The organism is Gordonia sp. KTR9 (assembly GCF_000143885.2).
Lineage (GTDB): Bacteria > Actinomycetota > Actinomycetes > Mycobacteriales > Mycobacteriaceae > Gordonia.
Genome location: NC_018580.1, coordinates 1 through 115,343, shown reverse-complemented (window position 1 = coordinate 115,343; position 115,343 = coordinate 1). Strand labels below are relative to the sequence as shown.

The 115,343-nt window shown below is 62.8% G+C and carries 98 protein-coding genes and 2 pseudogenes (1 of these 100 running past the window's edge); 40 read left to right on the top strand and 60 right to left on the bottom strand.

Annotated features, from left to right (window positions below; genetic code table 11):
* The 10 genes and pseudogenes from KTR9_RS00485 to KTR9_RS00460 form a co-directional block, all read right to left on the bottom strand.
* A protein-coding gene (locus KTR9_RS00485; RefSeq protein ID WP_044505526.1) for a DUF499 domain-containing protein crosses the window boundary here: on the bottom strand, nucleotides 1–3,042 show its 5' portion. 306 nt of this gene lie to the left of the window's left edge; only the first 3,042 of its 3,348 coding nucleotides appear in the window; the start codon lies at nucleotides 3,040–3,042; its stop codon lies off the left edge, out of view.
* A gap of 1 nt (nucleotide 3,043) precedes the next feature.
* Nucleotides 3,044–5,818 (bottom strand): DUF1156 domain-containing protein, encoded by a 2,775-nt coding sequence (locus KTR9_RS00480; RefSeq protein ID WP_014924726.1) that lies wholly within the window; start codon nucleotides 5,816–5,818, stop codon nucleotides 3,044–3,046.
* A gap of 182 nt (nucleotides 5,819–6,000) precedes the next feature.
* Nucleotides 6,001–8,460 (bottom strand): hypothetical protein, encoded by a 2,460-nt coding sequence (locus tag KTR9_RS27850; RefSeq protein WP_014924725.1) that lies wholly within the window; start codon nucleotides 8,458–8,460, stop codon nucleotides 6,001–6,003.
* Complete coding sequence (locus KTR9_RS00470; RefSeq protein ID WP_014924724.1) at nucleotides 8,460–11,870, bottom strand: helicase-related protein; 3,411 nt, start codon at nucleotides 11,868–11,870, stop codon at nucleotides 8,460–8,462. The genes KTR9_RS27850 and KTR9_RS00470 overlap by 1 nt, the downstream gene beginning before the upstream one ends.
* 162 nt (nucleotides 11,871–12,032) lie before the next feature.
* Entirely contained in the window at nucleotides 12,033–12,767 is a 735-nt protein-coding gene (locus tag KTR9_RS27845; RefSeq protein WP_238553851.1) for a hypothetical protein, read from the bottom strand.
* A gap of 546 nt (nucleotides 12,768–13,313) precedes the next feature.
* A pseudogene (locus tag KTR9_RS27840) lies at nucleotides 13,314–13,691 on the bottom strand (TniQ family protein); the annotation flags it as partial.
* A 63-nt stretch (nucleotides 13,692–13,754) separates the two neighbouring features.
* Nucleotides 13,755–14,465 carry a hypothetical protein gene (locus tag KTR9_RS27835; protein ID WP_238553849.1) on the bottom strand — a complete coding sequence of 237 codons (711 nt, stop codon included), beginning with the start codon at nucleotides 14,463–14,465 and terminating at the stop codon, nucleotides 13,755–13,757.
* A gap of 480 nt (nucleotides 14,466–14,945) precedes the next feature.
* Nucleotides 14,946–15,284, bottom strand: a pseudogene (locus KTR9_RS27830) (TniQ family protein); the annotation flags it as partial.
* A 32-nt stretch (nucleotides 15,285–15,316) separates the two neighbouring features.
* The gene (locus KTR9_RS00465) at nucleotides 15,317–16,288 is read right to left on the bottom strand and encodes a TniB family NTP-binding protein (protein ID WP_238553839.1); all 972 of its coding nucleotides are present in this window, start codon (nucleotides 16,286–16,288) and stop codon (nucleotides 15,317–15,319) included.
* Nucleotides 16,289–16,371: 83 nt separating this feature from the next.
* Entirely contained in the window at nucleotides 16,372–18,042 is a 1,671-nt protein-coding gene (locus tag KTR9_RS00460; protein WP_014924720.1) for a DDE-type integrase/transposase/recombinase, read from the bottom strand.
* Here KTR9_RS00460 and KTR9_RS00450 point away from each other — a divergent pair.
* Nucleotides 18,016–19,154, top strand: a protein-coding gene (locus KTR9_RS00450) for an IS3 family transposase (protein WP_085950464.1) whose coding sequence is annotated in 2 segments (ribosomal slippage) — nucleotides 18,016–18,286 and nucleotides 18,286–19,154 — 1,140 coding nt in all. Because the reading frame shifts where the segments join, the coding sequence is not laid out codon by codon here. The genes KTR9_RS00460 and KTR9_RS00450 overlap by 27 nt on opposite strands.
* A gap of 26 nt (nucleotides 19,155–19,180) precedes the next feature.
* Here KTR9_RS00450 and KTR9_RS27825 read toward each other — a convergent pair.
* Both KTR9_RS27825 and KTR9_RS00435 read right to left on the bottom strand, forming a co-directional pair.
* Nucleotides 19,181–19,798 carry a hypothetical protein gene (locus KTR9_RS27825; RefSeq protein ID WP_238553837.1) on the bottom strand — a complete coding sequence of 206 codons (618 nt, stop codon included), beginning with the start codon at nucleotides 19,796–19,798 and terminating at the stop codon, nucleotides 19,181–19,183.
* 17 nt (nucleotides 19,799–19,815) lie between these two features.
* Entirely contained in the window at nucleotides 19,816–20,478 is a 663-nt protein-coding gene (locus KTR9_RS00435) for a TnsA-like heteromeric transposase endonuclease subunit (protein ID WP_232283213.1), read from the bottom strand.
* 238 nt (nucleotides 20,479–20,716) lie between these two features.
* Between KTR9_RS00435 and KTR9_RS00430 the strand changes: the two genes are divergently transcribed.
* The 3 genes from KTR9_RS00430 (at nucleotide 20,717) to KTR9_RS00420 (ending at nucleotide 24,130) form a co-directional block, all read left to right on the top strand.
* Nucleotides 20,717–21,535 (top strand): hypothetical protein, encoded by an 819-nt coding sequence (locus KTR9_RS00430; protein WP_014924716.1) that lies wholly within the window; start codon nucleotides 20,717–20,719, stop codon nucleotides 21,533–21,535.
* A 481-nt stretch (nucleotides 21,536–22,016) separates the two neighbouring features.
* Nucleotides 22,017–23,132, top strand: coding sequence for a site-specific integrase (locus KTR9_RS00425; RefSeq protein ID WP_014924715.1), 1,116 nt, complete (start codon nucleotides 22,017–22,019; stop codon nucleotides 23,130–23,132).
* Nucleotides 23,132–24,130 carry a hypothetical protein gene (locus KTR9_RS00420; RefSeq protein ID WP_014924714.1) on the top strand — a complete coding sequence of 333 codons (999 nt, stop codon included), beginning with the start codon at nucleotides 23,132–23,134 and terminating at the stop codon, nucleotides 24,128–24,130. Before KTR9_RS00425 ends, KTR9_RS00420 begins: the two co-directional genes overlap by 1 nt.
* Before the next feature lie 63 nt (nucleotides 24,131–24,193).
* On the opposite strand, the gene KTR9_RS00415 is transcribed toward KTR9_RS00420, so the two are convergent.
* Nucleotides 24,194–24,805 (bottom strand): hypothetical protein, encoded by a 612-nt coding sequence (locus tag KTR9_RS00415; RefSeq protein ID WP_014924713.1) that lies wholly within the window; start codon nucleotides 24,803–24,805, stop codon nucleotides 24,194–24,196.
* 258 nt (nucleotides 24,806–25,063) lie between these two features.
* Between KTR9_RS00415 and KTR9_RS00410 the strand changes: the two genes are divergently transcribed.
* From KTR9_RS00410 to KTR9_RS00380, 9 genes are all read left to right on the top strand, one after another.
* A complete protein-coding gene (locus tag KTR9_RS00410; protein WP_014924712.1) occupies nucleotides 25,064–25,435 on the top strand; it encodes a hypothetical protein in 372 nt (123 codons plus the stop codon).
* A gap of 48 nt (nucleotides 25,436–25,483) precedes the next feature.
* On the top strand, nucleotides 25,484–25,612 hold the full coding sequence (locus tag KTR9_RS28105) for a hypothetical protein (RefSeq protein WP_274518042.1): 129 nt from the start codon (nucleotides 25,484–25,486) through the stop codon (nucleotides 25,610–25,612).
* Nucleotides 25,613–25,728: 116 nt separating this feature from the next.
* Complete coding sequence (locus KTR9_RS27570; RefSeq protein WP_158409738.1) at nucleotides 25,729–25,881, top strand: hypothetical protein; 153 nt, start codon at nucleotides 25,729–25,731, stop codon at nucleotides 25,879–25,881.
* Between the two features lies 1 nt (nucleotide 25,882).
* Nucleotides 25,883–26,197 carry a hypothetical protein gene (locus KTR9_RS00405; protein WP_044505523.1) on the top strand — a complete coding sequence of 105 codons (315 nt, stop codon included), beginning with the start codon at nucleotides 25,883–25,885 and terminating at the stop codon, nucleotides 26,195–26,197.
* A 130-nt stretch (nucleotides 26,198–26,327) separates the two neighbouring features.
* Nucleotides 26,328–26,642 (top strand): hypothetical protein, encoded by a 315-nt coding sequence (locus KTR9_RS00400; protein ID WP_044505522.1) that lies wholly within the window; start codon nucleotides 26,328–26,330, stop codon nucleotides 26,640–26,642.
* A gap of 191 nt (nucleotides 26,643–26,833) precedes the next feature.
* Nucleotides 26,834–27,334: a hypothetical protein gene (locus KTR9_RS00395; protein ID WP_044505521.1), complete on the top strand. Its 501-nt coding sequence runs from the start codon at nucleotides 26,834–26,836 to the stop codon at nucleotides 27,332–27,334.
* A 35-nt stretch (nucleotides 27,335–27,369) separates the two neighbouring features.
* The gene (locus tag KTR9_RS00390; RefSeq protein ID WP_238553848.1) at nucleotides 27,370–28,689 is read left to right on the top strand and encodes a replication-associated recombination protein A; all 1,320 of its coding nucleotides are present in this window, start codon (nucleotides 27,370–27,372) and stop codon (nucleotides 28,687–28,689) included.
* Between the two features lie 14 nt (nucleotides 28,690–28,703).
* Nucleotides 28,704–29,009 (top strand): hypothetical protein, encoded by a 306-nt coding sequence (locus KTR9_RS00385; RefSeq protein WP_014924708.1) that lies wholly within the window; start codon nucleotides 28,704–28,706, stop codon nucleotides 29,007–29,009.
* A 215-nt stretch (nucleotides 29,010–29,224) separates the two neighbouring features.
* The gene (locus tag KTR9_RS00380) at nucleotides 29,225–29,740 is read left to right on the top strand and encodes a single-stranded DNA-binding protein (protein WP_044505519.1); all 516 of its coding nucleotides are present in this window, start codon (nucleotides 29,225–29,227) and stop codon (nucleotides 29,738–29,740) included.
* A 93-nt stretch (nucleotides 29,741–29,833) separates the two neighbouring features.
* Here the strand turns inward: KTR9_RS00380 and KTR9_RS00375 are convergent, their stop codons facing one another.
* The 5 genes from KTR9_RS00375 to KTR9_RS00355 all read right to left on the bottom strand — a co-directional run bounded on the left by KTR9_RS00375 (nucleotide 29,834) and on the right by KTR9_RS00355 (nucleotide 39,622).
* Complete coding sequence (locus tag KTR9_RS00375) at nucleotides 29,834–31,828, bottom strand: cutinase family protein (protein WP_014924706.1); 1,995 nt, start codon at nucleotides 31,826–31,828, stop codon at nucleotides 29,834–29,836.
* Nucleotides 31,829–32,029: 201 nt separating this feature from the next.
* Nucleotides 32,030–32,341: a hypothetical protein gene (locus KTR9_RS00370; protein ID WP_044505517.1), complete on the bottom strand. Its 312-nt coding sequence runs from the start codon at nucleotides 32,339–32,341 to the stop codon at nucleotides 32,030–32,032.
* Between the two features lie 76 nt (nucleotides 32,342–32,417).
* Nucleotides 32,418–34,754 (bottom strand): hypothetical protein, encoded by a 2,337-nt coding sequence (locus KTR9_RS00365; RefSeq protein WP_014924705.1) that lies wholly within the window; start codon nucleotides 34,752–34,754, stop codon nucleotides 32,418–32,420.
* A gap of 65 nt (nucleotides 34,755–34,819) precedes the next feature.
* A complete protein-coding gene (locus tag KTR9_RS00360; protein WP_014924704.1) occupies nucleotides 34,820–35,158 on the bottom strand; it encodes a hypothetical protein in 339 nt (112 codons plus the stop codon).
* The gene (locus KTR9_RS00355; RefSeq protein ID WP_158409737.1) at nucleotides 35,159–39,622 is read right to left on the bottom strand and encodes a hypothetical protein; all 4,464 of its coding nucleotides are present in this window, start codon (nucleotides 39,620–39,622) and stop codon (nucleotides 35,159–35,161) included.
* An 858-nt stretch (nucleotides 39,623–40,480) separates the two neighbouring features.
* Between KTR9_RS00355 and KTR9_RS27565 the strand changes: the two genes are divergently transcribed.
* On the top strand, nucleotides 40,481–40,774 hold the full coding sequence (locus KTR9_RS27565) for a hypothetical protein (RefSeq protein ID WP_158409736.1): 294 nt from the start codon (nucleotides 40,481–40,483) through the stop codon (nucleotides 40,772–40,774).
* Nucleotides 40,775–41,171: 397 nt separating this feature from the next.
* Here KTR9_RS27565 and KTR9_RS00350 read toward each other — a convergent pair whose 3' ends face one another.
* The 20 genes from KTR9_RS00350 to KTR9_RS00255 form a co-directional block, all read right to left on the bottom strand.
* The gene (locus KTR9_RS00350) at nucleotides 41,172–45,410 is read right to left on the bottom strand and encodes a type IV secretory system conjugative DNA transfer family protein (RefSeq protein ID WP_014924702.1); all 4,239 of its coding nucleotides are present in this window, start codon (nucleotides 45,408–45,410) and stop codon (nucleotides 41,172–41,174) included.
* A 90-nt stretch (nucleotides 45,411–45,500) separates the two neighbouring features.
* Entirely contained in the window at nucleotides 45,501–48,101 is a 2,601-nt protein-coding gene (locus tag KTR9_RS00345; protein WP_014924701.1) for a hypothetical protein, read from the bottom strand.
* A 125-nt stretch (nucleotides 48,102–48,226) separates the two neighbouring features.
* On the bottom strand, nucleotides 48,227–49,993 hold the full coding sequence (locus KTR9_RS00340; protein WP_238553847.1) for an AAA family ATPase: 1,767 nt from the start codon (nucleotides 49,991–49,993) through the stop codon (nucleotides 48,227–48,229).
* Nucleotides 49,994–50,211: 218 nt separating this feature from the next.
* Nucleotides 50,212–51,876, bottom strand: a complete 1,665-nt coding sequence (locus KTR9_RS26425) for a hypothetical protein (RefSeq protein ID WP_148281119.1) — start codon at nucleotides 51,874–51,876, stop codon at nucleotides 50,212–50,214.
* Between the two features lie 174 nt (nucleotides 51,877–52,050).
* Nucleotides 52,051–53,928 (bottom strand): hypothetical protein, encoded by a 1,878-nt coding sequence (locus tag KTR9_RS00330; protein WP_014924698.1) that lies wholly within the window; start codon nucleotides 53,926–53,928, stop codon nucleotides 52,051–52,053.
* Nucleotides 53,929–54,193: 265 nt separating this feature from the next.
* Nucleotides 54,194–54,769 (bottom strand): LysM peptidoglycan-binding domain-containing protein, encoded by a 576-nt coding sequence (locus KTR9_RS00325; protein ID WP_044505513.1) that lies wholly within the window; start codon nucleotides 54,767–54,769, stop codon nucleotides 54,194–54,196.
* 78 nt (nucleotides 54,770–54,847) lie between these two features.
* Nucleotides 54,848–55,819 (bottom strand): hypothetical protein, encoded by a 972-nt coding sequence (locus tag KTR9_RS26420; RefSeq protein WP_014924696.1) that lies wholly within the window; start codon nucleotides 55,817–55,819, stop codon nucleotides 54,848–54,850.
* A gap of 139 nt (nucleotides 55,820–55,958) precedes the next feature.
* Entirely contained in the window at nucleotides 55,959–56,561 is a 603-nt protein-coding gene (locus tag KTR9_RS00315; protein ID WP_014924695.1) for a hypothetical protein, read from the bottom strand.
* Between the two features lie 156 nt (nucleotides 56,562–56,717).
* Nucleotides 56,718–57,914 (bottom strand): hypothetical protein, encoded by a 1,197-nt coding sequence (locus KTR9_RS00310; protein ID WP_148281118.1) that lies wholly within the window; start codon nucleotides 57,912–57,914, stop codon nucleotides 56,718–56,720.
* A 366-nt stretch (nucleotides 57,915–58,280) separates the two neighbouring features.
* Nucleotides 58,281–60,914 (bottom strand): relaxase MobL, encoded by a 2,634-nt coding sequence (gene mobL / locus KTR9_RS00305; RefSeq protein ID WP_014924693.1) that lies wholly within the window; start codon nucleotides 60,912–60,914, stop codon nucleotides 58,281–58,283.
* Nucleotides 60,915–60,985: 71 nt separating this feature from the next.
* Nucleotides 60,986–62,248 (bottom strand): hypothetical protein, encoded by a 1,263-nt coding sequence (locus KTR9_RS00300; RefSeq protein ID WP_014924692.1) that lies wholly within the window; start codon nucleotides 62,246–62,248, stop codon nucleotides 60,986–60,988.
* A 91-nt stretch (nucleotides 62,249–62,339) separates the two neighbouring features.
* Nucleotides 62,340–62,981 carry a hypothetical protein gene (locus tag KTR9_RS00295; RefSeq protein WP_044505512.1) on the bottom strand — a complete coding sequence of 214 codons (642 nt, stop codon included), beginning with the start codon at nucleotides 62,979–62,981 and terminating at the stop codon, nucleotides 62,340–62,342.
* Between the two features lie 189 nt (nucleotides 62,982–63,170).
* Nucleotides 63,171–63,893, bottom strand: coding sequence for a hypothetical protein (locus tag KTR9_RS00290; protein ID WP_014924690.1), 723 nt, complete (start codon nucleotides 63,891–63,893; stop codon nucleotides 63,171–63,173).
* 3 nt (nucleotides 63,894–63,896) lie between these two features.
* Nucleotides 63,897–64,880: a hypothetical protein gene (locus KTR9_RS00285; RefSeq protein ID WP_148281117.1), complete on the bottom strand. Its 984-nt coding sequence runs from the start codon at nucleotides 64,878–64,880 to the stop codon at nucleotides 63,897–63,899.
* Nucleotides 64,881–65,091: 211 nt separating this feature from the next.
* A complete protein-coding gene (locus KTR9_RS00280; protein ID WP_148281116.1) occupies nucleotides 65,092–66,471 on the bottom strand; it encodes a phage tail tip lysozyme in 1,380 nt (459 codons plus the stop codon).
* A gap of 328 nt (nucleotides 66,472–66,799) precedes the next feature.
* Nucleotides 66,800–68,185, bottom strand: coding sequence for a hypothetical protein (locus tag KTR9_RS00275; protein ID WP_148281115.1), 1,386 nt, complete (start codon nucleotides 68,183–68,185; stop codon nucleotides 66,800–66,802).
* Between the two features lie 174 nt (nucleotides 68,186–68,359).
* Nucleotides 68,360–68,791, bottom strand: a complete 432-nt coding sequence (locus tag KTR9_RS00270; protein ID WP_049942545.1) for a hypothetical protein — start codon at nucleotides 68,789–68,791, stop codon at nucleotides 68,360–68,362.
* Nucleotides 68,792–69,043: 252 nt separating this feature from the next.
* Nucleotides 69,044–72,862, bottom strand: a complete 3,819-nt coding sequence (locus tag KTR9_RS00265) for a hypothetical protein (RefSeq protein ID WP_148281114.1) — start codon at nucleotides 72,860–72,862, stop codon at nucleotides 69,044–69,046.
* A gap of 32 nt (nucleotides 72,863–72,894) precedes the next feature.
* Nucleotides 72,895–75,396 carry a hypothetical protein gene (locus KTR9_RS00260; RefSeq protein WP_014924684.1) on the bottom strand — a complete coding sequence of 834 codons (2,502 nt, stop codon included), beginning with the start codon at nucleotides 75,394–75,396 and terminating at the stop codon, nucleotides 72,895–72,897.
* A 264-nt stretch (nucleotides 75,397–75,660) separates the two neighbouring features.
* Nucleotides 75,661–76,131, bottom strand: coding sequence for a hypothetical protein (locus tag KTR9_RS00255; protein ID WP_014924683.1), 471 nt, complete (start codon nucleotides 76,129–76,131; stop codon nucleotides 75,661–75,663).
* A 161-nt stretch (nucleotides 76,132–76,292) separates the two neighbouring features.
* Between KTR9_RS00255 and KTR9_RS00250 the strand changes: the two genes are divergently transcribed.
* Nucleotides 76,293–76,547, top strand: a complete 255-nt coding sequence (locus KTR9_RS00250; protein WP_044505508.1) for a hypothetical protein — start codon at nucleotides 76,293–76,295, stop codon at nucleotides 76,545–76,547.
* On the opposite strand, the gene KTR9_RS00245 is transcribed toward KTR9_RS00250, so the two are convergent.
* From KTR9_RS00245 to KTR9_RS00215, 6 genes are all read right to left on the bottom strand, one after another.
* Nucleotides 76,535–78,646, bottom strand: a complete 2,112-nt coding sequence (locus KTR9_RS00245) for an AAA family ATPase (protein ID WP_158409735.1) — start codon at nucleotides 78,644–78,646, stop codon at nucleotides 76,535–76,537. The two genes, KTR9_RS00250 and KTR9_RS00245, sit on opposite strands and share 13 nt — an antisense overlap.
* Before the next feature lie 155 nt (nucleotides 78,647–78,801).
* Nucleotides 78,802–79,071, bottom strand: coding sequence for a helix-turn-helix domain-containing protein (locus KTR9_RS00235; RefSeq protein ID WP_014924680.1), 270 nt, complete (start codon nucleotides 79,069–79,071; stop codon nucleotides 78,802–78,804).
* 92 nt (nucleotides 79,072–79,163) lie between these two features.
* A complete protein-coding gene (locus KTR9_RS00230) occupies nucleotides 79,164–80,054 on the bottom strand; it encodes a hypothetical protein (RefSeq protein WP_014924679.1) in 891 nt (296 codons plus the stop codon).
* Nucleotides 80,055–80,074: 20 nt separating this feature from the next.
* A complete protein-coding gene (locus tag KTR9_RS00225) occupies nucleotides 80,075–80,620 on the bottom strand; it encodes a hypothetical protein (protein WP_014924678.1) in 546 nt (181 codons plus the stop codon).
* A gap of 109 nt (nucleotides 80,621–80,729) precedes the next feature.
* Nucleotides 80,730–83,120: a DNA topoisomerase gene (locus KTR9_RS00220; RefSeq protein ID WP_014924677.1), complete on the bottom strand. Its 2,391-nt coding sequence runs from the start codon at nucleotides 83,118–83,120 to the stop codon at nucleotides 80,730–80,732.
* Between the two features lie 341 nt (nucleotides 83,121–83,461).
* A complete protein-coding gene (locus KTR9_RS00215) occupies nucleotides 83,462–84,007 on the bottom strand; it encodes a 6-carboxytetrahydropterin synthase (RefSeq protein ID WP_148281112.1) in 546 nt (181 codons plus the stop codon).
* A gap of 786 nt (nucleotides 84,008–84,793) precedes the next feature.
* Between KTR9_RS00215 and KTR9_RS00210 the strand changes: the two genes are divergently transcribed.
* Nucleotides 84,794–85,030 (top strand): hypothetical protein, encoded by a 237-nt coding sequence (locus tag KTR9_RS00210; RefSeq protein ID WP_014924675.1) that lies wholly within the window; start codon nucleotides 84,794–84,796, stop codon nucleotides 85,028–85,030.
* Here the strand turns inward: KTR9_RS00210 and KTR9_RS00205 are convergent.
* From KTR9_RS00205 to KTR9_RS00185, 5 genes are all read right to left on the bottom strand, one after another.
* On the bottom strand, nucleotides 85,009–85,380 hold the full coding sequence (locus KTR9_RS00205; protein ID WP_148281111.1) for a hypothetical protein: 372 nt from the start codon (nucleotides 85,378–85,380) through the stop codon (nucleotides 85,009–85,011). The genes KTR9_RS00210 and KTR9_RS00205 overlap by 22 nt on opposite strands.
* A gap of 145 nt (nucleotides 85,381–85,525) precedes the next feature.
* Nucleotides 85,526–85,930 (bottom strand): hypothetical protein, encoded by a 405-nt coding sequence (locus tag KTR9_RS00200; protein ID WP_014924673.1) that lies wholly within the window; start codon nucleotides 85,928–85,930, stop codon nucleotides 85,526–85,528.
* A 195-nt stretch (nucleotides 85,931–86,125) separates the two neighbouring features.
* Nucleotides 86,126–87,247 carry a hypothetical protein gene (locus KTR9_RS00195; protein ID WP_148281110.1) on the bottom strand — a complete coding sequence of 374 codons (1,122 nt, stop codon included), beginning with the start codon at nucleotides 87,245–87,247 and terminating at the stop codon, nucleotides 86,126–86,128.
* Nucleotides 87,248–87,289: 42 nt separating this feature from the next.
* Nucleotides 87,290–88,114, bottom strand: coding sequence for a hypothetical protein (locus KTR9_RS00190; protein ID WP_148281109.1), 825 nt, complete (start codon nucleotides 88,112–88,114; stop codon nucleotides 87,290–87,292).
* Between the two features lie 386 nt (nucleotides 88,115–88,500).
* Nucleotides 88,501–88,884, bottom strand: coding sequence for a hypothetical protein (locus tag KTR9_RS00185; protein ID WP_014924670.1), 384 nt, complete (start codon nucleotides 88,882–88,884; stop codon nucleotides 88,501–88,503).
* A 739-nt stretch (nucleotides 88,885–89,623) separates the two neighbouring features.
* Here KTR9_RS00185 and KTR9_RS00180 point away from each other — a divergent pair.
* A complete protein-coding gene (locus tag KTR9_RS00180) occupies nucleotides 89,624–90,043 on the top strand; it encodes a hypothetical protein (RefSeq protein WP_014924668.1) in 420 nt (139 codons plus the stop codon).
* Between the two features lie 418 nt (nucleotides 90,044–90,461).
* Here KTR9_RS00180 and KTR9_RS00175 read toward each other — a convergent pair whose 3' ends face one another.
* Together KTR9_RS00175 and KTR9_RS00170 are read right to left on the bottom strand one after the other, a co-directional pair.
* Nucleotides 90,462–91,268, bottom strand: coding sequence for a hypothetical protein (locus KTR9_RS00175; RefSeq protein ID WP_014924666.1), 807 nt, complete (start codon nucleotides 91,266–91,268; stop codon nucleotides 90,462–90,464).
* A gap of 111 nt (nucleotides 91,269–91,379) precedes the next feature.
* Complete coding sequence (locus KTR9_RS00170; RefSeq protein ID WP_148281108.1) at nucleotides 91,380–92,591, bottom strand: hypothetical protein; 1,212 nt, start codon at nucleotides 92,589–92,591, stop codon at nucleotides 91,380–91,382.
* Between the two features lie 374 nt (nucleotides 92,592–92,965).
* Between KTR9_RS00170 and KTR9_RS00165 the strand changes: the two genes are divergently transcribed.
* The 7 genes from KTR9_RS00165 (at nucleotide 92,966) to KTR9_RS00135 (ending at nucleotide 97,264) form a co-directional block, all read left to right on the top strand.
* Entirely contained in the window at nucleotides 92,966–93,418 is a 453-nt protein-coding gene (locus tag KTR9_RS00165; protein ID WP_014924664.1) for an ssDNA-binding protein, read from the top strand.
* Nucleotides 93,419–93,719: 301 nt separating this feature from the next.
* Nucleotides 93,720–94,022, top strand: coding sequence for a hypothetical protein (locus KTR9_RS00160; RefSeq protein WP_014924663.1), 303 nt, complete (start codon nucleotides 93,720–93,722; stop codon nucleotides 94,020–94,022).
* Nucleotides 94,023–94,170: 148 nt separating this feature from the next.
* Nucleotides 94,171–94,902, top strand: a complete 732-nt coding sequence (locus KTR9_RS00155) for a hypothetical protein (protein ID WP_044505500.1) — start codon at nucleotides 94,171–94,173, stop codon at nucleotides 94,900–94,902.
* Nucleotides 94,903–94,966: 64 nt separating this feature from the next.
* A complete protein-coding gene (locus KTR9_RS00150) occupies nucleotides 94,967–95,515 on the top strand; it encodes a hypothetical protein (RefSeq protein WP_137811134.1) in 549 nt (182 codons plus the stop codon).
* A 48-nt stretch (nucleotides 95,516–95,563) separates the two neighbouring features.
* The gene (locus KTR9_RS00145; protein WP_014924660.1) at nucleotides 95,564–96,319 is read left to right on the top strand and encodes a hypothetical protein; all 756 of its coding nucleotides are present in this window, start codon (nucleotides 95,564–95,566) and stop codon (nucleotides 96,317–96,319) included.
* A gap of 48 nt (nucleotides 96,320–96,367) precedes the next feature.
* Complete coding sequence (locus tag KTR9_RS00140; RefSeq protein WP_148281107.1) at nucleotides 96,368–96,784, top strand: hypothetical protein; 417 nt, start codon at nucleotides 96,368–96,370, stop codon at nucleotides 96,782–96,784.
* 222 nt (nucleotides 96,785–97,006) lie between these two features.
* Nucleotides 97,007–97,264: a hypothetical protein gene (locus tag KTR9_RS00135; protein WP_044505498.1), complete on the top strand. Its 258-nt coding sequence runs from the start codon at nucleotides 97,007–97,009 to the stop codon at nucleotides 97,262–97,264.
* A gap of 356 nt (nucleotides 97,265–97,620) precedes the next feature.
* On the opposite strand, the gene KTR9_RS00130 is transcribed toward KTR9_RS00135, so the two are convergent.
* Nucleotides 97,621–97,887 carry a hypothetical protein gene (locus tag KTR9_RS00130; RefSeq protein ID WP_044505497.1) on the bottom strand — a complete coding sequence of 89 codons (267 nt, stop codon included), beginning with the start codon at nucleotides 97,885–97,887 and terminating at the stop codon, nucleotides 97,621–97,623.
* A gap of 7 nt (nucleotides 97,888–97,894) precedes the next feature.
* Nucleotides 97,895–98,161, bottom strand: a complete 267-nt coding sequence (locus KTR9_RS00125) for a hypothetical protein (protein ID WP_044505496.1) — start codon at nucleotides 98,159–98,161, stop codon at nucleotides 97,895–97,897.
* On the opposite strand from KTR9_RS00125, the gene KTR9_RS27675 reads away from it, so the two are divergent.
* The 9 genes from KTR9_RS27675 (at nucleotide 98,160) to KTR9_RS00075 (ending at nucleotide 103,980) form a co-directional block, all read left to right on the top strand.
* On the top strand, nucleotides 98,160–98,426 hold the full coding sequence (locus KTR9_RS27675) for a hypothetical protein (protein WP_162140437.1): 267 nt from the start codon (nucleotides 98,160–98,162) through the stop codon (nucleotides 98,424–98,426). The genes KTR9_RS00125 and KTR9_RS27675 overlap by 2 nt on opposite strands.
* Before the next feature lie 106 nt (nucleotides 98,427–98,532).
* Nucleotides 98,533–98,817, top strand: a complete 285-nt coding sequence (locus KTR9_RS27180; RefSeq protein ID WP_137811136.1) for a hypothetical protein — start codon at nucleotides 98,533–98,535, stop codon at nucleotides 98,815–98,817.
* Nucleotides 98,818–99,375: 558 nt separating this feature from the next.
* Complete coding sequence (locus KTR9_RS00110; protein ID WP_014924656.1) at nucleotides 99,376–99,705, top strand: hypothetical protein; 330 nt, start codon at nucleotides 99,376–99,378, stop codon at nucleotides 99,703–99,705.
* 607 nt (nucleotides 99,706–100,312) lie between these two features.
* Nucleotides 100,313–101,308: a DNA cytosine methyltransferase gene (locus tag KTR9_RS00100; RefSeq protein WP_014924655.1), complete on the top strand. Its 996-nt coding sequence runs from the start codon at nucleotides 100,313–100,315 to the stop codon at nucleotides 101,306–101,308.
* 88 nt (nucleotides 101,309–101,396) lie between these two features.
* Nucleotides 101,397–102,458 (top strand): ATP-grasp domain-containing protein, encoded by a 1,062-nt coding sequence (locus KTR9_RS00095; RefSeq protein ID WP_014924654.1) that lies wholly within the window; start codon nucleotides 101,397–101,399, stop codon nucleotides 102,456–102,458.
* 90 nt (nucleotides 102,459–102,548) lie between these two features.
* The gene (locus KTR9_RS27560; RefSeq protein ID WP_158409734.1) at nucleotides 102,549–102,710 is read left to right on the top strand and encodes a hypothetical protein; all 162 of its coding nucleotides are present in this window, start codon (nucleotides 102,549–102,551) and stop codon (nucleotides 102,708–102,710) included.
* A complete protein-coding gene (locus KTR9_RS00085) occupies nucleotides 102,707–103,279 on the top strand; it encodes a hypothetical protein (protein WP_044505490.1) in 573 nt (190 codons plus the stop codon). The genes KTR9_RS27560 and KTR9_RS00085 overlap by 4 nt, the downstream gene beginning before the upstream one ends.
* Before the next feature lie 171 nt (nucleotides 103,280–103,450).
* Nucleotides 103,451–103,777: a hypothetical protein gene (locus KTR9_RS00080; protein WP_014924652.1), complete on the top strand. Its 327-nt coding sequence runs from the start codon at nucleotides 103,451–103,453 to the stop codon at nucleotides 103,775–103,777.
* The gene (locus KTR9_RS00075; RefSeq protein ID WP_014924651.1) at nucleotides 103,774–103,980 is read left to right on the top strand and encodes a hypothetical protein; all 207 of its coding nucleotides are present in this window, start codon (nucleotides 103,774–103,776) and stop codon (nucleotides 103,978–103,980) included. The genes KTR9_RS00080 and KTR9_RS00075 overlap by 4 nt, the downstream gene beginning before the upstream one ends.
* A 24-nt stretch (nucleotides 103,981–104,004) precedes the next feature.
* On the opposite strand, the gene KTR9_RS00070 is transcribed toward KTR9_RS00075, so the two are convergent.
* A complete protein-coding gene (locus KTR9_RS00070; RefSeq protein WP_148281106.1) occupies nucleotides 104,005–104,700 on the bottom strand; it encodes a hypothetical protein in 696 nt (231 codons plus the stop codon).
* Between the two features lie 99 nt (nucleotides 104,701–104,799).
* Between KTR9_RS00070 and KTR9_RS00065 the strand changes: the two genes are divergently transcribed.
* The 5 genes from KTR9_RS00065 (at nucleotide 104,800) to KTR9_RS00040 (ending at nucleotide 107,167) form a co-directional block, all read left to right on the top strand.
* Nucleotides 104,800–105,267: a hypothetical protein gene (locus KTR9_RS00065; RefSeq protein ID WP_044505489.1), complete on the top strand. Its 468-nt coding sequence runs from the start codon at nucleotides 104,800–104,802 to the stop codon at nucleotides 105,265–105,267.
* Nucleotides 105,268–105,681: 414 nt separating this feature from the next.
* A complete protein-coding gene (locus tag KTR9_RS00055; RefSeq protein WP_044505555.1) occupies nucleotides 105,682–106,080 on the top strand; it encodes a hypothetical protein in 399 nt (132 codons plus the stop codon).
* A 119-nt stretch (nucleotides 106,081–106,199) separates the two neighbouring features.
* Nucleotides 106,200–106,343, top strand: coding sequence for a hypothetical protein (locus tag KTR9_RS27555; protein WP_158409732.1), 144 nt, complete (start codon nucleotides 106,200–106,202; stop codon nucleotides 106,341–106,343).
* Between the two features lie 411 nt (nucleotides 106,344–106,754).
* On the top strand, nucleotides 106,755–106,925 hold the full coding sequence (locus tag KTR9_RS27550; RefSeq protein ID WP_014924646.1) for a hypothetical protein: 171 nt from the start codon (nucleotides 106,755–106,757) through the stop codon (nucleotides 106,923–106,925).
* Nucleotides 106,926–106,933: 8 nt separating this feature from the next.
* Entirely contained in the window at nucleotides 106,934–107,167 is a 234-nt protein-coding gene (locus KTR9_RS00040; RefSeq protein WP_014924645.1) for a hypothetical protein, read from the top strand.
* Between the two features lie 411 nt (nucleotides 107,168–107,578).
* On the opposite strand, the gene KTR9_RS27545 is transcribed toward KTR9_RS00040, so the two are convergent.
* The 4 genes from KTR9_RS27545 to KTR9_RS00025 form a co-directional block, all read right to left on the bottom strand.
* Nucleotides 107,579–107,749, bottom strand: a complete 171-nt coding sequence (locus KTR9_RS27545; RefSeq protein ID WP_014924643.1) for a hypothetical protein — start codon at nucleotides 107,747–107,749, stop codon at nucleotides 107,579–107,581.
* Nucleotides 107,750–107,787: 38 nt separating this feature from the next.
* A complete protein-coding gene (locus KTR9_RS00035) occupies nucleotides 107,788–108,315 on the bottom strand; it encodes a DnaB-like helicase N-terminal domain-containing protein (protein ID WP_044505486.1) in 528 nt (175 codons plus the stop codon).
* Nucleotides 108,316–108,408: 93 nt separating this feature from the next.
* On the bottom strand, nucleotides 108,409–109,821 hold the full coding sequence (locus tag KTR9_RS00030; protein WP_148281105.1) for a hypothetical protein: 1,413 nt from the start codon (nucleotides 109,819–109,821) through the stop codon (nucleotides 108,409–108,411).
* Between the two features lie 45 nt (nucleotides 109,822–109,866).
* Nucleotides 109,867–110,229: a hypothetical protein gene (locus tag KTR9_RS00025; RefSeq protein ID WP_044505485.1), complete on the bottom strand. Its 363-nt coding sequence runs from the start codon at nucleotides 110,227–110,229 to the stop codon at nucleotides 109,867–109,869.
* 420 nt (nucleotides 110,230–110,649) lie between these two features.
* Between KTR9_RS00025 and KTR9_RS00020 the strand changes: the two genes are divergently transcribed.
* Together KTR9_RS00020 and KTR9_RS27680 are read left to right on the top strand one after the other, a co-directional pair.
* The gene (locus KTR9_RS00020) at nucleotides 110,650–110,859 is read left to right on the top strand and encodes a hypothetical protein (RefSeq protein ID WP_100055150.1); all 210 of its coding nucleotides are present in this window, start codon (nucleotides 110,650–110,652) and stop codon (nucleotides 110,857–110,859) included.
* Nucleotides 110,860–113,016: 2,157 nt separating this feature from the next.
* Nucleotides 113,017–113,637, top strand: a complete 621-nt coding sequence (locus tag KTR9_RS27680) for a hypothetical protein (RefSeq protein ID WP_014924638.1) — start codon at nucleotides 113,017–113,019, stop codon at nucleotides 113,635–113,637.
* 349 nt (nucleotides 113,638–113,986) lie between these two features.
* Here KTR9_RS27680 and KTR9_RS26740 read toward each other — a convergent pair whose 3' ends face one another.
* Nucleotides 113,987–114,319, bottom strand: a complete 333-nt coding sequence (locus KTR9_RS26740) for a ParB family protein (protein ID WP_238553845.1) — start codon at nucleotides 114,317–114,319, stop codon at nucleotides 113,987–113,989.
* A gap of 74 nt (nucleotides 114,320–114,393) precedes the next feature.
* Nucleotides 114,394–115,341, bottom strand: a complete 948-nt coding sequence (locus KTR9_RS00005; protein WP_014924635.1) for a ParA family protein — start codon at nucleotides 115,339–115,341, stop codon at nucleotides 114,394–114,396.
* Nucleotides 115,342–115,343: the final 2 nt, after the last annotated feature.

Sequence of the window (115,343 nt, the reverse complement as noted above, 5' to 3'; positions counted from 1 at the left end):
GCCAGGTCCCGGCTTCGGACCGGGGCCAGGTTCTGCCGAGCGCTGCTTCTCAGCAACGTCGGGTCGAACGAGTAGCAATGTGTCGGTGGCAACAGGCGCAGCGCCCTTGTCCTCGGGCGTCCACAGACCGATGTAGCGGCCAGCCGCCTGGTCGTAATCGGTAGCGAGTGCGAACCCATCGGTCGACCAAATCATCGGCAGGTCGACAATGCCTTCGTCGAGTACCTTCCGATCCCGGAGCCGAGGCATGTACGGATACTGCGCGTAGAGCCCCCACAGGGCACCCAGCGAGATGTGCCCGTCCTTCCAGATCTGCGGAACCTTGTTGATCGCCAACCGGATCGTCGCAGCTGCCTGTCGGGTTGAGAGATCGCCGTCGTTGCCAAGTCGACGCGAAACGCGCTCGGCCAGTGACTCCGACTGGCCCTCGACTCTGGTCTCACGGATCAGGAACGGCGAGCTGGGTTCCGGCTGCGTCGGCACCAGCGCCCAGGTGAACGTCTGTAGCAGGCGCGCGGTCACTGTCTGGTCGGCCTGATCGCGACGTTGCGCCGCTTGGTTCCTCTGGTTCTGTGTCAGGTCGAGGTCGGCCTCGTTGTCCAAGACATGCTTCCAGCCGAGGAAGTCCCTGGTCGCGGAGTCGAGTTCTTCGAGACGAGCCTCATCCGCGGCCAGGTAGACGACCATGTTGCGATTGGTCCGGTTGGCGCTGCCCCGCTGCTCAGTGGCCTTCTGCGCGAACGCCTTTGCGTCAGATTCCGTTTTGCCCTTGTGGGCAACCTTTGGGTGAAGGATTACCAGCCGCGCCTCGTCGGTGTCGGGGATATCGGCGTTGCTTTCGGGGCAGACGTGGACGCCAGCAAACTCGCCGCGGGTGCGGCCCTGACTCTGGAGGCGGCGGACGATCTCCGCCCAGACGTCCTCCTTGTGCAGACGCTCCGCCTGATCCTTTGCGGTACGGGTGATGTTGGGCTGCAAGTCATACCAGTACTTTCCCGACCCCGAGTAAAAGTACGTCGCTCGATCACCGAGCTGCGTCAGCGCGGCATGGAAGTTGCCAGGCACATCCCCAGGTACCGCGGTGCCAAGGAACACGCGCTGAGTACCGATGCCCTTGTGGGTCGAACCCGGCGCGATGGTCGGCGCCGCACCGAAGAACACGGTGCGCGCGAGCCGCTTGGTGAGGGCACGCTGCCCGAACAGCGGCTTCTCTTTGTCGATGCGTCCTGGCTCAGAGTTAGGCCCGTCGACATCGGCGTCGATGATCGTCTTCCAGGAGTCCTGAAGATACTGTGTCAGTTCGGCATTCACATTCGCCGTGGCGAGCGGAATCGATCCGGGCATGATCAGTGGCGATGCATCCTCACCCGTCCAGAGGGCGTGAATGACAGTGCTCATCAGGCGCAGCACACCACGCGTGCGCTGGAAGCGTTCAAGGGACGACCACTCCTCGTAGAGAGTGTCGAACATCTCCGGGTGGATCGGATAGGTCCGCTTGATGCGGTCTTCATACGCGGTGTCGCGTGCTTCGCGCGGGAAGTCGTCGGTGTACTTGCGGTACATCTCGACGTAGGTTCGCGCAGTCGCACCGATGGAAGCGAGCGCGGCGGCGTCAGCGTCTTTAAACAGCCGCTGCTTGACGATGTGGTACGCCTCATCCGACGACGCCGGCCGCCACTGGTCAGCCACGCGACGTACCACGTTCTGGAGTCGTTTCAACGCCTCCAAGCCATGGGCACCACCGACCTCCTCGGCGTTTCCAGCAACGGTCTTGTCCCCGCTGTCGCCATTTTCGGAGGCAGGGATCGAAATCGCCAGCAGGACACCCGAAGTGCCCTTGGCTGCCTCGGTCAGCGACTGAGCAAAGGTGAACTGGTCGTCGAACGTGCCGCCGGCGAGATCATCGCGGCCGACGAGTGATCGGGCGTAGGCCACCCACTCGTCGATCAGAATGACAGCGGGAGCGTAAGTGCTCAGCAACTCGTGGAGCTTCTCGCCGGGGTGTGTGCGGTCAGCGTCGGAGCGAGCGACGAGGGCGAACGCCTCGGCGCCGCCGAGCTGCCACGCAAGCTCACCCCAAATCGTGTTGACCTGAGTACCGTCGTCCTTGACCACCCCGGACGGGCTGAAGTGGTTACCGACAATGGCGACGCGATTGACCTTGTCTCCCTGGTAGCCGCTTGCGATCAGTAACTCCTGGGTTGCCTGCGGGAACTCGCCCACCGGTAGCCCGGCGGCAATATGCCACAGAGAGAGCATCGAGTGCGTCTTGCCGCCACCGAAGTTAGTCTGAAGGTTGATGACTGGAGAGACGTTGTCATCTCCGGCAAGACGCCGCACCGCCCGACCGATCAAGTCGCTGAGGCCCTCGGTTAGATACGTGCGGCGGAAGAACTCGACAGGATCGGAATAGTCCGAGTCGACCTCGCCTCCCGTCGCAACCTTATACAGATCAGCCGCGAACTCAGAGGCATGGAAGTTGCCCGTCGCCACATCATCATGAGGCTGAAGAACCTCTCGCCAAGGCTTCAGCCCCCCGACGGCCTCGGGATTGTCGACCGCCGCCTTCAAGACTCGCTTGTCGTCGCGGTCGGCGGTCACGCGGCGGAGATTGAGACGAATGCCCTTGATCAGGTCACCCTCACCCGGCTTGGCAAGCAGACGCATCAACCGCTCCGCGGTGTCAAGGACGCGGTAGGCATCGTCATCGGTGAAAGAACCGTTGTGGGCCCAGGTGTTTCGGGCGTTCTTGAGCTCCGTCGCGAACGCTTCGCCCACTCGACCGAGTGTGTCGGAGAACGGATACCAGCGAGGCTTGACGTTGGTTGTGATCGCCGACTCCGTGAGCATCCGCAGCTGCACCTGTGGATCGAGAGGGTCATAGACCTTCCCAGTGTGTTTGTCTTTGGCCGCGACGAGTTGGACCCAGTTCGCGCCTGCACTGGGATCTACTGCGCCGATCACCGAGGAGATGTAGTCATCCAGTGCCGGGGCGATGGCCTCGAACATTCTGCCGACGCGGTCGCGGTTACTCAGTGCCATGTCAGTTGTCCTCATCGAAGTCGAACGCGCCTTGCGCCTGGGTCGGTTTCCTCGCGGAGCGGGCAACTTCGAGAATCTCAGGCCAACTCGTCACAAGGCTGTTGAAGGAGAGAGCATCCTTCGTCCACCCATTAGCTTCAGCAACTCGGAAGAGCAGGTGCGCGAGCTCCTTCACCAGGTCGGCATCGACTGCCCCATCGGGCCGGCTCAGCGCGACCTGAAGAAAGTCACCAGCGGGTGCGATGCCATCCCGCTCCAACACCTTGATGAGGTGGTGAAGTGCTTCCCAGTTGCTCGTGTGGAGATCGGCAACAGGGTCATAGTCCCAACTCAGATCGGAAGCCTTGATGAGCTGCACCTTGCCAGCCCGGCTGGAGAGGATCCCGGCGCGGTCCATGACGTCGACGGTGGTGTTGCGAGCGTTGGCGAGGTTGTTCGCGTCACCGAACGCACCGACGTCATACCCGTGCTGCCGGTACCAAGCGATTGCGAAGCGAGTCGGCGAGTCGAAGTCGCCCTCCTGCTCATTAAGCACTCGGTCGAGGATCTCATTGATCCTAGCCAGGGCCGACCGGACAGACATTTTCGATCCGTCTGGCTCAAGAACCGCGGCGTACCGGCTGAACACGGCCATACCTGGGCCAATGGCGGCCTGCGGGAGGTCCACCGGCGCGATCTGACCTTGCTGTAGCTTGCGGAGGGCGTCTGGAAGCTCCGCAACTAGCGCAGCAACAAACCCTCTGCGATCGGTGGTAAGCGCCTCGTCGCTCCTTGGACGGAGGGACAGAACTATCGAGGAAGCGAGAGCGTTCTTGCCACTCGCGATCATCCTGTTGCTGAGTTCCGAACGACTTGGCCAAGTCGAGGTAATCTCCCAACCGCTCCGAATCATGCCTTCGAGGAGGGTCTCCCAGCCCGTTGATGCCGCTCCTGACTCATCGCTATCGCTCTGCTTGAAGGCGTACCAGACGGTGATTGGATAACGGTCAGACGCGGACTCTCGCACCCGCGCGAATACTTCCCGGAAGCCGTCCTCGAAGAAGGTTCTGGCGCCGTCCCGCCCATCGTGGCGGTACGGATTCGCGACGAGTTCCTCGGCCTTTGGCACGAGCATCGTTGACATAAGCGCTGGATGGATATCCCGAAGCGACCTGCGCAGCCAAACATAGAAGAAATCCGAGAGGTCGGAGTATCCGATGTTGTCGTAGTACGGAGGGTCCGTACTAACGACGAAGCCCTCGTATGTCCGCGTCGCGGCATCGGCCGTCTCGGCATGCCCCGCGACTCCGTTGGATGGAAGGCCGGACAGGGCTTCTGCGGTCCAGGAAACGGCGCCCCGCCAACTCCCGGTGCCGTCGGCGAACTGATTCGGCTCGACGAAGTCCCAGGTCATCGGCAGGGCCTGGCGGGCGAAAGTGTTGCGTGTGCTTTCTCGGCCCAAGAACCAAGTGACGATTGTTGACCCTCGGTCCGCGAGCTTCGAAATCGCCATCGCAAGGTAGGTGGCAACAGCATCCGCGTACTCACGCGTACCACCGTCGCAGACGACCTGCTCGTGCACGGACTTCACGAGATCGCTGAAAGTCGAAAGTGCCCACAGTTGCCGATTGGTGAACAGGTCCGACCACGTGTCAAAGCCGTAAATCTTAATTGTCTGGTGGGTCGAAGGGCTCACGCTGTGGTCAGGCATGGCCTGTGACGGAACATCATCGGGCTCCGGAACGTCCGAGGCTTCGATGTGGGCGGAGTCCGGGGCGAGGTACTCGCGCTGCCGGTTTCCCTCGGCGACGATGGCCATCAACTGTTGCGACAACCGTCCAGCTTGCCCCTCGGCGCGGACATACTTTAGGTCAACCGGGGACTTACACGCGATGCACACCGCGCCGCGGCGCCCGACTGTGCCATCGGTCTGCGCAGTCGGCGCCCCCGTCGCGCCCTCCCCTATTGTGTACTCCACCCGCTGCCCAGATGGGTGGTCAGGAGCCGCAACGATCTGCGGCACCACATACCTCTCATTGCCCTTCTTGTTTCGAAGCCACCACGACCGTGTCAGCGGCATTTCGATCGCACATGCGGGGTTGGGGCAGGTCACCGTGCGCGCCCACATCCAGGCCACGACTTTCAGTCGTCGCCCATCGGTTGTCGTTGCAGCCGGGTACATGTGCGCAAGACGCTCGAATGCACGTTCCCTCATCCATTCGCCGTATGCTCGAATGTCCGCGGCGAGCCCCTCTAGCCCGCGCCAGGACCGAATCTCGGCGTCGATGGCACCGGGGAACAAAGGGGGGCATCCCCGCGCTGCAGCGGGCAGCTCGAGAAGGGCCCTATTAATCAGGACAGCTACAGGATTCAGGTCTGAACCCGTGGCGTCCAAGCCCAGCCGCTGCGCTTCGAGGGGAATAGTTCCGCCACCCGCGAAAGGATCAAGAATCGAGGGTAGCTCGCCACCTGACGACCTTCGGATCTCGTCGAGGGCCTCCGCGAAGAGACGGCGGTCGCTACTGTTGTCCCAGCTCGCGAGTCTTTCGATCAAGCGGTGTAGGCGTTCACGCTCGAGCCGCTGCGACTCCTCCGTTGGAAACTCGTCAGGGCGCGCCGACGGGTCATCAACAAGCTGCGCAAAGATAACAGCCCTAGCCGCAGTGTGAGGTCGGCGCGCCCACCACATGTGCAAAGTGGACGGGTGTCCGTGCTTGATCGACTTCTCACGCGCGGATTCTCGGTTGATCGCTTCCAGTGGCAGTGCCACCTCGATCAGCTTGCGCTTCTGAACCAAATCGACCCCTCTACTCACCCTTTGGCAAAGCTGAACGGCGACCTACGCCGTGAAGCCCGCACATCTAAACCTATCGGCCAAGCCCGACGAAAACTCAGGCAACGTCCACGTCGCACCACGTTTGCTTGCCACCGACAGCCCTCGTCGAAGGCGGCCTCAGGGGGCAGCGGAGACGGTCGACCTCATCGTCGACGCTTCTTTCGCTTGGCGGCACGTCTTTCTGCTCGACGACGTTGCGTCATCTGCGCTGGTGTTTCGATGCTGCCGGGCGGTCTCAGCGACGCGACCACCTCGGCGAGGACCTCGGGTTCGACCTCCGTCTGACCTGAGTCGTACGAGGCGCCGATGGGTTGGCCGCTGGGTTCGTCGTACACAAACGACGCTCCGCGGCGATACCCGAGTTGGTGTTTCTTCGCCAACATGTAGGCGTGCGCTCGGCGGACTACCTGCGCGACGTCCATCGCCGCCGGTCGCGTCATCCATACGAGCAGCCAGCCATCCTCCTTGGTGAGCCCCGAAGGGAGGCCGATGCTTCTCGGTTTGCCGTCGGGATCAGGGTTGTTGATCAGGTCAATCGGGTATCTCGCGAGTTGCCGCTGGGCGTCCGACGAGCCATCCAGGAGGCTTGCTCCGATGCTCAACCATCCAAAGATTGCGTTCGCTTGGAGCCAGTCGATGAGAGGGGCCAGTGGGGAGGGAATCATGCGCGGCTTGGGCGCGACTGCATCGGGTTGCGCCGCACCGGCTGGAGGGTGCTTCGAGGAGAACCACGCATCGAGCTCATCTGTCTGGCTGGTGACCAGTCCGGGAACCTGCTTCTTGAATCGGCGCACGTCCGCTGTGCGCGGCTTGCCCCGCCAGGGCATCTCGCGCCAGGCCGTTTCGGGATCGGGCTCGACGTAAAGGCCCATCCGGAAGAACAGTAAGAAGAGGTCCAACTCGTCAACCGCCATGAACATTTCGGTGGCCTTGGATTCGGTCCGCCGCCGCACATACAGCAGGAACTCCGCGGCGCGGTCGACGAGTTGGGCGATGAGGTCGAGGTCGTTGAGGGAGACAGTCCAGGGAATGTTGTCTGGCGATAGGAGCCCCGCACCAATCAGCTTCGCGGTCGCGGTGGCGATTCCTGGCATGTCGTCCAGACTTGTGACAACGGAGTGGATCTCGCGAATATCAGCAAGGTCGAGCCAACTCCCGTCTCGGAGACGAAGACCGTGGTCCGCGACTATCCGCTGCTTCATCCGTCCTGCCTGCTCGGCCCCCTTCGTGATGGCGGTAGCAAGGTTCCTGCGCAGTGGGTTCAGCTCACCGGTCCGCGAGCGATCGCTGAGAGGAATGGCCTTGTCCTCCACGATGAACGCGACGTCGTGAAGGATGAACAAGTGGTCGCCCTCTACCAACTTCGTGTAGCCGACGGGATCGCCGGCTTCCTCGGCCTCGTTGGCGGGTACGAGGTACTCGATCCCATGGTGCGAGGTAACCCCCGGGACAAGCGTGTTGAAAAGCTGCGCGACTCGGTCTTCCAGATACTTCCCACGATGGGCCGCGTAGATCTCCCAGTGAACTGAGTTTTTCAGAGCGTCTTCGAATGCCGGCTTCACCGCGTCCGCGATGAGCGCTGGGTGGATGGTCATCACCAAGTCATCTCGGAGAACAATTGGATGAGAGCGCACTGGTGAGTTGCCATCCAGGTATGCCCGCAACGCGGTGCCTGCGGTTTCGGTCGGGCTAGGTGGTGCGAAGAAGGTTGCAATCTTTGTCCCCATCTCGGCCGATAGTCCAGCTCGGTCAGCCACGTCAGCGACAGGGACGGCCGCGTGAGTAGCACTTGGATTGAAGATGCCGGTGAGTCCTTCGAGTGCGATGCGCTTCTCGTCATCTGTGGGCGTTCGTTCCTCGCTCACGTCGAGCGCATTGAATGCATCGGCGAGAGCTTGACCTCGCGCGTTGAACTGTTCCATCTGCATCTGGTCGCAGGTGTTGAGGAATGACAGCGCGTCCTCGACGCCGAATCCGAGGAGTGCTCTTAGCCCAGCTTCGACCGGCGCGCCAAACAGACCTCGAAGCGTCTCATTTTGCATCTCGGGGTATGAAGTTCCACGCATCATGCGCCCGTTGCCACGTACAGACGCGGCCACCTGCGACATGGCGTCGAACTTCTGAGCTGACAGGATGTCGCGGACGGCGCCGAGGTTGAGGAGCTCCTGAGCAAGAGGGATGAATCGCTCGCTGATAGCACCGCAAAGGTCTTGATCGACGCGCTTGGGTTCGACACCGGAATCCATCTCTGACTCCGCACACCGGAGCACAACGGCCAAGACCTCTGCGACAGCTGGGCCGCTCTGCGCACTGGCGGGCGGCGAGACGCCCGCCGGGGCGAACGGCAATGTCATCATGCGAATGGCCTCAAGCGTCCCCAGAGGGTCGTAGCCAGCGAATCCCTCGACGAACTGCGTCGCCGCATCGTCGATACGCTGCTCAACTTCCACCGCAGGATCGGTCGCTTTCAAGACCTCTGAAAGCAACTCAGCAGTATCAAGGGCACGGTCCAGCGCTACCCGAACGTGTTGGTCCGCGTGCCAGGCTTTGGCGTCCTGGCGGCGCTTCTTGTTCCGCCGTTTTCGGGAGGACTTGGATGCCATCAAAACGGTGCCTTCCCTTTTGCCCACTGCTTGGACCAATCGCCTCGGATGCCGGTGGCGTTGAAGTCACCGAGGTCGGTGGTGGCGAATGGGTTGTCGAGGTAGTGGACCTCGTCGTGCTGGGCGCCGCGTGAGTCGACGCGGACGAGGGCGAGGCGGTAGCGCGGGACGGCGTTCTTGCCGACCATCACCTCGTTATGGGTGACGAAGAAGTCGGTCGCTCCTTCAATACGCGCTTTGACCTCGATGCGGTAGGTGTCGCCCTTGGCGTCGGTGGAGAGGATGTCGAAACCGGGGTTGTTGAAAGCCTGCTCGACGGGCTTACGACCGAGTTCACGCTCACGGGCCAAGACCAGGTCGACGCCGCGGCGTTCGACCTCCTTGGTCTCCTTGGCGTGGATCGGCGCGGTCGCGGGAAGGTCTGCCTCCAACATCCCGATGGGGATTACCAGTGCTGCGGTGACGATGCGTGGTGGCTTGGTCGACATGAGCTGCTGCTGGTCAAGCAGTGCGAGCCTCTTGCGTAGACGGGCGTCGAGTTCGACGGCCTTACGATTCAGGCTCTCCGAAGATTCTTTCGGCTTCTCACCGGCGCGTTCCTTTTCCGCCGCGACGGCGGCATCGAGGATGAGGCGATCGCGTTCACCTTCGAGCCTCTTGATGACCAGGTCACGTGCCTTACTCAACTCGGCAAGGCGCCTCGGCTGAACGTCGGCGAGGTAGTCGGGGAGTTGGTTGGCGATGATCCAGCTCGTGGCTTTGTCTTCAGCATCGGCCAGCCACGGAAGGGTGCGGGCTGAATCGGTGACGGCGTTCTCGGGTGCCGCCACGCAGTCCAGGTAGGGCGCGGGGCCAGCAGGCGTCACGGTACCGAAGCTGTCGACGTAGGCGTAGCCGAAGCGACGTGCGACGGACTCTCCGGTCGCATCGGCGACCTCTTCGATCACGCCCACGAGCAGGTGTGTCTCCTCCAGCGTCGAGGAAACCAAAACCGTGCCTCGGTTGAGGGAGCCGCCGAACTGGCGCACGGACTCTTCCATGACCGCGTCGTGCAGAGGATGACCTGGGGCAAGCAGGTCGGCGCGGCTGAGCTCCTCTGCGTGGACTTTGCCGAGGTCGAACGTGACTCGGTCGTATTTTGTGGCTATTGGCCCTTTTCCGGCGGCGCGGATCTGCTGGGGCACGTTTGCAATCTCGTAGCGGCCCCGTTCGCGCTTCACGATGCGGCCACCGAGGCGAGAGAACGCGGCCTTGAACGCCATCTCGATATAGTGCGGTTGAAGCCTGCGGGCGCGTGCCTCGTCCATTGCCGCGCGCAGTGCATACAGGTCGGCCTCGGCCAGGTTCTCCGACGCCAGTGCCCGTTCATCGAGAAGGTCCTTGAGTCCATCCCCGACCGAAGCGTCGATGACCTCGTGCATCTTGGCCTTGACGTCGGGGCGCTCGCCGTACTGGATGGCATCGAGTAGAAGGTTGCGTAGCGGGGTTTCGGTGAAGGCCTCGCCGAGGACGTCGAAGACTCTGCCGCCGTATGTCTGGCGCATCTGGTCGAGCTTCTCCAGCAGGCGGGTGAAGACTTCACCCTCGCGGGTGTTGGAGGCTACAAGGTTCCAGAGTCGGCAGACCTCTTCCTGGCCTATGCGGTGGATGCGACCGAAGCGCTGCTCGATGCGGTTAGGGTTCCACGGCAGGTCGTAATTGACCATCAGATGCGCGGCCTGAAGGTTAAGGCCTTCCCCGGCGGCGTCGGTCGCGATCAGGATTTGGACGTCGCGGTTCTTGGTGAACTCCTCGGTGATCACGCGCCGCTCGCCTCGGCGGACGCCGCCGTGGATCGCCTTGACCGAGTCGGGCTTGCCGAGCAGGGAGCCTATCTTGGACTGGAGGTAGTCAAGGGTGTCGCGGTGCTCGGTGAAGATGATGAACTTCCGGGGCCAACCGTTGGAATCGGTGACCAGTGCATTGTCCTGAAGGATCGTGGAGAGTTCGGTCCACTTGCGGTCGGTGCCAGCCTCGCGGACCTTCTTGGCGGTCGCAATCAGATCAGCGAGTTCGACAAGTTCTGCGTTGAGCTCCTCGACGGTCTGGGCGGCGGTGGCCGCGTCCATCACGTCTTCCTCAAGTTGCTCCAGCTCTTCGGCGTTGTATTCATCTTCGTCGAAGTCACCTGAGCCGATGACGTCGTCGGGTTCCTTGTAGGTGCCGTTAAGAATCTCGGTCTTCTTGCGCTCCAGCCGTTCGGAGCGTCGGACGAGACTCTTGTAGATCGCCTCAGGGCTGGAGGCGAGTCGCCGCTGGAGAACGGTCAGGGCGAAGCCGACCGTGTTCTTACGTTTGCCGCCGAGCCTGTCGGCGCGGTTCATGCCCTCGCGAACATAGCGAGTGACGTCCTCGTAGAGGTCCTTTTCCCCCTCGGTCAATTCGTAGGGCACGGTTTCGGCGATGCGTTCGGGGAAGAGCTTCTTGCCTTCGAACGTCAGCAGGTCTTCCTTGACCATGCGCCGCATGATTCCGGTGACATCGACAGACTTCTTCTGTTTGCCCTCGAACCGGTCGCGGTCGAGCAGGGTGAGGAAGAGCTGGAAGTCTTCTTCCTTGCCCGAATGTGGGGTCGCGGTCATCAGCAGGAGGTGGCGGGTGATCTGGCCGAGCAGTTCCCCGAGCAGGAAGCGTTTGGTCTTCTCCAGCTTGCCGCCGAAGTAGTGCGCACCCATTCGGTGTGCCTCGTCGACGATGATCAGATCCCACTCGGTCTCCTTGAGCTGGGCTTGGAGTGCCTCGTTGCGGGAGAGCTGGTCCATGCGTGCGATCAGCAGCGGGTTGGTTTCGAAGACGTTGAGGTTGATGTTGGCGTCGATGAGCTGATTGGTCAGCAGATCGAACCGCAGCCCGAACTTGAAAAACAGTTCGTCCTGCCACTGCTCGACCAGTCCACCGGGAGCGATGATCAGGCACTGCTTGACGTCGTCGCGGAGCAACAGCTCCTTGACGTAGAGGCCAGCCATGATCGTCTTGCCGGCCCCTGGGTCGTCGGCGAGGAGGAACCGCAGCGGAGTCCGCGGCAAGAGCTCCCCGTATACCGCACGAATCTGGTGCGGCAACGGCTGCACGTCGCTCGTCGCGACAGCCAACATCGGATCGAACAGCCCAGCTAGCGAGATGCGCTGGGCCTCGGCGACGAGCTTGAAGTCACTGGCGGTTGCGTCGAACGCGCGGCTCCCGCTGGCCGCGACGCTGAGGTTGTCTTGGTCCTTGCGGAACACAACCCGTTGGCCGAGGCCACCTGAGGCGTTCTGGTAGGTGAGTGCGAGTGCGTCCGTGCCATGCCACTGGGCAGCGATGACGGTGATCACCTCTGCGGGAATGAGACCCTCGATTCGCAGACCGGGCTTCAACTCTTCAAGCTGCACGTGTGGACCTCCTCATTGACAGCTCTCGAACGCTACCCGTCAACACTGACAGGTTCGCCATCGCCGGGAATTCAACGAGACCAAACCGAGTGGCATTGCCAGGCCTTCGAACGCTTGCTGAGAAGCTGTCGAAGACTTCGCTGAGGTGCCACCCGACGCCCGTCACCTCGAATTCCCATCGGCGAGTTCGCGCAATGCTCGCCCCAACTCCTCCGGAAGCGTGTCACGAAACACCCGATAAGCCGCCTTCGATTGTCGGGTCACCGGCGGCGGCCACGCCGGGCTGGTGTCCAACCACCCCTGAGCAACCTCGCACCACATCCATGTCACCGCGTACGGGAGTGCGGCCGCGCGCCTCCTCGGACTCGCCGACCGCGCCCAATCGGTAAACCACGTGTCGGGCGTACTCGCGAGCTCGATGACTCGTCGCTCGAGCGCCCGATAATCCCGTCGACGCGATAGTTCACTCGCTGCCGCGTTGGCGGCTGCCGCGATCTCTGAAGGACTCGCGGCCAGTCGCGTGCTCGCCGCTCGCGATGTCCGTCTGCCAATGTCCGGGTCGAGTTCGATACTCGCTGCAGCGGTGGACCACGTCGACCCTGGCCGTTGTGCGCGCGCAATACACAGGGAGGCATACAGCCGCCCCGTGCTTTCCTGCGTTGTTAGCATCCCAGCGAAATGACGACGGTAGGTGTGCTCATCGAGAAGTTGAGGGATCGCTGACAGCGGCAGATCGATCAACGCGTCGTGATGATCGATCTGCAGGCCGACATGGCGGCGGGCTGAAAGCACCTGGACCACCAGCCAGCTCAACACCGGACTCTTTGCCGCGCGATTGACGATCCATCCTCTCGGGCCGCCCGGGACGTCCGGGATCAGATCGAACCACTCGGCCAACCGTGCGACGGCGTCCGCACTCTTCGGACTGGACAGAATCCCATCCGCCTCCGCCAGTGCTTCACCGCGGGTGACTGCACTTGTCGGCGGCTGAATACCCCACCGAGGCCCTCGAAGCTCAGTTGTGCGACCAGCGGCTTCGGCTTGGAGCTCTCCGGCCCATTCGACGAAACCCCTTGCGCGAGCCCGGGATGCGAGGTGAAGCAGAAGAGTGGTTAAGTTTCGGACTTCTGCGAGGTACGCGGGGGGCGCGAGAGCGCCATCGAGAACGCTCGTTTCTTCGCCTTCGATAGCGGCCGTAACCCGCTTTGCGGTCCGAATTGCACCTTCGGATGCAGCCGTCGGTTTCTCTCTCAGGATGGAGTGTCGGCAGGGAGCCGAGAATCCGAGCGGATTTCCGCACGGCTGGTGTTCATCGAGCCGAGGACGCAGCGGACTGTGGTGTCGCGTTCGAAAGCGCCGGCCACAGCTTGAACACTCAGCGACCAGGTAGACGCCGTGGTCGGGACACACTGTCGACACCGGTAGCTTCCACGACAGCTGCCAGATTCCGTCGTGCGATAGGCAGAGTGGGCATAGTTGCGTCCCATGCTGCGGGAACCACCCCTGGCAAACGATGGCGCGGTAGCTCGCCCGATCGAGCGGGTCGAAGCCGTCGAGGTTGAGTGGCGCGCCTCCGTCGTAACGCAACAAGGTCGAATTCTCGACGGCCGATGCCCCCAGCCCAGTGAGATCCACTATTCGGCCGACGAGCTCATCGCTAGGCCGGACCAGCATGAAAGCCGTCGAGACCGACGATCCGTCCCGGTTCTCCTTGAGCATGCGGACAAGACTCTTGGTCGTCAGATCGTTCACAAGTGCAATCCGCTCGAGGTACGAATCAAGCGACTCGCGTGGATCGATTGCAACTCGAGCGGGGAGCATTAGCTCAGCGGCTCCGTCGCCGTCGCGGTTTGGTAGCGCCCGCAGTCGGCGAGCGACTGGAAGTCACGCGCCCACACGAGTCCGGTCCTCTTCTGAGACTCGGTCCGAATCCACCACACCGAAGTCTCCACTCCCAACCTGACGCACAAGATCTTCGTCGGCGACGCAGATCGCTTCGGCGGCACTGCGAAGGATGAGACGGCCTTCAGGGTTGAGCGCAGCGTCAAATGCTTTCAGGTGTTCGGCGTCTGGCCGTGTACGCGGGCTATCACAGGTTGCATCGAACCACATCCAAGATGCGGCGAGCCGGGCGCAGCCATCGAAGTTCCGGGCGGCTGCGGGCAGGGTGCCGACCAGGTCCGGCGGGGCGGCTTCAATCCTTCTTAACGCGTCGCGGCGCTCACGGTAGTTGACGAGCTCATCGAGGCATAGGGCTCGCGCCAGATTCATCGCATGGGCAATGTCGCTCTCGCGGTGGAAGATCGGAGTCCATTTCGGCCACGCCCCTATGCAAATCGAGTAGCTACCAGCTTTCGTCAGACGGTAGGTCGGCTCGTCGGCAAGGCTCCAATGATCGCGCAACCGAACACATTGACTGAGAAGTAGCGCGACTCTGGAACGCCACAACCACTGGGCGGGGTCGAGCACGAACGGTTCGCCTTCTTGCCGGTAGATCCCTGGGATGTGGTCAAGCGTCAATTGCGTATGGCCAAGCGCCAGCCGGATCAGATCTTCGCCGCGTGGATGGCGGACTGAGCTCTTCGGTAACCGCATGGTCTTGACAGTCTTCGCGCCTGTGCGGAGTACCCGTCGAGTGAAGACCTGCGAATCGGGTATTTCAGAATTCTCTGGTCGGACAGGAGTGGGACGTGGATGTGGAGATACTCGTGGTGTCAGCCACGTTCGCTGTTCTTCCCAGGCCATTGCGATGGCCAGTGCACGAACGGCAGGAGATCGCGGTAGCTCTTCCTCGGACTCGTGACTCGTCGCAAGATCTGCCGTCGCAGTGGTCACCAACTGAGCATCCGCTGGGATCCAGTGTGCAGATCCTCGACTGAGCCGACGAGCCACCGAGGGTAGTTCCGCGCGGAGACACTCAAGTCGGTCGAGTGCATCGAAGTCATTCGCAGATCTGTGCGCAGCGGACGAGACCTCCTTGCAGACCGACAGAATCCGGTCGGGAACTCTGGTCAGCTGCGCAGTGCCGCTACCGGGCATGCCGATGAGGTGCCCGCAGTAGAAGCAGACCGGAGACAAAGCCAACGCCCACTCTCGCCGTGCCACTCCGTTTGGTGCGCAACGGCAATGCTGACCCCACTCACTTGCCAGCCAGCCTTCCTTCGCGAGCACTCGACTATGGCAGTCATCAAGGGTCATCGCCGAAATGCGCGAGAATGGCTGGCGCGTCAGCGTGGCCAGGTGCCGCAGAATCGGCTCGTAGTCAGACGCTGATCGCGGTAACTGACTTCGACCAAGGATCTTGGTGACGGTGGTGCAATTCGCCGTCGCCGCGCGCGATACGAAGGACTCCAGCGATTCATCGTCGGCTGGAATCGGTCGAGCAGGCAGATAGCCGATACGAGGCTCTCGCATGGATAGCCCCCTTCCGTTGTCTGCCGGTGACATCACACCCTGCTCTGCTTGCTGCGGCGCCGAAGATCGATTTCCGCCTCTGCTGCGTGCGCTCGTTTACTGAGGCGGACTTCCTTCAGGTGTTCTGGGTTGATCGTGTGCGTGCCGTCGGCGATCGCTGCAAGTGTCGCAATGCGGAGGAGGCGTGTCGCGTCACCGACGTAGCCCTGAGATCGCTTCCAGATGGGCCCCGCGAGCTGTGAAGTGAGAAGCCCTTCGCTTGCCCGAGGGAGATGCGGAAGGAGATAACCTTCCAGCCCGTAGAGCAGTTGCTGCCACGCGTGTTGCTCCTCCGAAGTCTCGATTCCGTACGGACTGAAGCTCATTGGCTGGAGGCGGCCGATAAGCTGGGCATCGCTCATGGCTTCACTGGATTCGAGGTCTGTCCCAACCAGAATTAAGCTGGCGTTGAATTCGCCGAGCTCGGTGTTCATGTACTTCACGTGATCGAGGACCTCCCGGCCGCCCTTCCAGTTGGTACGCAGTAGATGGAAGTCGTCGATGAGAAGGGTGCGCACGCCGTGGCGTGCCAATGCCCTGACCGCGGCGGTTGACGTCTGGTGGGCGGCGCCGCTGGCGGATAAGCGGAAGAAGTCAAGGACTTGGGAGTTGAATCCTTTGACCATCGAGCCAGATTGCAGGTTGACCCAAACGACGGGGCATAGGTCTGCGTCGATCGTTGGCTGAGGGTTCCACGTGGGCAGTTCTGCAGGGCCTTTCGGTGCGCCTACGATCCATTCCACGTATTTCCTTGTGGCCCAGCGGCGGACCGCCGTGCTCTTCCCGAGCGTGCTTGCACCTGTGACCGACGCTATTGCCTTCGCACCGGGGCCCGTTTCAGAATTCTCCTGCACGATCTCAGTGAGTCGGTCTGCGACTGCGCGGGTCTCGGCCGTTTCGACGTAGAGTCCATTCATCCATTGACGCAGCGCATCGACCGCCCGCGCGCGGTCCTCGGATGTCATCCTGTCCCAACCAGCCGACGTGTACAGAGGTGGTTCTGGCAACTCCGGTTTGGTGCAAGCCAAATGCCAAGCGAGGGAGTCCATCAGGAGTCGGCCCGCATCGTCGGCCACGGGACGTCGAGGATGTCCAAGGGAACGTCGTCCTGGGGTGAATCGGTATGGGGCGTCTTGGTGCGTGCTTCGTTGCCGCCCGACTGAGTGGCTTCGTCGCGGGTTGCACCTTGGGCTGCCTGAGCTTCTTCGTGGTCTTTGCGCGATTGTTCAACTCTGCGGTGCGCGGCTGACAGTTTGGCAGTCCAGTCAGTTGGAACGGGCCCAGAGGTGAGTTCCGTGAGCTCGTCGAGGATCTGCCGCTGCGCTGAGCCCCGACTCAGAATGTGGTTGCCGCCGCGTTCGCGGACGCGCCGCCTAACAGCCTGAACGATCGTATCGGTCATCGGCGCGTCAGTGAAGAAAGATCCTCGCCACGCAACGGGGCGTACACGGCCGGTCTCGGGGTGCGGGAACCAGATGCTCGACAAGTCGTGCGGGTCGACAAGAAAGGGAACCTTGTTGTCGTCGTCCCTGAACTGGCCCCGTGCGACATTCCGGAAATCATCGAGTAGCTTGCCGTCGTAGACCATCTCAGCAAACTCGACACCTGCGACTCCGACTGTGCCCCACTTGACCGGAAGCATCTGATAGATCATGTCTGCACGCTGCGGTACGTCGATACGGCCGGTGACGTCGAGCATGATGTCCCAGAGCTCCAAAGGACTGGTGCGAGCGGTGGGCTCACCACCGATAACCAAGCCTGTGTGCCACGACCGGTGGTAGTCCAAGGCGACGAATCGCCGAAGGTGTTCTTCCAGTTCGGCGGCCGTGACCAATGCCTCCTCGGCGACCAATCGGCCGCGCTCCGAGGTATTGCGACCTTTGTAGCCAGGGAGCTGTTGAACGGCCCGCTGTAGCGTCTCGTGCCAGCGTTCAACGTGGGGGTTGTCCGTTGGCTTTTTCCCGCGACTGAGCAACAAGTCAATCCCGAAGTCACGCAGAATCGCGCGGAAGTGATCGGACACGAAGATCGAACCGTGGTCGGCGCGGATCGCGTCCGGCATGACGCCAGGGATGTGGTGCTCTCCTTGAAGCGTAGTGAAATCGGGTGCAACACTTCTGCGCCCAACCTTGACCGCGACATCAGAAGCGTCGACGACTTGGGGCAAACCGGCCCAGCGCCAGTGACTGATGGTGGTGCCCTCCACCATCATCGAGAACGGGCGGCAGATGTCGTAAAGAAGTAGCCCGGCATCGATTCCATCGGCGCTCTTCGGCACCACGCGCAGTGCGAGGATCACTCTGGTGGCGACGTCGATCGCAGTGAGGATTTCGACGCTGAAGGGTCGCCCGAGAAGCGGGTCATATACGAGGTTATCCGCCCTCGTGGCGTCGATGGCGACTATTTGCCCAGGCCTGATTGCGGGGAAGTGCTCTTTGCCCGATACGCGCTGTAGCGACCGGCTTCTCTGGGTGCGGGTTGTTGCGCCCGCGCCCCGTTTGAGGTGCGCGAGATACTCTGCCGTCAGGCGCTGCGGCGTGGAGACATTCACGTGCCCTGCACGCTTGAGCTCAACCTTGATCCGCCGATCAAGCTCGCTGATGTTGACGTCCTGAGGTGGGCCCTTCGTAGTGGTCCAGTTGTTGTGCGACTCTGTTGCCCGAGTGTTTGGGCAGGAAGAATCGACGACGACATGGCAGGTAGCAAGCGCCGGCGGCATACGCCGGATCAGATCATCCGCAAGCTGGCCGAGGGCAACAAGCTCCTCGGGACCGGGCAGGAGTTGGCTGAGGTGTGCCGGCATCTGGAGGTCACAGAGTCGACCTGGCATCGCTGGGTGGCCCAGTACGGGGGCATGAAGGCCAATGACGTCAAACGCCTCAAAGAACTCGAAGCTGAGAACGCTCGGCTCAAGAAGTTGGTCGCCAACCAGGCCCTCGATATCGACATGCTCAAGGAGATTTCGTCGGGAAACTTCTGACCCCGAACCGCAAGCGCAGCGCCGTGACGATGCTGCGTGAGCGGTTCGGGGTATCTGAGCGGCGAGCATGTGCTGTGGTGGGCATCCACCGCTCCACGATGCGACTGCACCCAGCGCCGATCACCGCGGAGGAAGCCGAGCTGCGGTCCTGGCTACGTGGGTTTTCCACCGACCGGCCCCGCTGGGGCTGGCGACGCGCCGCGATCGCCGCGCGCAAAGCGGGCTTCACGGTCAACAACAAACGCATCCGCCGCCTGTGGCGTGAGGAGGGGCTGCGAGTTCCCCAGCGCCGCAGGAAGAAACGGCTCACCGGAATCGGGACCGCGGTTGGGGCGATGTGCCCAATCCGGCCGAACGTGATCTGGGCGATGGACTTCCAATTCGACACCACCGCCGACGGCCGAACCATCAAAATGCTCAACGTGATCGACGAGTTCACCCGCGAAGCCCTGGTGATCCACGTCGACCGCGTCATCAACGCCGATGGCGTGGTTGACGTTCTCGACCGCCTGGCCCTGATACATGGTCCACCGTGCTACGTGCGGTTCGACAACGGACCGGAATTCGTCGCTCACGCCGTCAACGACTGGTGCCGATTCAACGGCACCGGATCACTATTCATCGACCCCGGCTCCCCGTGGCAGAACGCCTGGATCGAATCGTTCAACGGCCGCCTGCGCGACGAGCTGCTCAACTCCTGGCGCTTTGACTCCCTGCGCGAAGCCCGGGTCATCATCGAAGACTGGAGGATCGACTACAACGCCAACCGACCCCATTCGGCCCACCACGGACTCACCCCCGCCGAGTTCGCCCTACAGTGGACCACGACCCACCAACCTCAAGCCGCATAGCGACTGGACCATCGAATGGGTCCCCCTCAGTCCGCCCGATCTCCGTCCAGGGTGGCGAAGACCAACTCAGCAACAGTCCGATAGCGCTCATCGATTCGCTCCCACGTCTGTTCGCGACGCAGGGATCTGGCATCGAGGAGCCCGAGTAGTCCGTCGCGTTTCCAAGCACGCACCCAGTTGCGGATGGTGCTGTCGACCGGAGCCGATCGCTTGATCTCACCGTTCGCGATGCGGCGTTGTAGGGCACGATCTCCCGCAGCTTCTTGCTGCAACGCGACCGCCATCGCGCGACAGCGCGCCGCCTCGGAGACGCCGAAGCCTTCACCGAAGGGTGGGCGCGGTTCGCCGTCGCGCGCGAGTTCGGCGTGACCGTCCCGGTAGCCGGTCAGTATCTCTTGCACGATTTCAAGTTTGTCGAGGGCGGCTCGGCGCGTTTCCTCAGACAGGCCATCCCAGTACGGGCGGAGCGCCGGTCTGATTGGCGCTACATCGCCATCGACCACGAGTCGCACCTCGGCGAGTTCGGGCCAATCGACGTGCAAGGAATCGCCGACGCTGGTGCGGAGGTCTACGCCGGCCGCTGATACCGCTGTCACCAGACCGGTTCCCCACTCAGTCAGAAGTCGGCCACCGACCTCAACCACTGTGCGACTTGTGTCCATTACGCCACCAGTCCTGCGCGCACTGGCGTTTCCATCGTCAATCGCTTCGAGAGGTTGGTATCCAGTTCGCCGGACCAGACCATGTGCCAGACCACGGCGATGGCCTCCCCGTTTCCGGTATCCAGACGAAATAGGGAGCCCAGAGTCGCGGCGTCGTTACTTGCTTCCTTCCCGATCTCGCCAGCCACCTGGTCATACCAGGAAGGCCTTCGGCGGTAGCCGTGCAGCCACAGAAGGTTTAGGCGTTCTACGCGGTCGAGCCCGTTGAATACCTCGTGGCGCCATCCCACATTCGCGCAGGCGGCCTCGACCATTGCGACCTGAAGCTTGAATTTGTCGTCCATCTTGTGCGGCAGGCGTGCATTCCAGAGCGTTACCGACCCGGTGTCGTCAAGGCTGAGTAAGTCGGGCGTGTTTTTCGCCGAGGACGATCCGCCCCGCTTCAGCTGACACGGTTGCGGTACCAGCGCGACGACATCGTGGAGCCGGTCCAGGCGTCGCAAGAGGTCATGCTCGAGGCCCGACTCGAGTTCAAGGTGGTCGCGCATGGTCAGTGAATACGCAGTGACCGGTATGTGCCGTTGTCGCTCCGACGATCGAGGCTTGCGAATCGGAACTACACGTGCAAGATCCGGCGGACCGTCAGACTGCCAGTTCCACACACGGGACACCTTGTCGCCAGCGAATCGGAACCGCCAAGTCACCGCCGCGCCGGAACTCTCGGTCAAGTGACACCTCCGCTTCGGCAGGAATTAGCAGCAAATCTAGCAAGAAATCGAGGTCGGAGAGCCGCTAAGGGAGGAAGTCGACAAACGGTCAGCGAGGCATTTCGCGTGATAGGCCGACGTCTCCTCCGCCCCATCAGCGGTCCGTGTCGGAAGGTTGCTATAGGTTGCTCCCATGGCCAAAGGCGATCAGGTCGCGCCGTCGACGAAGTTCGAGCAGACGCTGCGGGCATCGGCTCAACTGCCGGGTGTGCAGATCAACCGGGAGGCCTTCCTCCGCAGAGAGCTGAAGCGATACTGCACCGACGAGCAGATCAAACTCGCTATCGCCACAACACCGGCCGAAGCAGGCGTAACACCTCAAGTGATCGACAAGATCGCCAACAGCGTGATCAAGTACGAGACCGGCAAGGTGACGACACTTTCCACGGCAGCTGGCATCCCCGGAGGCCTCGCAGCGATCGGCACGGTCCCGGCCGATATCGCACAGTACTATGGCTACCTTCTTCGCGTCGTCCAGAAACTCGCCTACATCTACAGCTGGCCGGAGCTCTTCGACGACAACGCCGACGGAATGGACTCCGCGACCGAAAGCATGCTCACGCTGTTCATCGGCGTGATGTTTGGCGTGAACGCGGCCCAGGCCAGCGTGGCGCAAGTCTCGAAGTTGATCGCAAGTGAAGTGGCCAGGAAGCTGCCGCAGAAGGCTCTCACCAAGGGTGCGATATATCCGGTGGTCAAGAAGGTTGCAGGGCTCCTGGGCATTCAGATGACCAAGCAGGTCTTCGCCAAGAGCGCAGCCAAGGTCGTGCCGCTGGTAGGAGCGGTTGTCTCGGGAAGCCTGACCTTCGTCACGTTCATGCCGATGTCGAAGCGGCTCCAGAAGCACCTCGCAACCCTTCCGCTGACCAAGCCCGGTCACGGAGTCACCACACAAGCGCCGAATCCGCCGAGCACATCCCCAAAACCAGCGCCAACGTCATCTGCGAATTAGACGAGCTCATCCCACTGGCCAATCGCCGATGGCCGGCCGCCAGACGCCGGTCACTTCAGACCCTTCGTCGCCCGGTTTCACCGCGCAATCGGCGATTCCCAGGCATAGATTGCCCGGCAAAATTAGCAGGAAATCACGCGAAAACGCGGGCTACGGGCAACGCTCGACCGACCATGTTTGCCCTAGTCAGGGCGGTTCTTACGCCGTGATCAGGCTTGTTAAACAAGCTGGACCACCTTGTTAATCTTCGCTGCATCTCGACACATCGAAAGCCGCACGTCGTCGGTCGCTCTCTACTCCGCCATCTTGTCGCTTATGATCTATGCGCGGTTGGCCACGAGAATTCGCTTTCTCGCAGCGTCTCGGGCAAAAGGCCACCTCAACACACTTTTACGGTTGCGACGCTGTCGTATCTGCCTTGTACGCTGGCTGTATGGCCACACTCGGAGATCGATCGCTACCCGTCACCTGGACCGCTGAGGTGTCCTCGGCCGCGCCGGCCCCCAAGCTCAGTGACGCCACCGCCGCCAAGATCACGCAATCGATGGCCGCATCGCGCTCGGAGAGCACGCTGAAGGCTTATGCCTCGGCCTGGCGTCGGTTCGATCAGTGGTGCGAGGTCGGTGGTCACACCGCTCTTCCTGCGCACCCAGCGACTGTGGCTGCCTATCTCGTCGAGGCGGCCGAGACGCTGGGTGACAACGGTGAACGCGCGTACGCGCCGGCCACGATGTCCAAGTGGGTCGCCTCGATCGCACACATCCACCGCAGTGGCGGCTATATCAGCCCCACTGATCACGAAGCTGTGCGTTCGACACTGGCGGGGATCCGGCGCACGTATGCCGCGGCCGGTGAGCGTCCGCGCAAACAGATGGCTCCGCTCCTGGTCGTCGACATCGTGACGATGGTCAACGTCGGCCGCGAGGCGGTCACCGGATGGGCCAGCGAGGTCCTCGAGCGGCGAGACAGTGCTCTGCTTCTCATGGGTTTCGCCGGTGCGTTCCGTCGAAGCGAGATGGTCAGGCTGCGATGCGGTGATGTCGCCGTTCATCGACTCGACGGTCTACATATTCACCTGCGCAAGTCCAAGACAGACCAGGTGGGCCACGGCGCTGTCCGGGCGCTGCCGTTCACGGTGTCGCACGCCAGCTGTCCGCCCTGTGCGGCTGTGCGCTGGTGGGAAGTCGTAGCCGCCCATGAGCGCGGCGGCCGCGCCGCGGTGATCCGCCTCCTGCGCACCGCACCCGATTTCACTGATCATGTGTGCAGGAACAGCTTGCCGCGAGTTCCCCAGTCCACGCCGTTCTTTCGCGCCATTGCCAAGAACGGGAATCTGTCAACCGCAGCGCTCTCGGGTGCTGCAGTGCACGCTGCGGTCCGGCGCCGCGCGGGCGCTGCCGGCTACGACGAAGGCCTCGTCGCTTCACTCGGAGGCCACTCTCTGCGAGCAGGTTTCGTGACTCAAGCTTTCCGCAATGGCGCAGACGCTCACGCCATCATGCGCCAGACCGGTCACAAGTCGACCGGGATGCTCGAGGTCTATGCCCGCGAATACGCCCCGCTGATGGGTAACGCCGTATCGGACATCGGCCTCTGATGAACGCCGCACCGACTCTCGCCGCACGTGATCGTGCCGTGTGGTCTCTCTTCGACGACTGGTGCGCCGGCAGTGATCGGCTGGCTCTCCCCGCCACACCGGACACCCTCGCACGCTTCATCACCGAGAATCCTGCCGCTGCGTCGACGCAGCGTCGCAGGATCACCGTCATCAACTCGGTGCATCGCACTACCGAACATCCGGCGCCCGGGGACGCCGAGACTGTCCGACAAATGGTCAACCAGACGCGCGCCGAACGACTGGCGCGGCTGACGGCAGACGTCGCCGGTGTCATCGACCGCCTACCCGCCGCTGGGTGGACCGCTGGACTGTTCGGTCGCCGCGATGGTCTCCTGTTGCTGTTGGCGGCCGCCGGGTTGAGCTTTGAGCAGATCAGCGCTCTGCGACGAGCTGACTTGAGCGCGGCCGGCGACACCCTTGTCATCGAACGCCACCGGATCATCCTCACCGCACCGCCATATCCGGGCAGTGTCTCTCCAGCCCAGGTGTACCGGCGGTGGGCCCAGATTCTCGACTTCCAGGACCGGGCCCCATCCACCCGGCTGCTGGCCAACAGGCTCGACGCCGACCGCCTACCCACCGAGTTCTCTCCGCGCTCATTGACTGATAGGGCTCTCGCACAACAGCAATCGGCCCCGATCTTCACTCCCATCGACCGGTGGGGGCACACTCCCTTCGATCGATCCGCGTTGTCAGCGCACTCGATTGCCGGGATCGTGGCTACTCATCTGTCGGGGCGTTCGCCTACCCACCGGCAGTACCGTCCTCGAGTTCGTCACGACGACGTGCCCGAGCCGTACCAACCGCCGACGTACCCCGAGACTGTTCTCGACGACGGCTACTACGATCGCGGCCTGCAAGCACGTCGGACGGCCCAGGCTTCCCTGACCGATGTCGTTGATGTCCTCGACGATGTCGAAGATCGGGCCGACGAGATCATGGAGAAACTACTCGCCGTCCTCGACGGCCAACTCTGAACCGGAAACGGCGAGTCCCTGGCCGATTGACGTGAGCCAGGGACTCGCTGTGGACCGTCTCGATCACCAACTCTTGGTCAGGAAATCCGACTCGCGTACCGGCGGGACATTGACCCAGATGCCAGTCCCTACGACCTGTTTCACCGTTTCAGATGCTGCTTCGGTGTGGAAATACTTGCGCTTGCTTGCCTCGATACGGGTCCAGTCCATGACTGACCGGACATGCTCGGGGTGGACATACCCCTTGCAGGTCGCCAAGAGCAGGCACGTTCTGTCCACGATGTGGCGGCAGTTCACGTCGGACACCGACCAGACGCCCTCGATGCCGTCGAGCTGGTATGGCTGGGCGTAGTCCACACCCATGTGGGTGCTCAGGACCTTCCCTGTGCCACGTTCCACGATGCGATCGCTCCGCAGCTTTCGGGCCAGACAGCTGACTCGGAAGACTGTGTCTCCCAGTTCTGCCGGATCGGCAACAAAACGGGTCCTCGCGACGAATGCTGTCAGCTCGTCACTGTCGATGCGAACCTGTACCCCTGCCCCGATGTCATGAAAGAGATTGGCTTTCACGAGTTCGAAGACCTTCTTACTGGTGACTGTCGGCGCGCCGCCGCGGGTGGCGAGGTGCTCGGCCAGGAACTGGGCCGACTGTGTCGTGCTGAGGGCGAAACCCATGACTCATCCTTCGGGGCTTGACCGCCGGAGGCTCGATCGCTCGATTGCGATCAGGGACTACCTTTCCGGCGGAGACACAAGGTAACACACATTGACCCGAAACGTTACAGGTATTGAACTGCTGCGATACCGCTGCCCCGGTCGTGAAGACATCTGCCGGGGCAAGGCCCCGGCCGGAAACGTGGGTGACAACCTCACCGGGAGTGCGTGCGATCGCAGCCCTCTGTTGGCCTGCCGGCCGTAGTCAAGGAGACCTCCATGGGACTACTCATGACCCCGTCCACCACCGACCTCGTTACCGGCGACGCCACCCCCGCGTTCGGGCCGCTCTCGATCACCGCGATCTCGGTCGATGAGGCCGTCGACCGCATCGTCTCGTCGACGGCGCCCATCTCGAAGGCCGTGAACGGACACCGGAACCCTGAACGCATCGCTGAGTTGATTCGATCTCGCCTTGCCGACGGCAACGGGGCGACGACAGCGACGATCTTCGCTGCCCACCAGCGCCCAATCACAGCGATCTCAGGTGTCGTCGTCGGCGTCACCGATCAGGTCGTTCAGTTCGCTGACGAACACAAAAGCCTTCGCACCTGGCCGATCGCAACCGTCATTGCTCTGATCGCAGACTGACCGGCCACTCGAATACCTCCCTCCCACAACACAATCGCGAGGACATACATGGACGCGACGGATGCACTACTGGCGATTCAAGACCTCATGGATGGGGTGATCTGGACACCGGACACCCTCGAGACCATCGCAGACATCATGCGCTCGGCCGGATACCACATCGAGGCTCGCAAGTAGTCACGTCAAACGCCTGCTTGCGGGTGCCACAGCATCTGGGATCTCCGTCCCTGCAGCAGAAACGACAAACTTCGGTCCGCATCGGCGAAGGCCGGCGGCCACGACTGGAGGCCAAAGTGAACACATCTGACATGTGGCTCGTGTACATCGACGGACGCGGCGAGCAACACACCCAGCACTGGAATGACGTCGTCGACTCGGGCAGTCTCATCGACCCCGACACCGGCGAGGACATGGACGTCGTCGGCTGGACCGAGGGAGAGAACTGACATGGACATCACAGACATCGCTGCGCAGATCGAAACGACTGGAGCGCACCCAGTTTCGTCGATCAAGACGAGGCCGCCATCGAGTTCTGGCAGAACGCCGCAGACGAGGTCTGCTGACGTGTCCGCAACCGAGTACGGAGTCTTCAACGACGAAGGCATCCTCGAGCAGGACATGTGGTCCCGCGACGAAGCACTTGCGACCCTGGCGGCCCATTACCCCGACGACCCCCACGTCTACGTCGGTGAGGTGTGTGGGGACTGCAGAGCGAGCGAGCACGGCCTCGACGGCTGCGAAGGCTGCGTCGACAACGACTGATTGTGTGTGCCATTGTGCTGCCTCCAATTTCGACTCATCGCCGTGTCCTCGCGCTGCACACACGCTCCCTGCTGACCGCCCGGATCGGCTCCATGCCACGAAGCCCACTACCTGAGAGAGGCGACGTTTCATGACCCTCGACCCTTCTGCTTTCATCACCGCAGCCGACGTACCCGAAGCCCTTCTGGCTGATAAGTCACACGAGGAATGGCAACCGTCGCGCTGTTCTTGCACCTCCATCCGAGAAGGCGCCGGCGGCATCTCGTACTCCCTCGAGATACTTGGTGTGAACTGCGATGCCTGTGAAAGCTTCAGCGACAACTGCGAGCATGTCGACTGGTGGAACTCCTTAACCCGTGAGGAGCGCATCGATGAGATCGTTCAGTCTCACAACTCTATGGCCGCCGCCCGCGCGGACATCTCTGGAGAAGAACCGCCGTTCTGACCTCGCGGTCCGCACTCCAACCCCAGGCACTACCGACAACGGCCAGGCCGCACTGTGACGTGCAACCCTTCAGCAGCCCACCCCTCAGCCGCGTTGCCGCACTGAGGGGTGGTGCTCTCCACCCTTCTGAACGATCGAGGACCACGCGTAGTCCGTCCGCGCACCTCCAGACCCGAGAAAGAACTCCCTCTATGCACCACATCACGCTGAATCTTGATGCGAGACAACCCCTCGCAACTCCCCAGTGGATCGAACTGGATCAACGATTCCGCACCCTGGACCACACGGTGTCGGCCAACCAGCCAGCGCTGATGGCTCTGGTCCGCGAACTCATCGAGAGCCTGCACGCCCCGGCTCACAGCCGAGTGCTGCAGCTCGCCGAGTCTCCGTCGACGATGGTCTACATCTTCGCCGACTTCCATTGCGACGAGGACGGCGACATCACCAACGACAACCATCTGTCGCTGTCGGTGATGCTCGGCCGAGCACCGTTGATCATGGATTCTGGGATCAACGATGTCCGCGATCTCCCCCTTGCTCCAGACACCGCTGCTCTCGGCGTGGCCGTTGTACTGACAGCCGTCGTCGATTACATCAACGCTCTGATCCGTCGCGCCATCGAGGCCTTCTCCACAACCGAACCTGAGATGGCAATCGAGCGCATACCCGCCGCCGCAGGACACCAGAGGTAGACATCGACGTCGCGCCCTACCGAAAGCCCTTCACCGTGACGAATCACGAACCGCTCGCTGCACGGATGCGACCCAAAACACTCGACGATCTGGTCGGGCAAGACCATCTGACCACGCCGGGTTCGCCATTGCAGCAACTCATCTCAGGATCAATCGCCGCACCCTCTGTTCTTTTGTGGGCGCCGCCGGCGACCGGTAAGACGAGCACAGCCCGCATCATCGCGGAGAACACCGAGAGCCGCTTCGTCGAGCTCTCGGCGACAAGCGCAGGCGTCAAAGAAGTTCGGTCTGCTGTTACCGAAGCCCAGGCAGGCCTGGCCGCAGATCCGCCTGTGAGTACCGTGCTCTTCATCGACGAGATCCACCGGTTCTCGAAAGCCCAGCAGGATATTCTCCTGCCGGCGGTGGAGTCAGGCACAGTGTCGTTGATCGGCGCGACCACTGAAAATCCCAGCTTCTCTGTGAACCCGGCTCTGCGTAGCAGGGCGATCTTGCTGCGCCTGAAACCGCTATCGCAGACGAGCATCGTGTCCATCTTGACCGCGGCCGTCGACAGCCCGCGGGGCCTCAATTCGTCGGTCGAGCTTCCCGACGACCTGGCCCTCCTCATCGCCGGACTCTCCCCCGGAGACGCCCGGCAAGCCCTGACCGTCCTCGAGCTCGCCGCCGCGGCTGCGCGCGCCGACAGTCGCCGATCGCTGTGCGCCGGCGACGTCGAGAGCATCGCGCCCGCGGCGCTACTGCGCTACGACCGCGGCGGCGATCAGCACTACGACATCGTCTCTGCGCTGATCAAGGCTATGCGTGGCTCGGATCCCGACGCCGCGTTGCACTGGCTGGCTCGGCTGATCGCCTCCGGCGAGGACCCTCGTTTCATCGCCCGGCGAATTCTCATCCACGCCTCCGAGGACGTCGGGATGGCTGACCCCACCGCCATCATGGTCGCCCACGCTGCGAGTTATGCGGTCGCAACGATCGGCCTACCAGAGGCACGAATTAATCTGGCCCAGGCCGTCATCCACCTCAGCACCGCCCGCAAATCGAACTCAGTGATTGCTGCGATCGATGCAGCTATGGCCGACGTTGAGGCCGGCCGCACTGGGCCGGTCCCCGCTCATCTTCGTGACGCCCACTATCCGGGTGCCCAGGCCCTGGGGCACGGTCGCGGGTATCTCTATCCCCACGACTACCCGCATGGTGTGGGTCCGTCACAGCAGTACGGCCCGGACGGCCTTGAACTGAACTACTACTCCCCGACCAGCCACGGTTCAGAGGCTGCGGTGGCTCATGCGATGTCGGTTGTGGCCCATCTACGCCATCCCCCACATTCCGATACCAACCCCGACCTCACCTAACTGAAAGGCAGGCAATGTCCAACACACTGATCCACAACGAGATCAAGCAGATGTTCCGAATCATGGGCAAACACAGCCGCTTTGGGGCAATGGACACCGAGCCTCGCGGCGCGTTCGCCCAGATCCTTCACGACTTCCAGGCCGGCACGGAACCGTCGATCCCTGCGACTGCTGAGGGCTGGGGCCTGTTCACGAGCATGGAAGGGTCCGAGCGGGTGGCCACTCTCCTGTCGGATCAGGCCCACAAAGTCATCGCCGTCGCCAACTCCGACTATCGAGCCTTTCGTGAAGTCGCCCCTCGCTTCATCGACGAGCTGTAGTCTCCCCGGCGCGATACTGGTATTGAAAGGCCCTGATCTTCCTCCGGGCTTCTCAACTGGGCGAGCTCCTGATCGACCCGATCAGGCTGTTTGTCTTGCGGATTATCGACGTGATGGCGCGCTCATCCCCGATCTCACGGAGCGGGTACACGGCGACCCGCTACGCGCCAGCTACGATCGAGCCACAGTCGCGACTTATAACTCAGGAGATACGCATGGCAGGCGATACCGTCATCACCGTCATCGGCAATCTGACCGCCGACCCGGAACTGCGGTTCACGCCGTCCGGCGCAGCGGTTGCCAACTTCACGGTGGCTTCCACTCCGCGCACCTTCGACCGCCAGACCAATGAGTGGAAGGACGGCGAAGCGCTGTTCCTCCGCTGCAACATCTGGCGCGACGCCGCGGAGAACGTGACCGAGAGCCTGACGAAGGGATCCCGGGTGATCGTGCAGGGACGGCTCAAGCAGCGGTCCTACGAAACCAAAGAGGGCGAACGACGCACGGTCGTGGAACTCGAGGTCGACGAGATCGGCCCCTCACTGCGGTATGCCACCGCCAAGGTCAACCGCGCCTCGCGCGGTGGCGGTGGTGGCGGCGGATTCGGGTCCGGTGGCGCCGGCGGTAGCCGCGGCGGCGGGAACTCGAACCAGCAGGTCGCCGACGATCCCTGGGGCAGCGCACCCGCCAGCAGTTCGTTCGGCGGCCACAATGACGAGCCTCCGTTCTGAACCAGTTCAGCTCGGACAAGCAGAATCCCGCCCCGCTCAGGATATTTGAGCGGGGCGGGATTCTTTTTCTGCGCGGCCTCAATCAACGAGTGGTCATCGTTCGCCGGGATCGGTGGCCTCAGTCGTCTCAGTCGTCTCAGCCTGGCCGCCGCCGAGCTGAACGATCAGGTACTTGGCCATGTATTCCACAGAGTTCAGGTTCCCGACGAGGTCCTTCGACGTGTAGGCGCTTGTGTGTACGTTGCTCGCGATGAAGGAGCTGAAATCGACGGCGTCGGTAGCCAACTGGCCGAGGTCCTCCATGTTCTGCACGCCGCCTACGCTCTGAGCAAGCTTGGACGTCATGTTGAGCAGGTCCCCGCTCACGGCGCTGGTCCCGGTCTTCTCGACCGGCCGACCCAGGAGCCCACCGAGCACCGACTGGACTCCTACCGACCCGATGTCCAATCCGATCGGTACCAGCTTGATGGCTTCGGCGGGGTTGCCCTTGACGACGGACCAGGCAACTTCCTGTGCAAGACCGACGTTGTCGGCCAGCCGCTTGATGTCGACCTGTGCGAGTACCCGCATGACCTGTGATGCGATGGCCGACACCCCGTACGGGTCCGGGATCATCGCGACCATGTCCGCCGCCATCGGCATGATGTCGGTGTTGGCGCTCGCCGCGAGGTCCACCCACGGTTCGAGCAGCACATTGAGTTCTCGTGCGCTGGTGTGCGCCGCGTTGGCGTCCATCGCAGCCAGCTGCGAACCGAGCAGAACCACCTTGTCAAAAATGCCCTGGTAATCGGTCGACAGCACCGTCGTGAGCGCCATCAGTGACGTATCGATGACCGTCGACACTTTCAGGCTGCCGAGGACACCTGTCGCTGCAGCGAGATTCGAGCGATCGGTGCTGCTGACCGCTTCACTTTCGGATGCGACGGTGAGCCCCATCGACGCTAGGTTCTTCAATGCCTCGCCGCCGGTGCTCAGGCTGCTCATATCGCCGCCAGCAAGACCTGCGGTGGTCTCTGCAATTGATGCCGTGTTCGAAATGAGACTGCCCAGGTCGACACCGTCGAGTGTGTCGAGGACGTCGGCAGTCTGTGCTCCCGGTGTGCCGTTCTTCTCGGCTGTGAGAAGTGTTCGGGCGCCGTTCTTGTCGGCGAAATTCTTGATGTCCGCCGTTGAGCTGTAGGTCTTGTTCAGGCTTGCTGCGAGCTCGCCGATCTTGTTGAGCTGATCCTTCGACGGAGTGTCGGCCCCTTCACGAGTCAGTGCCGCGGTGCGGTTCTTGAGTTCGGACGCCTTGTCTCCAATGGCAGTCAGGTCGGTATCTCCGAAGTCGGAGACGAGACTGTCCAGGCCGTTCTCCCCGGCCGGTGTCTCACCGCTGAGAGGTGTCACCTCATCGGTGGTTGCACCAGTGACCGCTTTGCCGATGATCCCTACGAACGGGTTCGCAGAACTGGTGTTGCAGTACATATCCTGCTCGTCGCACACCCATTTGATGCGTCCCTCGAGCGAGCCGTACCCGCCCTTGCGTTCGCCGGCGACCCCTGCGCCGTCGACCTTGGTTCCGACCAGTTTCTCGTTGCCCCGCTTAGGGTCGGCGAGCAGCGCCACTGCCCGGACTGTTGCCGCGGGCACGGGGCCCTCGCCGTGTCCGATGTGCCATGCGACGTCGCCGGCCACTTCGGCTCCTTGGCTGTAGCCTGCCAAGCCGACCTTCGACCGAGGGCACTTAGCCATCAGCCCCGCAGTCTTGCGGACACCCTCGCTCTTACTTCCCTTGTACGACAACCCCTTGTTGTAGGCGCTGGCCGAGTACGGCACATAGACCACAGTGACCTTCTCGCCGAACTCCCGCTCGAGCTCCTGGCCGACCTTCGCCAACATTCCCGCTGGCTTGCTCGGGTTCGCGTTCGTCGTAGTCTCTGAGGTTCCAGGAACCAGGTACACCATGTACTCGGTGCACCCGTCTCCGAATCCCTCAGCAGCCGCAGTGGGGAGGCTGACCGCGGTCCCGCCGAGCACCAGGATCGTGGCCACCATCGTCGTTACCACTCGCACCGCACTACGCTTCAGTTGTTCAAGCGCTGCCATGGACATCTCCCACCTCATCTATGTCTGCCGACAAACGCCCCCGACAAATTCCACCCCAGCTGGACTATCTGCGAGCCTACCAAATAATCGCCTGTACCTGCTAAGACAGGCTCGGCCAATATTTTCCGGGAGAATCGATAAGGCCCGCGACCTGTTAGTCGCGGGCCTTACTCTTTGCGATGATTCTGTGGTGCTAGAGGTTCAGAATTCGTAGCCGTTGTCTCTCGCATGCTGGACGGCCTTGTTGCCTGTCAGATTCAGGCTGTAGGTGACCTGAGCTTCCGGGGTGGCCGATCCCTCTCGCTCTTCTGCGTCCTTCTGGGCATCGCGGCTGCTGTCGCGAAGATCGGCCGCTTCGAGCTGTGAGAGCGTTCGCTCCTTCATCGCCAGCGCGCGCTCAATGCCGTCACCGCCGAGCTTTGTCGCCGCGGCGGCGCGCTGCTGGCGCGCTGTCTCGGCCTCATTCTTCGGTGTACCCATGCTCTCCGAGATCATGTTCCTCAAGATTCCCATTGCTCTCACCTCGTATCTGATTGTGATCGAACATCAGTTCTTATTGTCAATCTATGTCGCCGTAATCAGCCCTGGCTCAAGCGCCGAGTTCTGGCCCAGTGCTCCGGTCCCTACTCCGAGGCGAATTCCCGTGAACCTGTTGCCGAGTGCGCATCGGCGGGACCTTGTCGGCGGGTCGGCTTGGCACAGGCTGAGGAGCCGGGCCGGTTGATCCGGTGTTGACCGGATCCGGCGCCCACCGCTGTGCCGGCCTACTGGGTGGGACGTTCTGGGCGCCCCCGCGCTTCGGCGTAGCCGCACTCTGCGACGACTGGGGCGTGGTTTCCGACGGTGGACCTCCACGCCCCACTGTCGGAGTTGCCTGCGGCACACCGGCTTCTCGCCCAGACCTTCGACGGGAGCCGGCCGAACTCAACCGTGCCTCAGCCGCTTCCATGTCGGCCCGCTTGGCAATCTCCTCCTGATACCCCGACCAGTCAGCAGGTACGGGCTTCATGCCCAGCGGCACACGTTCGACGGTCTCATAACCACGGGCCCGCCGCTGTACGTTTTCCTCTGGCCTGACCAGCCGCCACACTGCGCGCGGCGGCGTCGGCGGACGGGACTCCGTCCCGCTGGGCTGCTGCTTGTCAACGCCTTGCCGGACCGGCTGCGGACGGTCAATGGTGTCGACCCGCGCCGGGCCGGCGCCCTCACGGCCGACGACGCGCGCACGCGCGTTCTCCGCATCGAGCACCGCCTGGTGCGCCCGTGGCCCCCAAGGGGCCAACGCCGTGGCGCGAGGTTGCTGCACTCCCAGATCGCGCGGAGCCTCAGGCTCTTTACCCGGTCCTGTGTAGTCGGCCATCTGAGCGGCGTGCGTGGGATTGCTCGGGTTGAACACAACAGGCTTCAGGGGTGCGGGTCGACCTCGCTCCTTGCCCCGTTTGACCATCTCTGCGACAGCCTCGTTGTGGCTCTCTCCGAACTCCCGGGCCATCGCCGCGACGACCTCGGGCTCCGACGATTCAAAAGCAGTCATGCCGTTGAGCAAGGCGTTGGCCGCGACCTTCTGACGAATTTCCTCGGTGATACCGTCGTCGGCCATCGCGGCGAACGCTACTCGGCTCCGCTGGGCGCATGCCGCGGCCCGATCTCGTGAGGCTCCGCCGACTCCGGTGTTGTCGAGTTTTGTGTCGCGCAGCTCCCAGGCCGCGAGGTGACCGATCACTGCTTTGCGCAACTCAGCCGGTCCACTCTTTGCGGCCAGCTGCAGGTCCTGAAAAATGAGGGCGCCCAGGGCGTCCTGATGGCTGCGCGCGTCCTGGACACTGCGCACGGTGAAGAACGGGGACTCGGCGCTGTTGAGCATTCCGCCGGTTGCCAGCGCCCATTGGCCACCCCAGGTGAGCGTGGCTGCGCCCCCAGCACCGGGCGTCGTGGTTTGCGCGCTCGGTCGAAGGCTGCCGCTAGCGGTCTCGGTAAATTGTGCGAGCCTGAGGTCCTCGTCGTCCTCTGTGTGTCCTGTCAGCGTGCGTGCTGTCGCTATCACCACCTGGGGGTCGAGTTTCTGTGACTTCCACACCTGTGTGAGCTCGTCGACGGTCTCGCTCAGCGCTGTCAGGACGTACCCCTCATCAGCACCCTCACGAATCGCGACGTAGGCGTCCTCGTGGATCTGCAGCAACGACATTGCTGCCGATTCCGTCGAGAACGGAACTTCCTCGGACCCCTGCAGGACTGCTGAAACCTGATCGAGCATTTCTCTGTCTGCCCGCTGGGCCTTGGTCTTTGCCAGCTCGACAACCGCTCGACTACTACCCAACGGGACCTTCGCGGTGTCCTCGAAGTTCTTCGCTCGGATGAAGCGCAACGCGTCGTTGATCTTCGTGTTGTAGTCGGCTGTCAATTCACGAAAACGAGGGCTCAGTGCCCACATGACTGCGGCGCTCGATACTGACTCGATCAGTGTGCTCAGGTCTATTCCCTGTGCCAGCGGTTTGATGCAGTTCAGCGCCATCAGCTGCGTGTACTGATCGTGACGCGCACTGAGCAGTCCTGCCCGCTCCTTGGGCGTGCGTGTGGCGTTCTCGCCGGAGAACAGCCGGTTACCCACCGACTGGTCGCGAAGCCCTTTCCTGATCGCCCGCCTGCGGTCTACGGCCTCGCGCGCTACTGCCGCTCGCGAGGCTTCCGTCGGCGGCTGTGTGTTCGGTGCCGGCGGTCCGGGAATCACGTCGGCGAATACGTTGTCGCCGAGTTCGACACCATCAGTCATCTCGATCTCGAGCTCGGGTTCTTGCATAGGCGAGGGTGCCGGTTCGGGCTGGCCCTTCTCGATCCCGCGAGGTTGACGCTTTTTTGTCGCCGATGCCTGCACGGGGTCGGCGGGCTGCTTCTGGATCGGACTTTGCGCCCCGGTCGGTGCTGTCATCACTGTCTCCCCATTCTCAACGGGGACACCGGTGCGTCCCTGTGTCGATCGTTCGTGCGGTCTGGTCAACGCTGTCTGTCGGTGCTGCGTGCGCGCGAGAGCGACGCAAGCGCCTCGAGCTGCGCCGTGGGCGATGGTGTGTTCTCGCGCGCGGGGATCGTGTCGCCGATGCGCTTGCGGGACTGGTCCTGCTCAGGTTCCTCCCGCTCGACCTCGTCATCGACGGACGCCTCCACCGGAGTGCTTGTCGGTTGCTGGTGGAGCCCAGCGGCCTCGGGGTCCTGCATCTGCACGGCAACAATCCGGTCCTCGAGCGCCTTGTCACGTTCGGCACGCTGACGACGCAACTCTGCTACCCGCGCCAGCCCTTCCGGACTCGGTTCGGCGTTGAAGTCGACACCCATCTACGCCCCCAGCCCTTCGCTCTCAGACGTACGGTCTGCGGGTCTCACCAACGCCTGCGCCTCAGCCGCCAACCGATTCCACGCCGCCGTCGGCGCCCCGCGGTCACCTGCCTGGTTCGCCGCCATGGCCGGTGCGCGCACAGAAGTGTCGGCGGCCGCGACCGCCGGCAACGAGACTCGTTCCGCCTCCCGGGCAGGCCTGGTGGCGGGCGCCTTCTCGAAGGGATCTGGCCGCGACGAACTGCCCATACTCGCGCTGCGGGTGCGCGCGGTCCACTCCGAACGCCTCAGCTTGGGGCGATGCGCTGCGTAGGTGTCGGTTCGTCCGATCGCTGTGTATTCGATCGAATCTGAACGGTCGATACCTGTAGCCCTCAACTGCTCGTCGAGTGCGAGATTGTCGAGCACGGTGGTTGGCGCGAACGAGGCGTTCACGCCTTCGAACAGTTTTCCGCCGGCTTCGGCTGCTGCCAACACGTCGTCGAACTTGCCGCCGTAGGCCAAGGCATCGAGGGTCAGTGGTCGCGCGTAATCGGGCCAGTCTTCCCATGATTGGCGATCGGTTTGGAACATCGTGCCTGTTGAGTCGCTCAGCGCCGCAGCCATCGCTTCGACGTGTTCACGTGCAATCGGTACGCCCATGCCGGCTTTGTCGGCGTACATGCTCATGAACTGCTCGGTCCACTCTTTCGACGTCGCTTGTACCGGCTGACCCTGGTCGTCGCGGACGACGTCCCACCGGTGACGGCCGTTCTCGTCGGGTGCGACCGTCATTTTGTTGCCTCGCCACAGGTCTTTGGCCGCGCCGCTGATGATGTCGGCGCGGTAGGCCGCGTCAACCGGATCGTGTTTGGCTTGTAGCACCGATTGAGTTGCCGGGTAGCTGATCTCGCAGGCCGCGGTGATCAAGCCTTGGGCCCTGGCCAACTGGATCGCGCTTTGACTGATCGATCCGGCGATGCCGGTGATCTGAGACTTGAAGGCGGTCGCTGCTTGCGAACCTCGATACTTCTCGTCGAATGCAGCCGCATCGGGCATGCCGGCGTCGCGCCACTGCGTAACGATGCGTTCGCCGCTGACCTCGGTGACCGACTCCGGTTCGGCGCCCAAGTACTGCGCGTACTCGAGCAGTTTGTTCACGCTGCCCTTGCCGCCGCGCGTGTAGCAGCCTTTCACTGATTCCAGATGATCGCTGAGGTCGCCGAACCGCAGGACAACCCTGTTCGCGGTATCGGTGAAGCCTTCGCTATAGATCGACTCGCTCAATGCGGCCATCACGGCACGGTTGGCGTCGCAAAATTCTTCTGCACTCATCGTCCCAGCGCGGCGCGCGTACTCGTTGTCATTGGCTTCGCCGATCAATCCCTCCAGATCGGCTCTGCGTTCAGGGTTGTTGTGGCAGGCGACCTCGATGTCGAGTGAGGTGTGCAGGCTCAGCGGGTACACCTCGCGTTCACCGACTCGCTGCATCTCGCCTTGCGCGTCGCGTTCCCAGACCCCGATCGTTGTGCGCGCGCCCTTGTCGAGCAGGTTGGCTTCGACAGTCAGCTTGTCGAGGGCCTCGAAGTGAGCGAATGGGCTCAGGTTGCCGACCAGCCCCACCGAGTCCCCGTCGAAGTCGCCGTCCATGGACTTGACCGAGACCGGGTTGACCGCGACACCCGTCAATGAGTCATCAATGCTCACTCGCAGATAGCGGACGCCGCCGTCGCGCAGCACCGGGTCACGCCAGACCAGAACGTAGCCGTCGTCGCGGGGGGTTCCCGGAACGTAGGGGACCCCAGCTTCCTCGGCGTCCTCGCGGGTCATCATCGGTACACCCAGTTCGACGGCCATCGCCGAATTCATCGCGATCTGGTCGACCTCTAGGCGTGGGTCGCCAGTCCACACCGCTGTCGCCGAGTGCGAGAGCCGGTTGGACATGATCGATTCCTTGAACATGTTCTTCTTGGATTCGATGCGTCGTGAGATCACATCGGCGCTGATCGAGTTGTACGACCGCTGCGCCTCGGCTTGACGTACCGCCATCTCTTCGTTGTGGCGGGCCTCCGCGGCGGCATCGCCTTTCTCGCGCGCCTCATCGCGCAGCCTCTCCGCCTCGACGAAGGCGGTCGCGCTTTCTGAAATCGACATGTATCGCTTGGTGTGATCGTGGCGGCTGACGGTGCCGTCGACCATGTCCTGCTCGCTACGCAATCGTGAACTCAGCACGGGCAGCACCCACCGTCCTGGGTTAGCGGGCGAGGCCGGCGTGGCGCCGCCAGCGGCGAGCTTGAGTTCGAACGGTAGTTCCATCAGGCCACCGCTGCGGCTGATCGCTTCGCCGAAGGCTTCTCCCATTGCCGCGTGGTTGATGCGGGGCAGCTGATCTTCAGGCAGCGTCTTGCTGCGAGCGAAACGGATCGGGGCCGGGATTTCGAACAACGTACGTTCTGCCAGTGCTTGCGGTGTCGGTTGCGAACGCAGCGATCCATCGTGCTCGACGTCGAGGCCGAGTACCAGCATGTACTCACGCACGTCGGCCAGGCCAGAGGTGTTGTCGCCGTAGAACTGTCGCATCACCTCGTAGGCACCCTGGCTCTGCAACGCCCACGCCAACTGGGAGGACGCCTTGCGCCCCTTGCCCTGGGCCATGGCTTCGGCGTCGTAGACATTGGTCTTGGCGTCGACAGCCATGTGGGTCACGATCAGGCTCAGTTCGCCCATACCCGCGGGTACGGTCTGCATGCGGCCGTCGTCACCGGGAGCCTGCAGATCCGACGCGGCGGCGATCATCTCGCGCGCTGTGCCGCCGTTGAATCGACTGATCGGTGAGAAGGGACTCATCACCACTTCGAGCTCGGGGTTGGCGGCGAACATCGCGACCTGCTCGGACAGTCCCAAGTCGCGTGCCTGGTCAGCGTCCATATCGCGGTCGACGATCAGGCTGATCACGCCCTTGTTGCCGTGGAAGTCGCTGAGCTTGTCACCCACCGTCAGCGGGCGCATCTGCCCGGTGGTGTCGCGGATCAGGTGTTCCTCGGCGAAGTGGCGCGAGACGACGATCCCGTCTTCGAAGTTCCAGCCTCCGATCTGTGCCATCGCGGTCTTGACACCGGCGACAACCGCCGACGCTTGCATGACGTTTGAGTAGGTCATGTTCTGTCGGTCGTGGGGGTCGAATCCCATTGCCCAGGCATCCTCGTGCGCTGCGATGGGGACTCGCGCCTCAGGTGTTGCGCTGGGGACGATGGCTCCATCGGCGGTGATTGCGACCCCGGGGGTCAGATACCGCACCACCCCTTGGTTTTCGGCCATTCCGGTCATCATCGGGTCGAAGATCCCGTGTCCCGCATCGCGATCGAGCACGCTCATGTTCCGCATGCCTGTGAGGATCAGCGGATCGCGACCGTTGTCATTGAGTTCGTCGAAGGTGGGGTCGTTCTGTGCCTGTCGGTGCTTGAGCGCGTTGGAACCCTTTGCCAGCTCAGTGGGGTAACGGACACGACGGGCTTCGGTGGACAAGATCGCATCACGCCACTGGTCCGAGAGTCCTTCTTCGGCCGAACGCTCGTAGAAGTCGACAGGGTGTCGGTTGCTTGCCAGCCGCCGGATGGTGGAGTTCAGCGACGTCGCCCGTCCCACCTCGCTGCGTGGATTCGCGATGTCCTTGGCGATGATCGACTCAATCGTTTCGCCCAGGACCTGCTCGTAGCCTTTGACTCGGGTGCGCTGTTCCAGGGTGAGGTTCTCGCCAGGTTTCTGGGAGACCACCGAGGCTTCGAAGCCCGGCATGAACAGGAAGTTGTCGCCGCCGGCGAACTTCGTGACGACCTCGTTGTTGGGGCCGCGGTCGAGAACCTGGCCGATAGTGCCTCGGACGTAACGCTTCTTGCGGTTAGCTTCCTCGCCGGTCGCCCCGAGCGAACGGTTGTCGTCTTCGCCGACCCGCCGTTCGGCCTGCCACGCGATGATCCCGTTGTCGTCGACCTGAACACTCGTCACTTCAGCGGCACCGCGCTCAATGGCGGCTTTGACCCGCTCGCCCATCGCCCGCATCAGTGGCGACGGATGCTCGCTGACCTCGACCGCGGTGGCGGGGTCGAAACTGATGAGGTTGTCGGCGACCATCTTGTTGTAGTAACCGTCGCCGCGCAGCTCATCAGCGACGATCCCGGCTTTGGCGCAGGCCTCAACGATGTCGTCGTTGTTGCGCCACACGTTGTGTTCGGTGGCCATGAACTGTGCGACACGGACCGGATCGAACCGAAGTCCCTCCCTGTCAGCTTCGAAACTACCGATCATCGACTGTGCGACCAGATGGGCGTGTGCTCGGATCTTGTCTTGCGGGTACGGGCCTGCGTCCATTGCCGATGTGGCGGCGGCTGCGGCCGCGTGGTCACCGGCTGCGATGGCCGAGGCGTAGTCGGCTGCGGATGCACCGGGGTTGAGCAGCAGAACCCCGGAGTCGGGGTCGGTGAGCAATCGCCAGTAGTCCTGTTTGAGCGCGACGATCTCTTCGGGTGCGCCGGAGAAGTCCGGCACGTGGTTGGGATCACCGATGTTGGCAGCGGCCTCCTCGATCAAGCCTTCGACGTCGATGGCAGCGGTGACCCCCTCGGCAGCCGAGGCCACTGCGGCTCGCAGGTAGACCTCGGCAGCGTCAGGGCCCTCGAACCAGGTGGTGCGTTGGCTGACGACTTTCGCATCGCGCCGGATCCACAAACCGTCCCGGGTTTCGAGCATGGCTTCGTTCTTCGAGCCGACGTGGTAGCTGCGCTGGCGCTGACGTGGCTGGGTCCGGTCTCGCGCCCCCACCACGCCGACTGTTCCCTGCCCGTCGAGCCGTTCGACTCGCTCACCCAGGGCGAAACGCAACAGCGACACCGCCTCCGCGGGCGATGCCTCGTAGATCGCTGCGCCCTTGCCCTTCTTGTCGGAGTAGTAGGTGGCGATACCGTCGTCGTATACGCGACCGACCCAGACGTCGTTGGGCGCAACGTCAGCGATACGCACCGCCGCCTTGGTCCCCACGATGGAGGCGGCGATCTGTCCGGGGTTGCGGTCCTTGACCATCCGGTAGTTCGTCCCCGACTCACCGAGATGCTCCAGAATGGCCAGCGAGCGCTCCAGAGCCGCTGGACCCATCGGGCCCTTCTCTCTCGCGCCGGCCAGCACCCACGGTGCGAGCTCGCGGTACTCGGCTGCACTCATAAACGGCCGTAGTGCGCTGAGTCCCGTCACGTCGGCTTCGGTGATCGAAGCTCCGATCTCGGCCGGTTGGTGCTGTCCATCCTCAGGATTGAGGGCGTATAGCGCGAAGGCGCCCTGCGGCGCGAGACGATGGAGACGGTCGTATCCGGCTTGTTGGTCACCGAGTTCGTGTCGTACATCCTCGTCGACGATGGACATCATCTCGGTGCCATGGTTGAGCACCGTCTCGCGTCGGGCCCATCGGGGATCGAAGGGACTGACCGGCAACCGAACTCCCCCGGGAGGATTTTGGCCGCCCGCTCCGATGTAGAGGCCGAACGCGGCCTTGATCTTCGCGTAGCTGGCTTGCTCGTTGCCCTTCTCGGCGTCGGGAAACAGAGGGGTGTAGGTCTCGAACATCGAGCCCAGGGCTTCGTCGATTGACGCCATGAGGACAGCGGGTCCGCCCTCGCCGAGTCGGTCGATGGAGGCTCCGCGTCGGGCGAGCGCTTCGTCGAGACGTCGCCGAGCTTCCCGCCCCTGGCTGGCGCGCAATGCAGGGACGTCTTCACCACGGCGGGTGCGCCACTTCGGGTACTCCGAGAGGGCCCTATGGAATGTGTATTCGTTCAAGTACCGACCAATACCGCGGGCTTTGACGTCCACCCCGAACCTCATCTCATGGCGTGTGCTGAACGGGTCAGTTCAACTGGATCTATTCTTATAGTAGTACATGCCGTCAAACTCGTGGAGCGCTTGACGTGGCCCCTGAACTGCCCCGGACGTGCAAACACCGGAGCAGAGATGCTGCTCCGGTGTTTGTCTGAGAGAAACTCCGAACTTAATTCTCCGATGTTCTCATTTGCGTCGCCATCTCGGCGTCGAAGCGGCCTTCGGCGATGTCGAGCCACGAGTTCTTCGACGCCAGGACCCGCTTGAAGCCCGGGTGGATGCGGAACATCGACAGCGCCCACATCGAGTCGGGGTCGGGTTCCTCGGGCATGTGGACCCGGCTGTCGGCGTCGGTTGCCGCTGCCGCTGCCTCACGCATCGCTTCGGTTTCGCTCCGTGCCGTGATCATCGGTTCCCCAGTGCTTCTGAGAACGAGACTCTCGCCCGACAGCGCGAAGGTGTCGTCTCGATCGAAGGCTCGCCAGCATTCGGAGAACGCCGCCGCCAGTTCCTTGTCGAGGCTGTTCACAACTCGGTTGCCGTCGGGGTCGATGAGCATGTCTCGGCTGATCCACCCCTCGGCGTAGATCTTCTCCGCACCGGCTGCGCGCACGGCCGCGAGCCGCGCCCGTTCATTGGCCAGTTCGTCGTCCTCGGTCGCACTGCGCGCGGTTTCCTCCGCGGCCGCCTCGAACATTGCCTCCTGCTCGTCGAAGCCGAAGACTGCTTCCTCCGGCGGCGCCGGCGGCTCCATGCCGCCGAAGATCTCTTCAAGCTCGGCCGCCTGGGCCGAGACGTCGCTCGCCGCCTTCTGTTCCTTCGCCTTCTCGTGCAGTTTGCGACCCAGGATGACGTCGTTGATGTCCATGATCTCGTTGCTGGAGACGTCCGGATCGAGTCGGGTCATGTCGAAGTCGCTGTAGCCGTATGCGTTGCGATACAAGTCTTCTGCCGCGGGAGCCACCGAGGCTTGTGCCATCCGCTTCTCCACCATCTGGAAGAAGTTCGGCTGGTTGAGCCGGACATCGAAGTCCCGCGCCGAACTCAGCGTCGGGATCGTCTGCAACGAGTAGTCCTTCCCTGGCTGAGTGATGCTGTTGCGGAACAGCGCGAAGCTCATCGGCAGGATCGTTTCGTTGCGATTCCAGATCGGCGGGGTGCCGGCGGAGAACACAATCGAGTTGCGTGGCGGCAAGAACGCCAGGTCGTTGTAGCTGATGACCGGGATCTCTTTGGCCGTCATGTTGTAGGTGACGGTGCCCGCGGTCTTGAAGGCGACCTTCTCGGCGTTTTTCGTGACCGACTTCGAATCGCGGTAGACCTTGTGTCGGACGCCGCTCATCTTCTGCAGCGTGTCGAGCATCGAGTCGTCGGTGGACTTGAGAAACACCAGGTTCGCGGCGTTGCCCTGCACGATCTTGTCGACCGATTCGCCGTACACGTCGCGCAGCTGCTGCAGTGTCTGCAGGATGAGGGTGAACTGCTGCTCCTGACCCAGTCCGATCGAGAGCATCGTCTCGAATCCGGAGATACCGTGACCTTCGGACTGCAGGTTGCCGAGCTCGTCGAGCATGTACCTCGTCTTATACAACGGCTTCTGCGTCGACTTGGTCATGTACGACTTGTCGAAGTTGAGGTCCACCAGCTGTTTGAGCAGGATCAAAATGAGCTTGGCGTACTTCATCAGGTGCGGCGGTGTCACCAGGAACACCGCCTTGGGCTTCTCCGAGTAGTGGACCTGCGTGCTCAGCACAGCGTTGCGGCGACCCTTCACCTTCTTGATCAGATCGTTGTTGCCCGAGTTGATCTGGTCCAGCGTGAGCTGGTCGATGTTCAGGACTTCCTGCTCGAACGTCGTCGATCCCAGCCCCATCTTCTTCGGGTCCCGGGTCGGTACCATTTCGACGAGAAGGCCGTTCTTCACGATCTTCGTGCCCAGCACGGGGTCCTTGATGTAGATGCGGCCCTTCAGGTTGGTCTGGTAGCTCTTGGTGAACCGGAAGTAGAACGTCTTGACCAGGGTGCTGGAATCGGTGTTGAACAGCCGTAACCGCAGGTATGCCACGTCGTTCGGGTAGATCCCCTCGAAGAACGCTCGTGCCCAGCCTTCCCGGCTCACGGTGTCCTCGTGCTCGAAGTCCTTGCCGAGCGATTCGGTGAACCCGGGGTCGGAGAACGAATCCCATAGGGCTTGCATGCCGATGAGGTTGTACCTGCGCACGTAGTTCTGGTCGAACCGTACGCCGAACCGGCGGGGGAAGCTCATGCCGCCGAGGTCGATGTTCTGGCTCAGCGTTCCCGAGGTCAGTGTGGAGATGGTCGGGTCGACGAAGAACGACATCGCGGTGATGGCGATGCCATAGACCGACGCCAGCATCTTCTCGGCACCACCCATGGCGCGCAGCGCTTTGTCGGAGTTTCCGACGAGTGTCCGCATCGAGTTGACCGGCAGTTTGTCGGTGGCGTTGAAGAACAAGGTCAGCATGTCGACCTCTTGCTCGCCGTTCCACATCGGCATCCGCTCTTTGGCATCGGCCAGGTGCTCGTTGAACAGCGCCTGGGCGTCGAGGTCGTTCTCGAGATCCCCGTACTTTCCGGCCTGCACGTCCTCGTTGAGACGGGTGATGGGGTCTTTCAGCTTTTTCGCCGAGAGCTGGACGAACAGCTGGTAGCAGTTGTAGAGGGTGACCTTGCCCCAGCTCTCATCGAGCTTGGTCTCGAGGACCTTCTGGTCCCATCCCTCGGCCGCGGCGCGCTTGCGCATCTGTCGTTCTTCTTCGAGGTAGAAGTCGATCATGCCGTAGGCCGTTCGTTTGAACGCGTTGTTCGCCGCGTTCGGCCACACAGGGTCGTCGGCGCCGTCGACGGGAAAGAACACCTCGGCGATGTTTTCCACGTAGAGCGCGCACGCTGTGCTGTTGCCTTCGCGGGCGGCTTCGGCAGCCATGCCCAACGGGTTGTAGATGTCGGTCTTGAGGACGTTGATCAGGTTGAACTGGACGACCTGGAATCCACGAACGCTGGCGCGCACGTAGTTCTTGACCAGCAGCTCGCCCTTCGGATCGTTGATGACCATGTTGTTGGGGCGACGCTCGCGCTGCCACATGTCGAGCATCGGTTCGATGTAGGTCTGACCCTTACCTGCGCGGGTCATGGCCAGCACCATCGTGTTCACCGGGGCTTCGTCGATGAAGTACACACCCGCCGGCCGCTGTGGCTCGAATTCGGGGAAGACCCAGTCTTTCTCGATGCGCTCGGCGATCGTCGCTTCGCTGCCCTGTTTGTCGCGGTTCTGTCCGCCTGGGTTGTATGGGATGTTCTGCGGGTTGAAGAACTTGCGTAGCGTCTTTTCCTCGGGGAGGTCCGAGGCGTCAAAGAGCTTGTGCGCGAACTTCTCATCCAAGATCGGTACGCGGTCATACTGGGCCGTGCCGTCCTCGTCGCGGATCACTTCGCCCTTGTAGTGCAGGACCTCGCCGTCCTGGTCAAGGACGTCGGCGTCGTATCGCCGCAGCAGCCGGACCTTCTTGACCCCACGGCTGGACAGCATGGCGTGACCGAGTAACGACGACGGCGCGCTGTAGGAGTGTGCGCCCACGTCGGGGAAGATCCCGTACTGCCGGATCACCTCCTCGGGGACCGCGATGTGCTGGTCGTCGTCGTACTGGTTGATGTCGGCAGTCTGGTACATGAGATTCTGCGCATCGAGCTTGCGCAACATCCACATCTTGGATCCGCTCCAGGCCGCCACAGCGGCCGCGACAGTCACCAGCAGTCGCAGCAAACTCACGTGTCCGGTGCCCACCCACGAGGACACGGAACTGTCTCGCATCTGTGCCTGCGGTTCGGGGGCGCCGGCATCCACGCGGGCCGCTCTCGCCGCGTCGATGTGCCACTGCGGTCGTTTGATGGAGCCGAGTTTCGAGTTGCACTCGCCATCGACCTCTTCGCCATCGGGTCCCAGCAGGAGGTAGCAGGTCTTGCCCAACGAGTTCCCGGCGCGGCGTTCCTCGACCCGGAAATACGGTTGAACGCCAAGCTCTTTGGCCTGCTTGAGTTCGGCCTCGACCAGCGAGTCCTGTGAGTTCATCGCGTTGCCTACTCCGCCGGCGATCGCGCCGACGACACCCCAGCCGACCCACACGACCAGTGCGACCAGGATGCCGATGACGATGGCCGCTACCTTGGGCAGAGTCTCCCCGCGAACCCGCCCGAGCTCACCACGTTCGAGTTCCTGCTCGCCGTGAACGTCGCGATTGGCGATGCTGTCGTTGGTGCTCTGATTACGAATTCGGTCCCACGCCGAGGCTTTTGGGCCGAGTTTGCCCCCGCCCTTGCCCGCCTTGTACTTCTTCGACGGGCTTTTGTCGATGTCGGACTTTCGGCCAAGCCTGTTCATGGCGTTCATTGCCAGATTCCGTCTCTTTCTTCTGCAGCGGGACTCACTCGACCGCCAGTTGTTGCAAGGACTGCCCGACCTGGACCAGTCGATCCGATGTCAGATCAGGAACGCCCCGGCCAGGATGCCCAGGCTGACCAATACGATCGCGCCGAGGACAACAAGGACGATCGCCGCGGTGGCCATGCGCGAATCGCGCTCTCGCATCGTCTCCTTGTCCGCGATGGCCTCGTCCCGCGCTTTCTCCGCCATCTCAACTCGAGCGTCGGCCTTACTCTGGAGCTCCCGCCGCTCGCTTTCCCAGTCAGCAAAACTCTGCTCGAGTCGCCGTTCCAGCTGTTGCTGCCGTTGCGCTTGCCCGCTCAGCTCCCACTCGAAGTTCGTGGTCCGCAAGTCAAGACCGCGCTGGTGAGCCTCGCGCTGACGATCCATCTCCTCGAGCATCATCGCGATGCGGTTATCCGCCTCGGATCGGGCAGCCGCGATCTGAGCCTGCGCTTCAGCCATCAGTTGCTCGTATCGCGCATCGGTTTCCAGCTTCCGGGCGGTCACATCTGCCTGGAGGAGGTCGTCTTTGCGGTGCTCCTCGATGTACGAGGTCACGGCGGCCAGCGCTGCCTCGAACGCCGCCGTCTCGTTGGCCTGCTGGTCGGCGGCCTTGCCCTCCAACGAATGCAGGATGTCGGAGAGCTTCTCGTCCATCTGCAGCCGCGCGGAGATCCTTCTGCTCTCATTGAGTTCGGCGAGATTCATCATGCCCATGGCTTCCAGGTCGGCGATCACCTGATCGCCTGCCTTGCGCATGTCGGCTTCTATGTGGGCGCCGTTTCGATGTTCGAACTCTTGGCGGGCCCGTGCGGCGGCGTCGGAGACGAACAGTTCTGCTCGGGCGTCCCACATTTCACGCACGGACTCTTCGGCACGAAGTTTGGCCGGCGCCGCGCGCTCGGCGATCTTCTCCCGGTCGGACTCGATTGCCGCATACACCCGTCCCCACCGGGAATCAGGGTTGCGTTGCGGGTCGAACTCCCAGCTGATTTCCTTCGCGGCAAGGTCGGCCAGGTGCATGAACTGCCGGTAGAGAAGTTGCTCGTGGTCGACGTGTAGCTTCCGCAGCTGCTCGTTGAGGACATCGGCCATCGTGGTCGCCTGCTCGCCGAGCCAAGGGGTGTGAGCACCGCGGGGAACAGGCACCTGCGGAAGCGGCGACACCAGCCGCTCCCGGAATGGCTGGGGGTCGACGACCAGCCCCAGATCGTCGTCGCCGTAGACCCGGCCGGCCGCTTCGAGAGCCTGGTCGTAGGTGAACTCCGAGCCGGGTTCCACAGTGATCTCGGCGCTGCGCGTAACCCCGTCGGCGATCGGGTGTCCACCCTCTGTCGTTCGTTGCGGCGGGGCGAGCGTCTTCTGAATTTCACCGAACAGACCCGTCAGATCCGAACGCAGCGCCTCGATCTGAGGGCTCGTGGCGGCGATGACAGCCTTTGTGACCGCCTCGGTGTCAGCGTTAGCGGTTGGGGGTGTGTCCGCGAAATCAGGCCCAGAGAAGGCAGGTTCATCGGTGCCAGCCGATTCAGCACCGCCGACAGCTTCGGCGAAGTCCGGTTCGGTCTCGGCATCATCGGTGTCGTCCACACCGGTGTCGTGCATCTCGAGATTGAAATCAGGTTCGTCACCAAACGCAGCCACATCATCGTCGAAGACGACGTCGTCATCCTCGAGGACGTCAATATCGTTGACGGCGTCAACCGTTTCGAACGAATCGGTTGTGCCCTCACTCTGCACCACGTCGGCGCCCTCGGCCGCCGCCGATTCGTGCACGACGGCAGCGCTGTGTCGGCCAACTCGCTGCCCGCTACTGCGGTAGTCGTTCAGTTCCGGGAACTGAGTCGCGAGATTCTCCACCAACTCGGTACCGGTGGGGTAGCTACCCTGACGAAACGCGTTCGCCAGGTACTCCATGTTCATGTCCTCGGCCTTCTTCAAGGCCTCTGTCGCCGACCACGTGTTCTCTGCCGATCGATAGATCGTGAGCATCGCGGCGATCAGGTTCTTGTCCAGCACCGAGGTCACGTCGAGCTGGCCCTGTGAGATCGCGAGGGCTTGCTCGAAGAGTTTGCCGCTGACGGCTGTTTCCTGCGAACGCGGTGGGACCGAGAACACCTTGACTTCACCGGTCTCGACATCCTCACAGGCCACCGCATATAGGTAGCGGGCATCGGTGAGAAGCGAGATCTCTTCCATGCGCGCCAGAGACTCGACATCGGGCACGATCCCAAGAGCATCGTCGGCCAGCAACTCGGCCGTCACGACCGCGTGGATGTTGTCCGCGGCAATCAGATTGATGATCGTGCCTCGCGCTTCATCCTTGCTGCGCCGACTGAGCCCGCCGAAGTCGCCCACCGTCGGGAGCACCAGCATCACCGATGCATTCAAGTCCGGGAACGTGAACGGCGTATTGAGCCGGAGGAGCTCCAGCGCGGCGCCCGGCGTTGACTCACTGACCACTGACGACAGCCGTGCGTCAGCGTTGAGCAGATCGCCGGACCCATCGCCGCGGGACAGCCGCAACCGTGCGCCGCCGACGACCCGGTCGATCTTCGATCGGACACCCCCCTGGGCAGCCTCCGATTCTTCGACGACTACATCGCTGAGATCCGCGGGATCGACGTCACTGAAAAAGTCGATTTCATCATCCATTGATAAACCTTCGGTTTGATGTTGTGGCGCTGTTTCCGCATGTGAATGCGCTCTCGGGCGTATGCGGGAATACTACCCCGAATGTCGGATGATCCGACTCACTTTCTCTATGGCGTCTCATCGCGCTACCCGACCAGACGGTGTCGTCGTTCTGCCCGAACCCGCGGTCTGGCCTTGGACTTTCGGAGTTCCAAGTTCTCCGCGCGCATCTCGCCGTCGATCTCCAGGAGCAGGATTTTGTCGTTGGGGTTCGCGTTGATGTATTTCGCGACTTCTACCTTGATTTGCCCTTGCAGTGCGCGCATCGACTCACGCGCCCCGCCGGCGTCAGCGGACGCTTCGCCGACGTCGATAGCGAGGTACTCGATAACCCGGGGATGAATGCCGAGCCGGACCCCGTGCTTGTTCAACACGTCGTCGCGCAGGTCGTCGAGACCTCGCTGCAGGATCTTGCGTTTGGTCGCATCAGACAGCGGTTGGAAAGGCACGATCCGGTCCAGTCGTCCGAGGAGTTCGGGGGGAAAGTCGTTGGCGCTGCGGATCGAGTTCTCGATGGACTTCATGTAGTCCTTGAGTCCTTCGCCCGAGCCTGTGTCGTCAGCGGCGTAGTCGCTGATCGTGTTGAATACTTCGCTGCCGGCGTTGGTGGTGAGCACGATGTAGCAGTCGAGGAAGCTGACCTGCCGGCCGGAGTCGTCGCTGAGTCGACCATCATCGAGAACTTGCAGCATCAAGCGCAGCACCATGCGTGAGGCCTTCTCGATTTCATCGAGCAGGATCACCGCGTCACCCATCGAGACGACCTTCTTGGTCAGTTCTGAGCGAAAGAGGTCCATCGACGAGTCCAGTGCGAACTCGGACATGTCGAACCGGATGAGTCTGTTGAGGTCGTCGGCGAAGAGTAGGTCCACGAGCTGTTTCGTCAGCTCGGTCTTACCGACACCAGTGCTGCCGGTCAGTAAGAACCGACCTTTGGGTCGCTTCCGGTCATGAAGGCCGGCGACGACCAGCTGCAGCTGGTCAGAGACGATCGTCGTTGCCAGGTCCTGCGCGAAGACCTTCTTGTCAAGCTCGGCTTTGATCGAGGCCCCATCGATGGCGAACTCCAGGTTCACCCCTGTCGACTGCCGCAGGACTTTCGACATCAGCGCCATGGACATCGGTTCTCCGGTTTGGCGATGCCAGCCGATCATTCCGTCGAGGATCCCGATGGCTTTTCGTGGCTGCACGGACGAGGGGATGTAGCGGTTGGTGACGTCGTGGATCTCACCGAACAGCCCGTCGCTGCGCTCGAACTGATCCAGCACACCTGCTTCCTCAGCGAAGCTGCGCAGAATCTCGATGGTCATATCGCGGGTGGCGGGGGTCAGATTCACTCGTTGCAGGCGTTCATCGAGAGGTTTGTTGGGCCGGATGTGTTCGATCCATTCCTCGAACGTGGTGGCCGCGACAATTTTCAGGCCGCGCGCTCCTGACGCCGCCAGGACCGGCTTGAGAGCTTCGACCGCGGCCGGCGACATCTGGACGATCTGGTGGAACTCGTCGATGAACAGGACCAACTCGATACTTTCGGCCCGGGCGTACGCTTCGGCGTCGTCGAAGAGAGCTTTGATCTCGGCGGCCATGTGGTCGGCCAGGCCCACCCCGCCGTTCATGCGTGCCAAGTCGACTTCCAGGTAGACCCGCTGGGGGTCATGCATCATCGTGTCCTGAACGAGGACGGTCTTTCCGGACCCGGCCGGCGCCAGAAGAAGGATGTTCGACAGCCGCGGTCGCGCGAGCGATGCGAGTACTTGCTGCCTCTCGTTTTCGCGGCCAATGATCCGCCCGACCGGTGGCAACAGGGCGGCAGTGTATTTGCCCAGTAATGGATACGCCTCCGAGTCGATCATTCGACTCGGAGTGTCGGCCTCAACCATTGTCCCCCAACTCTCCGGTGCACATATAGGCGGCAATACTCGAAACAACCATAACACTGCCTCTGAACAGGATAAATACAACCTACTGAGGGTGTGCGAACAATTGTTGTTTGAAAACTATTGCGGCGTTGAAACAACACAGCCCCGCAGCGTGATCGCTGCGGGGCTGTGTTCTCAGTTCCGGTTGTGACTCAGGCGCCCAGCATCCCCGGAATCAGTTGACCGAGCGCGCTCTGTGCGTCGCTGACGGCCTTGCGGACCGGTTCGGGGGCCGCATCCACCGCAGCCTGGATCGGCTGCGGTACTACGGCCATCTGCTGGGGAGCAACAGATGGCGCCACGGTGGGCTGTGCAGCCGGCGTCGGTGCCGGACCGGTCTCCGGCGTGGTCGTCATCCCCGGCAGATCGGTGCCACGGTTCTCTTCGTTCTGTCGCTCGACGCCCTCCCGGTTGGGCTCGTCCCACGGGTCGGGGGTCGAACTCGTCGGGTACGGGACACGCTCTGCACGTGCCGAGGGGTCAGCGATGTCACCGTGAGGGTTGAACTGAGCGTTGTCGGGATCCTCCCGGGCGATCTGACCCAGGAGCCCCCGGATCGTGTTCTGGAACTGACCGTCCTCGTCTTCGAGGAATCCCTTGGCGGCATCGCCCAATCCCGGTACGGCAGTGTTCATTTCGCCGTAGAAGTGCTTGTCGCGCTGCTGCTCGGTGGCGCCAAGCCACCGCTCCTCGCCGAGCTTGACGACGTAGGTCTTGTCGTCCTTCACCTGGAAGTTCAGGTGCGCCTCTTCGGGCAGTTCCCAACCGCCAGGCAGCTTGTTCGACTCCGGCCCGTTCCAGTCGAACTCCAGGACGTTGTCCTTGGGCGTGATCAAACCCTGTCCGTCGCGGTAGGTCCAGGGCTGGTCGATCTCTGCGTTGGGGTCGCCGCCACCGAACAGCGAACCGAGGCCCACGCCGATCGCCGCCGCCGGCACACCGACGAGCACACCGCCGATGAGACCGCCGGCCAGTGCCCCGCCGACTGCGCCCGCTCCGGCACCTGCGACCGCACCCACTCCGACGAACGAGCCGTACAGACCCGTTCCGCCGACGGGGAACAGTGAGTTCAGCGGGAGACCCAGGGTCGCAGCGATACCGGCGCCGATGGCGGTGCCGGCCAGAGCGCCGACGCCTCCACCGACTACGGCGCCGGGAACGACGCCGATGGCGAACCCTGCGGCGCCTCCGGCGGCACCGCCGACGAGCCCACCCACGGTCATCGACGCTGCTCGGCGGTCAGCCTCCTCCTGCGAGAAGCCTTGGCTGAGCCAGTACTGCGCCACGCGGGACTCGATGTAGGCCGACCAGCGGTTGATCGAGTTCATCTCCGCCATGGTCATCCACGGCGGTTTGACCTCCTGGTACTTACCGACTCGGATCATGCCCGGCTCGGGCATGATCATCGGCGGCGGCGGAGGCAACTGGATCGGGCCGATGAACGTCGGGGCGGCCGGGGTCCAGTTCTGGATCGGCGCATAGTCGGGCGCGTTGTCCGACCACGGGTTGGAACGCCAACCCGACTCGCTCGGCGGATCGATGATCGCGCCAGGGCCCACATCAGCTGAGGGCGGTGTCGGGTTCGAGGTGTTCGGCGTCGGGTTGCTTGCACTGGGCGGCAACGGATTGAACTCGGGGTCAGCTGCGGCGACACCGCCGACCCCTGCCATCACGGCCAGTGCTGTTCCGAGTCCGATGACGCCCAGTGCGGTCTTGCTGGGTGCGGTCGACGGGGCCGCTCGATGGGCGCCCCTCTGGCCGGCGGCTCGACGAGCCCGGCGGTTCGGCAGTCCCCCGACGTTTCCTGCGTCCTTCATCTTCTGATGTCCTCCCGATGGCATCCCGAGACAGGTTGCCTCGGTGAGAAAGTGATCTGCTGCTGTGAGTGCGCACGCGCGCTCCGGTTCCGGGCAAGAATACCACAGTGAATAAATAACGCCGTACCGAAACTCGCTGTGTCGTCCCAGCTGTATCCCCTGTTCAGGCAGGGTTTACGTCGCTTGGCGAAGCAGGTAGTACTTTCCATCGGAATATGTAGTAAAGAACTTCTGCTTGAATTCCTGCTCTGCCATTCCTGGCCAGGTGACCTTCAGCAGTACGTCGTACTCCTGCCCGACGACCACGGGGGTGACTACCAACCGATGCCGCGTTCCCGCCGGATTGGCATCGATCGCGTTCTGCGCCGACGTCGCGCTCGGCTGCGCCCCTGGTGCATACATGCCGACCGCTTGGGCTCCCGACCTCTGCACGTAATAGGCGTAGTCGTATGCGGCGATGACTGCGGCCCCACCCTTCTGGCTACCTCGGGCGTCGGGACCGAACTCGATCGGGACCCCTACCGCTTCGCCATTGGTCGGCGGCGCAACAGGTTTGGCCGAAGTGGGCTGGCTGGACGTACTCATCGGCTGTGTCGTCGTGGTTTCATCCGGCAGAGTGATGCCGGGTTCTTCGTCGGCGCTGGGTCCCGCGGCGACGACGATCGCCACCACCAGGCCGACCACGATCACACTCACGACTGTCGCTACCCCGATGATCGCGAGATGGCCCTTGCTCTTCTTTCTCCGGAGGGCTGCCAGCGCGGCGGCGTCGTCGTGCTGGTCAGTTCCCGCCGGGTCGCTGTCAGTGGCTGCGACGCGTGTCCGCGACGCCTCTCGCTCTTCCCGCACCGTCGCTTTACGCGCTGCCTCAGCGGCGGCTTCCTCGCGTTTGCGTGCCCTCGCTTCGGTTTTCGCCAGCGCCTTCCGCGCCCTGATCGCATCCTTGCTCTCTCCGAGGGCCGCGGGCTGCTCGGCGTCGGTCCCTCGCAGTCGACCCGCAGCTTTGCGGAGCTGCTCCAAGCTCGTCGCGGGATCGACGGGCTCGGCAGAGGCTTTGCGTAGCGCGGCGGCCGCCGCGCGCCGACGGGCTGCTTCGGCCCCTGACAGTTCGGGCACCATACCGAGCTCGGACTGCACCTGGCAGGCGGCGCATTCGCACCGCAAGACGCCGCGGCCCATGGCCTCGACGAGTCTGGGGTCTGAACGGTACCGAGCGAGGAGCGTTTTGCGGTGACTCTCGAGCCGGGCAGGGACCAACTGCGCCCTGATCTTCTCCACGACGGTGTCGGGTCCGAGGCGAGTTGCCTTATCGAGGAAATCATCGGTGATCTTCTTCGGTACTGCGAACTTCGGTACGGGCAGCACCTTTCCGCCCGCGGCGTAGGTCTTGCCGACCTTGCCCGTTGCTTCGTCGCGGTACTTCTTCTCGTAGAGGGTGCGTGCGTGCTTGACGGCCTCGTCGTAGCGACGTTTCTGGCCCTCTTCGGTGTAGGCGAGGTATTCGGTACGAACCTTGTTCCGCAGCCCGACCCACATCACCGAATCCATCTCGATGATCTCTTCGATCCCGGAGCTTTCGTCACCAGCGCGGCGTTCCCAGGCCAGCGCTCCGTATCCGACTAACGCCACCACGGCGCCCATCAACAGCCCGTAGTGCAGCGGCAGGTCGCCGATGGTGACCATGCTCAGGACGGTCACCGCGATGATCGCTCCCGCGATCATCATGTGGACACGCCAGATATTCTCGACGACCCGCGCGACCACCACTCGATGGCCGGTGGGTTCGCGACGTACCTGCCACAGCATGCGTTTGTTCCACCAGGTGACTTCGAGTTCGGTCTCCGGGCCTTCGGAGAAGCGCTCAGTGTTGATCGACCCGTCCTCGAGGACCGCGACACCGCCGGGGGTTTCCTCGCCGGCTCTTCCCCACCGATTCGAGCTCGATACGGGGGCCTGTCCGAGGTCGCCGGTCCCGTCGTCGCCGATGTCCTCAGGCAAGCCCGAACTGTCACTGTTCACGACCGCATGGCCCTTCTCGGAATCGTTCCGCATGTTTGTCACCACAGTTTGTCCGTTCCCCCGAAAACAGGCCCTCTAACTCGACAATTGGCGTCTTTGTCGTAGTCTAGCGTGTTATTTTCTCAGTTCCCACGATAGGACCTTTCAACGTCGGAGATCGCGGCATGACGTCCCGTGTGACGTCACCCGGCGAGCCTCAGATTCCGCTCTCGCCGCCGTCGATGATCACAGACAAGAAACACCCCGACGGTCGGTTCCGTCGGGGTGTTCCAGCCGTCTGACATGGCCGTCGGGCGGGTCAGGCGCTCATCTCAGGACCTGCCTCCGGCGACGACTCGGCCGGCGTCGCGAGTGTCTTGATCGCGCCGACCGGATCGGTGGTGGCGACGAAATCGTCGAGCTTGATCTCCTGGCCCGGTCGGATGAGATTTCCATCCCCCAGTTCGGGGTTGAGCCCGAGCAGATCTTCGACGCTCTTGCCCGTATCGGCCGCGATCCCCGAGAGCGTGTCGCCCTCGGCGACTGTGTGGATCTCGCCGAGGTCCTTCGACAGTGCACCTGTACGTGCGTTGCCCCCATGCACCGATGCGCTCGCGACCTCTGTCATCTCGTCGCCGTCGGCGTTACCCAGACCGCCCCGGTCGAGCTTCTCGCGCAGTTCCGCGATCGTCTCTCGATTGTCACCGAGCTTTTCGTCGAAAGTCCTGCGAAGATCTTCGGTTTCGCGGCGGTTGATGCCGAACACGTCGCCGCGGACGACATCCTTGGTTCGATCGCCGATCCACTCATTGCCTTCAGTGGCGATCTTGCCGACTCCTCGGCCGAAGGTCTCGATCCCACCGCCGATTGTGCTGATCGGATTGGGTAGTCCCATGTCATTCTCCCTGTCTGAGGTGACCTGTACGGTCATAGCTTTCTGTTGTGCGCCACCGCGGCGCTATGCGGCTCTGCATCAGCCCAGTTGCGGGCCCGAATCCTTCTCCGGTGACCTGTCGTTGCCGATCATGCCGCTCAGCTTCTCGATCGGGTTGCCTTCTTTCAGCATTCCGGACAGGCCTCCGGCTTCGTCGAGAGCGCCGAGCGCGGTTCCGGCTCCTGCCCCACCCAGGCCGAGCAACCCGGCGGCTTTGCCGTCACCCAGACCGATGTAGCCCAGGCTGCTGACCACACCACCGCCAGCCAGGGCGTCAGCCAGTTTGCTGCTACCCCGCTCCTCAAGCTTGTCGTGGGCGAGGTTGCTCACCGCACCCGCGCCGAATGCGGTGGTGAAACTCGCACCCAGCCCGGGACCGCCTTCCTTGAGCGTTGATGCCAGCATGCCGGCGATGCCGCCGTTGAGCCCCGCCTTCAGGCCACCACCCTCTTCTTGGATAGCGTCGTACCCCATTTTGGTGAACGCTCCTGAACCAGCCCCTGCGAGTACGCCTTTGGCGAGATCGCCGAAACTGGCTCCATCTTCGCCCTGCTCCTGGGCCTCCTTGTTCTTGAGCGCGAAACCGGCCAACCCGCCGGCGCCCGCGGCCAACAACACCTGGCCCGCCGACCCGAGAAACCCGCCTCTGTCCTCGGTGGCTGCGCCTTCAGGCGTCGACGTTGCCGGCGCGAGCTGATTCGTACCCGGCGGAGCAGCGGTCACGATCGGACCCCCGTCCGCCCCCGGTATATTCCCGGGTTGGGGCTGCATCCCGACGGGCGACATCATCTGTCCTCCCGGCGCAACCTGTTGATACGGGTTCTGTTGCCCCATCGGAGGCATCGGCGGAAACCCTTGCGGTACCTGGGTTGGTGCGACGTTCTGCTGGTCTTTGTCGTCGTCACCGCCGCCGAAGAACTTGCCCAGTACCTTGCTCGCCCCGAAACTGGCCGCGCCGGCGGCCAACCCTTTGCCGATCAGCGGAAGTGCCGCTGCAGCTGCTGGTCCCATATCGTCATACCTCACTTTCCTTCTGCTCAAGAGATGTCATGGTCGCCCCACCTGTCCCGAATCAGCACAGGCGCGGTGGGTACCCCTCGCCCTCACCGCGCCTGTGCCGAACCGGTTCTCGGTGGCAAGTGGCCATCGATCAGAAATTCGGGACCGCGTCCTTCTCGACCTCGGCGACGGCCTCGGCCTCGGGCGCCTTGCTCGCATCGTCCTTGGCCTTCTTCTCGGCCTGGAGGCTCGCGATGTCGTTCTGGACCCCGGTGTACTGAGCCTCGCGGATGTTCTCCGGTAGCGCGATGTCGGAGATCGATACCGCACTCTTGTGATTCACCCGAAGATAGGACTGACCCTCACCTGTCTTGCTCGGTAGCACGTCAGCCTGCAGAACGATGAGCTTGCCCACCTGCTGGCCGGTCTTGTGGTTCGAGATGGTCTCGATGTTGGGTCCTGCTGCAGCGAGGAAGCTTGCGAGCTCGTCCTCGTTGTAGGCCACTCCTCGATCGAATGTGTTCTCCCGGGTGATCGATTTGGTGTTGCGCAGGCTCGGGTTGAACTGCGGCGGCTGGTTCTCGTTGACCTTCTTGCCGTTCGCATCGACGAAACGTGCGATCTCGAAGTCGACGAACTGGCCACCCTTCGTGCGCGTGCCGTCGTCCTTCTCCTTGCCCTCGAACGTGGCGTTGTCGTAGAGCTTGCCGACCAAGACCACGTTCTTGGTCGATCCGCCGCGTAGATATGCCATCCTTCACATCCCTCAATCTGGAGACTCTCCACCCGGGCAGGGGTGCCGGGGCAAGTCCTCTCGGTTTAGACTGCTCTACATTAATAGCATAGAAATATAAATTTCGTGCCTGAGCTGCGAGAACTAAACTTCTGAGGAAACTCAGAGACTTACTGATCACAGAGATGGTCCTGGCGACTTCCCGTCGGTGCGGAGCTGCTGGGACTGCGCAGTGGCCACGATGTCGCTCACGCGGATCGCGGTGCTTGCTGCTTTGGCGAACTTCAGCGAACTGCCCCCTTTGCCCGCCAATCCGACTTCGACCGCGGTCAACATCGACTTCTTCAACATTGCCTGCACCGCAGGGTCTTTCAGTTTCTTCTTGGTCGCATTGACTACCGTCGGGCCATGTTCGCGCACCAGCGCGGCGGTCCGCGAATGAATCGCCGCCAGCGCTTTACGTTCGGCCTGCGCTGATTCGCCGGCCGAAGTTTGAGCGGTGGAGCGCCTGTCGCCTCCGGCGCCCGGCCCATGGGAGTATCCAGCGCTGTCCGCTGGCCACCGCTGGCCGCGTGTCGGCGCCGTACCTCCGAGGAATGCTGAGCTAGCAACGGGCGACCGCTCTGGGTTTGCGGTGGCAAACCGCGTCCCGCTCGTGCGTACCTGGAGCTGGCCGCCGACCTGGGTGACTGAGAGTGATCCGATACTCGGATCGCTGTGTGTCGCATCGGATGCGCCGAGCGCATCGAACACCACCGATCCGGGCAGGCCCGGCATCCCGTAGTCGGCCTCAACGAGGTACACCGCACCTACGGTTGACCCGTTGGCGTCAGTGATCCGGGCGTGCTGGTCGCCGGCCGCACGTCGCAGCAGCTCGAGGTCGGCGGGTCGAAACGCGACTCCTTGGTGTGGTGCGATCGGCTCTATCGTGCCTGCACGCATCGCCACGTCCGCGGGTTGCGCGCGCAACCGGGCGGCGTTCGGATCGCCATTGCCGAAGTCGACGGTGATCAGCAGCGGCCCTCGATGAGGAAGCTGTGTCCGGTCGGCGTTGATGTAGTCGACCTGTTCCTGGCTCGTGAGACTGGTGACCAGCTGCCCGGCCTCGTTGAACGGGTGCATCGTCCCATCGGGCGTGACCTTCGTCAGGTGAATCCTCTGCCGGCACGCCTCTGGATCGAGCATCACGCCGTCGAAGCGATGCAACAAACCGGTATGTGGGATCGTCTGCGGGTCGGTGGAGGGGTGTGGCACCGCAGTATTCCAGTCGATGTGCAGCGTGTCGGTGTCGATCTCGGCGTCGAACAGGAGGACTTCACCGAGTTCGTACTCGTAGCTCGCGTCGTGAATCGGGCTCGCGGAGTTTCCGGACACCGTGCGTCCCCAAGTAAGCTCGCCCTCTCGCGCTCTTGTGAGGAATCCTCTGGCGCCTCGATCCTGAGGTACGAGACTGTGCCCGGGTGTGCGCTGCAACGCTCGCACACGGCGGTTGACGCTCTCCCTGTCGTCGAGCTCGCCGGGCTGGGGCCGCCAGGACCTCAGCAACTCCTGGGCCTTGTATCCGTTCGCGATGGCCGGATCGTAGGGATACACCTCGACGTCGACACCGGCACCTTCATCGCTGCCGTGGACAACCGCAACAACCGTCTGTTTGACTCGCGCCATACCCGTCTCCTCGTCATCGAATTGCCCACCCTGCCGGCGACCGGTCGGCCGCGGCACCTGACCGCTGTCGCCGGGCTACATGCCCGGTGATGTGTCCTTGCTGGTGTCGGCTCGGTACTGCCTGACCGCCACCTCCATCGACGCATTGATCGCACCGCCCAGGCCCGTATCGATGCGTGTCGTCGCGCCTTTGCGCTTGGGCCGTCGCCCTTGAGCCTGTTGCGCCAGCACCGCCTCCAGACCGTCGCTGGCAGGCGCGATGGGCAGCGACGCGTGGTCGGTCCCCGGACCCGCCGGGGGCGTCTCACTCGTTGTGACCGCGTCGAGTTCAGCGCGGATACGTTCTCGCAGTTTGCGGGCCTTGTCCGCCGCGGCGGCGAGCAGAGACGGCAATCGGCCGGTTGATCGGATTGTGGCCGCATGTTCACGCATTGCGGCGATGTCGGAGATCGCCATTCCGAGCTCGGATGCGACCTCTTCGTGCTGGCCGGATGCGATCATCCACTCCTCGGCGGCTTCGACAGCTTCAGCGCGTGAGCGCGCGATCGCTGTGAATCGCGCCGCCGTGCGAGGACCCACCTTCTGGTCACTGTTCCAGTCGAGGCCGAGCTCGTGCATGTCGACACCTTTGACCAGTTCAAACGCGTGTTCTGGTTGGGCGGAGACCACCACCTGAGCGCCCGGCTCGTGGATGTCGAGTACGGGTCCGTGCTCGAGGCCGCCCGGTAGCAGCCTCTGTCCCGTCGACGTCGGTGTGCCGGGTTCCACCGTGTCGACCCGCACCGCGGATCCACTTCTGCGCCAGGACTCCACCAGGTCGTCGACCATGTTCGAATATCTGCGCGTCATCATCTCCAATCGGGCGTCGATGACTGCACGGCCGGCTTTACCCTCAGACCCGGTCCGTGCCAGTCGTCCTCCGCCGCCCTGGCCATAGAGTTCTTGCCCGAGCCGTTCGGCAGCATCCGGGTCCTTCATCTTCGGAATCGATTTGTCGGCGCGCAGCGCCCGGAGTCCAGTCAGTTTGCGTCCGTACACCTCGACCGACCGCCACTGCTCTGACCACTCCGACAGCCGAGCCCCGCCCAGGTCGAGATAGTGCTGATACTTACTCACGCAACGTCCGTGGTAGTCCGCCTCGGTGAGGTAGAACGTGCGCATCGTCTCTGATCCGGGCGCGGTACGTCCGAGCAGTGCGGCGTCCTCCCAGGACCGCACTTTCAGTAGCATCTGCTCACGCAAGGTCTGGTGGCGGTTGAGTCTTTCTGTGTAGGAGCGAAGTCGGAGCGCGAAGTGCCCTGCGCTCATTTCCACGCGGCGGCCCGCCGCGGTGGCCTGCAGCTGTTCTTCCGAGATCTGCTCGACGAGCTGACCGAGATCCTCGCTCATCGACAGCATCAGCGGCGTCTGTACCGTCAGCTCGTCATCGGCGACTGCAGAGAGCACGGAGTACACGCCGTTCATTGCTTGAGCGACGACACGTTCGCGTCCCTCAGTGATCAAACGGTTGTATTCCTGTTGACTCAGGCCTTCTTTCGCGCGTCGATGCGCTGCGTACTCGTGCACTTGGGCTACGGCATCTGGCATCGGTGAACCCGGCTGGCTGAGGTGGTCCTCGACGAGCTCACGAACGAGCCGGTTGGCCTTTGCCATGTCCTTGCTGTTGCTCGAGGCACGCCACAGGGCACGATCTTCGGGCAAGCAGGCGAGGATGAATTGCGCTCTGGCACTGACGCTGAGGGATTCGTAGGCCCAACGGCGCACGAACGCACTGACACTTCGCCGTTGGTAACCGACCGCGCTGGAGAGATGTTCGATCTGGCGGTGTCGGTCGAGCGACGAGTGCAGGCCGCTGCGCAGCAAACCCATCTCCCGCGCCGTCAGCTTTCCCTTCTGGCTGCCGTCGACGGCGCGGCGGCCATGGCCGGCGTCAACCATTGCCAGGTGCACGTGCACGTGTGCGGTGTCGACCTGGATTACCCCGACATAGCGCAGGTCATCGAAATCGCCGACCCTGCACATGCGCCTGAGGCCTTCCATGACGGCGAGCCGCAGTTTGAGCTGATCGAGTTGCCCTCGGTACGCGCCTCGGCGCGCTGCTCCGGTGCTTGGATCGATGTCCATCTCCGCCGGAACCAGGCCCTGTTCGCGAAGGTAGTCGTGGTCGAAGCTGAGCACGGTCTTCATGACCGTATGGCCGTTGGAGAACAATTCCTGGATCTGCGCGGCATCGCTGTGCAGTCGTTCATGGCTCAGCGACACTCCGCTGTGACCGAAAGCGACGCCGCTGTCACCTTGGGCCGCAGCGAACTCTGATTTCAGCTCCGCCGGGCCGACCTGATCACGTCCAGTCCCACCCACGGCCGCGCGCATCTTCTCTATCGCGCGGCGCGCGGTGCGCTGAATGCGCCGGCCGGCGAGAGTGGGTGCGTCATATCCCGACGAACGTTCTGCGCCTGCGATACTGGCTTCACCGGTGCGGTGATCGGCGAGCATGGATTCGACGGCATCGGCCCGGGCCATGTACTTCGTGACGAAGCTGTCGAGATCAGTTCGCTGCACTGGCGCGATTGGCTCCGTCGCGAGTTCCCGAGCCATGTATCGCGTCACGTACGCGCCCGGACTACCTCCACGGGTCCCACCGGTCTTCTGAGCGTCGGTCTTGACCGTGTACTCGTTGACCACGACGATCGACTGCTTGAGTGTCACCGCCCCTGTCCTTTGCTGCTGAGATGCACGACGCGGTCGCACTCATGTCGCCCGCATCCTCGCCAACGCATTCAGCCACCCAGCTGGGGGCCGTTGTCGTTGGTGGGCGCCGCGTTGCCTTCTGGTAGGTCGCGCGCGGTGTTGAGCTGCTGGTTCTGTCGAGCTCGCCGCGCCGACGCCTCTCGGGCCTGCCGGGCCTTGCGTGCTCTGACAGCTGGGTCCTCATCGACCTGTTTGCCGAAGGAGAACCCTTCCTCCTCGTGCTCGGCGATCAGGGAGGCGACGATGGGATCCGAATCGGAGAGCGTCAGGGTCGGCAGCGATGTGTCATCGTCCTCGATGTCAACGGCGGCCGCCTCGTTGTCACCGAGAGAGAACCCGCTCAGATCGAGGTCGTCGAGGTCCATGTTGTCGAGTTGTGCTGCGGCCTTGCTGAGTGCGTCGGTTGTGGGAGGTAGGCTCGCCGACGTCGACGCTTGCGTACGCCCGGTTTCGATGTGGAGTTCACCGAGTCCCGGCGACATCAGATTGGCTCGCGCCCGGTCCGCGCGCGTCTGCGCTCCGCGCATATCCTCGCGCAGTCCGCGCAGTTCCGTGGGAGCACTCAGTTCCACGTCTAACAGCGTCGAAAGCCGCTCGACCAGATTCTTCCCACCTCTGCCGGTGATGGACGCTAGATCGATCTCCTCGCCCCGATTACCGAACGAGAAGTCTGACAGCTCTGTGTGGTTCGCCGGGTCGGCGGGTTCAGCGCTCAGCGCCTCGTACCCGGTGATTTTGCCTGCCTCGATCAGCGCCGCACGGTAGTCGGGAAAGTGTGCGGCCAGTTCGTAACGCGAGGTGTCCAGTCGCATGTCGAAGAAGTGCATCGGCGAGAGATCCGCGATCACCAGAGGCGGTGCGCCCTCTTGGTTCGGCGGAAGGATGCGCAGGTCTATCTGAGTGTCGACCTCAAACGGTCGGCCGATCAGATCCTCGGACGGTCCGAAGCCCTCCAGGTACAACCCTTTCTGCAGCAGCGTGCCGAGTTGTTCGACATTGAACGGGTAGTCCCCGACGACTCGAATCGACTCTTCAGCGGGGAGGGTGATCTGACCGATCCCGTACGGCATCTCCTGCGGGCGTTCCGGAATCAGTCGCTCCAGCTGGCCCATCAGGCGGAACTGCGGAATGTGCTGAGGACCAACGAAATCGAATGTGGTCGATTCCAAGGTGAACACTGCGAGCATGGGCACCTGATCCATGCTGATCATCCCGACCGGGCGGGACGAGATCAGCTGCCGCGCCAGCGGCGTTGCGGCCGAGAACCCTGCGAGTTTGATGGGCTTGTCCATACGGGGTGCTCCTTGTCGCGACTGTGGTCGGCAGTGTCAGGAATGGGCTCATGGTCTCTACCGCGATGGCGCGGTGGAGTGGCCGGCACTACTACTTTGCTGCGGCCGGGGTACGGCGTGCCCCTTTGCTCTGCGCCTTCTTCGCGCCGGGTTCCCTGCGTTCGGCCGCGGCTTTGTGACTCTGCGTGCTGATCGCTTGCGCCCTCCGTTCGCGTCGATCAGCCAGGATGCTGGTGCCATATCCGGCGAACAGGCCCAGGGCCAACCGGCGGGTCCAGTCCCATCCCCACAGCGCGAGCCGCCGAAGCGCCATACAGGTCAGGCCGGCGAGCACCAGCACGAAGAACACCACGGGGATGACCCAGGTGAACAGGAAGCGATCGGTGGTGCTCGCGGCCAGTTCGACCGGGACTCCCAGCTCGTCGAGCACTGATGCCGGGAGCCTGGTGATCATGTTGACTCCGAGTGTGCGCAGCAGTGTCGTCACCAGAACGACCGCTACCGGCCACGCAACGACCATCAGGCACGCGAACAGAATGAATCCGCCGACGTGGCCGAGCCGGTTGTGGGCTCGTACTGTCCACGCGGGGACGCCGATCTTCACGAGCTCGCGGCCGGTGTCGCCCAACTGCTCGGTTCGCGCAGCGGAGTTCGTCGCCATACTCTCGCGGATCTCGCGCAATGCAATTCTCGCTTCGCTCCCGCTGTGCTGCAGCTTGTCTTTCGCGACCATCGTCCACCCCGTCTGCTCGTCCGTATGCATCGACAATCGCGCTGCGATGGCTATTCAATCGCGCCAATAGACACTGCCGATTATTTTCTGAATAAATCCTACCATCGTGAACGCCGCAGGTGAACATGCTCGTCACCTGCGGCGTTCGTCTCTCCGGGCCTATTTACGAATATCCGGGGACACTATCTTCTACCCCGAACGCTCTACCCCACCTGGGATCGTGTACGCGTCCAAATTCCCCGGTTTCTCATCGATCATGTCGTAGCTCAGTGAGACGTACGCGGTCGAGCTCGCAGCGCCGGAGCCGGAGGCGACACGCATCTCGACGACGGAGAAGTAGCTGTACACGTCTCCGGCAACGCCCGTCACTGAGCTGTTCAGCGAGACGAACTCACTTGTCATGTCCTTGTCGAAGGCGGTGTAGGTCTTCCCCGAGGGAGCAGTTCGCTGCATGCCCTCCTTCTCGCCGGGCATGAACACGCGCATAAATTGGCTGTCCTCTGCGAAACCGTAGGTCTTCATGATCTCGTCGCGATGATCGAGATACTCGCTGAGCCCATTCCAAGTCAGCGCTGTTCTCATCAAGGCAGTGATGGCCTTGTCGTCACTTTCTTTGTGGTCGAGGTCCATGCCGCCGGTGGCCTCTTCGACGGCCTCACCGCGCGCGCTATGGACCTGGTCCTCGTTCATCGTCAGTTCGCCCTTGAGGGACAGGATCTCAGATCTCTGGCTCGCCAAGTCGGCGTCTCGATCTGATGAAATTCCACCCAGGACCAGGTACGTCATCACGAACACCACGGCCGTCACGATGACCAGCAGGTTCCGCATCAAGAACTTGCGCAGACGTTCTTGCCGCGAATCCGAGGTATCGGCGTGGAAGCTGCCGGTGCCGGCGCCTTTCGGTGTACTCATCGCTCAGTTCGCTCCATCCAAACCCGGATCGGCCATGTCGGGATCCTGCTCACCGGTGGTCGTAGGGGCCGTCGGCTCCCCTGTGCCGGTGGGGGTCTCCTCGGTTCGCTCGGTGTCACGCCGCGGTGTCGCCGGAGGGGTCGTTTCGCTCGGAGTCGTCGTCGGCGACCGACGCAGTGCACCGTCGATCAGTTCCTTCTCGTCGGGCGCGACAATCAGAGATTCCTCCGTGCTGCCCTCCGGCGGGCTGGTCGTTGCACCCACCCGCTTGTGTCCCTCGGTCGTGAGGCCTCGCTTCAGATCGAAGAACTCCCCCCGCTGCGGGTCGTACTTGCCGAGCACCCACGCCAGTAGCATCCCGTCGTCAGCTCCGCCGACGAACCGGGCCTCCCACAAGGTCGTGATATTCCCTGCGCTGTCAACGGATTTGGTCGGGATTGCCTGCCATTCCCACGTATCGGCCTGCATGCGGATCCATGCTGCCTGCCCGCGCTCGTTCTTCCCGGGCTCGTACGGTTGATACCACTGCCCGTGTGGCAGGAAGGCCCCTCCGTTCAACGAACCCGTCGTGAAGTACTTCTTCGCCTCGTCGACCAGACTCCCGTACTTCTCGAAGACCGTACTGCGATCTTTGACCTCGAAATCGAGTTGGGCCATCTCGTTCTGGATCGACACAAGGTCATCAGCCTTGGTTGCCGCCGAACTGAACGCCGGGCGCAGGTCTTCTGCGTCAGGGATGTTCTTCGCGCCGACCGCGGCCTCGGCCAATGCCTTCTCGAGTTCTTTGATCTCCGAGAGGTTGGACCGGACAGTGTTCTCGTGGCCCGAGCTCGTCCCAGTGAAGTAGACGATCATGCCCAGTGTGGCGACCGCGAAGATGACCACGACGGCATAGCGGATCAACGAGGCCGCGGGCGCTCGACGTCGCGCGTTGTCTACGCGACTACGCTGCGACGCCTCTTTGGCCTTGCGCATCCTCTCGGCCATGCCGGCCTCGTGACGCACTGGTGCAGTTTCTTCCGGCTCGGGTCCCGGAGTCTGGGGCGGTGAATCCTCGCCCATGAAGAACATCCCTTCGTCGAAACGTGTCTGAGAGTTATTCGATCAGATTTTCAGTGCTATTGTTTGCGCTGGTAAGAGCACATAATCGGGGACTACAAAATAGTATCACGGAATACTATTTCGACCCTCCGGGCTGCTACGGGCCGGGTGTTGTTGTCCCCGCGTCCTCGTCACCTTTGCCGGGCTTCATTGCTGCTGGCGCCTTGACCGAGGTGAACTCGGAGTCCTTCTCCTTGTTCTTGATTCGGTACGCCACAAAGCTTCTACCGTCATCGCTAATCGCGCCGAAACTATCGAGGGCAGGCGATCTGTCGTTGAGCGAGGCGTGGCCGATGACGGCGTTGGGTTCATGGTCGGACTCATTCGGCCAGACCTTCTTCACTGCCTCTTCTCCGACATACATCTCGATGTGGTTCGGTGCGATCAGGACATCACCGGGTTTGAGGTTGGCCTCGTTCATTGCCGATCCGACCTTCTCCCACTTGTCCCGGCCTTCTCCGTTGACGTACTGCTCCTGGGCGCTGACCGGTCCAGCCGGGAACGAATCGTCTGTTCCACTCCACCGAACCGCGGACCCTACGCCGCGGTCACAGCTCGCGTAGTAGGGGTCGCCTGGGTACACCTGGTCGTGGACATACATGTACAGGTCGGTTCCGTCATTGCCGCGACTCTGGTCGAGGAATGGCCAGGCGAAAGAGACCATCGCTTCCGCGGCTGAACTGTTGCCCCCGCCGAGACTCCCGCCGGTGCCCAACCCCGGGCACTTCAGCAATTCTGCGACCAGCGCCTTGTTGCTTGCAGTGCGCTTTGTCTCGCCGGCGAGTGCGAGTACCGATGAACCAAGGGAGCTCTCGACCGACCAGCTCGCCATCTTCACGTACCAGAGTTCTGCTTGCTTGCGTCGGGTGACGTCGTTGGGTCCACCGGGCGCTTGTTCTGCAGGGTTCTCCCACTCGTCGAGGTAGTAGAAAGCGGCGTCCCCGGGGTCGTCAGCCCCCGGATTCTTGCCGGCGATCATGTCCTGGAAGATCGGAGCGCCAGAGTCGTCGCTCATCGCGAAGGCCAGCTGAATTTCGATGTCGTACCAGTCGCGGTCCTTGTCCTTGGCGTAGTCGAGCAACTGCTGAGCCCTGGAGCCGGTCCACTGCCCCAGACCCAGGCCGGTCGAGTTGTGACCGAAACCGCCAGCCTCGATCTTGCTCTGCTTCTTCGGGCCGACCTTGTACGGCTCGTCGAAGATGTTCTGGATCGAAGTCGGGTCGATGCCGGACTCCGTCTGGAAATTGCCGAGGACGCCCGCGATGTTCTGGTCGTTCATTCCGGCATAGCTCAGCACCGAATACACCTTCTTGGCCTGCTCTTCCATGCTGGCGTCCACGGTGCTTGCATCGCCGCTCCCGGCGCGAGTCTGCGGTTCTTCGGTGAGTTCCTGACAGATCTCGGTCATCGCTTCGCGACGTTGAGTCTTCTGGTCGATGACTTGTCCGCCAAGTGACAGCAACAACGTCAGGATCAATCCACTGCCACCCAAGGCGAGACCCGTACCCGCTCCCACCGACAGTGCGCCGCCGGTGAGTCCCGAGACCTTCGCTCCGGCTTGGACTCCGAGAACAACGAGCTTGCGGAATCCCGCGCCCACCCACCTGGAGCCGCCGCGCGCGGCATTCATGGCCAACCCCGCGGCCATGAATCCGGCGTTCCCTGTCAGCACGCTGGCTTTGCTCAGCGCGCTCTCGGCGACTTTCGAGCCGTTATCTCCGTCCGGGGGCGGCGACTCATTCCGTTGGGGCCGAACCGGTCCCATTCCACTGTCACTCATCGGCCGACCCGCATCCGCGTGTCAGTCATGATCGGAAGCTCGCCGCTGTCGGTCCTGAGGCTTTCGTCGACTCCGAGACCACCTGATCCAGAGTTTGTTCCATGACCAACAGTTCGAGGAGGTCGACAGTCTGGTACGCCCTCTTGAGGGCGAAGTACTCGTCGTATGCGGTCATCGCATTGTTGCGAAGTTCGATAAGTGGCTTGGCCCGGGTGTCTCCGGGGCGCACATCGTTGATCGTGTCGCCATTGCTCAACGGCCATCGGAGGTCGCGCGAACTCATCGACGGAATCGGCTGCTCAGACAGATGCGCCAAGTAGTCCCCGATTGACGGCTCTCCCGTACCCAGCGTCTCGAAGTATCCGTCGGCAACCGATCGTTGCCGCCAGTCGAAGTCGGTACCTCCGGACATCGGGCCGGATGAGTGAAGGGTGTAGGTGTTCACCAGGTATCCGTCGGGGAACGTGGTGTCAAGCAGTGCGGCTCGCTCGGTCTTGTTGGCGACACCCTCGATCGCACTGGAGGGCTTCTCCATCAGTTCTGTGCGCAGCTCGACGGAGTCCATGCCGGTGATCGAGTCGCCATCGATTGCCGACGGAAGCGCTGGCGGCAGCAGCCGAACACTGGGATCGTTCCCGACTCGGACACTGGTCTGCGCCATCTGCGAGGTGTAGTTCGAGATCCTCGTCAGCTGGGTCTTCATGTCAGCCAACCGACTGTCGAGCACCTTGCGTTTCGCCTGCTCGGTTCGCCAGGTCACGGTGCCGGCGAAGATGTCTTCAGGCTCGGGAAGGCGGTCGGAATCCAGCGCGGGCAGGTGCTCTGCACCGCGGGCAGCGGGATTCACAACCACCCTCCACTGATCGTTCTCGATGAAACTGCGATCCATGCCTGTCGCGACAGGTCGGTTGCGCGGTGTCATGAGTTCCTTGCGCGCCCGCACAGTCAGATTGATCAGCTGGGGTGCGAAACCGTCGGGCGCTTCCAGGATGATCCCCAGGTATCCGGTGTTGCCAAACGAATACACCGCCCCGGCCAGCGGCGTGTCGAGCGTGGTCGGACCGCCCCCGGGGCCGCCGTCAATCCCGGTGCCGTACACGTAATAGTCCGCGGCGTCAGAACTCATCTGCGAAGGGATCTCAAACTTCATCAGAACCAGGGCGCGATCACGGTCCCGGTTGACGTAAACGGGGTTCACCGTCCCCTCGACACCGGTCCTCGATGTGACGAATGTGCTGTTGTACAAAGCGGTTTCGCTCAGCACAGTGTTCCCTGCGCTCAAGGCTCCCCACACTGTCATGCCCACCACCAACAGCCCTGACAACGACAGTGCGGCCATCACCACCCCGAACCGTTCGATGGTGTAGTGCGGACCTAGCTTGAATCGGTCCGAGACGCGCTTGCGCCACACTCGAACGCGCTCAAGCCAGGACAGGTCCTCCTGCGACGACGATCGCTCTGTCGCTGTGACCATTACTCACCTCTTCGATGTCTTGACAGGCCCATCTCTGTGCTGCGAGAGAAGAAAAACCCCGCCCTGAACCCAATATGGGCAAGTGCGGGGTTGCCTTCTGTGGTCGCCGAACTACAGCCGGGCGATGGCTCCGTCCCCGATTTCGATGACCAGGGGGTCGCTGGCGCCGGTGGATGCCGGCATGGCGTTGCTGCCGCCGGTGTCACCGAAGTTGTCGACGGTGTCCTTGCCGCCTTCGGCCAGATCGCTGATCATCGAGTACCCACCGAACAGCAGAACTCCCCCCAGGAGGACCAGACCGGCGACCTTGCCCCAGCTTTCGCGCGACTGCTCGTTGGTCAGCTTCTGGAAGATCTTCCATGCTGCGAACAGCAGGCAGACCACGCCGACCACCCCGAGGAACGCCCCGCCGGCCTTCTCTGCGTAATCCTGGCCGTTCGTGAAGAACTCGACGAGGTCCCAACCGCCGCCGCTGCCGTCCTCTTCGGCGGCAACGATCGATCCCGCAGTGTCGGCCGAGGCCGCAATCTGATTCCAGCTCATCAGCCTTTTCTCCTTGATCCATCGGCTCCGCCGATAGCTTCGTGTGTGGGCACTTCGTGACGTCCCGGTCGGGTGCGCGCGGAAGACTTAAACCGCCCCGATAGTAACTCACCAAGAATATACATCACGCTTCATGCCGAGGTAGGGGCAACATACGAGCCCTTCGCAATAACTTGCCAAGAATATGTTTCTCGCGTCCACTTCGCGCTCGCGTCGTGACGCAGGCGGCGAGGTGTGCCCCGGCCCGGGACGTCAGTTGTCTCGAGGTGGCCGTGGTATCGGCGCACCATCTCCACGCTCTCCGGTGCTCGGATTCTGCACCCGCGAGCCTTGGCCGTCCGACCGCTGATTCACCGCGGCCGCCGAAAGAGCCGCGGTCGACATCGCCGCCGTCCCGGCACCGCCGCTGCGGCGCTGGGGAGCCTGTCCGCCCATCGAACCGCTGGCGCCGCCGCCACCCTGGTTACCGCCTGCCGATCCAGCGCCTCTCCCGGAAGGGCCCATCGCCTCGGGCGGGCGCCGGCGCTGTGGGCCTGCGAGCCGCTGGGAGATCATCGATGAGGCAGTCAGCGCTGCGGTGTGCCCCAGGACCGAACTGTCGTCGCTGCCTCCTCCGTTCGCGATGACATCGGAGCGCAGCGGACCTCCCACTTGGCGGTTCGGCCCGGCGTGCTCGACTGGCGCTGCGGGCTGAGGCCCCATTGGTGTCGCCGATGGGCTGGGCGTCCCTGCCGGCGCGCCACTGGAGAAGTCGCTGAGTCCGCGACTGAGAACACCGGCGGCCACCTGACGATCCCCCGCGAGCCGGGAGGCTGCTGCTGCAGCTGGCTGGCTCGTCAGCTCGTTACCGTTGGCGTCTATGAGAACCTCGCCGTTGTCTCCGAGCATTCGCCCCTGACCGTCGAATCCGGCCACATCCTCCGACGCCAGCGGGGATCCGTCCTCGCCCAGGATGGGCGCTCCCGTCCCGTCGTGGACGTTGCCGGTGGCGGCGTCGACCGGCATCATGTCGGCGGCTGTGAGCGGCTGTCCTCCCGCGGACCCGTCTGCGGTGACGGGATTGCCTCCGTTATCGAGAAGCGTTCCGTCTTTGCTCACGCTCATCGACCCGTCACCGGCGCCGGGTACTCCGGGGTTGCCTGCGCCACCACCGTCGCGGCCGGTTCCGTCAGAATCGCCGCCTATATCTCCGCCGTCGCCACCGAGGCCGCCGCCGACGAGCATCGAGGTTCCGGCCATACCCACGCCGCGAGAAATGCCCTGTCGCAACGCCCCGGGTTGACCCGGATCCATACCGCCAGATGCCTGTGTATCCATGAACTTGTTGACCAGACGCGTCACCGCCTGATCGACACCATCGAGCAAGGACCTGCGGATCTTCAGGGCCATCATCGTGAACATGATCAGACCCGCGGAGCTGATCGCCGTGATGATCAGCACCACTGTGTGCAGGTTGTTCTCACCCGCCAAGCTCAGGACGCCGGCGGTTCCTGTTGCTGCCGCGACTCGGGTTCCTTCCGATACCCCGTCTGCCAACCGATCGGCCAGTGGGCGCTCAAGGATCGTTGGGACGACCACGATTAGCTCCTGGACTACCTTGTAGATGAAGATCGTGCCCAGAATCTCGAGAAACATTGCCGCGGTGTAGATCACGCACTTGGCGATACCGGCAACGAAGCCGAGGGTGGCGAACGGGACCGCTCCGATCAGCTGGATGCCCCGCTTGAACGAAGAGATCATCATCATCATGGCGTAGGCCAGACCGATGATCACGAATGAGAACAGCATGGTCATCGCCGAGAACCAGTACATGAACTGAGCGGGACCGGTGCCGATCGCAGTGACGCTCGCGTGGGCCTCCCTGGCCCACGAGCTCGTCGTCTGGCCAGGGGTGTAGACGTTCATGCTGGTCGGTCCGAACGAGGTGTTCAGGTAGTTGTACATGGCCAGCGGGGACATGTTGCACGCCGTACGGGCGTCGGTGTCCGCCTTGCCATCCCACCGGTGATTGACCACCGTGGAGTTCAGGCACGACTCGCTGCTTTGTCCCATGCCGAAGGTCATGATCGAGTACTCGGTGCTCGGGTCCCGCGTCGCTGTGAAGCTGGCCCCATCGGCCACGTCGATCAGGGGGTTCTTCAGCTCCTTGACTTCCGCGCCGGTCATTGCCGACAGACTCTCCGGCGAGGCCAGATCCTGGAACCACGAGGCGATCGTTTCGCGGGTCTCCTGTTCCATCGGAGAACCCTTGTACTTCTCCATCTCCTTGATCAGCCCGGCCTTGACGCTCGACTCGAAACCGCCGGCACTGACTGTGTCACCGTTGCGGTACTTGTTGAGCAGCTCCATCGTGGAGGTGAAGATCTTGCTGTCGCTGTTCTCCTCCGCCGCCGAATTGCCTGTCTGCTGGCCCGAGGCATTCTCGCCGCTCACCGATGAAGCCCAGGTGGTGTCGTTACCGTCTGCTGTGCCCTTGCTGATGGTGGTGTCGCTGAAGCTGGACCACACGGGTCGGTTGCCGGAGTTGATGTTGAGCGCCAGTTTTCGCGCTACCGCCGCGGTAGCGCCGTTGGGCGCATCGTCATCCTCGTTCCACCAGAACTCGCCGTTGCTCTTCTCCCCCGTCGGTGGTTGGAGGCGCGGGCCGTTGACCCAGGCTTCGAAATCGACGTACGTGCTGAGCACAACCTTGGTGGCTTGGGCATTCGCCGTGTCTCCGGAGGCGCCGTGCATGGCTTCCAGGCCTGCGGTGTAGCTGGTGCCGAGCAGCGGTAGTCCCACAACGAGGAACGCGATGCGAATGATCAGGGCTTTCATCTTGTTGCCCGTGTCGAACTTTCGCAGCAGCAGCATGCCGGCGACGGTCATCGCGAGGAACATCGGGATGGTCACCATCCACCCGAGCTTGACCATGGCGTCGTAGACAGTCCCGAAGAACTCACGCAGCCCGTCGAACGCTCCCGGTGGCTCCTCGGCGTTGCCTTCCATTCCCGCGGTGAAGGTTTCGTTGGTGTTGTCGCTGACCGCGTCGACCATGAAGCGGAAGGGGTTAGTCCACTGCAGTACCGAGAGAACCGAGTCGAATGCGACGTCGACGAATCCTGCGCCCGCGTATCCGCCCATCATCAGCAGGCCTGAGAGGCCTCGTCCCGCTGCGGCACCACCGTCGGCGGCCATGACCGTATCGAAACCCATCCCGGAGAGCATGGCGCCGTAGAGCAGATACCCTTCGACGCCGGTATCCACGGACCCGGCGGATTCTGCCTGGGGTACTGCTGTCAGGTTCTCGCCGGAGTTCCTGGTGTCGCGGTTGAATGCGGAGTAGTTCACGCTCGACACGTTCGCCGCGTCGGCTGCACTGAAGAGCCAGTCGGTACTTTCCTGCTTGCTCCGGTCCGGGCTGCCGACGAACGATCCTGCGCTACCTGGTTTCCCCAGAATCGGTCCCCACGCTTCCAGGCCGGCTTTCGTCTCAGTGGCGTCTGCTCCTTCAGCCTCAGCCTCGGGCGTGTTCTCTTCGGACTCGTTGGAGCCCAACGGTGACAGCGCATTGACGTAGAAACTGGTCAGTGACGAGCTGAGCCGAGCCAAGGACAGGTTTGCAACCGCCTCCTCGTCGCTGGGAGCTTCCTCGTCGTCCTCCGATGCGGGATCTTCCTCACCGAATCCCTTGCCGGCCATGCAGTCCAGGAAGTCGGCCTCGTCGAGTTTCGCGGGGTCTGGCTCAGATTTCTTGTCTGAGTCCATGCAGGTTTCAACCGCTTCCCACAGCTTCTCGTCGTCAATCGAGCAGTCGCTACCGACGATCGGTTCATCGAGTCCGGGATCGGCGGTGTCGGTTGACTCCGGGTCTTCCGTTTCGCTGTCGGTCGTTGCGTCCGGACACAGCTTGTCGATGTTCTTCTCGGTTAGTTCGGTGTATCCGCGACCGTACTTCGCGCTGGCATCGGCAGGGATCGCTCCGGCTGCTCCTGCCGATGCCGCGATCACCGCGGCGGCCGCCAACAGAATGAGCAATCCCGCCACTACTGCGGCCAACGACCTGCGGCCCACGAACTGCGCTGTCATCATCACCCCCACTGAAACCCCCCGTTTTCCAGATGTCATCGCTGTGAGCTCTGAAGTCGCGCTGCGGTTCTCGGCTCCCCCTGGTCCCTGACGGGCTCGCCGGCCAACAACTCGCGTCGAGCCTCAGCGCGTTCCTGCTCGGCCCGCTCGAGTGCCGCGACCTCGCTGTTCGCTGCGATCTTCTTGGCTCTGTCGACCTCTCGCACGCGGGCGGCGAAGACCTCACCGTCGTCTCCTGGTTGCTGCTCGATCTTGAGTCCCAGACTGAGCTGGGTGGAGAACACGACGTTGACCGAACCCCGGCGCAGGTAACTGATCGCCAGGTCGGTGGCGGCAAGGAATCTCTTGAGCTCGGTCGGGACCGCGGTGTGCAGTGCGGTCTCGTAGTTGGTGATGGTCTCTTTCGCCATTGGGCCCAGCACGGTGTAGTCGGCTCGTTCGAACTTGTTGAAGCCCTGATTAGCCAGCATCACATCGGGGTTCTCATAGAGGTACCCGACTCGAGCACCTCGACGGAACAGTCGCTCGAACTGGGCTACCAGGTATTCCTGAACCTGGTTGTCGGTGATCTGGTCGGCGCCGTGGATGAGCAGGACGTCGCCTTCGTCCAGGGATGCCACGGCGAAGCCCACGACATTCACCAGCTGTGCCATCGCCAGCCCCTTGCTGCGGTTGACCAAGCCCGAGAAGTCGTAGATCACTCGTCGGGCCGAGGCTGCCGAGTTGATCGCATCCGACGTCGGCTGATTGAACAAGTCCGAATTGGCCTGCAGCATGTCTTTGAAGACACCTTGGAGAGTCTTGATCGCGCGCTGCGCGTCGGTGTCTTGGTTGCCCTGCTGGAGCAGTCTCTTGTGCATCGTGTCGAGGTACGGGACGAAGTGCTGCAGGAGGGGGACCTCGTTGTGGTCGAGCCCAACCAGTCGGAGTTTCTCTTGGTTCTTCTCTGCCGAGCGCGCCCACATCTTCTGGTCGACGTAGAACTCCGTCAACCGATCCTTGAGTTCGCTGCGGATGATCGAGACCGCTGATGGGTCGGCCGCTCCGAGGGCCTGCTCGGCCATCAGTACCAGTTTGGTCAGGTGGATGCCGTACAGGCTGAGCTGATCCTTGCGCTCGCCGAAGAGCTCGAACATGTTGACGTCACCACGCCTCATGTCCAAGCGTGCGGTAATTCTTTCCAGCGGTGGTCCGAGCTTTTCCAACTGGGCGCCGTTGAGTACCAGATGCACCACGCGATGGTTGTTGAGCAGCGCCGCTTGGCTGATCTTGCTCCCCCACATGTCGACCACTCTGGCCCGGTCGAGTGCGTGATTGAGAGCCTGATCGGCGAGGACCACATGGTGTCGCCAGCGGTCGACCTCGAACAGGATCGCTGAGTTGTTGTAGTCGCCGCTCATCTGACCGACGAACTCGCCACCGGGGTCAGCGAGACCGTTGGTCACCAGCGAGTAAGACCCTGCGTACTCAGTTGAGGTCATGTGGAAACCGTCGCTGCGTTTGTCGTCGTTCTTGGCGAACAGCGTGGACAGCTCTTGACGTTGTTCACCGTGATACGGCGCTGCGTGCAACGACGAGAATGCTTCGATGTACTGTCGCGCGAGTTTGTCGACCGCGGAGTCGAGTGCATCCAGGCTCGGAGCGTGAAGCAGCAGTCGGTTCTGCACCGACAGGTAGGACGCACCGTCCTGTAGTTCAGCGACTGTGCTGTACAGATCGTCTGCGGCTTTGGCCGCACTCCGTTTGGTGCTCATCGTGCCGCCGTCGGCCTGTTCGCGTTCTTCGAGTCGGTCGAGCTTGTCTGCGCGCTTGAGGGCGTTCTCGACCCACTTCTCGTCCTTACGTTCGACCTGCTCGAACACGATCGCGGTGACACCTGTGGGCAGATCGGACGGAATCCGGCTCACTCCCCAAAAGGTCGGGAACTCGTCGCGTGCTTCGTCTCGGTGGAACATCGCCAGAATGCATGCAACCGCGCCTGATCCGTCGATCTCGTAGTAGTCCGACCGAAACACGTATCGTTCACGCGGCTTGATGGCCACCAGGTGGTCGTAGAGCTCGAGCGATTCACCGAGCGCTTCGATGTAGAGCTTGCGTTGCTCCTTGGACATCTTCTCGATGTCGAACGACGCTTCCTCTGCTTTCGCGGCCTGTTCTGCGGCGATCTGTGCGGCGATCTCGTCGAGGCGGCTGGTGTCGAAGCGCCCTGGACGCTTGACAGTCGGCGCGCTCGAGGTTGCCGGCTGCCCACTGCGTAGGCTCTCCACTCGCGCCACAACGTCCTCGGCGACCACATTGAAGATGTCCTCGCCGAGAGCCTCTTCCAGGTCGATGTCCTGGTCCCGGCTGACTGCCGCAGCGGTCTCCCACTCCTCAGCGACGTCGATCTGACCGAGCGGACCCTCATCAGCGTCGTCGTCGCGCTGCGAGGTCCCGCCCCACAGGTCGGGATCGATACCCTCGTCATCGACCTCATCTGATTCGATACCGAAGATGGAGTAGTCGATGTCGGCGTTGTTTCGTTTGAACAGGCCCATCGGCACAATCCCACCCTCGTCGACACATTTGTGTCGAAGTCTAACATGTGGAATTACTCGGATCGGTTTGAGAAGACCCTGTACTGCCTGTTCACAGTACAGATATGTCTGTGCCGTACTTTTCCACCGGAGTTCTTACGCAGAAATCATCCGTCGATTCCAACCGCACGGAATTCACCCGAGCCCCGCTCATGCACAGAGCCTCGATGCAGAGGTTCTGCATCGAGGCTCTTGTTCAACCGGCACACCTACGTCGCTGCGAGGTCACTCGTCCCAGTCGCAGTAGCCGACGATCTCCGAGTCCACACCGTTGTCTGACAGGTGGTCCTTGATCTTCATCAGTTGGTCCTCGTCGTCGGCGTACACCATCCAACTTCGGTTGGTGAGTATCTTCGTTTGTCGCGAGGCCTGTCCCTGCATGCATTGGCGCTCCCGTTCACCCGATTGCCGAACCCAGGTGCCCTCGGAGAGTTGGAACGTGACGCCGTCGAGCGTGCAGTTGCGACGGTCGATCGCGCCAGACGCTTCGCAGCTGCCGCCGGCCGCGGTGATCCCTTCGCTGACCGGGCGACCTTCAAGCATCGTGTTTGCATCGGATGCATCGTTCGACGACTCGGCACCCCGGCCCACGAGCCAGAGCAGCATCACGATCGCGACGACGGCAACCAGGACGGCGGCGGCGAGCGTGAGCACCATGTTCCTGCGAGTGATCCACAGCTCGCGTAGAGCTGTCATCGCAGGGCCCGCTTCGCCCCCGAGGTGGGCGTGCCCACCCCTACCACCGCGGACACTCTCGACCCATTCATGACTTTCGACCCCGTCCCTTCGAGTTCGGGATGTCGCGTTTTACGACATCTGATGTCTAGCAAATCCTGCTCGCCGGTAGCCTCAAGCCCATGGTCAAGCGGCAGATGCGTACGAATCTCGACCCGTATCGCCTCGTCGGCGACAAGCAGGTCCGCAAGACCATGCAGCTGCTTATCGATGACGGATGGTGTTTCGTGCGTCTGTCGAGTTCGCAGCATCCGATACTTCGCTGGCCCGAGAGCGGCGCCCAGATCACCCTGCCGTTGACTCCGAGTGATCATCGGGGGCTGCGCAATACGCTCTCGACCGCCCGACGGGCTAGCGGGGTTGATCATCGGATCTGAGCCCGCGCTGCCGCAGGCGTTGTCTCGATCTCGAACCGTGAGTAGCTCTGTTTGCTCACGCACAACACCACTGCGTTCATGAATCGAGCGAGGTCGGGGACCTGCACGGACCATCGCTCACCGGTTCGGGTATTCCACAACACCCCTGAGTGCACGTCGAACCCTGCGTATCGTGCCATCGCTACATACAGAGCTGTCTGCAGGAACATCTCGTGGTCGAGTGCACTGGTGAACTTCAGCTCGAAGATCTGTCGGTTGTAGATGGCATCGGCGATGCCGGAGAAGGTAATCGGGCTCCAGTCCTCCGCGCCGGCGTAGGCGAACCCTGACAGTCCCATGCCCACCTGCACCCGACAGTCACGTGGTAGCTGGGTGCTCAAGCGCTGCGTGAGGGCCGCAGCGACCTCTGCGGGGATCGTCGCGCTGACTTGGTTGTGGTATCGCATCTGCTGGGTCTCAATGGCCGCCAATGTCAGAGCGTCCTTCCACGGGTCGCCCGTGATCTCCGACAGCAGACTCCTGGCCAGGATCGAGGTGTGCGTCATCATGACTGCTTGCGCGGTGGCGTCATGGCGCTCGAAGAAGAGTGCTTCCTGATAGGCCGCGACGGCCGGCGACAGGTCGATCAAGCCGTCAGCCCGATCGATCACGATCTCGCTTCCGGTCCCGTCATCGAGTCGTTCTCGAGTGATCAAACGCATTGCTGCAGCGATGTTCTCGGAGTATTTGAACGAGAATGCCGCCTGTGCCATGAACGGCTGGTTGTACTGGGGACGCACCGCGTTGGGCAGGTTGGTGAACTTGCTGACCGGCATCTGTCCGATCATCTCCTCGGCGCCGGGATCGGTCGGCATCGGATTCCTGCGCATCGCCCCGCTGCGCACAAAGACGACCTCCTGTTTGCCGCGGCTCGCGGCGACCAGGAAGACGTTGCGCAGTACTTCGTGGTCGGTGTTGGGCAAGTTGGCCCGCACAGTCCAGTTGTTGAGGCTGTAGTCGAAAATCACGCAGACAGGTCGCTCCATGCCCTTGGAGGCGTCGAACGTCGTGAAGACCGCAACTCCGTCCTGCGGCCGGACGGCGGAGTCGCCCCCCCGAATCGAGGCGAACACCGTTGACTTGTTGTACCGCTCAGGGGCCAGTTTCTCGGCCTCATTCAGCGCGTGCACCATGGCTCCGGTCTGTTTCCCGAGGCAGAGCAGGTCTCCGGGGGCAGTCTCGGCGATCAATGCGATCGCCTCAGCGTGATCGAGAATTCGGACTCGCTGATCGGGGTTGACTCCGACGATCGGCTTGTTCCACGCGGTGCCGAGCAGCGCCCCCATCTCCGGGCCCATCCGGAAGCTCTGGGTGAACGGCAGCATGACCGGTGCGGTGCAGAACTCCCGAGCGAACGCTTGGACGTCGAGTGTGGTGTCGCTGCGGACTTTCTGGGACATGTCCCCGACCATCACGATCTGCATTCTGGGGTTGGTGCTCTTGATGTTGCGCAGGAGGATCGCGTACTCGGTGTTGATGTCCTGGTACTCGTCGACGACAAGGAGGTCGTACTGTCCGAAGCCCGGCCGAATCGCTTCGAAGTTGTCATTGAAGACCTGGACTGATTCGCCGATGCCGCAGCTGATGCCCAGTCGCTGCAAGTGGGGGTACACCACTCCGTGGTAGTTCTGCACTCGCGCGCCGCCGACCCGGTCCTGCGCGTCTGCTTTGAGCAGCCGGCTGTAGGTGAGGTAGAGGATGCGTGTGGTGGCGCTGAGCCTGGCGCACAGGTCTTGGATTGTGCTGGTCTTGCCCGATCCGATTGCAGCATCGACGATCACGTCGTGCCCTTTCGCGGCCGCGTCGACCACTGCTTGCTGCTCGGCGCTGAGGACTGCGACCGCTGGTGGTGCGGGTTGGCTGGGCCGGGCTCCTAGTACGGCGGTCATCGTCGGACTCCTTCGTGCGTGGTTTGCGGCAGCTGCACTGCTGTTCACCGGGGTCGCTGGTTGTGTGGTCTCGTACACTTCACTGGTGGCCAGTAGACCGTTGCGCATCGTTTTGTTCGTCGATGGCGTGCTGGCCTGCGGTCTCGTAGTTCTGCTGGCCGTCTTGCTCACTCGTCCCGCCGGTGACGTCGAACGGCCCGTCGTGCGCACCGACGATGGGGTCACCTGCGTACTGGGCGCTCCGTACATCGGTGGCGGCGGGCCTCGGGCCGGCTATGTATTCGACGACAACTGCCTGCCTGTCGCCCACGTGTGAGTCCTACTGGTCAGTACCGTTTGTTCGGGTCATCGAGCTCGCCCATCAGGTACGCCGTCGTGGTCTGCAGAACCGCGGCCAACGCACTCAGGTCATCGACGTCGACTCGACGTCGGCCCGTCTCGATCTCGATGATTGCCTGTCGCCCCAGCCGCCGGCCGTTCTGACTCACGGCCTCGCTGAGTTCTCTCTGAGTCATCCCCAGGTCGCAACGCTGTGTCACCAACCTGGTGGCCACGATGCGCCCCACCGGACCCATCGTGATCGCGTGCTTTCCCATGCGGGTGATCCTATAGTGACCATCGTCCACCCTCGACGCGCTCCCAATCGATGACAATCGCTCGTCCTATCCGGTTTGTGCAGGTCATGGGTCTACATGATCGCCTCGACTTTGTCCTTTGCCGGTGCGCGGTACACCGAGCGCAGCACCTCCAACGCATCCGCCCCGTTGAGCAACTCGCACCGGCGGAACATCAGTGACGAGTTCTCTCGTTCGGCGCGCAGTACACGATGAGCAGCCTTGAGCTCCTTCATGTTCGACGCTCGAACCAGCAAGTACTGGTGCAACGAACTGAACTGGCCACCGACCTTGTTGACGAGCACATCGAGCTTCTCGCGTTCCAACGCCAACAACTCGGGATCGCGGTGTCGCAACGATCGGTTCTGGTGCTCGACCGCCGCGATCTGTTGAAACACCCGTTGGGATTCCTTGGTGGTCAGATAGCACCAGGACGTTCCACTGTCGATCTTCTGATGGAAGCTGTCGACCCGACGCACGATGGCGTTGCGGTCGCCTTCGAACAGCAGAGCCGATGCGCTGCCGACGACCGAGTACATCTGCCCGACCTCGCCGTCGACATACCGCAGAATGCCGCTCGCCTCGACGTCCTTGATCCCTACGATCGACAGGAAGCCATACGGTTTGGAGCTTGTTCGGGTCATCACCCGACGTTTACGCGTGGGAATGTAGTCGAGTAGCGCCGGGATCTGCATGAACTTCATGTCCCCGGTCTTGGTCTGTTTTCCCAGAACCGCGGCGGTGATCGACATCCAGATGACCAGGAGAACCAGCACGATCCAGGGAGCTGCCGACAACGGACTCTGCAGCACGATCCAGGCCGTCACGAACACGAACAGCACCCAGTACAGGATGCTCTTGATCGAGATCGGTTTGCTCTTGAGCTGAAACGCCTGCAGCGTGATCTTGTGATCGAGGCGGCTCCGGTCGATGCTGACCGGAATCTTGTACGCGCTCTTGACCATTCCTCTGCACTCCTACGATACTAATGTCCGAAATCAGGCTTGAACCCGATGAAGTTCACCACTCTGCCGCCTCCGGCCTCGAAGGACTGAGGCTCCAACCGGCCGGTGGCCTCGTACTGGCCGCCAGACCTCGAGGTGGCGGTGAACCCGACGTACTCGTCCGCGAGCAATGCGGTCACCTCACCTTCGCTGAAGGTGTGTGTGCCGAACGAACGCTTGAATCTGACCTTCGTCCCTGTCCGCGCCCAGATCCCTTCAGCATGAGTCGCGCTGTTGGCCTCCTTGGTGAAGCCCACGTAGACGATGGGCCCGCGGTCTGGGTCGTCTTCCGGCTCGAACATCTTGCCTTCGAGATGACCGACGATCGTCTCACTGCTCCCGTCGCTCCGGGTGAGAGTGAAGGTGACGCTCTTGCCTTCCGACAATGCCGCCACTTCCTCGTCGGTGAAGCGATGACCTCCCCAGCTCCGGCTGAACCGCGTCGCGGTGCCGAACTCGGTCGCATAGTGCAGATCCTCTGGTAGATCGACGTATTCGCGCTCGGTGAGGGTGTTCGTTTCGGTCATCGTGACACTCCTTCATCATCGTCACATGAGGTCGGATGATCCGACTTCTGGCCATATTCAATCACGAATACGACCACCGGACCAGAACTCGGTCCGGTGGTCTCACGGCCTATTTTGCGACCTTGCGCTTCCGTGTCCCCGGGGGCGAATTTCGATCATCGAGCTTGAGGCGAAACCCGAAGGTCTTGTTCCCCTGGAACGTCCCCTCGCCCAGTTCACCTTTCGCCCGGTACGGTCGCCCGGTTTTTCCTTTGGCATCGAATTCGATTGTCTCTCCGGCCAAGAGTTTCATGACCTCTTCGTCGGTGAAGTCTTTGCCGGGCCAATGCGGGTTGGCTCCCCAGCCGCGCGCCTTGAACGAGACCTGCTTGCCCTTCCACACCCCACTGACCAGATCCGTTCGGGGTGCGCGTTCCTCGAACTGAGGTTTGAAACTGACGTACGGGTACTTCGTCCCGTCCTTGTCCATCACGCCGGATTCGAGCTTTCCCTTGCAGGTGTAAGTCTTCCCGGTCTTCGGGCTCGTGGCTGTGATCTCGAGGGTCTCGCCGGCCACCAGTTTCGCCACCTCCGAATCGGTGAATCGATGTCCACCGAACACTCTCTTCGCGCGCGTGGCGACTTTGTCCGCATGTCGAAAGTGAAGTGCCGGCGGCAAATCGATGACTTCGACAGCTGCGCGAGTCAAGCCGGCCTTGCCCGTCCGCTCGGTGAGTTCGCGGGGCAACTTCCCGGCGTTGGTCTTCATGGTTGCGAGATCGTCGCGGACGAGGTCGGCCACAACTGACAGGAAGTCCTCGGCAGCGCCGGTGCCGGCCTCGATCTGAGCCATCTGTTCGAACACCTGCTCGGTGATCGTGAGGTCTCCGATGTGTGTACCCGGCAGGATCCGGTGGTTGAGTTCCCCGATCGGGCTCAGGGTGATTTTGCCCTTCTTCTCGACCATCAGGGCTTTGCCGGCACTGTTGTTGGTGATCTCGGCGTAGGTGCTCGTACGCGTGGCGCCGGTACCGACGCTGCGCTTCTCGAGCTGCTTCATCAGCCAGCCCATCGTCGGGTGGGGTGGCCGTTTGGGGAACCCCTCGTGAACGAACGGCGCTGCCACCTGTCCCAAACTGATGGCCTTCGGCGCGACCTCGTCGCTGTCCTCGTTCTCGTCGTCCTCGATGACGAACACACCCTTCCAGCCAAGCACTGCGGGAACGTTCAGCGATCCGACGAAGCTGGGGTACTTCTCGACATGTCCACGGTGCTGGTCAAATTCATAGTCCGGGGCGAGCATCGTGAGGTAGTTCTTCGCGAGGAGCTCGTAGATCTCTCTGCCGAGTTCGCCGTACTCTTTTGCCACGGCATCCAGGCTCGCGGGGACATTGGGCCCCGGCCGGTTGGCACCGTGTGCGCCGCCTGACTTGATGTGGGTCTTGCGCGGTCCGCGATGACTGAGGTCGGCCGGGTCGACTCCGACGACCCCGGCAATCTGGTCGACGAGCGGTAGCAGCTCGTTGAACTGCTCGATCGAGATGAACTTGTCCTCGGTGCGCGGGTAGGAGACGACCTGAGCCTCGTACATCTTCTGGTAGGTCTCCAGCACCTTCTTCGCTCCAAACCCTTTCTTGGACAGGAGCGAGGACAAGGCAGCTAGGTCCATGAGCCGGGGCGGAGCGGTCTTCTTGCGGCTGACTCCGTCATGAACAACCGGTGAGGACTCCAGCCCGCCCGGCACATCCGCCTTGTTCTCGAACCGATCGACCTCGGGGTCGGCGTAGGTGACACCGTTTTCGTCCCGAAAACGGTTCTCATAGAAGGGTTTCTTCACGTAGTTTTTGTGCGCGTCGAGGCCGTCGCCGACGATCACGACCATCGCCGACTTGAGTCGACCGTTGCGCAGGACAGTGCTTGCTCCCGATGCCTTCGTGGCCACGCGGGTGAACTGCATGGAGAGCATGTCCCACTTGGACCGGAAGTCAGCCTTGCGGTAGTCGCCCTCGGATTCGATCGATGTCACCGAGCGACGGGCCTTGAATGCTTTCTGCAACGACGCCGGCGTCTCATCCAGAAACTCCATGCGTTCGAGCTTCTTACCCTCGAGGCCCAGGAACTCGACAATCTCCCAGCCCAGAAGCGACCCTTCGCCCGTGGGGTCAAGATCGGCTGCATTGCACACCGTGTCACAGCTCGACAGGGTCTTCTTGAGCTCCTGGAGCAGACTCTTGGCGTCGGGGTCGGTCACCAACTTCTTCCCCGAGACCTTGCGGCGAATCTCGCGTTCCCAGCGGAAGTCGCCGGAATCCCAGGGCAGATGCTCCAGGTCCCAACTCCGGTACTTCTCGGCGAGTGACGCCGGGACCATCTCCGACGGATCTTTCAGTTCCAGCAGATGACCGCGAGCGTTGACGATGACGTACTCGGTTCCGTCGAACGAGCCGCTCATACCGCCGAGCGCCGCGGCGAAGTTGCGGGCCGCCGAGGGCTTCTCAGTAAGTATTCCTACTTTCCCCATAGTGTTTGTCCCATCATCGCCGGATGCTGTCTTCATGCAGGTACATGGCGGTACGGTGTCGCTGCCGCATTGTCTGATGAATAACACTCACCATAACAGTGATGACGAATGGAGCCCTCGGCCTGACCCGGATTCTCAGGCGGAGAGCATGGACCATGCGCTCGGATTGTCACGCACCGCGTCCACGGAAGACGTGTTTGGCATGACGCCTGGGCGTCAGATCCAAGAGTCACCGAGTTTGCGACATGAGTGCGTCGACGCGGCCCCGCAGTGTGTTCCCGCACGAACAACAGGGTCCACGGGCTCTGTCTAGCGCGAACAGTCGAAACTCGGTTGGCAGATCACAGTCCGTATGTGAGCCCCGGAAAGCCCCTGCAGTCCTCTATGTCGACACCGCGGACGATCGCCGCCAGGTTGGGGGATTCTCGCAGTTCGACAGCCACCAGCGCCGTATTGGGGTCCCAGACCTCGAGTCGATCGCCGAGCCAGCCGGCAATCCACATCGCCACGTTCCCCGCGGTTGGCCGAATCCGCCAGTGCTGCAGTGGGAGACGTGGGCCACCGACACCGGCCGGCCACAGCACCGGACGATGCAGCTCCGCTACATCCTCTGGGTACCACAGCATGCGGTGACCCAAGATGGCGGCCAGCTGCTGCAATAGCCCGCGCATCGCTGCCTGATCTGTTCTCGCGCCTCCACCGTCAGTGACTCTCGGGGTAGTGACAACCGCCGTGACGCTGAAGTCGTAGACCTGGGGACATTGACGGATGCAGCCGCTACGGAACTCGATCGCAGAACTGATTGTCGTCGTCGACGGTTGTCGTACTGACAGCGGCTCATTCGAGCTCTCGCCAACGGTCTGCATCGTCTCTTCCACCCCGGTCACGAACCCACTTTAGACGGCGGGGTCGGTAGATCCCACCAGCATCTGGGCGCCGTGTGACATCTGCCTATGTACCACTTTCTCGTGCCTTTCTTGCACTTCTGAACACGTCGCTGAACTGTACTAATACGAGTCACTGAGGAAAATGGTACAAGCGTTCGCGGAAATGGGTACGTGTAGGCACGCCGCTGACCAGCGGTAACACCCTGATGCAGGCTGTGATGTCCCTCCGGTGAACTTCTTGTCGCCGGAAAACCTGTTACAGAGCAGATTTCGCGACGGCTGCGCGGCCTAGATCGTGGTTCGAGGAGTTTCTGAGAATCGTGGGTACACGGCTTATCCCCGGTACATGGTTCGTATTGGTGCAGGTCATAAGGTTACGACTTGTACCCATTCCTCATTTCAAGGTGTGAGAGTTTCGACAAGGTCCGTCACATCGATAATGACACTGACCTGCGGCGATAGGTCATGTGCCGGTTGTACCCATTTTGTTGCGGCCGAACCGGTACACGGTTGCCGAAAGTGTTACGCGCTACCGGTTTCTCGTCAGGCAGCGATCCTGTGAATGCAAGCATTGGTGTCGCTGCGCCAGGCATGACGGTTCACACGGTCCATGTCGATACCCACCAGCTCGGTCGCCCGGGCCTGGGCGCGGACCGTGATGCAGTAGGCAGCAGCGGAGCCGCCGCCGAGATAGATGCAGGACCCGACATAGGTCCAGCGCCGTGACGCATACCGGCGTCTACATCTCGCGCGCGCCCCGCTCGCCCGTCCGAAGGAGCTCAGACCATGGCTATCACCGAAATGACTGACGCGAACCCGATGTCGCGGGAGATCAACCGCGGCGTGATGGTCGCTTACATCAACGCCGACCTGCTCAAACGTGCGAACCTCGATGTCCGTACCTCCATCGTCTTCTACGACGAGGATGGCGACTTCAGTTGCGCCGTGGAGGAAATGCCGGACGAAACTGTGCTGTCGGAGCTGGAGGCAGTAGGGATCGCCTACTGGTCCAAGGGCATCTGATCGTCGACCGAGCCATCACCGTCAGCGGCGGACCCCACCGCCGACATGATCAACAGCGCCGCGGCCGCGCCGATCGCGGCCGCCGGCAGTGAAATCAGCAGGCCGACAAGGGTCTCGCCGATCAACACCACCATCGAGATCAACCCCGTCACCACCGCGGTGACCGTGGAGACCATCAGTAGCCGGCGACCGTTGCGGTCGTCGGCTACTTCTTTCTGCAGCCGAGGCCCTGAATGCGGTTCCGCAGGTGCGGCATCCGACCAGCCCTGCGCGAAGGCCTGCGATCCCACCATCAGGCCGAGTGCTGCGCCGATGGTCAACCACGCTACGAGTCCCAAAACGATCAACACCGCACAGCCTTCTCTTTAGAACAACGAGCTATGACGCAAGAAACCCCCCGGTTGCCCGGGGGGTTTCTCTCAGGTACGAATACCTGCGGTTGTGACATCAGGCTATCAGGAGCCTTCGGTCTCGAGCAACAGGGCCCCCGCGGGGTCAGGCTTGCTGAAGCTTGACCCCAGCTTCACGCCCGGGAAGCGTTTCGCCCGTTTCGGCGCTGATGCCGTACAGATTCTCGAAGAGGGTCGGCGCGACCCAGGCCTGCGCCTCCATTGCCAGCTTCGCGTGATTCGCGGCCTCTTCCGCGACGGCGGGGTCGGGATGGTTACGTCGCGGCCCGACGATGTCGATGTGCATGCTCAGCATCGCGAAGGTTCCCTGCTGGAGAGCCTCGATCGACTTGCTGTAGTTGATCAGCGTCTCGGTTGCGCTCTCGGTGAGATCGCGGCGCGCCTCGACCTCTTCATCGAGCTTCTTCTCCAGAGATTCGAGCTTGTGCAGGATGTCCGACAGCAACTTCTTGATGTCGAGCTTTCCGTTTCCGCCCTCGTCCGCAGCCATGTACCGCTCCTCATCTTGTCCCCCGAACACGTGGTCCGGAACGAAAGGTCACACAGCCCGGTGGAGAATCCCCGACCAATAACCGCAGGACCTTGTGAATTGGTGTTCTTCGGTTCTGACTATACACATACGACCTGCGCATACGTCACGTGCGGCGGGACAGCCCGACAATCTCCGAGTAAATTCGTGGGACTATCACAAGACGGTTGCTTCGCCGACCCTGTCCGGACCAGGACGCCCCTTGCTGTGGGTGCGCCGAGACAACTCTCGACGGGCTTGTGCCGTCATCGTCTCGAGTAGACCCAACGCTTTCGGATCTGCGACGTCGACGTCGGCGCCCGGTCGTTCGGTGCCCGGGCGGACCACGCGCAACCTCTCAGCCAGCAAATAGTTTGTGACCAGCTTGGTCAGGAAACCCTGCTTCTCGATGTCCACAGTCTTTTTGTGGGTGGCCCGCCCGGTGGCCTCCATTCTGTCGAGCTGATCGCCGAGAAGGGCCAGGCGAGCGTCGATACTCGCGGTTCTCGCGAGATCTCCGGTATCGCTGAGGAGTTCGACCAACAGCTCACCCTCCTCATTGAGCTGAACGCCGGTGATCCCGGCCGCCCGTACAACCATCGTCAGGGCCGCGGTGACAACGGCGGCGCGAGATACCGCACCGGAATCAGTGCCGAACCCGGACGGTTCGATGCCGGCGGCCCGCATCGAGACCGTAGCCCGTTCACGCAACAGCTCCAGGAGCGCTTCATCGACACGATCAACCCGCTTGACCGAGCCAGCCAGAGAGCTGAGCGTCTGCGCTCTCGCCGAGCTGACGCCGATGGATGCTCCCGCCTCGGGGCGCACCTCGGTGACTCGGGGGCTGATGGTGACCTTCTTGCCGGCGAACTGGGTAACCAACAGGCCCGGTTTCGAACTGGACAGACGTTCTTGGCTGCGGTGGTGGAGTTCGTCGGCCAAGGCGCCGGAATGGGATTGGCCGTTCACGCCAGCTCCCGTCGTGATCTGGTCGCCCCCCTCGCCAGAATCAATCGCCCTGATCTGATCTCGCAGCGTATAGAGCTCGTCGATACCCATCAGGTAGGTCTCGATCGCCTTCTCGAGCTGCTCAGGGTTGACATCCTTCACCAGGCGCATCAACCGGGGTACGCGAGATGAGGCAACAGACCTCCACACCTGCGCGTTCTGCTCACCGTCCCACTCGGTGAACCCAGCGTCGAACAGGCTGCGATCCGCCTTCGTCACAAACTGATCCCAGAGCTTGCCGGCCCGATCGAGTAGCTGCTGCCGATGCGGTGACGGGACCTTCTCGTTCACCCGGATACCACCCTTCTCATTGCACGAGATTGACCCCACGACCTACGCACCGAAGTCTCGCTGCTCGAGCGGTTCGTCGTGACCCTGTGCGAGCCGTTGCAGCGCCTGCAGCATCCCGCCGTCGCCACCGTCTTCGGTACCGTCCTCGTCGGACACGTCAGTCTCCCGGTCCTCGCCGCCGAGGCCCGTCAACTCTCCGTCCGGATCCACATCGAGGATCAGATGCTCTGCTTCGATGTCGGTGTTCGAGTCGTCGTGGTCCTCGTCGACGGCGTCATTACTCGGCTCTTCGCTGTCATCGACGGGTCGCAAGTCGTCGACACCTTTGATCAACTGTCGTCCTGCGCCACCGTCAGTCGCACCGTCCCCGTCGGTGCCGGCCGATCGCATCGTGGCCAGCTCAGACCGTGCCAGCTCGAGCTGCCCCTCGAGTGCGCGTACCGTCGCCGCCAACGCCTCGTTACGCTCGGTAGCCGTCTGTGCCGCGTCGGCGGCCCCCTGACGAGCGGCGTTCAGCTGATGCCGCAAGTCCACCGCCCTCTCCTCATATTCACTGAGTGTCTCAAGCGCCAGCCACTGAGCGCGAGCAGACGCCTCGCGCACCTGGACCGAGTCGAGCAGGCCGCTCTGGCTGCGGAAGACCTCTGCCTCAACGGGATTCAGTGCGCCATACGCCTCGTAGGCCGCCGTCAACCGTGGGGAGGGTGCGATAGAGATGCGGTCGGAGTCGGCCGATTCCGGGGGAAGTTCAGAGGCGACGTCGTCGGGCACGACCGATTCCGAAGTCTCATCACCCACGGCCGGCGACTCGTCGAGGATCTCCGGGTCCGGGGACGTCTCGCTGATGTCGTCCTGCTCACCCGACACGCACTCAGAGTCAGTGCCAACGGATTCGATTGTCGTCTCTGACGTGCTCGCGTCGGGCCGGGGCAGTCCGAGTAGCCGAGTCAATGCGCTAGAGGCATCGCTTTCCACGATCTTCTTTCCGGCTGCGACCAGTGGAGAGATCGGTCGGTTCTCCCATGCCTGGTTGAAAGAGTCGATCTGCTCGACCATCTTCTCACTGAGCTTGGCGGTCCCGACCTGTGCGCCTGGTTCGGAGAGGAGGCCTCGGACTTGATCGAACGCGCTTGTGTTCCCACCTGATTCGCCTCGAAAGTTGTCGTGCGGGTCGACGGTGGCGCCGGCGCCCGGGATCGATTCCCATTCGACCAAGGGATCGGCTGCGTCACCCTCGAAATTGCTCTGTTCGGTCACTGGCGCACCCCATCGAGCTCGCCGTCCTCCTCGTCGGGTGCGTCAGTCAGAATGCTGTCGCCGCGAGCGAGTTCGATCAGCGTCGAGAACGTGGTCTGCACCATCGTGGTCACGGCGGTGAGCTGGGTCTCCATCGACTTGACAGCATCGGCCATCTGGTTGACGCGGCCAGTGAGGATGTTGTCGGTGTCGATCTCGGCGCCGGACCGCCGGGCGATCTCGTTCTCCACCGCGGTGGTCACGAAGTCGTTGAAGTTCGGGGTGGTTCCCGCCGCTTCCGCGTCACGAGAGGCCCAGAACTTGGCCCTCTCGTAGGTCTCCATGTTCATCCTGATCGTGGGTCGCGCCACCGACGCCTTGTCTTTGATCTCTGTACCCACCTGCACTCCACCCGCCGTATCTATATGCCGCCGCAGTATTTCTGAGACTAACCGTGACGTCATACTTTACAGCAACTCACCTGCAATTACTCCAAGCGCAGGGGTCCTGTCAGATAAACACTGATAGTTCTTTCACGAGTGGGATGTACCACCTCAAGAGGTGCCTCGGAGCGCTCTCCGCACCCCGCTTATGTGGGCCGTTCGACAGACACGGTCAGCTGGTGAGTGACCCCGTCGGTTCCTCTGCCGAGCGATGCTCGCCGGCGACAACTTCCGCTAACACTTCTCCCGGGACAAGTCCCGGGAGATGGCCGTCGAGTCGCCACGGCGGTCGATCGAAGGACGCGCACCATGAGGTACCCAACCCCTCCATCGGGTCGTCCTCCCATCGAATCCGCAACGTAGACCTCACCGCGGTTTCACTTCCCCGATAGCGGAACTCGAACACCATCGTGTGACCGCTCTCCGCTGCCGGAATCGAGCATCGGACCTCAGATGTATCCATCCCCTTAGACCCTCCCCTGTCTTGGTTCCGGAGTCTGCTCACACCGGCGAGTCAACAACCGTAGTCACGACCTGATGGGACGAGAGATCGAGCCCCGGACCTCGGGTACGGAGTTCATTCAGTGTCCACGTCTCAGCGAAAACTCTCACACCAGCCGCGCAGGGCTGGTATCAGCCGGCGAAGCCGGTGACGGGGATCCATACAGAAAGTGACCCCCAGGGATTGGACCTCGCTATGCCCCTCATCAGCTCGTGGACCGAACGTCAGATCGCGGCCGGGATCTTGAGCCCCGGCGCTCGCTGCATGACGCCGGCGGCCGCCGCAGCCCAGTACAACGAGGCGAACGCGCTCGAGCCGGGAGATCCGGGCTACCTCGAGGCACCGCCGCCGCGGGCGCTGTCGAACCTCATCCAGATCGTTGAGGAGCGGACATGGTTGCACCCCGAGTGTCTCCTGCCACTGCAGTACGACACCGGCTGGCACGAACAATCGCGACGCGACGTACCTGCGGCGAACCGACTGCGGATCACGCGGAGGGAACGCAAAGCAGGTCGGGTCCTTGGCGCCGACGGCTGGTTGTCCCTCGGGATCACATCCCTCGACTATCCCGACGGACTGAAGCTCCTGACTGAGTCCCGAATCCGGTGGATCTAGCCATAACTCGACGAGAAGCTGCGCCCCCTCGAATCAACACAGGAGGAATGAGATGCGAGTCAAGTTTGACGTTCGAGTGTCAAAACACTACTGGTCCTTCACCTTCAAGCGCACGGGAAGAACTCCGGGACACGTCACCTACGGGTTCGATGCGTCGTGGTTGGTCAAGGCACGGAAGACCGCGCCGAGGATGGAGGCATCGTGCTCGAGGTGGGAGGGGAAAGGAGTCGCCGAGACCACCCGGAATCTCGACGTACGGGTGCCACACACAGCGAAGGGCGTATTTATGACGTATACCCACCGAACAGGTGTGGGAACGGTGTGGTGATGCAGGCGCACCGCGGTCTCCTTCGCATGACGACGTACGCCACGAAAGACCCCGCACCAAAACCGGTGCGGGGTCTTTCTTCTCGACGGTTCACCGAGTGCTGTGCAGCTCTCCGATGAAGATCTTGAGGGCATCGGGAACCACTAGGTAGACCGTCTCCGAATCCTCATCTGGTTGTACAGCACCGAGCACGAGCGCGGTCGGCGCACCGGTGGTCTTGTCGGTGCCCATGATCGAGGCCGGTAGCTGTTCCGGGTTGGACACCGACATGGCCGCAACCTTCGTCGTCGTCGAATCGTCTGCTTCGACGTACGGGCCGACCCGTTCGGCTGCCGCCTTCACGACCCTGGGCTGCGATCCGGAGACGTCCACCGTCAGGGTGTAATTCTGACAATTGGCGCCCTCGGGCTCGGCATAGCTGGTCTCGCATCCCCAGGCCAACCGCAGATCACCGTCGGTGTCGGCGACGATCGAGATCGCTGGATTGCGAGGGAAGCTCGACTCCGTCTGGGCGTAGTTCGCGCGCTTCGGCATGCTTTGCTCGACACTGCCGTAGCCGATCGACTCGTCGTCGCCGCTCACATCCACGCTGCCGACGATCTTGATGCTCTGCGGGGGGGTGACGTACTCGCCGTTCTCCTTGTCTTGCCACCGGGCGGCGAAATCGGCGCTATCGAGTTTCGGCACGAACGCCGACTGCGCCGAGGAGGTACTCGTCCTCGCAGTTTCGGCCGGCGAATCACTGTCATCGCTCCCGGCCGTCGACGCTACGACGGCCACGACCACGATGATCACGATGACCACCGCCGCCGCAGCGCCGATCAACAGCCACTTGGGAAGTTGCGGCTTCGGGTTGTATGGCGGTGTGGGCGGCGGGTATCCGTTCGGCGTGGTCATCAGTTCGTCTTTCCGTATGTCCCCCAGACGAGCGCGTCCGGAGGCGATGGGTGTTCACAGATGGTGCGTCTGTTTCCCCCTACACGAAGTATCATCGCGAGTTTGTCCTGACTATGTCATATCAATAACAAACTCATAGAGTCTGTCCTGACCTTCGATCGTGACCCAGCCTCTGCGCGCATCGGCGGTATCGAGGGTCAGGCTCGTCACCTGAGCATCCTCGGGCACATCTTCCCCGCGCACCTGGAACCCCGCAACAGCCACTCCGGTCCCAGTATCGATGGCTACGGCGTCGAGTCGATCGGCGCCGGTCCCCGTTGCCTGGCCGACCAATGCCCCGCTGTTGTGGGCTCCCCGTGCCTGCTGACCGTTGGTAGCCCTCGTAACTACATCGACACCGCTGGTGAACCACTTGTCAGCGAGCTGGCGATCGATGACCGCCAGCAGCGAGGCGCCCTGGCCCTGGCGCAGTCCCTGAGTCACTCCTGCTCGGTGCAGCTGCTCGACCTGAGTGTCGTCCAGGCACACGAGGTCAGTGAGACCTCCGACGCCGAGCTCGTATGCGGGAGCGAGCTTCGGCGGTGCGGCGGGACCGATCTCGGTCGCGATTCCCTCCTGGTTTTCACGCACGTTCATGTACGGCCCGTTCTGCATCAGAACTCGGGTGGGGCGGCCGTCCCCTGGGCCGGCTGCGGTCATTCTGCGTTCCACCGTGTTCGAGCCATGGGCCGTCATGGTTCCGGCTGCGTCGTCACCGACGCCCGGATACCAACATGCCCCAGTCACCGGAGTGATGGGCGAGCCCGGCCTGTCGGTAGCGAGGCCGAAGTAGTTGCCGGGATCGTCGAGCGAGACTGTCAGATCAGCGATCACACCGAATCGGCTCCCTGTGCTGACTGCTGTGCGTCCACCCGGGCCGGTTGCCACCGCCCACCCATGGGCTATTTGGACCGATGATCGCGAGGCCTCGGCGTACTCGGCCCCGAACGGGATCGAGTACAGCGAGGACGCAGGGTCCACGCCTGGACCGGCTGAGGTATCGATCGTCATCAATTCCCCTGGCGCTCCGCTGTTCACGTCGGGTGCCGCGATCGCGATCAGTCGGCCGCCGGAGACGGTATCCATGCCCTGAATGCGTCCGGCGTCGGCCATCGGCCACGACTTCGTCACGGTCATGGTCATCAGCGCCGGTGCTCCCGCCGGCAATCCGAACTGATCTGACTCCGCTGACGAATAGTCGATTCCCTCGGAGCCCATGGTCGAGCATCCCGTCGGCCCCAGCGCTGCAACGCACACCGTCACGAGTGCCGCAATCGTCTTCACCGATTTACTCACTGAGAAACTTCCCGTCAAGTTGTCGTAGCGCCACTGTGTGTGTATCGCCCCAGTTCAAGCCGGTGACAGATCGCGGAATCACTCAATAGCCATTGTCTAAAGGGTATCAGTCTGAGTTTCTCGATGATAGTTTCAGATTGTTTCACGATCGTCCGGCAGCAGAGCTGCCGGCAGGACAACTGCGATCCAACCAACGCACAGCTAGAAACGCGCTGACGATCACGAACAACTGAAGAGAACAACAGACCTGCGATAGGCAGAGCCTTCGCCGGAGGAACACATGAACCCCACGGGCACACCAGTCGGCGGGGTCGACTATCCGACACCTCCAGGAACATCCTGGACAGCACACGGGAGAAATCATGACCCAGATCAACGCCAACAACTTCGCCAAGGTCACCGGCCGCCTCACCCGGGATCCGGTCTTCTTCACCAACGGTGACGGCTCGCAGACCGTCAAGCTCAACCTGGCCTACTCCGAAGAGTTCGTGCGCAACGGTCAGACCGAGCCGCAGCCGCGCTACATCGAGTTGACCGGGTACATCCCCGAGGGCAAGGGCAACGGCGTCTACGCCTACATCGTCCGCGGTTCCAAGGTGGGACTGTTCTACGAGCCCTACACCCAGGTCTTCAAGCGTGACGGCAAGACCGTCTACGAGCCGACCAACGAGATCAAGAACGTCGTGCTCGAGGAGACCAAGGCGGAGACCGCGGCGCGCCGCCAGCGCAACGCCGCCGACGACAACGCCGCGGCCGCACCCGCGAGCGCACCGGTCGAGCAGGCGCCCCTGCAGAACGACGCCCCGTTCGCCTGAGGGCCATCCTCCGCACCACACGCAGAAGCCGGACAGCCCACTCGGGTTGTCCGGCTTCTATCTTTCTGAGTTTCCCCGAGACTTACTCGCGGGACCAATCTCGCGTCCTGCCGAGCGACAGCGATCGATTGGTACTGTTGTCGCCCCGTAGGCGACAGACCTGCATATATAGGAGTCTCACAGGCCTGTCGCCTACATCGTCGAGTGGTCACGTAGGGGGCCTTGCGCCACTCGTCACACAATCATAATCGATAATCAGTACTGTCGCTGCTGCGGACCCTCGAACAGAAACCCGGGTGCAATGATCAATCTGTCCATTCTCACATTGGTCTTCGCGCTGATCGTGGTGTGCGTACTCGGCGGATGGGCCTTGATCAGTCTGCTGCTGGTCGCTCGCCGGGATACAGCCGTCGAAGACCTCGTGTCGGCTCACCAGGACGACGGGTCGAGCACCGAGCAGGGGCTGATCGAAGAGATTCAGATCCTGCGGGCCACCACACGTGAACGCCAGACACTTCTCGGATGCGGTGCCGTGGTGACGCTGTTCGTCACCGTCATTGGGTATTTCATCGTTCACGCTCTCATCAGCTTGTCGCAACTCTGATGTTTGAACTTGGCGCGCACCGGCGTGTGAGCGCCTGTATCGATCCGCCTTCTCCACGGCAGCGGCGCAGCCGCTGACAGGGGCTGTCTCAGTGGACAAACCGAACGCGTCCGTCCCTGACAGACCCGCAGAGAAGGCGAGGACCCCCATGCCCGACTACCGAAGCTATTCAATCCCTTCCGAGCACATCGGTCGCACTCGCGTGCTGACCTCCGGCTGCAGACACGCAACCACCTCCGCTCAGGCCGAGGCCGGCATTCTCGCGCTCAACGCTGCGCGGATTCTCCTGACACCCAGTCCGGCCGCCGACCGGCCGCCGCTGCTGCTCGACCATGGCGGCGCCGGCGGAGCTGACACAGCCGTGTGGCAGGCCGCGGCGGATCGCACGCCCGGATGGGAAGCCGTTTGTCATCCCGCGCAATGGAGCACCCACGTGTTCGAACTGCCAGACTTCGCCCCGGGCAGTCCTGAACAGACGGTGAATCTGTGCCCGGCGCGACATCGCGGACTCGACAAATGCGCGATGGCCGGGCACCGGCGCAACGCCGCGATGATCGCTCTAGGACCGCGGCTACTCCTCGCGATGCCCACCGTGTCCAAGACTCGCGCCAAGAAGATTGGTCGCTCGCGCGGCACCTGGGGCTGCGTTGATGCCGCGGTGCGTGCCGGAATCCCCACTCTGATCGTGTGGAGCCCCGACGGCGGAGTCAACACTGCGTTCCGGCTGTTCTGGTCCGACGAAAAGACCGATCGGATGATCGCCGAGCACTGGGCTCTGCGCCACCTCTACGGCATTGAGCAGTCCGAGTCAGCGGCCACCGCGGCCGAGCCCTCACGCTCGATCAGCCTGGCAGAGGCGGCTGTCGATGTGCCCTTCTGACCACCACCTCACACCGTTGAAGAACCGAGGATTCATCATGGCTTCCACCAATCACACCTCGGCTGTGAGCTTCTCGCAGCTCGTGCATGATCCCAGCTGGTCAACCGGAGATCTGATTCTCAGCATCGGGTTAGGTCAGATCGACCCTCCTGCGGTCATCGAGTCTGCGACGGCGCGATGGCTCTGGTTCGCCGATCTGCTCGATGACCCCTCACGGGGCGTCGCCGCCGGCGTCCCTGCCCTGGGGCAGCTGTGCTCCCGCGTGGCCGAACTGTGTCGGCAAACCGCACACACTGTTCGATCGAAGACGCTTGTTGCGCAGTGGACGTCGGCCGCCGAAGACATCGCTGTTGCCCGACGAACCCATCGAGGGTCCGGTGTACAGGAAGCTGCAGACATGCTCGAAGACCTGACGATCGACGCGTTCGACCTGTACGAGCGCAACGACGTCACCGGTGCCGAGGCGTTTCTCAGCTACATCACCACCCTCAAGCAGATCCCCAGCAAGGCCGTGCGAGAAACCCTCGCATGGGCTGCCGAATGGAATGTGCCGCCAGTGATCTCTGCCGAGCCAGAGATCCTGCGCGCGCGCACCGTCGGAGCCCTGTCATGAGCAATCGATCTCGCCTAACTCTCACTCGCAGAACAGGACACGAACGCAATGTTGATCTCAACACACGACGGCGTCGACTCGTCCGTCACGACCCGCACCCGCTACGCCTACGGGTCGGTCACGGCGACCGGGACACCGCGCACATGTGAACTCGTCGTGCGCAGCGGCAGCGGTGTCGATTCGATGCCTGCCGACATCGCCGACGTGCGTGCCGGTCGCGTTGGACCGACCGCATGGGCAACGGCGCCGCGGTTCACCAGTGAGCACACTGTCACGCGGTTCATCACTGGGCGTGCTGCGCAGCGCGAACTGACGTCGCTACAGTCCGCGGGTTTCAACGCACAGCGCGATTCTCGCTCGCCGGCGGACTACAAGCGGCGCAACGGTCCTGGCGCGTACTACACCGGTCCCGACGTCCTGCGGCTGATCACGCGCACGAACCGCGTGTTTGTCGCGTGGCGCCGGCAGGGTGTCACCTGGTGGGATGACGTCACGGTGATCGATCACGGCGACCATTACGACCACTGCGCCGGTGTGCGCGAGATCGGGCACAGCGAAGATTACTGCGCCAGGCTCGGGTCGCTCGCCGCTGATGTCGCCGGCGAAGCCGCGACGGTCACTCGTGACACCGACGGCCGTGCGACCGGTGTCCGGTTGTACGGGCGAGATTTCGCGGTGATCGCGACGTGCAATGACTGCGGCCGTCGGTGGGATGACGCGCACCCGTCTCCATGGACCCCGACGCCGGCCGGGCGATGCCCTTTCGAACACGACCACGGTGAGCCGATCGCCCGCTGGTACTAACACCCGTACCTTCGATGCACCGGGCATCGCTCAAGGAAAGGAATCATTGTGAGGATCTACCGGGACGGCTGGGTGTTGCTCGGTCATCACGCCACGCTCCTGCCCGCCTTCTGGCGCGATGGGTTCCCCATCGTCCAGGGGCAGGACAGTGGCCGCTACGGCCAGTATCGACGTGACAGTCCGATCTACAGCTACGACGACGGTGGGATCGGCACGGTCCAATGGCTCAACGTCACCCGTAACGTCGCCGCCGTCTTGAAGTCTGACGGCGGCTGGAAAACGGGCGGACAATTTCACCTGTGGGTCTCACCCGGCGCCGGTACTCGCCCCTACGAAGTGCCCCTGCCCTACCCGATCAGAATCGAGAGAGGTGATCCGTCGGACTGGCAGACACGCAAGCAAGAAGCCGTTGCGGCGGCCGAGGAGATTCTCGGACTGTGTGACCACGGAACGCACACCGAATAGGTGTACCGGATACGACCCCGCCCCAGATAGGGGGCGGGGTCGTACTTCTAGCTCGCTATGTTCCCCGCGCCTGGACTTCCTGGCTTCGACGGCCCAGGGGTTTTCGCGTCGCGTCACCACGAAGGTCTTTGAATGTGGGAGCGTTCCTTGGGGATTCGTCGCACGCCGGTAGCCTCGTGGTGCACATGAGAAGTTGACGACGGCTGATTCGGGGAAGCAGCGATGGCAACAGATGACGAATTCGGAAGTGAAACGATCTCTCCCTCCCAGGAGGTGATGGCGCGGCCGCGCTGGAGTGTGGGTTCGCGCGTGACGGCAGCTCTGGCGGTGGTCACAGTCGTACTGCTGCTCGTTCACCTGTGGTCACCGATTCCGGTGTGGATTGTCTGGGGGGCCGGCGGGTTGACGCTGGCCGCCTTCGTAGCGGCGGTGGCACATCGCTGGCGGCGCTCCCTCGAGCTGGAACAGGACCTCTTCTGAACGACCACTAGGGTCCTGGGCAGCTGTCTGACTGCTGCCGTATACAAAGACGAGCTCCCCGTAGAGAGGAATTCTTGCCATGGCTGATCCCCGTGAGTTGAGCGGGCCAGAGTTGACTGGTTTGGTTGCCCGACTTCTGGATAGGGCGTTGTCGCCGACGCCGGCGTACCCAGAACCTGACGGGTGGCGTATCGAGAGTGTGAGGGCGGAGCCCGATGGTTCGGGGCTCTGGGTTGGTTTCGGGCGGATGGGCGATCTCGAGACGTACTCCGACTATCGATTCGTCCTTGTGTCGGAGGATTCTGCTGGCCAGTAGGTGTTACTACCGCGTCTCCGAGATTGGGTCGTGTGTCCGTTCACGGCCAGAAAAGCTGGACCAGGCCTAGTACGAACGGTGCGAGCAGAGCGCCTTGAAAGAACGCCGCCACCGGCGCCCGGTGCAGCTGGACGCCCAGGGCGATACCGGGAATCGCGACGACCCACACCAGGTAGGGGTGCCAGGAGTGGCGGAGCCCGAGGACGACAATGGCCAGGAGAGCGATACCCAGGCCCGAAGCGAGGACGAGACTACGGCCCGCGAAGCCGTTCTCCTCGTCTCGGTCACTCTCGGAGGCTTCGGTCATGATGGCTTCAGTTGCCGATCCTGATCGCGTTGGCCCGGGAGGGATCGACGCACTTCAAGTACGACTCCGCGTGGCTTCGCCCCTCGACATAGGGCCAGTTGCAGTCCCATCCCTGCACGGTGAGGAACAATCCCTGGCCCTCGGCTTCACCTGCTTTGATGCCCGCGAGGTAGTCACGTGCCACCGACAGTGCCTGGCTGCAGTCCACCTGCCCCTGCAGCACCACAACAGGGGTGCTCTTGTTGTCATTCGGGTTTGGGACCAGATCGCACATGATGTCCGCAGGCGTCAGCTTTTTCGACGTCGTGAGCGGTCTCACCGTTGACTCTGGTGTTGTCGCCGGGGTTGTCGCTGCCGTGGTGCTGTCCGCCGACATCGTCGTCGTCACTACCGCACCGCTGGATGCACTTGTCTCAGATTGCGACGCATCTGCACATCCGACTGCTCCCAATGCGATTGCAGTCATGGCGGCAACGAGTTTCAGCGATCGGATTGCTGTACCCAAAGTGTTCCTCCCGAATTCTCATGTCGGGCTTTAGATTAGCAGCGGCGCAGCCGCTGACAGGGAATGTCTCGACAGAACTCGCCCGCCAGTCACTACTGGGCGGGCCGTCGACATTCACCTCATCTAAGGAACAGCAGCTCATGACACATGTTTCGGATCACCCGCCCGCTGTCCGTCGCGATCTGTTCGCAGTAGCGGTCCTCCTGTCGGTGGCAAGTCTGACCTACTACCTTGGCCACATCCCCGGCGTCGTGAACTCCGCGACCCTGATCGCCGCGGGGTTGATCCTCTGGGCAGGATTCAAGCTCATCTCCCTGCTCCGGCGCGCCCATCGTCACGCCGTTGCCCGCGTCGTCGCTGTCGCTGCGCCGCATAGGGGCCGGCAGGCGCCCACGCATCCTCGCGCAGCCGTTCATCACCACTAGTGGCTGCGAAAGTCGTTACGCAGAGCGGACAGTCGAAGGCATGCGCATCCTCGGCAATGGCTAGAACATCACTTCCTCGAAGGGACGCTATGAGACATGTAGGAGACCCTGAACCGGGGCCACGAACTGAACGGGGTGTCCGGTTCTACGAAGGCGACCCCGACGATCCCAGAGGCCAATGGGTGCGGGTGCTCCCCTTCGAGAATGAGGAATCCCGGCAAGCCTTCTACCACCAGGTCGCCGCAAAGGTTGAGGGGTGGAACCGGGAGAAGCCGGGACACCGTATGCCGGAGATGGTCTTTCGGACGATCAACCCGTGGTCCACCGATGACGTTCACGTGATGGCCGAATCCAGCAATTCCCCCGTCAACGCGGAATGGCCGACCCTGGAGCGCAACCACACGTCGTGGTGTCCGCGATGCCTCAGCCTTCAGGACTTCCACCACGACCAGTGCATCCGCTGCTATGACACAGTCAGGAGACTTCGATGACCGATTCAGACGCCGCGACGCCGCCGTTCTGCGCCCTACACCAGATGGACAAGGAGAAATTAGCGCCATGACGACGCCCACCTTCGAGCAGGTCGCCACCGAGTTCATCGCCAGCCAAGCGGGGATCTCCGTCGACGAAGCCATGCCCCAAGCGCGCGAGCTGGTTACCGCGGTCCGCGATAGCGGTCTCACCGTCCTCGCGCTACCCACCGGAGTGGGGCCAGACGGCGATGGTCAGGTGTGGTTCGACGACTTCGATATTCGAGTGGACATGACCGGCAAGCGAGACGATACCCGCCTGTACGTCAACGGTGAGCCACGGACACCTGATGCCGTATTCGAGCACGCTGTCGCTCTCATCGCCGCGGCGCAACGCGCACAAGGCGAAACCTCGTGACCACTCCCAACCTCGTCGTGAGGACTCTCAAGGGTTCGTTCTGGACTCGGAAGGCGGACGGCATACCGTTCGAGGTAGTCACGGACTTCCTGTCGCACACAGGCGGCAACCGGTCAGTCAAGGTCCGGAACTGCCACACCGGCCGTGAACACTGGGTCACCCCTGAAGGTCTCGAGCGAAAGTACCGGCAAGACTACGCGCCATCGGACCCGGCATGAGGGGCTCGTATCCGGCGATCCATGCCGGTTGATATATCGAAGGACAGGCGCACAGCGCCCGTCGGAAATGGCTGTGAGGACAGGGCTGCGATGCCGATTCGGCCATCATCGTCGCTGGCCTCGCGCTGACAACCGGACGGTCTAAGCGCCGTCATGCGAAGAGGGTGCGATCAGACACCGCGTCGAACACGCGACCTGCTCTCACATCCCCCTCATCCGCAGCGCACCTCCTCGCTACCGGGTGCGCTGCGGATAGGACTTCGCCCCTGAATCAATCCGGTTCGGGACATGGGACCGCAACGCTTGCTCCACAGCGTTGCGGTCCCTCTTTTTCGCACACGTCGATCTTGCGCCGATCTCGCTCACCCACACACCACAGGAGTCTGTCGATGACCACGTTTCTCACCCATCCGCAGCGGCCGTCGCTGTCCGGTGGACCGCTGACTATGACCGACATCTTCAGCGGCGCCGGAGGTAGCTCCGAAGGAATGACCCAAGCCGGCGTGTCGGTCCAGGTCGCGGCGAACCACTGGCCGGTCGCCGTCGCTACACACCAGGTGAATCATCCTGACACCGAACACATTCTCGCCAATCTGTCCGAAGTCGACTGGCGCTCGTTTCCGTCGACCGACATCCTGTGGGCGTCGCCCTCGTGCGTGTGGCATGCCCGTTCCGGCGGCCGCAAACAGCCCCCTGCAGCAGAGGAGATGCGCCGGCTTGATCCCGGATCGATCGATCGAGCAACCGCGTTCGCGGTCATCGCAGCCACCGAGGTTCACCAGTACGACGCGATCATCGTCGAGAACGTCGTCGAGTTCCAAGCATGGTCGCTGTACTCATGGTGGCTGGATGGGATGCGTGCGCTGGGCTACCGCGAGCAGATCCTCATTCTCGATGCCGCCGACGTCGGGGCTGCGCAGCGTCGGGTTCGCTACTTCGCGATCTTCACTCGCGACGGGGCCGTGGATCTGACTATCGAGCGTCCCGCTCGAAAGACCGCGGCGGCGATCCTGGACACCAACCCTGGCAAGCCGGTCACTCGTCGACTCTACGTTTCGAATCAGATCGAACAGATCACCGAGTTCGACACCCCGCACCTGGTGACCTATCGCCGGAACGCTCGAGCTCGTCGAGCAGACGAGCACCCGCTCGCCACCATCACCGCCGGCGGGAACCACCACGGCGTCGCCACACTGACCGCCGACGGCCCGCGATTCCGCATGCTCAACAACCGGGAATGTGCCCGGGGACAGGGCTTCCCCGACAGCTATCACTTCACCGGCACAGTCGGCGAGGTGAAGAAGCAGATCGGCAACGCGGTCTCCGTCGACGCAGCCCGCTGGATCGGCGGCCGCGTCCTCGCCGCGCTTGGCGCGACCGTCTGAGGGCCCCGGTCACAACTCCAACCAGAATCGCTCAGGGCCGCACCGACATTAGAACTCACCTCTACCTCCATGAAGGACCTGATGGCACATGTCCACCGTATTCATGACACATGCTCTCCGGCCGTTTCCTGGCCTGATCACCAAAGACGGTCGCGCCCCCAGCGGTGAGCGTCTCACCCAAATGCTCGACATTCTTGAACAGATCTGGGCCGCAGGGTTCGACGAGGGTCCGATCGACCCAGCCGCCGACGTCGAGGATTTCTGGGAAGACGCCGTGCGGATCGCCACGACCTACCGAGCAGCTCTCGACGCCGGCCTCGCCATCGAACTCCGCAGCAGCGCGAAATGCTGGTCTTCAGAAGATCTAGCCTGCCGGATGGGGCCGCTGCGTATCAACGAACACGGTGGGTATCACGGAGCGGACGCCTTCGAGGAGCTTCTCGCTGGACTTCCCCTCGATATGACTGGCCGCACGTTCGCCGTCTGCACCTATGACAGCGAATCCGTAACGCTCGGCGCTGACGATCTCTCCCAGCACTTGACCACCCTGGCGGCCGCCGGCCACACGGCGGCGGTCGTGAAGGTCGCCGGTCACAAACAAGGCATAGCCCGCATCGAGCTCGATCCCGACACGCGCGTCATCAACCGCCGGCTACACGACGCCTTCGACTGGACCATGGTCCGGCTCGATGGCGTGCGCTCGGCTTTCCTCGTCAGTCCATGGATCGAGATAACCTACGAGTATCGAGTCTTCGTCGTCGACGGGATTCCCGTCACCGGGGCCGGGTGCATCGAGGAGTACACCCCCCTCGACCATTCGGGTTCGGGCCCTTTCGACCCCGCGGTGCGGCTGCACCGAGGTAACTCCGTGGCAGCGACCGTGAACAGCGACATCACTGACGACTCCCGAACGGTCCGTACGCATTTGGCTGCGGCCACCCCGGTGATCGCGCATATGGCCGCCCGCGGGCTGCGAACCTATGTCGTGGACATGGCCTACGTCCCCGCTCGGCACGACTCTGTCGTCGTCGAGTTCAACTCGATCTCCAACGCGGGGTTGTACGCGTGCGATGCCCAAGCGTTGGCTCGCGCACTCATCCAGACTGAGCACAAGGGCTACTACGAGTACACGCCGACGCGGGTCCGCTAGCCGTCCCAGCAGAACAGAGAACCAGATGACCCAACCTGACCCCACGAATCAGTGCCGGCCTCGAGTACGCGCACGCGCGAATTCGACTACATGGCCACCATTCACATCCGATACATCGCCGCCCAGGCGTTCTTCGTTCGCGACAAGACGCCCACGCGCGCACTCAGATTCCTGCGCGCCTGGTGGTCGTACCGCCGCACGCAGCGGCAGTGGCGCCGAGACCCCACTTCCAACAAGGAGAAACCGTCGTGACTCGCACTCTGCGCACCGTCCGCGCCCACACCGTCGATGGTGCCCATCAACTCGTCGTCGTTGACGATGCCGGCGCGGAGCACATTTTCACCGCTTCAGTGACCGGCATGGAGTTCATCCACGCTCTGGACGTGGCCTCGGCCGGTATCACGCTCGGTGATGACGAGAACACTCGGATCGCCAAGGACGTGTTCGACAGGATCCTCGAAGACATCACCACCTGGACCGTGCTCGATCCCGAGTTCTGGTGTGCGCAGCAGTCGCTCGATGGACAGCCTAAGGGTGCCATCGTCGACCACGACGAGATCTATGCTCTTCGCATCCAGGTTTCCTGGTATGACAACGGCTGGTTCCCGTCTGGCGAACTGAGCTATTTCAGGAAAGACCAATCGCGGCTACTCGTGTCGTCGCCTGCCGACAGTCACGGCGAGATCGTTTCCGTTGTCGATGATGGCGATCTGGGTCCTCAGCTGGCCGAACTCGGTGGTAGTTACCGTCATGACAGCGACTGGACTCTGGTCGTGACTCGGGACGGTCACTATGGGGAGCTCTCGGAGTTCGACGACTGATCACCGAACGGTGCGACACTTCGCCGTCGAATTGGGTGGAACCCGCACCCCGGACAGCCACCAGTGAACATGACCGGCACGGACGGCCGGCAAGGGTCAGCGGCTTCCCTCCGCGTTCCTCACCGGACGTCCCGTGCCGGTCTCCATCATCGTACAGCTAGACTCGAATGCGTGTTCGAGGAGTGGTCTGATCGCCGGACGCTACGGTTGTACGACCCGCCACGACCGGTGTGGATCGACATGGCCGCGGCGGGCGTCGCCGGCGTGTTCACTCCAGCGAACACGGTCCCACTGCGAGTGAGGACCGGTGGCGCGCGCCTCGAGCACCGGATGCAGGGTTGGCAGCACGCGTGGTTACAGAGCAGCGACGGTCGGTGGCTAGGGGTGGTCTCGGTGCGCGTGTCGAGTGCCAATGAGCTGTCTCACGCCGCGATCCCGCTCACTGTTGCCGCCGTCGCGATCCATCCGGCCGAGCACGACACGAAAGACGAGCCATGACCGAGAACATCGATTCCGCTGGCGGAATCAGCGATCGCCGCGCGCCCACACGCGCTCGCGCCGAGCTCGCTGACCTCACCCTGATCGTGCGCCCACCGGGGCGACCGGCCCAGATCCGCGCTTTCACTGACGCCGAACAGACCGAAGCCCGCGCGTACGCGACCGAGGCCGGAACCGTTGTCACCACACTCGACGCCGAGTAGATCGTGTCGACCTACCGTGTCGACCTACTCGACTGCAGCGTTAGCTCTGACGCACCGTTGTACCTGCATGACCGCGGCGGCGAGGGAAGGCTCTAGCTGACCGGCGTAACTTCCGGTGGTGATCTCGGCGGTATTGAGACTGAGAGAGAAGATCTTGTCCCTCTCCGTGATCTCCCACACCAGGGGCTGGAAGTTACTGGGAAGGTCGGCAGTCAGTCCTCCCACGATGATGGACTCATTCGACGGATCATCGAGCATGAGCATCCAGGCGCCCTCGATGTTTCCCGAGAAGGAGACGTTGGGCTTGATGTCCCTCTGGATGCGGGCAACCACGGAGGGGGACGCTTCCTCGCAGACTCCCCGGTCGGCAGGCTGCTGCACCGAACGGTTGGTCGTGGTGGTGTAGGTCGGTTCCGGTGTGGTCTCGGTCTCCTGGCCCCAGTCGAAGTCCGCCGAGGTCGGTGTCTCCCGGGTGTAGGTCGTGGGTGCCGACTCCTCTCCTCCGGAGCAGCCAGCCAGCAGTAGCGCCGAGGCGATGAAACCGCAGAGCGCAAGTGATTTCCGCATGGGGTTCAGAACTCTCTTTCCGTTGTGGCGGGTCCGGCGAATGGTGACGGCCTCAGCTCGCGCGGCGCGGACGTCGTCGACAAGTCCGCGGCAATTCTCATTCGCGAGTTTCGTCGGCGTCGTTCTGCGTGAGTCTCCCCGTGGCAGACCCATGGGCAGCGGAGCAGCCCTGCGGAGAAGTACCTGAACAGAATCATAACGATCAGCCCTGATCGGACATTGATTCGGCAGACTTCGACGACAGGAAACATCATGACCACTGCCACCGCCGCGCCGATCTCCCGCACCGCTGAGCAGCCCAGCCTGGAGTTGGGCCTCGGCCTGCAAGCCTGGAAGGCCGAGCAACGCACCATCATCGCCGAGTGGAACGCTCGTGGCGAACGCTACAAGAGGTTCGTCGCCGCCAACGACGCTGACACGATCACCGCGTTCGGCGCCTACATCGAAGATCTGATCGTCCATCTGGACGCTCTCGACACCCCGGCCGTGACAGGTCTGCCCAACTACAGCGCCCGAGATTTGCTCGCGGAGCTGCGCAACCTGCGCAACCTCAACGACAACGTAGTTCGCGCCGGCGGCCGAGGCATCGTGCGCCGGGCCGCCGGATCGGCACGCACCAAGATCCGGTGGGGCCTGACCGCCGGCGAAGGTTCCGCTCGCGTCTACTCCGGGGTGACCGACCGCACCGCGAAGTCGCTCGCGATCGCCCTGAAGAACTGATCAAGACCCGGTTCACCGAGATGGTGGACCGGGTCTTTCTTCTCATGTCTGCTAGACGGTTTCGGAACTCAGCGGCATAGCCGCCGGCAGGAACTGCTCCGACAGAAGACATGACACAGCCGCCTACCGGCGATGGAGGACACGAGACCTGATGAGTGAAGGCCCGACCAAGACATGGATCTGCGGGAAGTGCGGAACGACCGTTGAACGGTGGCCCGGCGAAAGCGATGTCACCTGCACCTGTGGCGCTGAGTACAACGCATCCGGACAGCGACTCCGTGATGACTGGCGCGGAAATCCCTCGACATGGGATGACGAGATCGGTGATCTCGAAGGCTACGAGATCCAGCACGCAAACGACGTCTGACCTTCGAGGAGAAGGTCGATGGCGTTCACAGTAAGGAGAACCACCCCATGACATTCCACGGCATCAAGCTCGTCGAGACCGACACCGAGGAAACCGCCCGCCTGGCCCAGGCCCCGGTCGGCTCCACCAATCACAGCCTCTCGCTGCTCCCGGTGACCACCCCTCATGTCGACAAACACCACCTGATCGAACTGCCCTGGTACGAGACCCACCCCTGCACCGGAACCACCGGCGGTCTGTCTCATGAGTGCACCGGCCGTCACCGCATTGTGGTCCTTCCCCTGCGGTTTCAGCAGACGGCTGCGGATGCGCCGCTCCCTCGCCGTCACGACGGGTACTGGGACTGCCGGATCATCGCCAGCGACCACCCCAGCTACCCAGTCGGCGGATACGACATCTGCTGCTCCGAATCTGAGCTTCGCCGCGGCAGCGTGCTGGAGGTCTAACTCAGACACCCGGTGAGGCATTCGTGTTGCGAGCAAGGTCGTTTCAGGACAAGACAGCAGCGGAGCTGCCGTCGGAAACCGTCGTGAAGAAGAAGGTCACTCCGAACGAAGGAATCCTCATGCCTGTGTGCCCCAACGGTTGTGTCGACAGCTGCGACGATGCCCTCGAGCTGGAGTTCGGTTACGACCAGAATCGCCAGGCCGCCTACATCTGCGGGGCCTGCGGCTACCGCGACCTCCAGATCGACCTCTGCGCCGCCTGAGTGCGCCGCCACACCCCCTGCACCCCGGACCTCACCTTGAGGCCCGGGGTGCAGGCTTCACACTGGAAATACCCGCCGTGAACGTCCGACTGTTGAGGAAACGTGATGCGACGCCGAAATCGAACACCTCACTGTGGTTGGGGACTAGCCCACGCGGAACCACCTGTGGCGCTGGTGGAGACCAACACCCTATGCGGCCACAATCCGGACCTGACGCCAACCTGCAGAGACCATCTACTACGCCTCCTCGATGACGGCGGCATGGCGCCGAAACCCAGCCTCTGCCAGGAGTGCGGGCTGCTCGATCGGGCATGTGTGGTGGGCACCAGGGACCTCTGATCGGGCGTGCAGCAGCACAGCTGCCGCCAGAGGTCGCACTGAACCCTCACGACACACACGAAGGTGGACATCATGGCACGACGCAAAGCAATTGGCGGCGACGAGATCGACGCATTCTCCAAGTCCCGCCACGTCCACAGCTGGCGGGCGGGCGAGCTCAAGGCGATCAAGCGCCGCGCTAACCGCCGCGAACGGCGCCAGGTGCGGCGAGACGTCCGTCCCGGCCTGACCGGGCGCGGGTAGGCGCGCGCATGACCCACTACACCCATGAACTGACCAACACCGAGATCGCCTGCGGCATCACACTTGAGCAGGTCGCTCGAGAACTGCCACGCGCTCTCGTGCGCGGCGACCGCGTACACCTCGACGGCCAGCTGTCGCCGGCGTTGGCGACCTCGGTGGCTCGCGCAGCATTCGGAACCGACGACGTCGAGTTCGTCGGAATCGGCAAGCACACCGGATTCCTGATCTACCGACGCATCTGACCGCACACCTACCTGCAGTACTTCAGAAAGGATCGTCATCATCTCCACCGCATACGATTTCGACACCGAGTATCAGGCGGAGTTGGCCTCCGCGATGAATGAGGCCGGGGCGCACTGGGTTGCGACCGCAGACCGCTATCATGGGGCACCTGACCTGATGATCTACCAGACCAGAATCGCTCCATGGCGACAGACCATCTCGCTGCCAGGCATCACCCATCCGCAGACTCCGGCGACCTGTCGTGCCGTCGACGTGGATTCTCGATGGCCTCGTCCAGATCTGCCCGGGCTGTGGTCTGAACACCACCTAGCCCGCTCTGGTAGCAATGAAGTCCCGACTCCTCGCATGAGGAGTCGGGACTTGCTTTTTGTGTCTCGGTGATTGAGTCGCAGCGGCGCTGGGCGCACCGCCTAGAACAGTTGACCTTGTATCTCGTCGGCGGCACTGTCAGTGCGTTTGACGTAGGCCGAGGCGAACATCTGAGCGGTTGCCGGTGTGCAACCCAATTCGGCGGCGATGCTCTCCCAGCTCGCGCCGTCCTGACGGAGTTTCCATGCGGCGTATTCGTCGTCGTCCACCATCGAGCCTCCTTGTCTCCGTCTGAAACTACTCGAGATCGTCAGGGAGCACGCCGTTCCCGAATGGCCTGAAGACGCTGAGATGCGGCTCGTCGTTCGCGTCCGATAGAGCACATGTGCTCGTACAACTGGTCTTCGGGCAGTGACTCCGCGGCCTCGGCCAGAGATTTCGCGGCCGTGCGAAACCCTCGGCGGTAGGCCTGCGTCAGCACGGCCGCCGCGTAATGCTCGAGCGCTCCGGACGGAACGCCGATGGTCATTAGCTGGGTGAGTGTGGTGACCATCTGTTTGCCAATGTGTCCACTGGTTCGCCCGTCACGCTGCAGAGTCATCAGAACGTAGGCCCCGGAGTGCGGCTCGCCGGCTGCAATCAGGCCGGCGATGACCTCGAAGAGTGCCGCGTGTACGGGTTGATAGAAGTCCTCGGGTGTGAGGTCCTTCATGACAGACGCCACACGCCCGGTCGGCGTCCAGAGCAGCGAGCACAACATTTGCGCCTCGATGTCGAGTGTGGCGCTGTAGTCTTCAACGTCGGACTGGGGAGTCTCATCCGACAGGTCACTGGTCACAGAGCGTCCTCCGTTAGCATCGTTGCTCCGCTGATCACCCAGATTGCCCACAAGCCCGGCTCCCTCGTGGAGCCGGGCTTGTGTCGTTCTCGACTACTTGGCTGTAGCAACTTTTCGCCGGGATGACTTTGCCTCCGAACCGGTCTCGGCCGCGGCCGGCGCCAGCGCTGCGGCACGGTTGCGTGCCGCGATGATCAGACCTTCACGGTTGAGCCCTCGTGAATAGGCCGAGTCCAGGTACAGCACCGGAGCTGCATCCTCGCCGTTCATCTCCGTGACCTTGTCGAGGAGAGCCTTGTGCAGGGATTCTCGCAACGGTCCGGAGCCGCCGCCGTACACGTAGATGGCCTGGGTGACGGCACCGACGAGATCGAGCACCCGCGACAGCTCCAACGCGACCTCGCGGACGAAGAAGTCAGAGGCGACCTCTGTCTCCTCGACGACGCGAGCGCGAAACTTCGCTTTCAGTGGATTGACCTCTGCCTGAAGGAAATTCGCGAGGTGCTTTCGTCCAGCGAAGCCGTGCTGCTCCCCCTTCTCGGTCATCGCTTCGATGGTGTTCTCCAGGACGGTGCCGTAACCCGCCGGCAGAGTCCGCGACGCGTCGGCGTTGAAGCGTCCGCCGGTGAACACCGGAAAGTTGACCGTCCCCTCCCCCACATCGACGCCGATGGTGTCGGTGGCCGCGAGCAGATGTGTGGCCTCGATGCCCTCCAGCGCGACTCCGCGGCTCCGCACGTCGGCGAGCAGACGTTCCATCAGCGGTTCGCCGAAGTAGTTGATGGCGTACTGCGCACTGGCGCCCTCCGGCACCACGAGGACGTTGTCGAACACGATGCTCACCGTCACCGGCGTGACGAAATTGTTGATGCGGACCTGGTGTACGAGAGGCTCGGTCGCTGTGCCGACGAAGCTGGCGGAGTAGCTGTTGCGGTGCACCTCGTACTCACTGATCGGCAGGGCGAGCGCGAGGACTGCACGCACCGTCAGCGAAGCGACGGTGTCTGGATTGTTGGGACTCGGCAGCTGTCCGGTGACGGCCACGTAATCGCGCAGCGCTTTCGCCGCGAGGATGCCCAGGACGAGCACCTTCGACAAGGGCTGCTCCGCCTTGGATTTGTTGCCGACCAAATCGAAAGCGTCAACACTCGAGGCTTTCGTGGCCAGGGCCCGGCGGCCGATGACCCGGCGGTATGTGTCGGGCACCAGGTTCGAGCTGAACACCAGATCGGCGTTGTCGAACCACTCCTGACCGTCTGCCAGCACGTCCGGTGCGTCGGCGTCGGGGGTCTGAAGTAGATTCGGCCGAATCAGTGTCGCAGCCACACTCGGCATGTCGACCATGTCGACTGGCACATTGGCGCTGCGGTCGTGTGGATCAGCGCTGCGATCTTCGATTACCCCCTTCACGTACCCGTTGCCGATGTCGAGACCAGCCGTGTACTCGAAGAGCCCGGCCTTCGGATCACTGCTCATTGCGTATCTTCCCCGTTTCTTTGTGTGCAAATGCGTTGTGCTGCAACGGCGTAGACCTCACCCCCGTGGGAAGGTCTACCTTCGGAACAGGTCCTCGAAGTCGTCGCTTGGTCCGGCCGTGGTCCGTTCGTTCTTCTGCGGCGTGGCTGATGGGCGTGTTGGCGTCGATGGAGCAGCCTGCTCGGGCCGCTCGTCGGGCGCCAGACTGGCATTGCCAGCATTACCGGCCTTGCTGTCTGCCAGACTTGTTGTCGACTCTGCTGACCCCAGCCCGCGCTTGAGGCCGGTCATCGTGATCGACCCCATCGCCTGCTCGAGCACGTTGGTCGGACCGAACTCGTTGACCCACATCCGAATCAGCATCACGATGGCCTGCGATTGATGCCGTGCCCCCTGCGCGGCCAGGAACGCCTCGACGTCAGCGTCGTCAGTCGGCATTTGCAGCCGTAACGAGTACTTCTTCGACGACGAGTCCGAATCGTCACTTGTAGGAGTCATGAGTGTCAGCCTTTCGTCACTGTTCAGCCGGTCAACGGACGCCCAGGTGACACTACAGATGCACTACTGGCCTCAAACAGCCCCCTACAGTCCCGTCCATCACCTGCTTTAGAGCCCGCATTACAGCCACTAAAACAGATGAACCCCTTTGCTGTCTACAAGGTGCTCATTATATGGGCAGTTTTCACTGTTGCGTACAGAAACCCCGACACGCTGCGAGTTTGCCGACCTCGAGTTTCCTGTGACAGTTCTGCTGAGAATCTGCGTATGCTCCGATCGCAAGAGTTGTGCAGCGCGCGGCGTGTCGCGACGCCTTTACCCGGCTTGTGCAGCACAGTAGAGGCCGGAAGGGAGTACACCATGCCTGATCCCCGTATCAAGACCCACACCGAGCGCATGAACATGCGTCAACGTCCCGAAATCAAGGACTTGGCGCGTACCGGCGCTCAGGAGGCGGGCGTCTCCCTAGCTGACTGGGTAGCCGCCGCGATCGCCGAGAAAGCCGGCAAGCCCGAGATGGCACCTGCCTCGATTCGCCAGGAGGTGATCGCGCTGCGACACAGCGCATGAGCACGCCATTGGTGATGGCGTACCACAACTGAAAAAAGAACTGCCCCCGGCTGCAACCGAGGGCAATTCGTTCAAGTTTGAGGGGCGAGGCGGGAATCTCGCACCCATAACCCCGAAGGGACTGTCTTGGGAGACAGGTCTCAGAGTAGCGCGCACCCTATGGGGTTCGCTACATCTGACATGACCGTGTCGGATCACGAATACGACACGGCTACTCGGTGGTCCGAGCTGTATCGGCTGCTGCTGGCACCAGGCACACAGGGCTACGCCCTGCGCGCCACCCGCGGTCAGCAGCCTGTCCGGGAAGCTTCAGGCGATCCGATTGAGCTGATTACACAGGCCGAGCACGCAGGTGCCGGCCGTGCGGTGTGGGCGGTGGTCGCACCGATCCGTCCCGATCTACTGGTCGTCGACCTCGATGGATGTGCCGACCTAGTCGCCTCGAGCATCGTGGATAGCGTCGATGACTCTGCTGCGCTGATTGCATATCGCGCTGCATCCGGCTCACCCGATTCAGAGCACTTGGTGGTTGCCTGCCCTACCACCGCGTCACGCCGGTACCTGCTTGACCGCATCGACACCATTCGGGCATGGGAATCGCTGTCTCCCACCCAGCTCGACGTCCGTACATCTGACCAGTTCCTGCGCCTACCAGGCTCGGCGCCGCTCAAACCTGGTGGCGGCTGGTGCTATCCAATCGATGACGACGGCCGGCGGATGACCGCGCCTGCAGCGACCCGCAGGGCCCACAGAGCGATCCTCGAGCTCCCCACCCTGCTGTCAGTGGTACCGGCGGTCACGGTCGCAGACCGGACCTCACGCCGCAATGAACGCCCAACCACTGCGACCGAGTCAACCGCCTTCGACGTCGCGGAAGCGACCGACTTCGCGGCAGCATCTGATCTCGAGCAACCCTGTGCGTGGCGGCCGCGTCGGCAGTTCACTCCCCGTGAATGGGCTGTTCTGCATCACACTCCCGAGGAGGGGCACCGTTCCCATGCCGCCACCTCTGCGGCGTGGGTGTTGTGGAGGTACGGCATCCGTAGTTGGCGGCGCGCTGCGAGCTGGTACCGCACATGTCCTGCATTCCGAAAGTTCGCCGATCGCGACGATCACGGCCGCGCGCATTGGGAATCGATTAAGTCGCGCGCTTTGGGCCACCGACCTGCCGATCCGGCGGGCGCCGATCACATCCGTACCGTCCTCGCTGAGATCGCCTGCTGGGACGACGCGAATCTCGTCGCTGCGGCCCTTGCCTGCATTCACCATCGCTTTGCTGATGGCTACGGTACGGACGCACGTCCCATCTCGTGGCGAGATATGGCGCTATGGCTCAATGTCGGCCACCACACCGCAGGTCGTCGACTTCGCGCTCTCGTCAACCGAGGACTTCTCGTGGTGACTGTCATTCACGACAGGGCTTCCGCACCGCACTCTGCCACCTGCTACAGCCTGCGAACCCCTCCAGAGATTTACCGCACGGATCTGCACCATGACGTCACAGAAGGAGGGGGGCGAACGAAGACTCCCACCCTCCTGCACCCCCTCTGGGGCCACCTGTCCCACACCGCCCACCACACCTGGTCCCAGCTCTCCCCCACGACCGCCCTCCCCACCGCCGCCATCGCCAGGGCCACCGGCCTCCCTGCCGGCACCTCCACCCACGGCGCACTACACCTGCTTCTGCGGCTGGAGAGTGTCGGCCTAGCGGCGCGAGTCGGCCAAGGACGAGGAACGCGCTGGCTGCGCGGACCTCGAAGTCTCAGCGCCGCGGCAGAATCGTGCGGTGCACTCGCACATCAGCAGGACCTTCACGAGACGGTCACCGCCGAGCGAGCAGCCTGGCATGCTCCCACTGTGCGATCGAGTCGCACGATCCGTGAGCGCCTACGGCTGCGGCGGCGTCGTCGAGATTCACGACCGCCGGATAAGGAATCGCACGCTGAGCTTCCGTTCGGATCAACGTTCGCGAAACCCATGTCACGCAGCACATCCACTCGTTACCGAAGAGCACGAGGGTCGTCAGTCGGTAGAACGGGTGGCGGTGAGGGCGGGAAGTCCCCCTGAAACGCCAATGCCCCATCCCTTGTCAGGTACACCAACCAGCAAAGACTCCGACGTCAGGACTACCTGACGCGGCAGGTCTAGCCTGATGGTATGGGCTGGATACACGAGAGCGAGACGCACCTGCATGAGGCGTCACTGGTGGCGGTGTTCGAAGACGGGACCGAGAGCTGCGGGTCGACCATGATGGACGGCGTGGACCACGAGCTCGTCGAGGTCAGCCGGCGTCAGGCCGCTGATGCGGCTGCGCGTGCGTCACTGCCGGTGCGGAATTACATGGCTGCTCTGGGCAGCGGTGTCGTCCTGCGGCCGTCGGCAGAGATCGTGGGTTGGCTGCTGCGCTGCCATTGTCGTCGCTGGGACAGCTCCGAGTTATCGACCTGGACCGATCCCATCCAGTGGATGCGGGTGCCCTCAGCGTCCCTCGAGGACCTCACACGACGTCGGGTCTGCGCCCCGGACCCCGACCTCGACGTCAACGTGCGGCCTGAGGTCGTGGAGTCCGCCCAAGGTGTGTGGCGGCGCGAGCATCTCGACCCGATCGACGTCGACGACGAGATCCGGGCCGCCCTTTCTGCCCGCAGGGACGCCGACGCACAGCTTGACGCCGCCGTGGCCAAGGCCCGCCGTTTGGGCCGCTCGTGGGCCGAGATCGGCGCCGCCACGGGCATGAGTCGGCAGTCAGCGAACGAGCGCTGGAAAGATCGGACTTGAGGGCTCGGATCACCGCTGTGACAAGGCCTACCCTCCGATCCAGGATGGACGGTCGAGTTCCAACTCAAGGCCGCACCGTACCCACCTCAGCGGTGTCGAAAGCTGCTTGAACACGCGCGTGGGCATGCCGTTGCCGACTGTCTCACGGGAGAAGTAGCATGCTGATGCGCGCGGGACGCTTCGGCGTCCTGGAAGATGCTTTCGTGTATGTGGGAGTTCGCTTCTGGGTGATGCGTCATTCCCCAGCGCTCGCGCTGCAAGGCGGCGGCTTGGCCACCAACACCCCCGTATCCGTTGGTGACCAAGCCGCGGCCTCAGTGACAGATCCACTCTCAGAGTGCGGGCACCCTCAGTCAGCGAGCGGCCGTCCCGGGGACAATGGCGTATCGACGCCATCGAACGGGCCTCCGGCGTTGTGTCGCAGTTCGCGACGCTCGATTTCACCGGCAATAGCCTTCTCGACGAATTGGGACCAGTTCCGGTCTCTCTCAGCAGAACTCGTTGCCTTGTAGGTCAGGCGAGCACGCGTGTAGACCTCCTGGGAGATGTAGACGGTGACAGGCTTGTTGGTCTGCTTCTTCTCGGCAGGTTCCTCCACCGCCGCGACCGGAGGCGCCGCGACCGGCGGTGGCGGTGTTGATGCCCGGTTCTTCGCGCGCAATGCTGACAGATCTCCGGTCACTGGACGCGCACCGGGCGTTCCCGGACTACCGGTGGACACCCTGTTCAAGCCGCTGACACTGCGTCGAGGTTCGGTCATGATGTGGCCTCCTGTGCCGCCTCGGTCTCTGCCTGGGTGATCCGACGGACGAGCTCTTCGGTCACGCCGACAAGATCGTCGGCGACCGACGTCGATGACCTCGGGGCCAACGCCTGAGCTGTAGCTTCGCCGCGGAGTACCTCGTACCATTTGGGCCCGTTTCGAACGAACTCGTCGAGTTCATGCACGAGGAGGCCTCGTTCACGAGTAGCGAGCGCCGTGGCTTCGGAATGTCTGACGGTCCGGTCGAAGACGACGTCGCCGCTCCCGCCGAAGGATTCGGCGATCGCGTCGCGTGCCTGCTTCTGGACCTTGGTTGCTGAGCGTCCAATACCTGTGAGGACGACACCGAGAAGGTCGAGATCGGGATTGTCCGAGAGTACCGCGTTGAGGCGACTCATCACGCCGGCCATACCTTTTCGGCTGGACGCGTCGCTTTTGACCGGGATGAGCAGCCACCGCGCTGCCGCGGCCGCGGCCGTCTGTAGCGACTCGTCGCCGGGCGGGCAATCGAGCAGGATCATGTCGTACTGGTGCGCGATGGGCGCCAACGCCATGGCCAGAGCGAGCTTGGCTCCAACAGGATCCTTCGCGACCCGAGAGCTCAGCGCCGCCGTAGCCGCCTCGAGATGGGCCCCGCCAGGAGCGACATCGAGGTTCGGTCGGACGTCGCGAATCGGTTCGAGCGGTGCACCGAATGCCAGGGCCTGGGCAAGGTTGCTGCCATCGTCGTCGTGCTCGGTGTTGGTGTATCCGAGATCCTCGGCGACGTTGCCCTGTGGGTCGAGGTCGACCAGCAAGACCTTGTAGTCGGAGGCAGCCAACAGTCCCCCAATGTTGGACGCCAGGGTCGTCTTGAATACTCCACCCTTGCTGTTGATGAGCGCGACGACTCGTGTCAGCGCGGCGGCGTTGCGTTGCGGGGACTTGTCCCGTGCAGCCATGG

What these genes read in the sequence shown, in the direction of transcription:
- KTR9_RS27850 (WP_014924725.1), bottom strand. Translation starts at nt 8,460, where the DNA reads ATGGCATCCAAGTCCTCCCGAAAACGGCGGAACAAGAAGCGCCGCCAG.
- KTR9_RS27835 (WP_238553849.1), bottom strand. Translation starts at nt 14,465, where the DNA reads ATGCGGTTACCGAAGAGCTCAGTCCGCCATCCACGCGGCGAAGATCTG.
- KTR9_RS00465 (WP_238553839.1), bottom strand. Translation starts at nt 16,288, where the DNA reads ATGACATCCGAGGACCGCGCGCGGGCGGTCGATGCGCTGCGTCAATGG.
- KTR9_RS00460 (WP_014924720.1), bottom strand. Translation starts at nt 18,042, where the DNA reads ATGCCGCCGGCGCTTGCTACCTGCCATGTCGTCGTCGATTCTTCCTGC.
- KTR9_RS00430 (WP_014924716.1), top strand. Translation starts at nt 20,717, where the DNA reads ATGGCCAAAGGCGATCAGGTCGCGCCGTCGACGAAGTTCGAGCAGACG.
- KTR9_RS00420 (WP_014924714.1), top strand. Translation starts at nt 23,132, where the DNA reads ATGAACGCCGCACCGACTCTCGCCGCACGTGATCGTGCCGTGTGGTCT.
- KTR9_RS00415 (WP_014924713.1), bottom strand. Translation starts at nt 24,805, where the DNA reads ATGGGTTTCGCCCTCAGCACGACACAGTCGGCCCAGTTCCTGGCCGAG.
- KTR9_RS00410 (WP_014924712.1), top strand. Translation starts at nt 25,064, where the DNA reads ATGGGACTACTCATGACCCCGTCCACCACCGACCTCGTTACCGGCGAC.
- KTR9_RS28105 (WP_274518042.1), top strand. Translation starts at nt 25,484, where the DNA reads ATGGACGCGACGGATGCACTACTGGCGATTCAAGACCTCATGGATGGG.
- KTR9_RS00405 (WP_044505523.1), top strand. Translation starts at nt 25,883, where the DNA reads ATGGACATCACAGACATCGCTGCGCAGATCGAAACGACTGGAGCGCAC.
- KTR9_RS00400 (WP_044505522.1), top strand. Translation starts at nt 26,328, where the DNA reads ATGACCCTCGACCCTTCTGCTTTCATCACCGCAGCCGACGTACCCGAA.
- KTR9_RS00395 (WP_044505521.1), top strand. Translation starts at nt 26,834, where the DNA reads ATGCACCACATCACGCTGAATCTTGATGCGAGACAACCCCTCGCAACT.
- KTR9_RS00385 (WP_014924708.1), top strand. Translation starts at nt 28,704, where the DNA reads ATGTCCAACACACTGATCCACAACGAGATCAAGCAGATGTTCCGAATC.
- KTR9_RS00380 (WP_044505519.1), top strand. Translation starts at nt 29,225, where the DNA reads ATGGCAGGCGATACCGTCATCACCGTCATCGGCAATCTGACCGCCGAC.
- KTR9_RS00375 (WP_014924706.1), bottom strand. Translation starts at nt 31,828, where the DNA reads ATGGCAGCGCTTGAACAACTGAAGCGTAGTGCGGTGCGAGTGGTAACG.
- KTR9_RS00370 (WP_044505517.1), bottom strand. Translation starts at nt 32,341, where the DNA reads ATGGGAATCTTGAGGAACATGATCTCGGAGAGCATGGGTACACCGAAG.
- KTR9_RS00365 (WP_014924705.1), bottom strand. Translation starts at nt 34,754, where the DNA reads ATGACAGCACCGACCGGGGCGCAAAGTCCGATCCAGAAGCAGCCCGCC.
- KTR9_RS00360 (WP_014924704.1), bottom strand. Translation starts at nt 35,158, where the DNA reads ATGGGTGTCGACTTCAACGCCGAACCGAGTCCGGAAGGGCTGGCGCGG.
- KTR9_RS27565 (WP_158409736.1), top strand. Translation starts at nt 40,481, where the DNA reads ATGGAGACGGTCGTATCCGGCTTGTTGGTCACCGAGTTCGTGTCGTAC.
- KTR9_RS00350 (WP_014924702.1), bottom strand. Translation starts at nt 45,410, where the DNA reads ATGAACGCCATGAACAGGCTTGGCCGAAAGTCCGACATCGACAAAAGC.
- KTR9_RS00345 (WP_014924701.1), bottom strand. Translation starts at nt 48,101, where the DNA reads ATGGATGATGAAATCGACTTTTTCAGTGACGTCGATCCCGCGGATCTC.
- KTR9_RS00340 (WP_238553847.1), bottom strand. Translation starts at nt 49,993, where the DNA reads ATGATCGACTCGGAGGCGTATCCATTACTGGGCAAATACACTGCCGCC.
- KTR9_RS26425 (WP_148281119.1), bottom strand. Translation starts at nt 51,876, where the DNA reads ATGAAGGACGCAGGAAACGTCGGGGGACTGCCGAACCGCCGGGCTCGT.
- KTR9_RS00330 (WP_014924698.1), bottom strand. Translation starts at nt 53,928, where the DNA reads ATGCGGAACGATTCCGAGAAGGGCCATGCGGTCGTGAACAGTGACAGT.
- KTR9_RS00325 (WP_044505513.1), bottom strand. Translation starts at nt 54,769, where the DNA reads ATGGGACTACCCAATCCGATCAGCACAATCGGCGGTGGGATCGAGACC.
- KTR9_RS26420 (WP_014924696.1), bottom strand. Translation starts at nt 55,819, where the DNA reads ATGGGACCAGCAGCTGCAGCGGCACTTCCGCTGATCGGCAAAGGGTTG.
- KTR9_RS00315 (WP_014924695.1), bottom strand. Translation starts at nt 56,561, where the DNA reads ATGGCATATCTACGCGGCGGATCGACCAAGAACGTGGTCTTGGTCGGC.
- KTR9_RS00300 (WP_014924692.1), bottom strand. Translation starts at nt 62,248, where the DNA reads ATGGACAAGCCCATCAAACTCGCAGGGTTCTCGGCCGCAACGCCGCTG.
- KTR9_RS00295 (WP_044505512.1), bottom strand. Translation starts at nt 62,981, where the DNA reads ATGGTCGCGAAAGACAAGCTGCAGCACAGCGGGAGCGAAGCGAGAATT.
- KTR9_RS00290 (WP_014924690.1), bottom strand. Translation starts at nt 63,893, where the DNA reads ATGAGTACACCGAAAGGCGCCGGCACCGGCAGCTTCCACGCCGATACC.
- KTR9_RS00285 (WP_148281117.1), bottom strand. Translation starts at nt 64,880, where the DNA reads ATGGCCGAGAGGATGCGCAAGGCCAAAGAGGCGTCGCAGCGTAGTCGC.
- KTR9_RS00270 (WP_049942545.1), bottom strand. Translation starts at nt 68,791, where the DNA reads ATGAGCTGGAATCAGATTGCGGCCTCGGCCGACACTGCGGGATCGATC.
- KTR9_RS00265 (WP_148281114.1), bottom strand. Translation starts at nt 72,862, where the DNA reads ATGATGACAGCGCAGTTCGTGGGCCGCAGGTCGTTGGCCGCAGTAGTG.
- KTR9_RS00260 (WP_014924684.1), bottom strand. Translation starts at nt 75,396, where the DNA reads ATGGGCCTGTTCAAACGAAACAACGCCGACATCGACTACTCCATCTTC.
- KTR9_RS00255 (WP_014924683.1), bottom strand. Translation starts at nt 76,131, where the DNA reads ATGACAGCTCTACGCGAGCTGTGGATCACTCGCAGGAACATGGTGCTC.
- KTR9_RS00250 (WP_044505508.1), top strand. Translation starts at nt 76,293, where the DNA reads ATGGTCAAGCGGCAGATGCGTACGAATCTCGACCCGTATCGCCTCGTC.
- KTR9_RS00235 (WP_014924680.1), bottom strand. Translation starts at nt 79,071, where the DNA reads ATGGGAAAGCACGCGATCACGATGGGTCCGGTGGGGCGCATCGTGGCC.
- KTR9_RS00230 (WP_014924679.1), bottom strand. Translation starts at nt 80,054, where the DNA reads ATGGTCAAGAGCGCGTACAAGATTCCGGTCAGCATCGACCGGAGCCGC.
- KTR9_RS00225 (WP_014924678.1), bottom strand. Translation starts at nt 80,620, where the DNA reads ATGACCGAAACGAACACCCTCACCGAGCGCGAATACGTCGATCTACCA.
- KTR9_RS00220 (WP_014924677.1), bottom strand. Translation starts at nt 83,120, where the DNA reads ATGGGGAAAGTAGGAATACTTACTGAGAAGCCCTCGGCGGCCCGCAAC.
- KTR9_RS00210 (WP_014924675.1), top strand. Translation starts at nt 84,794, where the DNA reads ATGGCTATCACCGAAATGACTGACGCGAACCCGATGTCGCGGGAGATC.
- KTR9_RS00200 (WP_014924673.1), bottom strand. Translation starts at nt 85,930, where the DNA reads ATGGCTGCGGACGAGGGCGGAAACGGAAAGCTCGACATCAAGAAGTTG.
- KTR9_RS00180 (WP_014924668.1), top strand. Translation starts at nt 89,624, where the DNA reads ATGCCCCTCATCAGCTCGTGGACCGAACGTCAGATCGCGGCCGGGATC.
- KTR9_RS00175 (WP_014924666.1), bottom strand. Translation starts at nt 91,268, where the DNA reads ATGACCACGCCGAACGGATACCCGCCGCCCACACCGCCATACAACCCG.
- KTR9_RS00165 (WP_014924664.1), top strand. Translation starts at nt 92,966, where the DNA reads ATGACCCAGATCAACGCCAACAACTTCGCCAAGGTCACCGGCCGCCTC.
- KTR9_RS00160 (WP_014924663.1), top strand. Translation starts at nt 93,720, where the DNA reads ATGATCAATCTGTCCATTCTCACATTGGTCTTCGCGCTGATCGTGGTG.
- KTR9_RS00155 (WP_044505500.1), top strand. Translation starts at nt 94,171, where the DNA reads ATGCCCGACTACCGAAGCTATTCAATCCCTTCCGAGCACATCGGTCGC.
- KTR9_RS00145 (WP_014924660.1), top strand. Translation starts at nt 95,564, where the DNA reads ATGTTGATCTCAACACACGACGGCGTCGACTCGTCCGTCACGACCCGC.
- KTR9_RS00135 (WP_044505498.1), top strand. Translation starts at nt 97,007, where the DNA reads ATGGCAACAGATGACGAATTCGGAAGTGAAACGATCTCTCCCTCCCAG.
- KTR9_RS00130 (WP_044505497.1), bottom strand. Translation starts at nt 97,887, where the DNA reads ATGACCGAAGCCTCCGAGAGTGACCGAGACGAGGAGAACGGCTTCGCG.
- KTR9_RS27675 (WP_162140437.1), top strand. Translation starts at nt 98,160, where the DNA reads ATGATGTCCGCAGGCGTCAGCTTTTTCGACGTCGTGAGCGGTCTCACC.
- KTR9_RS00125 (WP_044505496.1), bottom strand. Translation starts at nt 98,161, where the DNA reads ATGTGCGATCTGGTCCCAAACCCGAATGACAACAAGAGCACCCCTGTT.
- KTR9_RS27180 (WP_137811136.1), top strand. Translation starts at nt 98,533, where the DNA reads ATGACACATGTTTCGGATCACCCGCCCGCTGTCCGTCGCGATCTGTTC.
- KTR9_RS00110 (WP_014924656.1), top strand. Translation starts at nt 99,376, where the DNA reads ATGACGACGCCCACCTTCGAGCAGGTCGCCACCGAGTTCATCGCCAGC.
- KTR9_RS00100 (WP_014924655.1), top strand. Translation starts at nt 100,313, where the DNA reads ATGACCACGTTTCTCACCCATCCGCAGCGGCCGTCGCTGTCCGGTGGA.
- KTR9_RS00095 (WP_014924654.1), top strand. Translation starts at nt 101,397, where the DNA reads ATGTCCACCGTATTCATGACACATGCTCTCCGGCCGTTTCCTGGCCTG.
- KTR9_RS27560 (WP_158409734.1), top strand. Translation starts at nt 102,549, where the DNA reads ATGGCCACCATTCACATCCGATACATCGCCGCCCAGGCGTTCTTCGTT.
- KTR9_RS00075 (WP_014924651.1), top strand. Translation starts at nt 103,774, where the DNA reads ATGACCGAGAACATCGATTCCGCTGGCGGAATCAGCGATCGCCGCGCG.
- KTR9_RS00070 (WP_148281106.1), bottom strand. Translation starts at nt 104,700, where the DNA reads ATGGGTCTGCCACGGGGAGACTCACGCAGAACGACGCCGACGAAACTC.
- KTR9_RS00065 (WP_044505489.1), top strand. Translation starts at nt 104,800, where the DNA reads ATGACCACTGCCACCGCCGCGCCGATCTCCCGCACCGCTGAGCAGCCC.
- KTR9_RS00055 (WP_044505555.1), top strand. Translation starts at nt 105,682, where the DNA reads ATGACATTCCACGGCATCAAGCTCGTCGAGACCGACACCGAGGAAACC.
- KTR9_RS27555 (WP_158409732.1), top strand. Translation starts at nt 106,200, where the DNA reads ATGCCTGTGTGCCCCAACGGTTGTGTCGACAGCTGCGACGATGCCCTC.
- KTR9_RS27550 (WP_014924646.1), top strand. Translation starts at nt 106,755, where the DNA reads ATGGCACGACGCAAAGCAATTGGCGGCGACGAGATCGACGCATTCTCC.
- KTR9_RS00040 (WP_014924645.1), top strand. Translation starts at nt 106,934, where the DNA reads ATGACCCACTACACCCATGAACTGACCAACACCGAGATCGCCTGCGGC.
- KTR9_RS27545 (WP_014924643.1), bottom strand. Translation starts at nt 107,749, where the DNA reads ATGGTGGACGACGACGAATACGCCGCATGGAAACTCCGTCAGGACGGC.
- KTR9_RS00025 (WP_044505485.1), bottom strand. Translation starts at nt 110,229, where the DNA reads ATGCCGACTGACGACGCTGACGTCGAGGCGTTCCTGGCCGCGCAGGGG.
- KTR9_RS00020 (WP_100055150.1), top strand. Translation starts at nt 110,650, where the DNA reads ATGCCTGATCCCCGTATCAAGACCCACACCGAGCGCATGAACATGCGT.
- KTR9_RS27680 (WP_014924638.1), top strand. Translation starts at nt 113,017, where the DNA reads ATGGGCTGGATACACGAGAGCGAGACGCACCTGCATGAGGCGTCACTG.
- KTR9_RS00005 (WP_014924635.1), bottom strand. Translation starts at nt 115,341, where the DNA reads ATGGCTGCACGGGACAAGTCCCCGCAACGCAACGCCGCCGCGCTGACA.